Origin of the sequence: Hyunsoonleella sp. 2307UL5-6 (genome assembly GCF_047345485.1) — a bacterium.
Lineage (GTDB): Bacteria > Bacteroidota > Bacteroidia > Flavobacteriales > Flavobacteriaceae > Jejuia.
In genome coordinates, this window is the sequence record NZ_JBLFEN010000001.1 from 701,543 (window position 1) to 796,526 (window position 94,984).

At 32.5% G+C, this 94,984-nt stretch carries 72 protein-coding genes (1 of these 72 only partly in view); 26 read left to right on the plus strand and 46 right to left on the minus strand.

The genetic code is table 11. The features are described 5' to 3' along the window. A protein-coding gene (fumC, locus tag ACKGJY_RS03115) for a class II fumarate hydratase (protein ID WP_413972383.1) crosses the window boundary here: on the plus strand, positions 1-583 show its final stretch. It extends 815 nt beyond the left edge of the window; 583 of the gene's 1,398 nt are visible here — the last part of the coding sequence; its start codon lies off the left edge, out of view; its stop codon occupies positions 581-583. Between the two features lie 143 nt (positions 584-726). Here the strand turns inward: fumC and ACKGJY_RS03120 are convergent, their stop codons facing one another. The 12 genes from ACKGJY_RS03120 to ACKGJY_RS03175 all read right to left on the minus strand — a co-directional run bounded on the left by ACKGJY_RS03120 (position 727) and on the right by ACKGJY_RS03175 (position 12,862). After that, the gene (locus ACKGJY_RS03120) at positions 727-1,299 is read right to left on the minus strand and encodes a Crp/Fnr family transcriptional regulator (protein WP_413972384.1); all 573 of its coding nucleotides are present in this window, start codon (positions 1,297-1,299) and stop codon (positions 727-729) included. Between the two features lie 149 nt (positions 1,300-1,448). Then, on the minus strand, positions 1,449-2,330 hold the full coding sequence (locus ACKGJY_RS03125; protein ID WP_413972385.1) for a chromosome partitioning protein ParA: 882 nt from the start codon (positions 2,328-2,330) through the stop codon (positions 1,449-1,451). A gap of 263 nt (positions 2,331-2,593) precedes the next feature. After that, positions 2,594-2,872 (minus strand): hypothetical protein, encoded by a 279-nt coding sequence (locus ACKGJY_RS03130; RefSeq protein ID WP_413972386.1) that lies wholly within the window; start codon positions 2,870-2,872, stop codon positions 2,594-2,596. Positions 2,873-3,150: 278 nt separating this feature from the next. Beyond that, entirely contained in the window at positions 3,151-4,845 is a 1,695-nt protein-coding gene (locus ACKGJY_RS03135; protein ID WP_413972465.1) for a hypothetical protein, read from the minus strand. 93 nt (positions 4,846-4,938) lie between these two features. Continuing rightward, a complete protein-coding gene (locus ACKGJY_RS03140) occupies positions 4,939-5,466 on the minus strand; it encodes a hypothetical protein (protein ID WP_413972387.1) in 528 nt (175 codons plus the stop codon). 13 nt (positions 5,467-5,479) lie between these two features. Beyond that, entirely contained in the window at positions 5,480-5,935 is a 456-nt protein-coding gene (locus tag ACKGJY_RS03145) for a hypothetical protein (RefSeq protein ID WP_413972388.1), read from the minus strand. A 12-nt stretch (positions 5,936-5,947) separates the two neighbouring features. Next, entirely contained in the window at positions 5,948-7,183 is a 1,236-nt protein-coding gene (locus ACKGJY_RS03150) for a DUF6638 family protein (RefSeq protein WP_413972389.1), read from the minus strand. Then, positions 7,183-7,767 carry an NUDIX domain-containing protein gene (locus ACKGJY_RS03155; RefSeq protein WP_413972390.1) on the minus strand — a complete coding sequence of 195 codons (585 nt, stop codon included), beginning with the start codon at positions 7,765-7,767 and terminating at the stop codon, positions 7,183-7,185. Before ACKGJY_RS03155 ends, ACKGJY_RS03150 begins: the two co-directional genes overlap by 1 nt. Next, positions 7,760-9,721: an AAA family ATPase gene (locus tag ACKGJY_RS03160; protein WP_413972391.1), complete on the minus strand. Its 1,962-nt coding sequence runs from the start codon at positions 9,719-9,721 to the stop codon at positions 7,760-7,762. The genes ACKGJY_RS03155 and ACKGJY_RS03160 overlap by 8 nt, the downstream gene beginning before the upstream one ends. 81 nt (positions 9,722-9,802) lie before the next feature. Continuing rightward, a complete protein-coding gene (locus ACKGJY_RS03165; RefSeq protein ID WP_413972392.1) occupies positions 9,803-10,165 on the minus strand; it encodes a four helix bundle protein in 363 nt (120 codons plus the stop codon). A 57-nt stretch (positions 10,166-10,222) separates the two neighbouring features. Continuing rightward, a complete protein-coding gene (locus ACKGJY_RS03170) occupies positions 10,223-11,281 on the minus strand; it encodes a hypothetical protein (RefSeq protein ID WP_413972393.1) in 1,059 nt (352 codons plus the stop codon). 237 nt (positions 11,282-11,518) lie between these two features. Further along, on the minus strand, positions 11,519-12,862 hold the full coding sequence (locus ACKGJY_RS03175) for a microtubule-binding protein (protein ID WP_413972394.1): 1,344 nt from the start codon (positions 12,860-12,862) through the stop codon (positions 11,519-11,521). 327 nt (positions 12,863-13,189) lie between these two features. Between ACKGJY_RS03175 and ACKGJY_RS03180 the strand changes: the two genes are divergently transcribed. Further along, positions 13,190-13,429: a hypothetical protein gene (locus ACKGJY_RS03180; protein ID WP_413972395.1), complete on the plus strand. Its 240-nt coding sequence runs from the start codon at positions 13,190-13,192 to the stop codon at positions 13,427-13,429. A 255-nt stretch (positions 13,430-13,684) separates the two neighbouring features. On the opposite strand, the gene ettA is transcribed toward ACKGJY_RS03180, so the two are convergent. The 7 genes from ettA to ACKGJY_RS03215 all read right to left on the minus strand — a co-directional run bounded on the left by ettA (position 13,685) and on the right by ACKGJY_RS03215 (position 18,997). Next, entirely contained in the window at positions 13,685-15,376 is a 1,692-nt protein-coding gene (gene ettA / locus ACKGJY_RS03185; protein WP_413972396.1) for an energy-dependent translational throttle protein EttA, read from the minus strand. Positions 15,377-15,444: 68 nt separating this feature from the next. Then, complete coding sequence (locus ACKGJY_RS03190; RefSeq protein WP_413972397.1) at positions 15,445-15,627, minus strand: CAL67264 family membrane protein; 183 nt, start codon at positions 15,625-15,627, stop codon at positions 15,445-15,447. 100 nt (positions 15,628-15,727) lie between these two features. Then, positions 15,728-16,444: a pirin family protein gene (locus ACKGJY_RS03195; RefSeq protein ID WP_413972398.1), complete on the minus strand. Its 717-nt coding sequence runs from the start codon at positions 16,442-16,444 to the stop codon at positions 15,728-15,730. Positions 16,445-16,699: 255 nt separating this feature from the next. Next, entirely contained in the window at positions 16,700-17,596 is an 897-nt protein-coding gene (locus ACKGJY_RS03200; RefSeq protein WP_413972399.1) for a pirin family protein, read from the minus strand. Positions 17,597-17,620: 24 nt separating this feature from the next. Beyond that, the gene (locus ACKGJY_RS03205) at positions 17,621-18,058 is read right to left on the minus strand and encodes a MarR family winged helix-turn-helix transcriptional regulator (protein ID WP_413972400.1); all 438 of its coding nucleotides are present in this window, start codon (positions 18,056-18,058) and stop codon (positions 17,621-17,623) included. Between the two features lie 28 nt (positions 18,059-18,086). Then, a complete protein-coding gene (locus tag ACKGJY_RS03210; RefSeq protein ID WP_413972401.1) occupies positions 18,087-18,617 on the minus strand; it encodes an NADPH-dependent FMN reductase in 531 nt (176 codons plus the stop codon). 11 nt (positions 18,618-18,628) lie between these two features. Then, the gene (locus ACKGJY_RS03215; protein WP_413972402.1) at positions 18,629-18,997 is read right to left on the minus strand and encodes a DoxX family protein; all 369 of its coding nucleotides are present in this window, start codon (positions 18,995-18,997) and stop codon (positions 18,629-18,631) included. Between the two features lie 447 nt (positions 18,998-19,444). Here ACKGJY_RS03215 and ACKGJY_RS03220 point away from each other — a divergent pair, with 447 nt between their 5' ends. Further along, positions 19,445-21,088 carry an acyl-CoA carboxylase subunit beta gene (locus ACKGJY_RS03220; RefSeq protein ID WP_413972403.1) on the plus strand — a complete coding sequence of 548 codons (1,644 nt, stop codon included), beginning with the start codon at positions 19,445-19,447 and terminating at the stop codon, positions 21,086-21,088. On the opposite strand, the gene ACKGJY_RS03225 is transcribed toward ACKGJY_RS03220, so the two are convergent. The 5 genes from ACKGJY_RS03225 to sppA all read right to left on the minus strand — a co-directional run bounded on the left by ACKGJY_RS03225 (position 21,085) and on the right by sppA (position 26,721). Then, positions 21,085-22,221: a gliding motility-associated C-terminal domain-containing protein gene (locus ACKGJY_RS03225; RefSeq protein ID WP_413972404.1), complete on the minus strand. Its 1,137-nt coding sequence runs from the start codon at positions 22,219-22,221 to the stop codon at positions 21,085-21,087. The two genes, ACKGJY_RS03220 and ACKGJY_RS03225, sit on opposite strands and share 4 nt — an antisense overlap. A gap of 3 nt (positions 22,222-22,224) precedes the next feature. Next, positions 22,225-22,983: a hypothetical protein gene (locus ACKGJY_RS03230; protein WP_413972405.1), complete on the minus strand. Its 759-nt coding sequence runs from the start codon at positions 22,981-22,983 to the stop codon at positions 22,225-22,227. A 27-nt stretch (positions 22,984-23,010) separates the two neighbouring features. After that, a complete protein-coding gene (locus ACKGJY_RS03235) occupies positions 23,011-23,706 on the minus strand; it encodes a hypothetical protein (protein WP_413972406.1) in 696 nt (231 codons plus the stop codon). 38 nt (positions 23,707-23,744) lie between these two features. Then, positions 23,745-24,629, minus strand: coding sequence for a hypothetical protein (locus tag ACKGJY_RS03240; protein WP_413972407.1), 885 nt, complete (start codon positions 24,627-24,629; stop codon positions 23,745-23,747). A gap of 328 nt (positions 24,630-24,957) precedes the next feature. Then, a complete protein-coding gene (gene sppA / locus ACKGJY_RS03245) occupies positions 24,958-26,721 on the minus strand; it encodes a signal peptide peptidase SppA (RefSeq protein WP_413972408.1) in 1,764 nt (587 codons plus the stop codon). Between the two features lie 158 nt (positions 26,722-26,879). On the opposite strand from sppA, the gene ACKGJY_RS03250 reads away from it, so the two are divergent. From ACKGJY_RS03250 to ACKGJY_RS03265, 4 genes are all read left to right on the plus strand, one after another. Further along, complete coding sequence (locus tag ACKGJY_RS03250) at positions 26,880-29,051, plus strand: endonuclease MutS2 (protein WP_413972409.1); 2,172 nt, start codon at positions 26,880-26,882, stop codon at positions 29,049-29,051. 81 nt (positions 29,052-29,132) lie between these two features. Then, positions 29,133-29,552, plus strand: coding sequence for a thiol-disulfide oxidoreductase DCC family protein (locus ACKGJY_RS03255; protein ID WP_413972410.1), 420 nt, complete (start codon positions 29,133-29,135; stop codon positions 29,550-29,552). A gap of 84 nt (positions 29,553-29,636) precedes the next feature. After that, entirely contained in the window at positions 29,637-30,071 is a 435-nt protein-coding gene (locus ACKGJY_RS03260; protein ID WP_413972411.1) for a hypothetical protein, read from the plus strand. 153 nt (positions 30,072-30,224) lie between these two features. Beyond that, positions 30,225-32,297: a mucoidy inhibitor MuiA family protein gene (locus ACKGJY_RS03265; RefSeq protein WP_413972412.1), complete on the plus strand. Its 2,073-nt coding sequence runs from the start codon at positions 30,225-30,227 to the stop codon at positions 32,295-32,297. Between the two features lie 361 nt (positions 32,298-32,658). Here ACKGJY_RS03265 and ACKGJY_RS03270 read toward each other — a convergent pair whose 3' ends face one another. The 3 genes from ACKGJY_RS03270 to aroC form a co-directional block, all read right to left on the minus strand. Further along, positions 32,659-33,822, minus strand: a complete 1,164-nt coding sequence (locus tag ACKGJY_RS03270; protein WP_413972413.1) for a sulfurtransferase — start codon at positions 33,820-33,822, stop codon at positions 32,659-32,661. Between the two features lie 49 nt (positions 33,823-33,871). After that, positions 33,872-35,197 (minus strand): dicarboxylate/amino acid:cation symporter, encoded by a 1,326-nt coding sequence (locus ACKGJY_RS03275; RefSeq protein ID WP_413972414.1) that lies wholly within the window; start codon positions 35,195-35,197, stop codon positions 33,872-33,874. A gap of 432 nt (positions 35,198-35,629) precedes the next feature. Further along, positions 35,630-36,691, minus strand: a complete 1,062-nt coding sequence (gene aroC / locus ACKGJY_RS03280; RefSeq protein ID WP_413972415.1) for a chorismate synthase — start codon at positions 36,689-36,691, stop codon at positions 35,630-35,632. A gap of 195 nt (positions 36,692-36,886) precedes the next feature. On the opposite strand from aroC, the gene ACKGJY_RS03285 reads away from it, so the two are divergent. Further along, a complete protein-coding gene (locus ACKGJY_RS03285) occupies positions 36,887-37,732 on the plus strand; it encodes a UDP-2,3-diacylglucosamine diphosphatase (protein WP_413972416.1) in 846 nt (281 codons plus the stop codon). Here the strand turns inward: ACKGJY_RS03285 and ACKGJY_RS03290 are convergent. Then, positions 37,725-40,652, minus strand: a complete 2,928-nt coding sequence (locus ACKGJY_RS03290) for an FAD-binding and (Fe-S)-binding domain-containing protein (RefSeq protein WP_413972417.1) — start codon at positions 40,650-40,652, stop codon at positions 37,725-37,727. The genes ACKGJY_RS03285 and ACKGJY_RS03290 overlap by 8 nt on opposite strands. A 130-nt stretch (positions 40,653-40,782) precedes the next feature. On the opposite strand from ACKGJY_RS03290, the gene ACKGJY_RS03295 reads away from it, so the two are divergent. From ACKGJY_RS03295 to ACKGJY_RS03305, 3 genes are all read left to right on the plus strand, one after another. Beyond that, positions 40,783-41,277, plus strand: coding sequence for a hypothetical protein (locus ACKGJY_RS03295; protein ID WP_413972418.1), 495 nt, complete (start codon positions 40,783-40,785; stop codon positions 41,275-41,277). Positions 41,278-41,395: 118 nt separating this feature from the next. After that, positions 41,396-42,430: a ThuA domain-containing protein gene (locus ACKGJY_RS03300; protein ID WP_413972419.1), complete on the plus strand. Its 1,035-nt coding sequence runs from the start codon at positions 41,396-41,398 to the stop codon at positions 42,428-42,430. A 206-nt stretch (positions 42,431-42,636) separates the two neighbouring features. After that, the gene (locus ACKGJY_RS03305) at positions 42,637-45,210 is read left to right on the plus strand and encodes a zinc-dependent metalloprotease (RefSeq protein WP_413972420.1); all 2,574 of its coding nucleotides are present in this window, start codon (positions 42,637-42,639) and stop codon (positions 45,208-45,210) included. Between the two features lie 128 nt (positions 45,211-45,338). On the opposite strand, the gene ACKGJY_RS03310 is transcribed toward ACKGJY_RS03305, so the two are convergent. Then, entirely contained in the window at positions 45,339-46,310 is a 972-nt protein-coding gene (locus ACKGJY_RS03310) for a type I phosphomannose isomerase catalytic subunit (protein WP_413972421.1), read from the minus strand. A 525-nt stretch (positions 46,311-46,835) separates the two neighbouring features. Between ACKGJY_RS03310 and ACKGJY_RS03315 the strand changes: the two genes are divergently transcribed. The 3 genes from ACKGJY_RS03315 to ACKGJY_RS03325 all read left to right on the plus strand — a co-directional run bounded on the left by ACKGJY_RS03315 (position 46,836) and on the right by ACKGJY_RS03325 (position 65,758). Then, a complete protein-coding gene (locus ACKGJY_RS03315; protein WP_413972422.1) occupies positions 46,836-55,292 on the plus strand; it encodes a M14 family zinc carboxypeptidase in 8,457 nt (2,818 codons plus the stop codon). A 216-nt stretch (positions 55,293-55,508) separates the two neighbouring features. After that, positions 55,509-62,498 carry a choice-of-anchor D domain-containing protein gene (locus ACKGJY_RS03320; protein ID WP_413972423.1) on the plus strand — a complete coding sequence of 2,330 codons (6,990 nt, stop codon included), beginning with the start codon at positions 55,509-55,511 and terminating at the stop codon, positions 62,496-62,498. A gap of 65 nt (positions 62,499-62,563) precedes the next feature. Then, a complete protein-coding gene (locus ACKGJY_RS03325; protein WP_413972424.1) occupies positions 62,564-65,758 on the plus strand; it encodes a LamG-like jellyroll fold domain-containing protein in 3,195 nt (1,064 codons plus the stop codon). Between the two features lie 60 nt (positions 65,759-65,818). On the opposite strand, the gene hisS is transcribed toward ACKGJY_RS03325, so the two are convergent. The 6 genes from hisS to rpsF form a co-directional block, all read right to left on the minus strand. After that, positions 65,819-67,474 carry a histidine--tRNA ligase gene (gene hisS, locus ACKGJY_RS03330; protein WP_413972425.1) on the minus strand — a complete coding sequence of 552 codons (1,656 nt, stop codon included), beginning with the start codon at positions 67,472-67,474 and terminating at the stop codon, positions 65,819-65,821. A gap of 201 nt (positions 67,475-67,675) precedes the next feature. Further along, positions 67,676-68,146, minus strand: coding sequence for a DUF6495 family protein (locus ACKGJY_RS03335; RefSeq protein ID WP_413972426.1), 471 nt, complete (start codon positions 68,144-68,146; stop codon positions 67,676-67,678). 53 nt (positions 68,147-68,199) lie between these two features. Continuing rightward, complete coding sequence (locus ACKGJY_RS03340; protein ID WP_413972427.1) at positions 68,200-69,087, minus strand: glycerophosphodiester phosphodiesterase family protein; 888 nt, start codon at positions 69,085-69,087, stop codon at positions 68,200-68,202. A gap of 161 nt (positions 69,088-69,248) precedes the next feature. Further along, positions 69,249-69,710: a 50S ribosomal protein L9 gene (gene rplI / locus ACKGJY_RS03345; RefSeq protein WP_413972428.1), complete on the minus strand. Its 462-nt coding sequence runs from the start codon at positions 69,708-69,710 to the stop codon at positions 69,249-69,251. 14 nt (positions 69,711-69,724) lie between these two features. Next, entirely contained in the window at positions 69,725-70,021 is a 297-nt protein-coding gene (rpsR, locus tag ACKGJY_RS03350) for a 30S ribosomal protein S18 (protein ID WP_413972429.1), read from the minus strand. 2 nt (positions 70,022-70,023) lie between these two features. Then, positions 70,024-70,362, minus strand: coding sequence for a 30S ribosomal protein S6 (gene rpsF, locus ACKGJY_RS03355; protein ID WP_413972430.1), 339 nt, complete (start codon positions 70,360-70,362; stop codon positions 70,024-70,026). A 200-nt stretch (positions 70,363-70,562) separates the two neighbouring features. On the opposite strand from rpsF, the gene ACKGJY_RS03360 reads away from it, so the two are divergent. Further along, positions 70,563-71,258 (plus strand): LytR/AlgR family response regulator transcription factor, encoded by a 696-nt coding sequence (locus ACKGJY_RS03360; RefSeq protein WP_413972431.1) that lies wholly within the window; start codon positions 70,563-70,565, stop codon positions 71,256-71,258. Positions 71,259-71,439: 181 nt separating this feature from the next. Beyond that, positions 71,440-72,558: a T9SS type A sorting domain-containing protein gene (locus ACKGJY_RS03365; RefSeq protein ID WP_413972432.1), complete on the plus strand. Its 1,119-nt coding sequence runs from the start codon at positions 71,440-71,442 to the stop codon at positions 72,556-72,558. A 14-nt stretch (positions 72,559-72,572) separates the two neighbouring features. On the opposite strand, the gene priA is transcribed toward ACKGJY_RS03365, so the two are convergent. The 3 genes from priA to nadC all read right to left on the minus strand — a co-directional run bounded on the left by priA (position 72,573) and on the right by nadC (position 76,924). Continuing rightward, positions 72,573-75,023, minus strand: coding sequence for a primosomal protein N' (gene priA, locus ACKGJY_RS03370; RefSeq protein WP_413972433.1), 2,451 nt, complete (start codon positions 75,021-75,023; stop codon positions 72,573-72,575). A gap of 6 nt (positions 75,024-75,029) precedes the next feature. Beyond that, positions 75,030-75,965, minus strand: a complete 936-nt coding sequence (locus ACKGJY_RS03375) for a YihY/virulence factor BrkB family protein (RefSeq protein WP_413972434.1) — start codon at positions 75,963-75,965, stop codon at positions 75,030-75,032. 98 nt (positions 75,966-76,063) lie between these two features. After that, positions 76,064-76,924: a carboxylating nicotinate-nucleotide diphosphorylase gene (gene nadC, locus ACKGJY_RS03380; protein ID WP_413972435.1), complete on the minus strand. Its 861-nt coding sequence runs from the start codon at positions 76,922-76,924 to the stop codon at positions 76,064-76,066. A 107-nt stretch (positions 76,925-77,031) separates the two neighbouring features. On the opposite strand from nadC, the gene rlmH reads away from it, so the two are divergent. After that, positions 77,032-77,505 (plus strand): 23S rRNA (pseudouridine(1915)-N(3))-methyltransferase RlmH, encoded by a 474-nt coding sequence (gene rlmH / locus ACKGJY_RS03385; RefSeq protein WP_413972436.1) that lies wholly within the window; start codon positions 77,032-77,034, stop codon positions 77,503-77,505. 106 nt (positions 77,506-77,611) lie between these two features. On the opposite strand, the gene ACKGJY_RS03390 is transcribed toward rlmH, so the two are convergent. Next, entirely contained in the window at positions 77,612-77,911 is a 300-nt protein-coding gene (locus ACKGJY_RS03390) for an HPF/RaiA family ribosome-associated protein (protein ID WP_413972437.1), read from the minus strand. A gap of 155 nt (positions 77,912-78,066) precedes the next feature. On the opposite strand from ACKGJY_RS03390, the gene ACKGJY_RS03395 reads away from it, so the two are divergent. Next, positions 78,067-78,450, plus strand: coding sequence for a thiol-disulfide oxidoreductase DCC family protein (locus tag ACKGJY_RS03395; protein ID WP_413972438.1), 384 nt, complete (start codon positions 78,067-78,069; stop codon positions 78,448-78,450). Between the two features lie 19 nt (positions 78,451-78,469). Here the strand turns inward: ACKGJY_RS03395 and ACKGJY_RS03400 are convergent, their stop codons facing one another. After that, complete coding sequence (locus tag ACKGJY_RS03400) at positions 78,470-79,480, minus strand: Gfo/Idh/MocA family oxidoreductase (RefSeq protein ID WP_413972439.1); 1,011 nt, start codon at positions 79,478-79,480, stop codon at positions 78,470-78,472. A gap of 109 nt (positions 79,481-79,589) precedes the next feature. On the opposite strand from ACKGJY_RS03400, the gene ACKGJY_RS03405 reads away from it, so the two are divergent. Genes ACKGJY_RS03405 through ACKGJY_RS03420 form a run of 4 tightly spaced genes read left to right on the plus strand, consistent with a single transcriptional unit; the run spans position 79,590 to position 84,221 of the window. Next, positions 79,590-80,168, plus strand: a complete 579-nt coding sequence (locus ACKGJY_RS03405) for a non-canonical purine NTP diphosphatase (protein WP_413972440.1) — start codon at positions 79,590-79,592, stop codon at positions 80,166-80,168. 53 nt (positions 80,169-80,221) lie between these two features. Beyond that, positions 80,222-82,441 (plus strand): RelA/SpoT family protein, encoded by a 2,220-nt coding sequence (locus tag ACKGJY_RS03410; protein WP_413972441.1) that lies wholly within the window; start codon positions 80,222-80,224, stop codon positions 82,439-82,441. 22 nt (positions 82,442-82,463) lie between these two features. Further along, a complete protein-coding gene (locus ACKGJY_RS03415; protein ID WP_413972442.1) occupies positions 82,464-82,931 on the plus strand; it encodes a Fur family transcriptional regulator in 468 nt (155 codons plus the stop codon). Between the two features lie 15 nt (positions 82,932-82,946). After that, complete coding sequence (locus ACKGJY_RS03420) at positions 82,947-84,221, plus strand: adenylosuccinate synthase (protein WP_413972443.1); 1,275 nt, start codon at positions 82,947-82,949, stop codon at positions 84,219-84,221. A 79-nt stretch (positions 84,222-84,300) separates the two neighbouring features. On the opposite strand, the gene ACKGJY_RS03425 is transcribed toward ACKGJY_RS03420, so the two are convergent. Beyond that, on the minus strand, positions 84,301-85,044 hold the full coding sequence (locus ACKGJY_RS03425; RefSeq protein WP_413972444.1) for a DUF6503 family protein: 744 nt from the start codon (positions 85,042-85,044) through the stop codon (positions 84,301-84,303). A gap of 15 nt (positions 85,045-85,059) precedes the next feature. Continuing rightward, positions 85,060-86,010: a calcium/sodium antiporter gene (locus ACKGJY_RS03430; RefSeq protein ID WP_413972445.1), complete on the minus strand. Its 951-nt coding sequence runs from the start codon at positions 86,008-86,010 to the stop codon at positions 85,060-85,062. A 308-nt stretch (positions 86,011-86,318) separates the two neighbouring features. Here ACKGJY_RS03430 and ACKGJY_RS03435 point away from each other — a divergent pair, with 308 nt between their 5' ends. The 4 genes from ACKGJY_RS03435 to ACKGJY_RS03450 all read left to right on the plus strand — a co-directional run bounded on the left by ACKGJY_RS03435 (position 86,319) and on the right by ACKGJY_RS03450 (position 90,351). Further along, on the plus strand, positions 86,319-86,678 hold the full coding sequence (locus ACKGJY_RS03435) for a BlaI/MecI/CopY family transcriptional regulator (RefSeq protein ID WP_413972446.1): 360 nt from the start codon (positions 86,319-86,321) through the stop codon (positions 86,676-86,678). A 2-nt stretch (positions 86,679-86,680) separates the two neighbouring features. Further along, entirely contained in the window at positions 86,681-89,440 is a 2,760-nt protein-coding gene (locus ACKGJY_RS03440; protein WP_413972447.1) for a M56 family metallopeptidase, read from the plus strand. Positions 89,441-89,936: 496 nt separating this feature from the next. Continuing rightward, positions 89,937-90,086: an SsrA-binding protein gene (locus ACKGJY_RS03445; RefSeq protein ID WP_413972448.1), complete on the plus strand. Its 150-nt coding sequence runs from the start codon at positions 89,937-89,939 to the stop codon at positions 90,084-90,086. Positions 90,087-90,102: 16 nt separating this feature from the next. Then, complete coding sequence (locus tag ACKGJY_RS03450; RefSeq protein ID WP_413972449.1) at positions 90,103-90,351, plus strand: helix-turn-helix domain-containing protein; 249 nt, start codon at positions 90,103-90,105, stop codon at positions 90,349-90,351. 598 nt (positions 90,352-90,949) lie between these two features. Here ACKGJY_RS03450 and ACKGJY_RS03455 read toward each other — a convergent pair. The 4 genes from ACKGJY_RS03455 to ACKGJY_RS03470 all read right to left on the minus strand — a co-directional run. After that, entirely contained in the window at positions 90,950-91,372 is a 423-nt protein-coding gene (locus ACKGJY_RS03455; protein WP_413972450.1) for a DUF1573 domain-containing protein, read from the minus strand. 12 nt (positions 91,373-91,384) lie between these two features. Continuing rightward, positions 91,385-93,283 (minus strand): OmpA family protein, encoded by a 1,899-nt coding sequence (locus ACKGJY_RS03460; RefSeq protein WP_413972451.1) that lies wholly within the window; start codon positions 93,281-93,283, stop codon positions 91,385-91,387. A 57-nt stretch (positions 93,284-93,340) separates the two neighbouring features. Then, a complete protein-coding gene (locus ACKGJY_RS03465; protein WP_413972452.1) occupies positions 93,341-94,282 on the minus strand; it encodes a type IX secretion system membrane protein PorP/SprF in 942 nt (313 codons plus the stop codon). A 35-nt stretch (positions 94,283-94,317) separates the two neighbouring features. Further along, the coding region (locus ACKGJY_RS03470; RefSeq protein WP_413972453.1) for a gliding motility-associated C-terminal domain-containing protein at positions 94,318-94,984 on the minus strand (667 nt) is incomplete at its 5' end.

The window sequence follows — 94,984 nt, forward strand, 5'->3', positions numbered from 1 at the left end:
TGATGCTCTAGTTGAGACACATGGTGCTCTAAAACAACTTGCCGTATCTTTAAATAAAATTGCTAATGATATAAGAATGATGGCCTCTGGACCGCGTTCTGGCATTGGTGAAATAATTATTCCTGCCAATGAACCAGGAAGTTCTATAATGCCCGGAAAGGTAAACCCAACGCAATGTGAAGCGCTAACTATGGTATGTGCTCAAGTTATAGGTAATGATGTTGCAGTTTCTGTAGGTGGTACCCAAGGCCATTATGAGTTAAATGTATTTAAGCCTGTTATGGCTGCAAACGTGTTACAATCTGCGCAATTAATTGGTGATGCTTGCGTTAGTTTTGATGTAAATTGCGCCGTTGGGATAGCACCTAATCATAGTGTAATTGAAGAGTTATTAAATAACTCCTTAATGTTAGTAACAGCATTAAACACAAAAATAGGATATTATAAAGCAGCTGAAATTGCTAATACTGCTCACAAAAACGGTACAACTTTAAAGGAAGAGGCTGTAAATCTTGGTTATGTTTCGGCTGAGGACTATGACAAATGGGTAAAACCAGAAGCCATGGTAGGTTCTTTAAGCTAAATAAATGTATTAATAAAAAAGCATGATTTAAAATCATGCTTTTTTTTGGTTAGTTAATTATTAATTTCTAGAAATACATTTAGAAAATACAAACCAAATATATAATAATCTATACGCATTAAGGTTAACAAATGTTAACCCTATTAACTCTTTAATTTTTTTCTTATTCTACTGAGTTGAACTGGAGTTATACTTAAATAGGAAGCAATGTGATATTGTGCCACTAATTTATCTATATCAGGAACATCCTCTTTTAGTTTAAGATAACGTTCTGAGGCATTCATAGAAATCAATTCAATCTGTCGTTTTTCATATTTAATAAATACCTTTTCTAAAATAGATGTATATAGATTACTTATTACCATATCTGTTTTACACATAGCTTTTAATTTACTATAATCAATCTCATAAAGTGTACATGCTGTTATAGTTTCATAAACTATTTCAGAAGGTGCATTATTTATCAAAGCCGTAAGAGATCCTGCAAAATCCCATGGAAAGAAAAAACGCTTATTGTATTCTTTTCCAGATTCTGAAGTAATATAACAACGCATTATTCCTGATAGAAGTAAGTAAATTTTAGAAGGCACTTTACCAAATTTATCAAGTTGCGTATTTGGTGCAATTTTTTTAAACTCTGAAATACCTTTAACTTTTAAAAAAGTATCTTCGGGTATATTATCATAAGAGTCTGAAAATTTATCATTATCAAACATGGGGTAAACGGGTTGGTTGGTGCTGCAATATATAGTTTGTTTTTCTAAGAAAGAAAAAAATAATGTTAACTATATATGTTATTTACCTCCAAATAAAAAAACCCAAAAGCAAAAGAGCTTTTGGGCTTGATATAACAAATAAATCTTTACTATTTCATTGTAAATTCTGACGTAGACACTAAATCTTTCTGATTAAATACATTGACTATGTAACGCCCTTTTTCAAAATCATTATCGTTAGTTGCAGTCACAAACTCACAAACATTTAAGTTAGAATTTTCATAATTAAACTTACTTACTACGCTGTAGTTTAACGTTTGTTTTCCAAAAACAACTTGTTGGTTAGCTCCTAAAATATTATTGTTAGGATCTATAACTTGCAAATACAATTCTTGGTCTCCTGCTTGTACCAGTGAGTTTTTAGCAACAGTAAAACATACTCTAATCTTATCAGCTCTTCTAGCTCTTTCTGTGGGTATTAATTTTCCTGACGTTCTTTCAATAACACCAAAACCTTTAAGGTCTACAGTGTTTAAAATTGAAGCATTCTCAACAACTTCGGCAAGCGCTGTATTTTGAACCAATAAAGAATCTGTAAACATGGTACGCTCTTCTAGTCTTACACGCGTACTATCCAATGATGTTGCTAAATATGAGTTTTCAATTTTAAGTGAATCATTTTGAGCTAACAAAATATCCATTTCTTTTTGAAGATTTCTATATTTTGATTTATATCTCCATAAACTTTTTACATTAGTTTCAGATATTCTTAAAGAATCTATTAAACCCTGTATACGGTCTCTTGCTTCAATTAAATTATTATTTGCTACATCACTTTCAGCAATAGCTTCATCATATTGTTTCGCCATCGCATTTAAGTCATTCATAACTAATTGCTTCTCATTAGTAAGTTCTTCTTTAGTTTCGTTACTTTCTTTATACAAATTCATAGTATAAAATCCTGTAGCTAGAAACAAAACTAGTGCTATTCCTAATCCTACTTTTAAACCAGTATTACTTTTATTTTCCATAATTGTTAATGTTTTTAGTGTTAATATTTAACTACATAAAGTAGCTTAGTTGCTGCAAATTAATATTAATTTAAAAGTGATATGTTTAATATCGCTTTCAAAAATATATACGCCTAAGAAATGTTTTTAGATGTTTAAAAAAACAAAAATATTCAAAGAAAATATTTAAATAGTTGATTTTAAAAGATTTAATCAAGAAGATATTAACATTAAAAATTTGTTAAAATGAAACTAAAAATATATAAGGTTATTAGAAAATACGATTATAAATTACTCCCAAGTAAAACATCTAGTGCTTTACAAAATTGTTTATCCTTTTCACATAAAACACTTAATGTTTCTGCAGTAAGTTGATGCAATTCTAGATGATGTGGTTTAATTTTACTTGCCAAAATGAACTCAGAATATGCCGCTTTTACATCCCCTTTTTTTAGCCTACTCCTACCAGATTCGATTAAAAAATTAAATGCTTTAGCGTCTTCGTAATTAATAGATACAACTTTATTGTAGTGAAGTTGGTTTTGCTTCTTAATTTTTGACATAAAATTAAAACATAATAAACCACAAAAAAAAATAGTAATAGTGATAAAATACCATAAACATACTTAAAGGTTTTAAATATTTTGTTTAATTTAAAATCCTTGATTGTTTTAGCTAAAAGTGAAAATGCATGTATTTTTCGAGATTTCACAAAAGACTTGTGTGTTTGTCTCTTATAAACATAACTTTGCATTCCAAATCCCAAGTAACCCATTTAACTAATATTTACCTATTAGTCATAAACTATATAAAAGTGTTACAACTATTTAATAGCTATTCATTAGTTATTAATAGCTTTTAAGGAATCTATTTGCTTTTGTAGTTTTTCTATTTCTTCCGATGTCTTGTCTACTGGCGGGATAACACTATTAGAATCTACCGTTTGTTGCATTATATCTATAGTTTTTGTGTCTTCGGCAAAAAAATAACCAATACCTTCGCTTGCTCTCCAAGCCTCATTTAGTTGTTCGTAAACGGTTTTATCCCATTGGCTTGGGTGTTTTACATCTATCCAAACCACATCACGATACTCACTATCTACTAACACCAAATCTGGAGTGGCAGCACCATCAAATTGTTGTGCGTTTTTATCATTAATAGATGATACCGTTCCCATAAAAAACATACGCTTTTTACCTGCTATATTTTTTATGTAAGGCCTAAACTCTACAGGTGTATTTGCTGACCAATCATATTCTTTTCTAGACTCTTTAACTTTTAAAGGCATTGCAGAAACTCCTGCGTAGCCTTGTTTTTTAGTGGCATGATCATAGTAATACAACTTATCGGTACCATCAGCTGGAACAAACACACTAAAACTCAAACTGGTACGCTCTGCGCCTACTGGCTCTAAGCCAAACCAATGATACAAACCATTAAATGCTCCTGTTTTAGTATCAGAAAAATCAAAATCGGTTACATAAGGTTGTTGGTTTTGGTCTTTAGCCATATCTGGAATTTTAACTGCTGTTTTCATATTCCATGGTAATGGATCGCTAAAGCCTCCCAAAAACTTTAAAGACTCTGCTTGTAATCTTGATACACTTTCTGCCAATGTATTCTGTCTCGTTAAATACTCGTGATTTTTCATGTTTTCAGGACTTATATATGTGCCTTTACCAATCAAAATACGTTCTAAGTAATCGTTAAAATCGTGTTCACCATTGTCTACAACCATTACACCTCCAAAGGTTGGATAAGGAAATAGAAACCCTTTCCATTTAATTAAACTTACCACTTGCACCCAAGCACCTGAATCATTTTGCATATAGTATGTATCACTTGGCTCTAACGTAAATAGTTGAAAAAAGTTAAAACGTTGTACAACTGCGTTGTAAGTATTTCTACTAAACTTTAAAGATTCTCCTATGGAAAAGGTTACAGGGATTCTATTTTCACTTGAAAATCTTGGGAATGGTGTTGTACTAGATACTGCAAATACTTCCTCAGTATTATCAGTCATACCTTGCCATACGTATTTTTCAGTTGGCTGAATTGCCATCGTCCATTTATTCTCGTCACCTATTCTTACCAAGTGTGGTAAGGATACATCTTTAGTTTCGCCAACACTTTCATTAGCCATGGAAAACACATTGCGTAGAGGTTGTATACGCTCATTCTGCGTTAATGGTAATTCTCCTATTTCAACTTTATTAAGATGATTATATACGTTATACGTTTTCATATAATCGTACATTTTAAAATGCCATCCTACTACATATAAAATGCCGAAAAACACTGATAACAATACTAATATGCCTAATCTTGATCCAGTACTAGCAGATTTTCTAAATTTTCGTAAACCAAAGAAAAGCAAAAGAGCACTAAGTAGAATTACGAAAATAAATTTACGTACAAACAACAATGCTGGTTGGTAATCGTCTCGTAAAACAAATAGTACGATAAGTAATATAATCAAAACAATAATGGTAACCGTCTTTTGTTTTTTTCCTTTATTCCAGTAGTTTTTAATCATAATTTTTATCATTCTGAACGTGTTTCAGAATCTATATTTTTAAGGTTAGTTATTTTAATATGAAATCTCAAAATAAATTCAGGATTACAAATCTTACTTTAAATATCCTTTATCTTTCAACCTATCTCTAGCACTTTTTTCATTAGGCTTAGGCTTGTTTTTAATTTCTTTTTTTGCTTCTTTTATAACTGGGGGATTTTCAGTTTTTAAATCCTCTATAAAATCTTTCCCTTTTTCAAAAGTATCTTGCACTAAGTCTTCAATAGAATCGCTTTTCTGTTCAATAACTTCACTCGATTTAAAAATAAATCCTGCTAAATACGTACCTAATATAGTACCAACAATCATTGAGGCGAAGATTGAAATTGTAGCAATATCAATAGGTATTAAGAATCGGGTTACTACAATTCCTATAAGAAATAGAAAGCCAATAAATACCAGACGTACAATAAATTTCTGTTGATATAAAAACCCCGTTTTATCAGTTGGTTTCATCTGTAAGTTTTTGGAATACATTAATTTATTAAAAAAACGATATAGCGTATTGCTATGAGATTCTCTCCAATAGAGTAATGCACCGAATAAAATAGCTGCAACGAAAATTATGAGTTCTAGTGTCATGTTTTATGAATTTTTAATTACCCGTTTTTTTATCTAGAAAATTATTAAACTGTATATTATAGGCAACAACTTTTATCTTACTATCATCTTTTTTTGTTAATACTAATTTCACTTTAGCGCTCCCTTTTTCGAATTTAACATCATATTCCATATTATAAATCCCTTGATTAATTGCTCCTTCAGAAACCATTGTATTAGAAAACAATAATTGCCCTTTATCTAAATACCCAAGTTTATTTTCAGTTGATTTAAAAATTTCCATCAATTCCTCTTTTGAAGTCACTTCATAAAACTCTTCACTAAAAAATTCAGTTGCGTTATCAAATTCTGAGTGTCTTATAGTATAAAAAAGATCTGCAACAACCATTTGTGCTTCCAGAAGATCTTCTTCCCGATTTTGATACTTTTTATTAAAATGACAACTAGTTGCTACTATTACAAAAGTTAAAATAAATAAAACTTTTTTCATAATTCTCTTTTATTAAATATTATTACTAATAGTTTCTACCACCCAATCTTTAAAAGAATCGTCCCAAGTTTTAAAGTTATTATAAAAATCTTCTTTATCATACCAATACCAATACAATACATCTTTTGGTGCAATTTTAACTAACAGTTTCCAAATTAAATCCTGGTGCTTAGCTTCTAGTGACGAATGTGGTTTATGTAATGAAAGGTATAGTTTAGTGTCAACAACATCAGCAATTTTAAACGTATTACTTGTTTCTATTTTCTCCAAATAACGCTCAACACTCATCACTTTTTTTCTTGATGTAATATCTAATTTATTTAAATAACTTTTAAATAAAATAGGATCGTCTAAAATATTATTCAAGGGGTGCTGTGTCTCTTTTAAATGTAGAAACATCATATAATTTTTAATACGATTGTATCGCTCTGTTTTAACTTCAGCTTCTAAATCACAGCTAATAATAGAATGGCTACGTAATTTTTCAATCAATTCTGATTGTTGTATATGATAAATTAAAACATCGTGTGTTGTATCCTTAATGGCTTCTTTATGCCACATTTCATCTTCAAAAACAATTATTGGTACTATAAAATCTCTAAGTACGTAAACACCACCAAAAGCTCTGGTGTAAAACGAATCTGTAGTATATTGTAATTCGTGTAATTGTAAATCTCTATGCCTAAGATCTCCATACGTTTTAGCAGAATCTAATAACTTTTGATGCATAGTTTCGCTAATAAAGTTATTGCTCCTATTAAATTCTTCAACTAATTCTAGTTGTGCTTCTTTAACTTTATCTAAATTATCTATAAGATGAAAATTCACCTTCACAATGTTATATTTCAAAACATCCAAAGGCTCATAAAACGCATCAATACCCTGATCGAAATCTAAACAAATAGCACTATCTCTAGTAATATCTTTTATTTTAATACCATGAATTTTAAAGATATATTTCATCATATCTTTATCAAACGTATGAAACGGTAAATACACTGGTTTTCCCTTTTGAAGTGGGGAAATAATAATACCATGAGGATTTGCTTCTCCGTTATTCAAGTAATTGATATCGCCCTTTTCTTCTGCTATTTCAGGACTCCAGCCAATACCATCAATATGGAATGTATTGAGTTTGGTTTTAGTAAACCCCAATTTAACTAAACACTTATTATAGCGCTCTACTAATTTACCGCTTACTGGGATAAGTTCGCTTCTATATAAATTTGCTTGTTTTAGTTTGTTCATTATTCAAATAACTTATGAATTATAGCATACTGCAACAACACAATTGTTCTAGTGTCAACAATTTCTCCATTATTTAACATATTTACCGCAGTTTCAAAAGGTAACACTAAAACTTCAATATCTTCATGCTCGCTATCTAAACCACCACCTTCGCTTACTTTCATAGCATCCGTATATTCTCCAATAAAAAAATGCATTTTTTCAGTCATTACACCTGGTGAAGAATATGCCTCGTATACTTTTTTAACTTCTTTTAAACGATACCCTACTTCTTCCTCAGTTTCTCTGATAATACAAGCTTCTGGGTTATCTTTATCCAACATACCAGCGGCTACCTCAACTAACATCCCATTTTTATTATCATTTAAATAGGTTGGCATTCTAAATTGTTTGGTAAGTATTATAGTTTTCTTTTGTTTGTTATAAAGTAAAATACCTGCACCATCGCCTCTATCATATACTTCACGCATTTGGTTTACCCAAACGCCATTTTTCATCATATAATCGAAAGTGACTTTATTCAGAATATAATAGTTATCTGATAGTAACTTCTTTTTGATATTTTTAATCTGCTTATTACCCATTATCAAATGTTTTTCTGGCTTCAGTTTCAATATTTAACTGATTCACTCTAGCATCTACTTTTCGCTTAAAATCTGTATCGGCAATAGTTGCCACATTATCTAAATAACGCACTACTTCTTGACGGCGAATTTCAGAGAAATCTAACCCTTTCATATTGGTGCGCATCAGTTCTTGCAACATATTAAACTTAATATCGTAATCCTGTTTAAAATAGAGTTCTGGGTTTTCAAACCAATCGTTTTCCAAATCAAAATCGGTTAAGCGTAGTGAAATGGCCGATTGAATATTACGTACATCTCGCGAGGAAAAGAATGGAAATATTGCCTGAATTTCTTTATACAAGTTGGCATAAAATAGATGATGATTGGTTTTAAATTGTTTTTCAGCCCTATCATACGCCTCGTGAACACGAGCTTCTGTAGGTTTATCAACACTACTTAAAATATCACCCATAGTTTTTGCTAAACCTTGGTCTTGCAAATAACTGTAGTTTTCTGGTCCCAGCATATTCACAAAATCTGGCATGGTCTCATCAATTTTACGCCACCATATATGATCTTGATCTAAAAAGTCATGTTCAGTTCTAGCACCATCAATCTTAAAACGCCCCTGCACACGAGAAATCACTGCCTTATCTAGCATTTCTGGTAAGTTAGTAAAAAGTCCTATAGAGCTATTTCCATAATTTACAGCATAAGCACCTTCGGTATATCTTAAAAACACGCCAATAACCTCTTTTACACCAGCAGAAACACCTTGAGCGGTTCGCTCTTGTAAATTATTTTCAGCATCATCAATTGGTGCAAATATTAATTTTGAAGGATCTTGCAAAGGTTTCATCCACTCTACCATTTTTTCTGCTGATCCACCTTGAAAGGTAGAAATCAACGTATCTGGCATAGGGTGAAACAAAAATGGAATATCGAATGTATCACAATGTTCCTTTAATCGTGTGGCAATAGCGGCAATCAACATACTTTTTCCTGTTCCTGGAATACCGTAACCCATAAATACTGGCATAAAACCACCTAATTCTTGAAATGGATTTTTCTTTGCAGTAAAATCGTAACTTAACATACGCTCTGTTAAACGACGCGCAAAGTGTTTTGCATCGCGGTTACCTACTATTTGTTCAAACTTAATTTTATTAAATTCTATACTTTTTGCAGTACCTTGAAATACATTATTCCAACCTGAAACCGCAAACTCAGACTTTTCTAGTTTATAGGTTCTGTCTTCAATAGTCTCAGTATATTCTAAACTACTTTTTCTAAGTTGAATTTCATCAATCAACGTTTCAAAATAGACTACAGTAAAATCGATAACATCCTTATCAGACTTAATAATTTCTGGATGTCCTAAATACTTATCATAATAAAATAAACTACAAGAAATGCCTTTTATGGGCGACATTAAAGACACTTCTGGGATGCCAGCAAACTTTTGTTTCATCACACTTAAATCGTCTGATGCATGTGGTTTTAAATCGTGTAATATTTTATAAGACTGTGCAAATAACATAAAAGCAGTTGCCGTATGCATCTTACTTTCAAACTCTCGCTTTCCGTTATTATCTAAAGCTAATTTATTTTCTTGTAAACTTGATAATCCCGAAGCATCGTAGTAACTATCTTTAATCCATATACCTAACGTAATTCCTTCTTGTACTGCATATAAGGTTTGATTTAAATGAATAGGAATAGCCACAGAATCTGGTAACAACCGCTTTTTTAACGCTAAAATAGTTTTAGATACTGATGTGATTTCAGCTGCGCTAGAACCATTATTAGCACGTGATAAATACAATAAAATAGATGTGTCCTTAACGTTTTTATCACGGTTTTTGGCGCGAGCACCTTGCTCCCATTGCACGCTTTTAAGGTAAGATGACGCTTCGTCTCTAAGCATATCTAATTCTGATATTTTTATAGGGAATGTTGAGTTGTGATTCATTTTAGTCTTCAGTTATCAGTCTTCAGTTGGCAGTACTTACTCAAGCCCACTTACGCTGTTCTTATGTTAATTTCGATTTTATTATAATCCAAACTTATCGGGGTTATTCATCATATAGTTTAGAAGTTTACCTATTTCTTCACTCTTATGGTGTAATTTCTTTCTTTTTTCTACTGAGATGTATTCGCAAGCTAAAGCAAAATCTAGCCAAAGTTGTGTTTCAGAGTTTTCACTATCAGCATCGGACAATTTGCTTTTGAAGTGTTTTTCATACTGACGCTTCCTATAACCTTCAGCTATATTTGAACAAACCGATCTACTTGAACGAACCATTTGTGAAGTAAGCCCAAACATTTCATACTTAGGAAATACCTTGGTTAAATGAAATATATCTATTGCTAATTCAAATCCTTTTTGATATGCTAAAAGCGTCTTAAAACTCATGTTTTTTTTGGTTTTACTGCAAACTGTCTACTGCAGACTGCAGACTAACTGTTTACTTTAAATTTTTATCTCTACCCCAGCAATTTCAATAGGTGGTTTTGCCAAACCATCCATTATTTCTGGTGTTTTATTGTATAATAATTGAATAATACGATGTGGTGCTAACACATATTTTTGCTGAAATACGTCATCCCATTTTTGTAAAATTTGTTTGTTAAAAAAACTACCTTCTTTAAATTCACTTTTAGATGCTACTTCGTGCACTCTTAATGAGAATGCATAGGATTCTAATGGGATTTCTTTCTTTCCAATACTTTCTAAAATGGTGTGTGTTACTTTATGCTCATCTTTTGCAAAAACGTTATGTAAAGGGCCTAAATCTATGCGTTTAACTTCCTTTGGTAATACTTTAGGTAACTTTCTATCTATAGTATATGCCATTGCATCTAAAGACATTTCTCTATCTGCAACTGTTTTTAATACTTGATATATATCGTCTTTATAATCATTTATGTTTTTACCATCATAATTAAAATACATGAAGCAAATAAATGGCCGGTTGTGTGATACATCGTAAAAACTCCAACTTGTTACAAATTCTGCATTAGTGTTTTCTGGCACTTCCATAATTTTACCTTGCACAAAACGGTTAAATATATATTGTTTATTTACCGATGTATAATATACAATAGAAGATGCCTGAAATAGTTTACTCTTTTTTATAGGTTGTTTTTTTCTTAAAAGTGTATCTAAAAACTCTTCTTTTAATGTTGCAATAGGTGTTAGCTTTTGAAGATATTCATCTCGTAGCTCTAAATCGTTAAAAAGGTATCTAAACTCTAAATAATTTGGAAATCCAGAGTCTGTTAAATCTACCTTCATATTATCCTCATCGTCATACATATATTTTACACGCATGGCTTCTATGGAATAAAGTAGTAAATCGCAATATTGCTTAAAAAGTTTTAACTCTAATGAGTTACAAATTTTTTCTTTTTGTACAGCTACAATTAATTCTTTAAAAGCAAAGTCTACCATTTTATGATAAAAAACGTATTGCGCTTTGGAATCGAGTATTGCTGAATCTAAAGGTGTTACAATGTGGTTTATAGACATTACTTTTTTATTCGGTTAGTGTATTTAGTAAAGTGCTTTACTTAGCATACACCATATTTTGGGTTATACTTTTGCTAACGGATAAGACTTGCGTTAAGGATTGTAACGGCATCCTTTTTTGTTTTTTTCTACAAAAAAGATATAGTGGAAAGCCTGACCCCGATTTTTCATCGGGGTAACGCCCTAATTTTCTTAATACAATTTGTTCGTTCTAAACAAATCATTCTAAGTTACAGATTAGCTTAATAAATCGTCATCATTAGTCTCTGGTTTTGGTTTTCCAGCTGGTTCGCCGTCGTCGCCTGCTGGCGCATTACCATCGGCTTTATAATAATCTTCGAAAATCTCTTTCATATCAATACCATATCGCTCTGCAAAATTCTTTTGGATTTCTCCATCTTTAGCTCTAATTTCTTGTAAGGCCTCGGCATAACTGCTGTAAACGCCTTGCATTACTTTTTCGTGAACTGGAATATTATCCATCATATCTTGACGTGCTTTGGCACTTGCAGTGTGCATAGATGCCAATGTTTCGCCAATATGCTCATCGGTTTTTACACCCAAATGCTCTAAAATTGCTGCGAATTCTTGATCTGTCCTTGCTTTTAACGCTACCACATAACCATCATAATATTTAAGGCGCTCCTCTGTATCACTCTTTAATTTAGCGCGGTGTGTTTGTAAATTACTGCGTAAAGAAGTTAATACTTTAATGGTTAAATTATGCTTGTGTACAAAGCTATCCTTACTGGCAGCCAATGTGGTATATGCATTTTTTAAACCTTCTAGCTCTTCTACTTTTTGCTCTAGCTGTGTTACCTTACCGATAGCCTCGGCATATTGGGCAGATTGTTTATCGGCAATATCTTCTAATTCTTGGCGTGCTTGTTTTAGTAGAGCATATTGCTCTTCTAATTTTGCTTCTACTTCTTTCTTTTTCTCTAACGCTTTAGTGTGATTTTTTGAAGCTTCTACAATAGCATCTTTAAGCTTTTCTTCTACTTCTTTAATTTCTACCTCTCGGTTTTTTAAGCGTGTAACTGCTGCTTGTGATTTATAGGATAATTCGCTTAAAAGTGTTTGTACGTCTGCACTTTCTATACGCTCTTGAAACATAGCTTTAGCTTTGTTATCTGCTCCTGCCCTTATTTTTTCAGTCGCTTTTAGTGCATCTTCTGCTTTTGCGATTTTACTTTTACGACCCCATAGGTTATTCCACCATGTATCTGGTTTGGCTTGTGCATCTTCTAATTCTATTTTTGCACGCTCTAATGCTTTTTGGGCATCATCAATTACTTTTTGCTCAGTTGGGTTTAATGCTGAAAATTTTTCGAATATAATACCTACTTCGTCTTGATAGTCGGTTAAATCTTTAATAGCGTCTAAAAGAGTGGTTCTATCCTTCTCTGCCATGTGTACGACATCATCCAAGGTAGCGTTAAGTATTTTTTGACGTACCTCTGGATCGTCTTCTTGCGATAATTTAGATTTCATAGTGTCAATGGCTTTTCCCCAGTTAACATCTACTTTTTCGGTTTTTTCGTTAGCATTAGTTTCTAATAAATCAAAATCATCAGCCATGGTATATTTCGTGTTTTTTAAGTTGAACAATTTTATAAACAAGCAATTTCGTTAAAAAAGATGACTTTTAAAATTTAAATTGCTTTAAAATATTGGTGTAAGTTTATTTCAATTTGTTACAAATAATCTTATATCTTCTTAATTATACTTAAAATTCCGTCAGACAATACTTCATATCCTATGCTTTAAAACCATTAATCTAACTAATTATAAGTTAACATTTTAGTTAACAAATGTTAATAATTATTTCATTATTTAATTCATTTTAAGTCTATTAGTCCAAAAAAACTTTATATTTGTGTAGCTATTAACCCAAATTAAATTTACATGTCTCTCATAAACGTTAGTCTGAAGACAAATTCATTATTAATTAATCAAGGTCAAATTGTTACCATACTTTCAATAGTAGTGGTATTTTTTTTGGTGCTTTTAATATTAGGTGTTAGAAAATCTTATATTTTGAAGAAGGAAAACGATTTACTTGCCAAATCAGGCACTTTGCAAAGCGATGAAGACAATAAAAGATACGAAGATTTTAGAAAAGGCCACTTATATGATAATAAATAATCTTTCTAGTTTATTTTATTAATATTTTAGAACTCTGTTTTATTCATATCTGTGATTCGTTTACAATCGAATAACGCATTATTTTTGTTTAAATTTTGAATAGAAAAAGAATAGAAAAACCACTAAAAAACTAAAACTATTAGATTAGAAAACAATTCTATTAAAAAACAAATATAGTATTAGCATAAACAAAAAAAGCTCACTTTAAAAAGTGAGCTTTTTTTGTTTATGATCTGTTTTTAATTCATACTATAATTACCGTACTAACTTTTTATATTTAATACGTTTTGGCATCAAGTCTCCACCAAGTCTCTTTTTCTTATTTTCTTCATAATCAGAAAAACTACCTTCAAAGAAATACACCTGAGAATCGCCTTCAAATGCTAAAATATGAGTACAAATTCTATCCAAAAACCAACGATCGTGACTAATAACTACAGCGCAACCTGCAAAATTCTCTAAACCTTCTTCTAAGGCACGTAGAGTATTTACATCAAGATCATTAGTAGGCTCATCTAAAAGTAAAACATTACCTTCTTCTTTAAGGGTCATTGCTAAATGTAAACGGTTGCGTTCTCCTCCAGAAAGGAGTTTTACTTTTTTATTTTGCTCACCACCAGAAAAATTAAATCTACTTAAATAAGCTCTAGAATTTACTTCTTTTCCACCCATTAAAATCAACTCTTGTTCATCGCTAAAGTTTTGCCAAATAGTTTTTTCTGGATCGATGTTGGAGTGCTTTTGATCTACATATGCTAGTTTTGCTGTTTCACCAACAGCAAACTCACCTTTATCAGGTGTTTCTTCTCCCATTATCATTCTAAAAATAGTAGTCTTACCAGCACCATTTGGCCCAATAATCCCCACAATTCCTGCCTGAGGAAGGTTGAAGTTTAAATCGTCATATAATAATTTATCGTCGTAACCTTTAGCTACGCTTTTGGCTTCTATAACATTAGTTCCTAATCGCGGTCCATTTGGTATGTATATTTCTAGTTTTTCGTCAAGTTGCTTTTGATCTTGACTCATTAACTTATCGTAATTTTTTAAACGCGCCTTTTGTTTGGTTTGACGTCCTTTTGCGCCTTGACGTACCCATTCCAGCTCACGCTCCAACGTTTTTTGACGTTTAGAGGCTGATTTCCCTTCTTGAGCCATACGTTTAGATTTCTGGTCTAACCAAGACGAATAATTGCCTTTCCAAGGAATACCTTCTCCTCTATCTAACTCTAAAATCCATCCTGCAACATTATCTAAGAAGTATCTATCGTGCGTTACAGCAATAACGGTCCCCTTATATTGTGCTAAATGATGCTCTAACCAATGTACAGATTCTGCATCTAAGTGATTGGTAGGCTCATCTAGTAACAATACATCTGGCTCTTTAAGTAATAAACGACACAACGCTACTCGCCTGCGCTCTCCGCCAGATAATACTCCTATTTTTTTATCACCATCGGGTGTGCGTAATGCATCCATGGCAATTTCAAGTTTAGTATCTAACTCCCAAGCATTTGCTGCATCAATTTGATCTTGCAGTTCTGCTTGTCTAGCCATGAGCTTCTCCATTTTATCGGCATCACTGTAAACTTCTTCTAAACCAAACTGATCGTTTATTTTATTATATTCATCAAGAATAGCAACCGTTTCTGCAGCACCTTCGCGCACCACTTCCATTACGGTTTTATTTTCATCGAGTTGCGGCTCTTGCTCTAAATAACCCACAGAATAATCTTGAGAGAACACCACATCACCTTGATAATTCTTATCAACACCAGCTATTATTTTTAGAAGTGTAGATTTACCAGAACCATTTAAACCTAAAATCCCAATTTTAGCACCGTAAAAAAAACTCAAATAAATATTTTTTAAAACTGGTGTGTTTGAGCTTTTAAATGTCTTGGTTAACCCAGACATTGAGAAAATTATCTTTTTATCGTCACTCATCTTATATGTTTATATGTTGAATTGTTGAAGCGTAAAACATTAATCGTTTATTAAAAAATCGTAAATCCTTAAACTCTTCCTTTTAAAGCATTGAATACCCACGCTATTGCAAAAAATCCAATACCAACGGTTGCAAAACCCCAACCAGCAACTTCATGATATCTATAAGCTCCCATTAGAATAAGTGCAACACCCATAATAATCATTAAAAGGGTAGCCCAAGATAATACTGTATTTTTATTCATCGCCATACTCGTTTCATTTTGGTTAGTATATCAGCAAATATCGTAGTTTTAAATAAAAAAAGCATCTATTTCTAGATGCTTTTTTCGCTATTAACCAAACAACATACTAATTCATAGGAACTTCAATAATAATTACTTCTGAATTTTTATTAGCAAAAATCGTAATAGCCTCAGATTCCCAAACCCCAATAGCATCGCGTTTATCTAAGATATTTTCAGAAACTGCAACATTACCTTCAGTAACAAAAACATAAAAGCCATTATCTGAGTTTTTTATGTTTAAAATCACCGAATTACCAGCATCCAAATTTGTTCTATAAATATAAGCCTGCTGACTAATAGGCAACGCATCACCTTCCAACTTATCCTTTGGTGCCACTACTGTCTGTAGGATATTTTTACGTTCAGAAGTTTCAAACTTGCGTTGCTCGTAATTTGGTGCTACACCCATGGTTTCTGGGATGATCCAAAGCTGTAAAAAGTTAGTCGCATCTGTTTTACTATCGTTAAATTCTGAATGTGTCAATCCTGTACCTGCACTCATTACCTGTACTTCACCAACCTCAATCGCGCGCTTATTTCCCATACTATCCTTGTGAGATAAGGCACCTGAAAGCGGAATCGAAATAATCTCCATGTTCTGGTGCGGATGTGTACCAAAACCCATTTTTGGCTTTACCAAATCATCATTTAACACTCGTAATTTTCCAAAATTCATACGTTCTATATTCTGATAACTTGAAAAACTAAAGGTATGGTACGATTTTAACCATCCGTGGTCTGCTACACCTCTACTATCTGCTTTGTGAATTACTGTTTTCATCAGTTTAAATTTTATTTTTTATAAATATTAATTTGGGCGCCTGCCTACCTGCGGTATCGCAGGCAGGTTACCCGCAAGGGGTCGGGCTTTACGTTACAAGTCCTCGCTCCGTGCCTCCGCTGTGGGCTTTTCACTGCAATCCCTAACGCGCCACTCATACTCTTCAACCCACCCTTTACCCCTCCAAGGAGGGGAATACTTACTCCTATCTGTTTCAAATCTATAAGGTTTTATAAACCTTACAGGTCTGAGTATTTACACGGGTAAAAAACCCATTTTCCCCATTTGATAATCGCGCATTGCTTCCATAATTTCGGTTTGCGTATTCATTACATAAGGGCCGTAAGTGGTTATAGGCTCGTTAAAAGGCTCACCTGAAAGAAATAGTAATTTACTTGTCGTGTTTCCTTCAATATAAAACCCTTCGCCATCTTGACTAAATTGGATCAACTGATTTTTATCTAATTTCAAAGTTTCAGTTCCATTAATAAAGACGTCTCCTTTTAATAAATACACAGTTGATTGATGTGAATGCGGAACTTCAACTTCATATCGCCCTCCTTCTTCAACATTTATCATAAAAGCATTTACGGATGTTTGCGATTTTATGCGTCCATAAACGCCTTCTAACTCCCCTGCTATAATTTGAATATTTACTTTACCATCATCAGAAGTTACCACTCTAAAATCGTCATTAGCAATATGCTGATAATTGGCTTCCATCATTTTCTTTTCCGCTGGTAAATTCAACCATAATTGAATACCTTCTAAAGTGCCACCCTTTTGTACGAAATCTTTCGTTGGTGCTTCGGCATGAATAATACCTCTGCCAGCTGTTGTCCATTGTACGTCACCTGCTTTAACAATACTTTCATTCCCTAAAGAATCTCTGTGAAACTGCTCACCTTCAATTAAAAAGGTAATAGGTTCAAATCCACGATGTGGATGCGGCCCTAAATCAAACGGGTTATTTTGTTCTGAAATGTCATAAGGTCCGTAATGGTGCAATAATATAAACGGATCTATGTTATCAATAGTCCTTGTGGGTATGGGTTGCCGCAATTGTATTGGGCCCATATTAACGAAATCGCCTCGCCCTACTGTTTTTATTGTATTTAGTTTCATGATATTTATTATTGAAATAGTTTCCATGGAAACTATTAGTTTAAATTTTTTTTATCTAATCTTATCTAGTAAATCACTTAGTGTAGCAGCTTCATCTTCAGATAATTTATCTAGTAAGTCGTCATTTAAGTTGGCTTCTATTTGTTTTAATAGTGTTAGACCAGACGCTTTAATTTCTATGTGAACAACACGTCTGTCTCCAGGACATGGCAATCGTTGTATCAAATCTTTATCACAAAGTTTATCCATAAGCCTTGTGGCATTAGGTGCGCGCTCAATCATACGCGCTTTAATCTCTTGTACTTTAAGCGGTTTGCCCGCGCCACGTAGTATTCTTAAAATATTAAACTGTTGGGGAGATACACCATAAGGTTTAAAAAAATCATTGTGAACACTATTTATCCAATTAGCGGTATAAATGATATTTAACATCGCTTTTACTTTGTTATTGATAAACTTAGATTTTATATCCTTTGAAATATCTCCCATGTGCTTATGTTTTTGTAGTAGTCTAAAATTATAATGAATTTTGAAATGCTTTCACTTTTTCTTTCAAATCTGAATTCAATTCATTATTTGCTACTTTTCCATCAGAGAAATTATCACCAAAAGACGGTAAAGAAAAGGCCTCCACGATATTCGCGTTATGTCTAGGAAAACGGTCTTTTGCTATATCTAAAACGGATGCTCCTCCTCTATTACCAGGCGAGGTTGCCATTAAAAGCATAGGTTTGTCGTTCCATAACTTACCTTCTATTCTAGACATCCAATCAAATAAGTTTTTGAATACTGCGGCATAGGCACCGTTATGTTCTGCAAGTGACAGTACAATGCCATCTGATGTTTTAATATGTTCTAAAAACGTTTTTGCGTTATCTGGAATGCCTTTTTCATTCTCTAAATCGATACCATAAAGTGGTACATCAAAATCGTTTAAATCTAAAACGTTAACAGTAGCATCTTCTACTAAACTTGATGCATATGTTGCTAATTGTTTATTTATTGATGTTTTACTGTTACTTCCTGCAAATGCTATTATATTTTTCATTTATCGTTTTTTTAAGTTCTATTTATTTTATTAATTCTTTTGTAAAATATGTATGATACTGCTAAAGCAATTAAAGCTACTACGGCGGTTTCTTGTTGCCCATCTCCTATCATATAATGTGCAAAAAAGGCTAATACAAACGCATAAAAGAATCCTGCATAAGCCCACTCTTTTAAGGTTTTAAACCCTGGTAACCACAAAACTACTAATCCTAATAATTTTGCCACTGCATAAGGATAAATAATATATGTAGGATAGCCAAAACTTTCGAAAGCACCTTTTATCATCTCATGCTTAAAAAAATACATACTAACCGAAAATAGCATCACAGCAGTTAGCAATACCGTTGCAGCAAAGTATATGATTTTATTTGTTTTCATCTTTTCTATTTTAAATACGGTACAAATATATAATAAATAATTTTATATTCCAAGGAATATATTTCCATGTTATTTAATTTACTACTTAAGTATTAGAATTATTTTTTTTGTAATAGTAATAAGAGTTTGCAAAGAGGCACAGATCTTTGAGTTTTGAATTTGCTGGCGGGTTGAATCGTGTTAGGTATTGCGACGGCATACTTTTTAAAGCCCGGTAAATATAACTTCTTTAAGAGCAATTATAACGAAGCAAGCTGTTGTAATTGCAGAGATTGCTTCACTTTGTTCGCAATGACGTTTGGGGTATAACGTTTAAAAGACCTGCCTACCTGCGGTATCGCATGCTGGTGCAGTGGATAGCCTGAATTAAGAATATTTCTTTTAATAAATTATTCGCTTTTAGGAGCAAAAATGGTTTTGTAACTTCGTCTACAAATAAATATACAAATGGATATCAACTTCAATAAAAATGAAGATCATAATAAACTTTTAGTTTCTGAGCTTAATAAAAGGCTTGCCAAAGTGAGTTTAGGCGGTGGTAAAAACCGAATAGAAAAACTACACAGTAAAGGCAAACTTACTGCTAGAGAACGGATTGATTATTTGTTGGATGCTAAGGCTAAATCTATTGAAATTGGTGCTTTTGCAGGTGAAGATATGTATGCTGAACATGGTGGATGTCCTTCTGGTGGTGTGGTTGTTAAGATGGGATACGTTAAAGGTAAGCAGTGTATTGTGGTGGCTAATGATGCTACGGTTAAAGCTGGTGCATGGTTTCCGATTACAGGAAAAAAGAATTTGCGTGCGCAAGAAATTGCTATTGAAAATAGGTTGCCTATTATTTATTTAGTGGATTCTGCAGGTGTTTATTTACCCATGCAAGATGAAATTTTTCCTGATAAAGAACATTTTGGACGCATTTTTAGAAATAACGCCATTATGAGTAGTATGGGCATTACCCAAATTGCTGCCGTTATGGGGAGTTGTGTTGCTGGTGGTGCGTACTTGCCTATTATGAGTGATGAGGCTTTAATAGTTGATAAAACAGGAAGTATATTTTTAGCGGGTAGCTATTTGGTGAAAGCTGCTATTGGTGAGAGTATTGACAATGAAACTTTGGGTGGTGCAACGACACATTGTGAAATTTCGGGAGTTACTGATTACAAAGCTAAAGACGATAAAGATGCTTTAGATAAAATAAAAAATATAGTAGATAAAATAGGAGATTACGATAAAGCAGGATTTAATAGAATTGATGCTAAAAAGCCTGCTGAAAATCCAGAAGATATTTTTGGCATTTTGCCTAAAAGTCGTGCAGATCAGTACGATATGTATGAAATTATAAAACGACTAGTTGACAACTCAGACTATGAAGAATATAAAGCAGGTTACGGACAAACCATCATCACCTGTTATGCGCGTATTGATGGTTGGGCTGTTGGTATTGTGGCCAACCAACGTAAATTAGTAAAAACTACAGGTTCTAAAACCAAACCTACCGAAATGCAGTTTGGTGGTGTAATTTATAATGATTCGGCGGACAAAGCCACACGATTTATTGCCAATTGTAACCAGAAGAAAATTCCGTTAGTGTTTATACAAGATGTTACTGGTTTTATGGTTGGTAGTAAAAGTGAACATTCTGGTATTATAAAAGATGGTGCTAAAATGGTAAATGCTGTGAGTAATTCGGTGGTGCCTAAATTTACGGTAATTATTGGAAATAGTTATGGTGCGGGTAATTACGCTATGTGTGGTAAGGCCTATGACCCGCGATTAATTTTTGCATGGCCTAGTGCAGAACTTGCGGTAATGAGTGGAAATTCTGCCGCTAAGGTTTTATTGCAAATTGAAAAAGCTTCACTTGAAAAGCAAGGTGAAAAGTTTACTAAAGAAAAAGAGGATGAACTTTATAATAAAATAAAGGCGAGATATGACAATCAAGTATCGCCATATTACGCTGCTGCTAGGATTTGGACGGATGCTATTATAAATCCGTTAGATACCAGAACTTGGATTTCTATGGGGATTGAGGCTGCAAATCATGCGCCAATTGAAAAACAATTTAATTTGGGGGTTTTGCAGGTTTAATAAATAATGTACAACCAACCCGTTGAAGTTTTACCAGAATCTTTAAGCTTTAATATGTAGTAATAGGTGCCAACGGGTACTTTTTTCTGACGTTGTATGACGTGTTTAACGTTTGCGACACCATCCCAATTATTTTGATAATTATCCATTTTATAAACTACCGAACCCCATCTATTAAATATGGTTAACTCATTATCAAAAGCTTCTATACCTTCAACTGTAAACGTATCATTGATACCGTCATTATTTGGAGATACTAAATTAAAGATATTTATATCATCCTCGGTGATTAATGCACCAAACGTAATAACTTCGTAATCTGACGGATTAAACAAAAAAGAGGTAATTGTACCTTCATTTAATAATCCTGTTGTATTGGTATTACCTAAGTCTTTCCATTGCATATCTTGAATATGCCAACCTACTACTCTAAGCTTACTTAAATCTGAAACAAGATTATCTATTTCGCTTTCAGAATTCCATGTTAGAGTAACAAAAGAATTTATTGGGCCATCAAAATCCCAAAATTCAATTGTACTTGTTGCGCCAATAATTGGCTCTAATGACTGTGTATTAAAACTAGTATTAAAGGTTGATGGAACGTTTGGATCTTCATCATAATACGCAGCTTTTACACGAGTATTAGGTGTTGAATTTGTTGTGATTAAAGGCCGTAATTTATCATTATCTCCTATTGGAAATGTAAAAGACAAATCGCCTGAATAACTAGCGTATCCATCGGTATTTCTCTCATCGTCTTCTAAAATATAAAATGAATTATTTAGATAATCAATAGCAATACTTGAATCATCCCGTGGTGTAATAATATCGCCAGTTATGTAACTTACACTATTAACAACTTCTGTATTAATATCTAAAAACAGATGATTTACTACATCAACTTCCATATCATAAAAACGTGGTATTTGAGAACCAGAGATAGATAGTTCATTTTCGGTATTGTAAAATCCTGCAAGTCCTAAATTTTCATTAAATGTACCATCATTTATAAGGTCTATATGAAAACCAACTTCGGCATTTTCATGCATTTGTATATTGCCATAGTTTTGAAATGCAGGTTGAGCATAACAATTAGCTATTGCAATTAAATATATGTAAATGATGTATTTCATCTTTTATCTATAAGCAGTAAATAAAACTACTACGTCTTCATTTTGAACATCATTTGGTTGTACTCTTAGGATGGGATTAGTGCTATTGTTTGTAATAACACCGTTGGTATAAGTAACATTAATTGTAAAACCATCTGCAGTAAAACCTGTAAAAGCACCACTTATTACACCCAAATTATTACCATTTTGATCGCCATAACGTAAACCTATACAATTACTACTACTGGCAAATCTTGATATATCGTTGATAGAGTTACCATGTGCGCCTATGTAAATAACCTGTTGCGTTATGCTATTATCAGTATTGAGTCTTGCAAAACCATTCATGGTACCGTGTGAATTACCAATACCTCTAACATTGTTACCAATACCACTATCTGCATTTAAATCTAAAGTTTCCACATTTGCGTGTGCAACAAACGTGACTTGACTGGGTTGAAATGGAATAGAAGTAACTGTTGCTATTCCTGAAGACGTTACTATAAAGAAACCTGTATAAACATTAACAGATTCTGATATCCATTGCGTGCCATCATAGGTTTTTGTTACACGAGTAGTACCGCTAGTATCGAACCAAACATCACCTTCAAGAGGATTAATTGGTGCTACGTTAGCAGTTGTAACTTGGTTATTTCTTATAGTTTCTAAGGTTCCTTTATTATCTATCACCCTAACTTCTTGAGCGTTGGTTGTTGTAGTTGCAACCAACGCTAAGACTATTAAAAGTATGAAATTATATGTTTTTAGTAAGGAACTTAACATCTATGATTTGGGTTTTGGGTAGTTATTTTAGTTAATCCACTGTACTTCAAAAACATCACCATTAAAGATTTCCCAATCGTTTGGTGCTGTTGTACTAGGTACTAATGTTACTACACCAGCAGCTACTGTATAATCTACATTTGCCACTAATTTAGCACCATTTCTGTATACCCATACTTTTTGATATATAGCTGGTATAGAACCATCTGCAAGTGCAGGAGCTGTTCCGTCTGCTGATGCTGTTGCTGTTAATTGTCCAGCCGCAACAATATCAGTAGCTAATAATTTTTTTGTTTCACCTGTAGCTTCATCTCTAACTAAAACGGTCCATCCTGTTCCTGTTGCTGTTGCAGCAGTAGAACCGTCAGTAGCATCGGTAGACGGTGCATCTGTAGTAGTATCAACCAACTCTAAACCATCTAAAGCAAATACTGCTCCTGAAGCATCAATAAATGTATCATCTGTTAAAGTTCCTCCTAATTGCCATGTAGATACAATACCACCATCTGGGGTTGCATCAGTTAAAAGTGTAATACCATTTTTAACTTGTAAAAACTTTTTAGTTCCTTTATTATCAATAACTCTAATGGTACCATCAAGTGTTGAAGATCGTCCTACATCTTCTGTTTTTCCGACATCTCCTGTAGTTTGTTGTGCATTACCTAAGCTAAAGGTTAAAATAGCTATTAATGCTAATCCTAATTTTAAAAAATTCTGTTTCATGTGTTCTGGGTTTAATTATCTATTATATATTCTTGCTATTAATTTAATTGTACTATTCGTATTTCGTCGCCTTGAAAACATGTGGCTTCTGGTTCTACTTCTATTGTTGTTGCGTTTATTATTGAAAATGCTACACGAGCACCATTTCTATAAACATCTAGTTTATCAATATCTGTTACTATTCTTGGTGGCGCAAATTGTGTTTGACCATTGCTTGCAACAATAACTACTTGTTCTTGAGTTACTAAATTTGTTGTAGAGACTTTCTTTAAAACACCAGATGTGTTATCCACAACTACAATACTATTATTAGAATTATCTAAAATTGTATCTTCTAATCCTTGAATTGCTAATGTGTTTAAAGTATTAGTAGTAATTACAGTAGGATTAATTAAATTACCTCCTAATTGTATTGTATTACTTGTAATAGAAAGTCCATTATTTACAGCTATACTTTGATTTAACGGCACCCAGTTAGTACCATTATACGTAAATATGTCTCCAGTAATTCTATCGACATAAATATCACCTGCTAAAGGATTTTGAATTGAGGTATTTGGTGGACCATTGCCACGACGAGGATTAATATTTATTGGTAACCACTGGTTACCATCCCAAATACTTACTATATTATTTGTATTATTAAACCAAAAATCACCGACAGTATTGTCTATAGGTGCAGAATTGCGTATTCTTATATTTGGAGCATCACACAAGTTTTTCCAAACAATACCATCAAAAGCAAATACACATTGTATATCTGTATTGTATACTATTGCACCTTCCAACGGAATTAATGCATCGATTTCTACCTGAGACAATCGCGTTATCACTAAGACTTTGTTATTACTTTCTAATTCTAAGACGGAGTTGGAATCTATTAGAGATGGATTATCTCCAATTTTTACCTGAGCTAACATCAAGAAAGGAAAAGCAAACAAAAATAGAGCTGGGGCTAATATTTTATTGTTTATATACAATTCTGTAAAAGGTTTAAAACATTTATTATACGATTAAGACACATACTTGTAAGTAAAGTCACTTTTTTTTAAAAAAATAAAACTTTTAACAAAAATAGATGACTAGAATGTATTTAAAAGTCAATTTTAGATAGGATAAAATAAATGTAGACGAATGACTAATACCTATAGTTTAATTGTTTATGCTAAGTAGTTAAAATAAACAAAGGGAGGCTTTTTGTAAAAAGCCTCCCTTTGTTATCAAGTTGTAATATGTTAATACATAAAGTAGTTATTTTATTTCCATACTAAAAGGAAACAATAACTGTACGCCTTTTTTTTCTGTTAAACGCTTTACTTCTTTGATAAGTTTATAGTTTTCTTCACCAAGTTCTTCGGCTAAAATTTGTTCTTTAGCCTTTGCTAAACCAAAAGTTTCTAACATTTCATCTAGATTCTTTTCAAAAACTGGATACTCTCTAATTTTATAATCTTCAATTTTTGCAGCTTCAGCAGCATGTTTTAGGGCTACATCTAATCCTCCTAATTCATCAACCAAACCGCGCTGCAAAGCATCATTCCCTGTCCAAACGCGTCCTTGTGCAATATCTTCTACTTGTTCTGATGTTAAGTTTCGGCCATCTGCAACTCGTTTTGTAAATAAGCTGTACACATCAATTATACCTTCTTTTATGTATTTATGTTGATTTTTGTTGAGCGGTTCAAAAACACTGTAAGTAACTGCATTGGCATTAGTTGCTACTTGTTCTGCATTAATCCCCATATCATCAGCAAGATTTTTAAAGTTTGGTAATGTACCAAATACACCTATACTACCTGTAATTGTAGTAGATTCGGCAATTATTTTATCTGCATTGGCAGCAATGTAGTATCCTCCAGAGGCAGCCAAATCTCCCATAGATACAATAACAGGTTTTACTTTTTTAGTCAATTCTATTTCTCTCCAAATAAGTTCGCTAGCTAAAGCACTTCCTCCAGGAGAATTTATTCTTAAAACAATAGCTTTAGTGCGCTCATCGTCTCTTGCTTTTATTATAGACTCATTTATTGTAATATGTCCTACTATACCTTGTTCTCCTTCGCCATACATAATATCACCTTCGGCATAAATAACTGCAATTTTATTTTCACTTGATTTTGCTTTTAATTTAGGCGATACATGTCGTGCATAATCTTCTATTGTAACTGTTTTTAATTTTTTATCCTGTGCAGTTCCTGTTGCTTCTTTTAACCCATAAATATACTCGTCGTAATACGCTATTTTATCAACTAAATTAGAATTAACAGCTAATTGTGGTGTTCTGGCTAACAAACTATCGGCAATTATATTTAATTGTTCTGTAGGTACATTTCTAGATGCTGATACCTCTTTTTTCATTTCAGACCATAATCCGTTTAAATATACTGATATTTGTTCTCGATTATTATCGCTCATTTCATTTTCTAAAAATGGCTCTACAGCACTTTTGTATTTACCATGGCGCACCACTTCCATTTTTATGCCAGATTTTTCTTGAAAATCTTTAAAATATAAACGCTCTGTATACAATCCTTTAAACTCCATCATCCCTACAGGATTAATATAAATAGTATCAGCAATAGAACTTAAATAATAGTCTTTTTGCGTATATATGTCGGCATAAGACACTATAAATTTACCAGATTCTTTAAAATCCAACAAAGCATCACGAAGTGTTTTTGTTTGCGTAATACCAGCCATAATAAAATTATTTTCTATAGAAATACCTTTTATTTTATCATCTGTTTTCGCATACTTTATAGCATCAACTAAATTAAATAAGCCATTTTTCTCATTCTCATTTAAAAAAGGATACTCCTTAAAAATTGTTTTTCCTGCATAATCGTTTATGGGAAAATCTAGTTTAAGCTCTAATACAGAATTCGATTTAACTTGAACCACATCTTCCGAAGCCCCGCCAAACAAGGCTCCAATAACAATTAAACCCAGAAAACATAATCCTAAAAACACAAAAATTCCCACTACTGTAGAAAATACTCTTCTTAAAAATCCCATTACTCTTAAATTTTATTCGTTAGTCTGAAAAAAGAAAAAATGTTACAATTTATTTACAATTGTATCATTCAACATAAATTTTCAATTCTGCAAATTTATTAAAACTTCACTTAAAGAATTCATAACTTCGCACTTTCATTTTTCGATTATACTAAAGAATGATACACATTCACGAAAAAACATTACAAGATTTAGAGTTTCAAACGGTATTGCAACAGGTAAGCGAGTTGTGCATTACACCTTTGGGAAATGCTGCTACATTAAAAATACTTCCGCTTAAAACCAAAGAAGATTTACAATTTTCCCTAAATCTTACTAATGATTACGTATCATCATTTTATAATGACAACCGTATACCTAACCACGGTTTTGATACTATTGCAAAGGAAATTCAACTCTTAAATATAGAAAACACCTTTTTAGAAGTTCATGGATTAAAAAAAATTGTATCTATATCTTTAACGGTTAATACTATACTAAAGTTTTTAAAAAAGTTTGAAGAATATTACCCTCATTTAAATAAATATGCGTCGCATATTGAGGTTACAAAAGTTTTAATTGAGAAGATAGATGCTATTGTAGACAGGTTTGGTGATATAAAAGACAATGCATCAGACACTTTATACGATTTACGCAAATCTATAAATAAAGTAAAAGGTAAAATAAATCAGAGTTTTGCATCTGCATTAACTACCTACCACAATCTGGAATATTTAGACGACATTAGAGAGTCTGTGGTAGAAAACAGACGTGTTTTAGCTGTAAAAGCCATGTATCGTCGCAAAGTAAAAGGCGCTATAATGGGCGGTAGCAAAACAGGAAGTATTGTATATATTGAACCTGAGACTACACTACAATACACGCGAGAACTCAATAATTTAGAATACGAAGAACAAGAAGAAGTTGTTCGTATTTTAAAAGAAGTTACCGATTTTATGCGTCCGTTTTTAACGCTTCTTAAAGATTACCAAACGTTTTTAATTGGTATAGATGTAATTTCGGCAAAAGCAAAGTATGCTAAATCTATGAATGCTATTCTTCCTGAAATTTCGGAAGATAGAAGCATGTATTTACGTGATGCCTACCACCCACTACTCTATTTAAATAATTTAGAGAAGAAAGAAAAAACATTTCCGCAAACACTATCTCTTAAAGAAGGTAGTAGAATTATTGTAATATCTGGCCCAAATGCTGGTGGTAAAAGTATCACCTTAAAAACTGTTGGTTTACTACAAGTTATGTTGCAAAGTGGCATGCTAATTCCTGTACATGAACGTAGCACGGTATGTTTATTTGACAGAATTTTAAGTGATATTGGCGACAACCAATCTATTGAAAATCATTTAAGTACATATAGTTACCGTCTAAAACAGATGAACTATTTTCTTAGAAAGTGCAACAAAAATACCTTATTTTTAATTGATGAGTTTGGTACAGGTTCTGATCCTGAATTGGGTGGCGCATTAGCCGAAGCATTTTTAGAAGAGTTTTATCATAGAGAAGCTTTTGGAATTATCACCACACATTATTCTAACTTAAAAATTTTAGCTACAGAATTACCACATATGATTAATGCTAACATGTTGTTTAACGAGCGCACTCTAGAGCCTATGTTTAAACTTATTGTTGGGCAAGCTGGTAGTAGTTTTACGTTTGAAGTAGCGCAAAAAAATGGTATTCCATATTCGTTAATTAATAGAGCAAAAAAGAAAATTGAACGTAGTAAAGTACGTTTTGATGCTACCATTGCGAAGCTACAGAAAGAGCGTTCTAGATTAGAAAAAACAGGACAATCTTTAAAACTCAACGAGAAAAAGAAGATTGAAGAGGCTGATAAATTAGAAGAGATAAACACCAAAGTACAAAAGAAACTTGAGAGCTATCAAGAATTATATGATAGCAATCAACGTTTGATTTATTTAGGACAAAAAGTAAATGATATTGCCGAAAAATACTTTGAAAACAAACAAAAGAAGGCCTTAATGGGCGAACTTTTTAAAGTAGTACAAATTGAAAACTCTAAGCGAAAAAAAGTTTCGGCTAAACAAAAGAAAGCTCAAAAAGCTAAGGAACAGCAGGTAAAGCAAGAAGCCGAAAAGAAGGTTAATGTTATAAGAAAAAAGAAAAAAGCAGCAAAACAAAAAGCAGCAGAAGCACCACCAAAACCAAAACCCATTTTAAAAGTAGGCGACCGTGTGCGTATGCACGATGGTAGAGCTGTTGGTAGTATTGATAGTATAGAAAAAAACAAGGCCAATGTAAATTATGGTATGTTTACTACCAATGTAGCTTTGGATTTATTGGAACTGGTAGAGGCTGTTAAAAATTGAGTTTGTTGAGTATTTCTACTTAAAAAAACATTAAGTAGAACTCGTTTTATTAATAAATTATAATGTTTATATCTTTGTATAATGACGTTTAATATACCCCAAAACAAGCAATTAATTCTATTTGATGGGGTGTGTAACCTTTGTAATTCTTCGGTACAATTTGTAATTAAACACGATAAAAATAATCAGTTTATGTTTACCGCTTTGCAAAGTGAAGCAGGACAAAAAATCATCAATCATTTTAATATTGACACTAAAAAAGTAGATTCAATTTTATTATTTACTCCAAAAAAAGGAATTGTTTCTAAAAGTACTGCAGCTCTAAAAGTGGCCTCTAAACTAGGGTTTCCAATCAATATTTTAAGTGTTTTTCTTATTATTCCCTCTTTTATTAGTAATTGGGTTTACGATTTTATTGCAAAAAATCGTTATAAATGGTTTGGCAAAAAAGAGGCCTGTATGATACCAACACCAGAATTGAAGAATAAATTTTTAAGCTAATTTGTATCTAAAAACACTAGCTCTTTTCTAATACAACGCAACCTTTATAAGTTTCACTCATCTACAAAGAAAATGCTTTAAATCATGATAAATAGATTAGCCTACTTTATAATAATTACTCTATATGTTTGTTGTAAAACTGAAGATGATGGGCTACCAGATTGTTCTGCCGTTTCATGTGTAACTCCATTTATTCTTATAGACTTAGTTGATAATACCACAAAAGACAACATCATTCTTCAAGATAATATTTCTAATACAGCTATTGTTATACTAGACGCTTCTGAAAATCCATTTGAATTTACTATTATCAAAACTAAAGGGTTGTTATATATTGAAAAAAAGAGTGCATCTGACTTTTTAGAAATTCGAATAGACTCTCAAATAACAACCAGTCTATCTTACAACACATCAACACCTAATACTAATGAATGCTGTGATTTTGGTGATCTTATAGACGTACAAGTAAACAGTAACACTTTTAAAGTGGAAGATAACACAGTTACTGTTTATTTATAAAAAATTATTTCTCAAAGCCATTAAAATAATTTGCTTAGAGTTAAACTCATCAAAATTAGCTTTTAACTCATTTAAAAGTATCGATTACTCATTGTTCGTTTTTTAATGTTTTGAATGTTTCTAGATTTAATCAAAACTTAAAAACAACTAATCATGAAACTATTGTATATAGTATTACTTTTGTGGACCTCAACTATCTTTTCTACTACTAAAAACCCCACAACTTCCTCAATAAAAGCAGTAACCGTTTTTGTTGACGGTGCACAAATTACCAGGTATTCTAAAATAACATTGCCAGAAGGCACAACAGAATTTTCGTTTAACAAATTGTCACCGCATATTAAAGAAAATAGTATTCAAGTTTCGGGATTAAACGGTACTTCTATCCTATCCATTAACTATGCTATAAATCATATTACAAAATTTGATAAAACCGAAACTGTAACACAACTTCAAAATGATATTGAAGCACTTAATGATGCTATTCGCTTAGAGCAAGATATAATGGAAGGCTACACTCAAGAAATAAAAATTATAGAAGAGAATCGAAAACTTGGTAATGATAATCAAGTGGTAAGCTTAGAAAAATTAAAACAGTTTGCAGCGTATTACCGACAGCGCATTACTGAATTGAATACATTACTAAACAAATCGTTAAAGAAAAATAGAACCTATAAATCACAGATAGAAGATATAAAAAGACAGTTGGTAGAGTTAAATGTAGACGATAATATACAAACTGGAGAAATTAAAGTAAAACTAACTTCTAACACTAAAAAACAACTCAACTTAGTTATAAAATACAATGTTACTAATGCAGGTTGGTTTCCTATTTACGATTTAAAAGCTAAAAGTATCAATGCACCTTTAGAGTTATACTATAAAGCGCATGTATACCAAACTACTGGTGTAAGTTGGGATACTGTAAAATTAACGCTATCTACTAATGATCCAAATACTAATAATATTAAACCCATTATGGATACTAAATATTTAAATTTTGTAAGCAATTATAAGCAGCAAAACGTAACAAAACGTTACGAGTTTAAACATAATCCTTTTGTAAAACATGTTAGCGGTACTATTACTGATGCCAGTGGTTTACCATTACCAGGAGCAACTATTCTATTAAAAGGCACCTCTATTGGAAGTGCAACAGACTTTGATGGTAATTTTTCACTTGATGCAAAAGGAGCAAAAGAGTTAGAGGTGTCGTATTTAGGATATGTAACAACTACAATTCCCATTCACTCAAGTATTATAAATTTAAGTTTAGAAGAAGATGTTAGTGCTTTAGATGAAGTTGTGGTTGTGGGTTATGGTACTAGCAATGGTAATGGCTATGTATCAAGTACAGCATCAGTTTCCAGTGTTTCAAATATTAAAATTAGAGGTGTAGGTTCTATAAAATCTAAAGGCACACCACTTTATGTTATAGACGGTACCATTAAAAATGAAAAAGAGTTTAAAAGTATTAGTGAAGATATGATAGTACATGTTGATGTACTTAAAGGAAATGCTGCAACAGGTATTTACGGCAGTAGAGCATCTAACGGTGCGATATTAATTACCACAAAAAAAGGTAATTACACGTCAAATGGTGATATTATTTCTCACGGTATTTCTAATACAAGTTTTGAAATTCAAAAACTATCAACTATAACTTCTGATGGAGACGTAACTGTTATAGAAATTGATAACTTTAAGTTACCTGCAACCTTCTCATACTTTACAGCACCAGTAATTAATGAAAACGTGTTTTTAACTGCTAAAATTGCAAACTGGCAACAACTAAATTTATTACCTGGTGAAGCCAATATTTATTTTGAAGACAGCTATTCTGGTATAACAAACATAAATCCTTATGCTACTACCGATAGCCTAACTGTATCTTTAGGTGTAGATCCTAATGTAGTGATTACAAGAAAACCTACTAATAATTTTAAGAAAACAAACTTTATCGGTAATAATAGAATAGTTGAAAAAGGATATGACATTGAAATAAAAAATAATAAAACTTCTGCTATTGATATTGTGATTGTAGATAGAATTCCTATTAGTCAAAATAAAGATATTAAAGTAGATGATATTGACTCAGGAGACGCTGATTTTAATCCTAAAAAAGGCATATTAACATGGAAAACTAGAATTAAATCAGGTACTACACAAAAACATCAATTTTTATATAATGTGAAATATCCTAAGTATAGAAAGGTTAATTTGTAATATATTTATTGCCAATAGTTCTTTTTATTAATCATAAAACTAGAAGTATTTACATTGATTATAGTTTACAATGCTAGCCAAATTATTGCGCTAAGCCCAAAAACTTGTTATGGTAAAATAAGAACATAAAGCTAATAACAACACACTTAGTAACGTCATTAAATGTCTTTGACCTTTAATTATATGACGTATTCCTATGACTAAAAAAACGAGTTGAGCAATGAGAAAGGTTATTGTAAATAATTCCGAAAAAAAGGTTACCAAACTTAAGTTTATATTGTAATTACTTATTAACCAAAGAAGTATAAAGTAACATACAATTACAAAATTTATAATAGTTATATTTTTACTATGCGTTAATTTATACATCCTTTAAAATCATCTTTAAATTGGTATATACCGCTTTTTCCATATCTGTATATGTGCCATCTGCAAAGGCCATAAGCTTAACATCTGCAAACAAGTCAGCTAAATCATTCCTATAATAATCATGCGTTTTAACAGCTTCAATAATATGTTGAATACTTTGATAATCGTTATCTTTTTCAAATTGACTGTAAACACGTTTGTAAACAGATTTATCTACACGACTTAAAATATATGCTTTCTCTTTCCAAGTCTCATTTAAATCAGAATGAGATACATAAATTAAAATATAGGCTAATAACTCGTCTTTAGTCCACGTTTTTGGTTGCGACATGTCACCAGAAGTTAAGGCGCCGTATTCTGTCCACGACCCGTCATAAACCGAAATATTCTTATATCCTGAAAGTTCTGCACCCAATGCAAGTACACAAGCCGTAATTCCAGAACCACAAGAAAAAATAATAGCATCATCTTTTTCTGCTAGCATATAAAATGCTTTTGCTATCTCTTTTTTTGATTTGAATTTACCATTTTCTAAAAGGTTAGTAAAAGGTAAATTAACTGAGTTTGGTATTGCACCACGGCGCAACCCTTCGCGAGGTTCTGGCACTTCGCAATTAAAACGTGTTCCAGATCGAGCATCAATAATGTTATGTGTTTTATCTGTTGATGCTTTATCAATAGCATTAAAAAAGGTCATGAATCCAGACTGAAGTTTTGCTTCAAAGTCTCCTTTTTTACCATCATAGTCATTCATGTACTCCGTTGGTAAGTCATGCTTTTGCCATTCTGGAAAACCACCATCTAATATAGCAATATTAGTAAACCCAAAAGCTTTAAACAACCACCAAACTCTAGCGCTTGAGTAAATACCTTTATCATCATAAACCACAATGGCACTATTAGAGAATATCCCTAAGTTTCTTGCTTCATTTTGAAATTGAACTTCTGAAGGAAAGGCACTAGGAAATGGATTTGTAGTATCACTAAATTTTTGTTTAATATCAAAAAAACGGGCATTAGGAATTTGAAGCGACATAGCGTTAAACACTTTGGCGATAGTGCCATCTAAGACCACCAAATTCTCAGCTTCTAAATTTTCATGAAGCCATTGTACGGAAACTATAGGTGTATTTAAGCTAATGTGTGTTTTAGACATGAATGTAATTTAAAAGAATAGCTTAAAATTAAATAAAAAAAACGAATTATTATTTTACATCCTCATAATGATCGTTCCATTCTTTAGGTTTAGGGTCGTGTAGTTTACCTAAAGACTTTGCAACAAGCATGGATACAGTAGCATCTCCAGTAACATTCACTACAGTTCTACACATATCTAAAGGTCTGTCTACAGCAAAAATAAGTGCTAAACCAATGGGTAATAATTCCGCTGGAAAACCAATAGTTTCTAATACAATTACAAGCATAACCATACCTGCACTTGGTACGGCAGCACTACCAATTGAAGCTAGTAACGCCGTTAGAATAATAAACAACTGATTTGTAAAAGTTAACCCTTCTGGCCATACAACTTGCATAATAAATACAGCTGCAATACCTTGATACAAACTTGTACCATCCATATTTACTGTAGCACCAACAGGCAATACAAAACCAGACACCTCTTTATCTACACCTAAGTGCTCCTCTACACGCTCCATGGTTACGGGTAATGTAGCAGCACTACTACTTGTAGAAAATGCCAATAATTGCGCTGGACTAATTTGCTTTAAAAACCACATTGGCGACTTTTTGACAAATGTACCTACCAATAAAAGGTAAAAACATATCATTAAAGCAAGACCACCAAAAACACAAAACGCGTAATATAATAGTTTAACTAAAATTTCAGTATCATCAAATGCTATAATAACATTGGCTAACAATGCAAACACCGCATAAGGTGCAAAAAGCATAATTAAATCTACCATTTTCATGACTACTTCATTTAAAGAGTCGAAAATATCTATTAATGGTTTCGCTTTCTTTTCACTTATTAAAAGCAAACAAATACCCATAAAAATAGCAAAGAAAATTACTTGTAGCATTGATGCGTCTGCAAAAGCTTTAAATATATTACTTGGAAAAATATCAACAAGTGCTTGTAGTGGGCCAGCATCTTTTTGTGCTGCTGCTTTCATTAATTTATCGGTAACACCTGCATCATTTTCATACTTTATTTTTATTTTTTCTATAGTTTCTACAGGCATGCCTGCACCGGGTTTTACCAAATTTACTATAGTTAAACCAATTATTATAGCTACCAATGTAGTGGCTACATAAATACCTATAGTGCGCAATCCCATTGATTTTATTTTAGAAATATCTTTTAAATCTGATATTCCTTTTATAAGAGATGCTAAAATTAAAGGTACTGCAATAAGCTTTAAAAGGTTGATAAAAATAGTACCAAATGGTGCAATCCATTTTGTTATAAAAATAGTACCGCCATCTACTGTATTCATTATAAAACCAAAAATGATTCCGAGAATCATACCAATAATAATTTTCCAATGTAGTGCAAGCTTCTTCATAAAATATAATAGATTATAACTTTTGAATAATGAATAATAAAAATTCGTTACAATATATATAATTCAGTAGATAATTTGAAACTTAGTAAACGCTTTATTCTAATAAATTAAACGATTATAATAATTTGATAGTATTAATTCTAAATTGATTAATAAACGCTTTAAATTTTTATAGAAAACAAATTGATGGTTTCAACATTTTAGATAAAATGTAATACATAAAATAACCTTAGCAAAAATTACATAACTGTAGGGTTACCTATAATTTGGCAGATAGTTTAGCCCCGATTGAAACGGCATCCTTTTTTGTGCTTTGTAAAATACCTAAATACTTAGGAAAGTTTATAACAAAAGCGGTTAACTACATAAATATATACATATACTTAACACAAAAAAGATATAGTGGAAAGCGGGAAATAGCTCCTTAAAATTTTAAGAATATGTTTTATTAATTAAGTGAAAATCTGCCAAGACTAGTGCTGCCATAGCCTCTACAATAGGTACTGCTCTTGGCACTACACATGGGTCGTGGCGACCTTTACCTTGCATTTGCACAACCTTACCTTCTTTATCTATGGTTTCGTATTTCTGGATTAGGGTTGCTACAGGTTTAAATGCCACATTAAAATAAATATCCATACCATTACTGATACCGCCTTGTACGCCACCAGAGTAGTTGGTTTTTGTACTACCGTCTGTATTAAATGCATCGTTATGATTGCTACCATACATAGTACTACCGTGGAAACCGCTACCATACTCAAAACCTTTTACGGCATTTATAGATAACATGGCTTTACCTAATTCGGCATGTAATTTATCGAAAACTGGCTCTCCCAAACCAACTGGTACATTTTTAACAACACAACTTATAATACCACCAACAGTATCGCCTTTACTACGAACTTCTTTTATATATTGCTCCATTTTGCTTGCCATTTCAGTATCAGGGCAACGCACAATATTAGATTCTATAAGCGATAAATCGATTTGATTATAAGGCTTATCTAACTTCATGGTACCAACACTAGAGACGTAAGCATATATTTTTACATCTTTAAGTACTTGTTTTGCTATGGCGCCTGCTACTACACGACAAGCAGTTTCTCGAGCAGAACTACGTCCACCACCACGGTAATCTCGTGTGCCATATTTTTTATCGTAAGTGTAATCAGCATGACTTGGACGGTAGCTATCCTTTATATGCGAATAATCATGAGATTTCTGATTGGTATTTTCTATAACAAAACCAATGGGCGTTCCAGTGGTTTTACCCTCAAAAATTCCAGAATAAAACTTTACGCCATCTGGCTCTTTACGTTGGGTAACAATGGCTGATTGCCCTGGTTTACGTCGGTTTAATTCATTTTGAATAGCATCCATATCCAGCTCAATTCCTGGAGGACAACCATCAATTACACCGCCTAAAGCAGGTCCATGAGATTCTCCATATGTTGATACATTAAATAATTTTCCAAAGGAATTTCCAGCCATCTTTAATTTTTTTGCTAAAATAAACTATAGGCTTCAATTACACTAATTTCAGTATAATCAAAATCATCTATTTGATAACATTAACCTAACAATATCCTCATAATTAATTAATTGAATAGTAAACTTTGCATAATACTAAATGCTGTTATTTGTAGTGTTAGTTAATGTTATATCTCTTAGCAAGTTTATTATCAATTGAAAACGAAACGTAAAGTAGAAGTCGTAGTTATTTCTGATGTGCATTTAGGTACTTATGGTTGTAATGCAAAACAACTTTTAACTTATTTGAATAGCATAAACCCTAAAAAGCTAGTGTTAAACGGAGATATTGTTGATATCTGGCAGTTTAGCAAACGGTACTTCCCTAAATCGCATTTAAAAGTGATTAAAAAAATTATGGATTTTGCGGCTGATGGCGTTGAAGTGGTTTACATTACGGGTAATCATGATGAGATGCTGCGTAAATTTAGCGGCACTACCATTGGAAATATTTCAATTGTAGATAAATTGGTTTTAGATTTAGATGGCAAAAAAGGATGGTTTTTTCATGGCGATGTATTTGATATTTCCATACAAAATGCAAAATGGCTAGCTAAACTTGGCGGTTATGGTTATGATGTACTTATCCTTTTAAATAGGTTGATTAATTGGATGTTAACCAAACTTGGAAAAGAACGATACTCCCTGTCTAAAAAGATAAAAAACAGTGTTAAAGGTGCAGTTAAGTTTATTAATAATTATGAAACAGTAATTACCGATGTAGCGATTGATAATGGTTATGATTATGTAGTTTGCGGGCATATACACCAACCAAAAATGGAAATTCGAGAAAATAAGTACGGTACAACCATGTATTTAAACTCGGGCGATTGGGTAGAGAATTTTACAGCTTTAGAATACCAATTTAAGCGTTGGAAAATTTATAATTATCATAACGATAAGCTGTCGCCTTTCTTTGCTGATGAAGACGTTAAAGACATGGAAATTAAAGATTTAATTGCAGCAATAACAATAGTAGATAAATCTAGGAAAACTAAATAAGTGCCTCTTTCAAAATAGTAATTGGGTGTTTTGCTTCTTTACCAGTACCATCCTTTATTTGATGCCTACAACTTGTACCATTTGCAGATATAACAACGGTTTCTCTTGCTTTACGTACTGCTGGAAACAAGGTTTGTTCTCCTATTTGCATGCTAACCTCATAATGCTCTTTTTCGTAACCAAAACTACCTGCCATACCACAGCAACCACTAGGTATAACGGTAACTTTATAATTTTTAGGTAGATTTAAAACTGAAAAGCTAGACAATTGATTACGCAACGCTTTTTGATGACAGTGTCCATGAAATTTGATAGTTTTTGGTTCTAAGGTAAATTGATCTGAAGTAATATTACCTAATTCAATTTCACTTTGAATAAATTCTTCTATTAAAAAGGTATGTTTTGCGATATATTCTGCGGAAGTTTTATCGTTTGCTAATTTTAAGTATTCGTCTTTAAAGGTTAAAATAGCCGAAGGTTCTATGCCAATAAGTGGTGTGTCTTTAGAAATTAAATCTTTAAAAACAGATACATTTTTATTAGCAAATGCTTTTGCTTGTTCTAGCAATCCTTTTGATAAAAATGCACGACCAGATTCAGCATGATTTATAATTTTAACCTGATAATTTAAGGATTGTAAAAGTACCAAAGCATCAACACCAATTTTAGTATCTAAAAAGTTGGTAAACTCATCATTAAAAAGATAAACCGTTTTAATACTTTTTGTTTTTTCAACCCTAAAACTTTTAGTATTGTATATTTTATTTAAACTTTTATTTGATATTAAAGGCAAACTTCGTGCTTTTGCTATACCAAAACTAGTTTTTAATATTGAAGCTGTAAATGTATTTGAAAAAATAAAGTTTGATAATTTTGGAAGCTTACTGCCAATGGTATTAAAACTGTTATTATAAGCGAAAAGTTTAGTACGCCAAGTAATACCATTTTCTTTTTGGTATTGATACTGAAATTCTGCTTTTAAACTTGCAACATCTACACTACTAGGGCATTCACTTGCACAGGCTTTACAACTTAAACATAAATCAAAAACGTTTTTCAATTCCTTATGATTGAATTTATTCGATTTTTCTGAATTTGTTAAAAACTCGCGTAAAGCATTAGCTCTTGCTCTTGTAGAGTCTTTTTCGTTTCTAGTAGCTCGGTAACTAGGACACATGGTGCCACCAAACTCTGGCAGTTTTCTACAATCGCCACTACCATTACATTTTTCGGCTTCTCTTAGAATACCTTGAGATTTAGAAAAATCCATTAAGGTTTCTATTTCTGGTTCTTTTCTACCCACTTCATAACGTAAAGATTTATCCATAGAGAAAGCATCAACAATTTTTCCAGGATTAAAGATAGCATCAGGATCAAAAACATGTTTAATACGTTTCAAAATTTCATAATTTTTTCCACCTATCATCAGCGGAATAAATTCTGCCCTTACAATACCATCACCATGTTCTCCACTAAAAGAGCCTTTATATTTTTTAACCAAATGGGCTACATCAGTAGTTATTTTTCTAAATAGTATAGCACCGTCCTTTGTCTTCAAATTTAAAATAGGGCGTAAATGCAATTCTCCAGCTCCGGCATGGGCATAATAAATAGCCGCCTGATTATAGCTTTTCATTAAGTTGGTAAATTCAGAAATATAATTTGCTAAATCTGGCAGTGCCACAGCGGTATCTTCAATACAGGCTGCCGATTTTTCATCTCCAATAATGTTGCCTAATAACCCCAATCCCGCACTTCGTAAGTTATTCGCTTTATCAATAGCTTCGCCTTCTAAAATAGGATTCGCATAGCTTAAACCAGAGTTTTCTAGAGTTTTAATTAATGCTGCTGCTTGTAAATTTGCATCTTTTAAATCATGAGATCTAACTTCACACATTAAAATTGCTTGAGGATCGCCTACTAAAAATCGTCTGTTTTCTTGCTGTGTTTTATTGCGTTTTGTACAATCTAAAATGGTTTTATCCATCATTTCACAGTTATACAATTGGTGTTGCATTGTTGGTACAACAGCTTGCAAACATTTTTCAATAGTATCAAAATGTGCTGGTACCATTATCCTGTATTTAGGTGGTAAATCGTCAAGTTTTAGTGTTATTTGGGTAGTAAATGCCAATGTACCTTCGCTACCAGATAACAACTTGCACATATTAAATTGCTCTGAAGTGTTTGAGAATACGTTGGATGTAATTAATTCATCAATAGCGTATCCAGTATTTCTTCTATGAATTTCTGGCTTCGGAAAATGTTCTTTTATTTCCTTTTGAATGGTCTCATCCTTTAATTCACTATAAATCGTTTTATATATTTCACCTTCAAGCGTATTTAATGTCGTTTTCTTTTTGAAGTCTTCTGAAGATAATGCACCGAAAGTAACCTCTTTACCATTGCTTAAAATAGTTTGTAACTCTATAACCTTATCACGGGTTACGCCATATTGTATAGATGTAGTTCCAGAGGAATTGTTGCCCACCATCCCTCCTATCATACACCTATTTGATGTTGATGTATTTGGCCCAAAAAACAAGCCGTAAGGTTTTAAATAATTATTTAATTGGTCTCTAACCACGCCTGGTTGTACAGTAACTGTTTTTGTGTTTTTATCTAAACTTATAATTTTAGTAAAGTATTTAGAAACGTCAACAACAATACCATTGCCCACACATTGACCTGCTAATGAGGTGCCAGCAGTTCTAGGAATTAAGGAAGTGTTATGCATTTTAGCAAAATTAATTAATAGCTTAATATCCTCATTATTTTTAGGATAAGCTACTGCCAACGGCAACATACGATATACGGATGCATCTGTAGCATAAATAGCTTTTATTAAATCATCAAAAAGTAATATGCCAGAAAGTTTTGATGCTAAGGTTTTTAAATGATGTTTTATGGATACTGTCATAAATATTACTAAAACGATAAATATAAATACAATTTTGGCGTTATTTTTGTAAAGTTATCTAGAATAATAAACATGGTCTTTTTTTCTAAATTGATCGTATATCATTAATCAAATTAAAAACTAAAAACTTATGAAAAAATTAATCGTATTAATTATTGTTGTATTGGGTTTTGCGTTCTCATCAAATGCACAAGACATATCAAATAATGCTATAGGTCTGCGTCTTGGAGATAGTGATGGTTTTGGAGCAGAAGTATCTTACCAACGTGCTCTTAAGGAAAATAATAGGCTAGAATTAGACTTAGGTATTAGATCTGGTAATAATTTTGATGGATTTAAACTTGCAGCCTTATACCAATGGGTATGGCAGTTAGATGGAGATTTTAATTGGTACGCTGGCGCTGGTGGTGGTTTGGCATCTTACGATTTTAATAGAGTACCGCAAGGCTTTGATAATGGAGATACTTTTATTTTTGCTGCTGGTAATGTTGGTATTGAATATAATTTTGATATCCCACTGCAACTATCGCTCGACTTTAGACCAGAAATTGGGTTTGGAAATGATGCCCTTGACAACAACGATTTAGATTTTGATATCGCTTTGGGTATCCGTTACCGGTTTTAATCTAATTAGTTATTATATTATACAAAAGCACCTTATGGTGCTTTTTTTGATTATAATTAGTTTTTGAATAGCTGTAATAAGTTTATATCTTAACACCTTATAATTTTAAATTCTTACCATGAAATTTAGTCACCTTACTGTTTTTAGCTTTCTGATTCTATTAATACTTAGTTGTAAAAAAAATGACCGAACACAAACTGAAGAACCTGCTAAACTTAAAGCACTAATTATTGATGGTGAAAACAGTCATGGTATTTGGCCAAAAAGCACATTTATGATGAAGGATTATTTAGAGCAAACAGGATTATTTTCTGTTGATATTGCTCGAAAAAAATTCAATTGGATTGGGCCACACCATAACGAAGTAAAGGAAACTAATGATATTCAAGAGCTTATCAATATTTATCCATTAGAAGATGGTGTTGATAGAATTGTTTTAGACTCTACAAGATTTGATCCAGATTTTAATCCAGACTTTAGTAAATATAATGTAGTTATCAGTAATTTAGGTTGGAAATCTTCTGATTGGCCAGAAGCTACTAAAACAAATTTTGAAAATTACATAAAAAATGGTGGTGGCTTGGTTACAGTACATGCAGCAAATAATGCTTGGGGAGATTGGGATGCATACAATGAGATGATAGGTCTTGGTGGCTGGGGCGGCAGAACTAAAGCATCTGGTCCTTATATATACTATAATGCAGAGAACGAATTAATTAAAGACACCTCTGATGGTGTTTGTGCATCACATGGCGCACAACACAACTTTATTATTAAAACTCGTGAACCTGAGCACCCTATAATGAAAGGTTTACCAATGGAATGGTTTCATGGCAAAGACGAACTTTATGAGCGTTTACGAGGTCCTGCTAAAAACTTAACGGTTTTAGCAACTGCATTTTCTAGTGGCGCGTATGGCGAAAAACGAACGCAACGACACGAACCGATATTAATGACAATTGCCTACGGTAAAGGGAGAGTATTTCATTCCACACTCGGCCATATGGATTATTCTATGGAGTCTGTTGGGTTTATTACAACATTACAACGAGGTGCTGAGTGGGCCGCTACAGGTAAAGTGACTCAAAACGTGCCTGATGACTTTCCAAATACTGAAACAGTAAGCTCAAGACCTTGGAAAAAAAGTGAATAATTATTTGAGATATCGTCTTTAATGAGGCTATTTTGCTATTTAATTATAAATTGAAACAATAAAATCGATTTTAAATGATAAAAATCAATTTTAAAGTCTTTTTTATACATTTCTATTCAATTTAACGTCATTTAACATTTTAGATTGAAATTAAGATACATTTAATACATAAATTTGTTTCGCTAATTTAAAATTCTACACACCATATGAAAAGAAACTCTATCTGGCAAACCATAGCTACTTTTATGCTTTTGGTGGTTACCTTCATGACGCCCCTAAATAGTGATGCTCAAAACAAGAAAAAAAATAAAAAAAAGAAACACAAAACAGAAGCAACTACTCCATTAAAAAGACCTTCAAAGAAAAAAACTATCGCTGCTTTAACTAAGTCTAGCAAAAAGATAGATGGTCTATTTACTATGTATCAAGATACAATTACTGGAGCACTACAAATGCTAATTTCTGATGAAAATATAGGGCAGGAATTTATTCATTTTGCGCAGGTAGCAGATGGTGTACTAGAAGCAGGTAGATTTAGAGGTGCTTATAACCCAACACAGGTTATAAAGATTACAAAACATTTTAATAAAATTGAGTTTATAAAGCAGAATACTTCGTTTTACTTCGATCCTGAAAGTCCACTTTCTAAAGCTAAAGATGCAAACATCTCAAATGCTAATTTAGCAAGTTTAAAAATTGAAGCTCATGACGCTAAAAAAGGATTATACCTTATAAAAGCTAGCGATTTATTTTTAAAAGAAACATTTGGTCAAATAAAACCACCTAGATTTCCGGGGAGTTCTCCAACATCTTTCTCTCTAGGTAATTTAGATAAGAATAAAACAAAAATAAATACTATTAAAAATTACCCCGATAATTTAAATATTACAGCAGAGTATGTATACTCTAAGTCTTCTATATTAAATCGTGGATCTTCTGCTGTTACTGATGGGAGAAACGTTAGTATAAAAATGAATCATAGCTTAATAGCAATGCCAGAAAACGATTATCAGGTTAGATTCGACGATCCAAGAGTTGGGTATTTTACAAGACAAGTAGAAGACCAAACCAGTACTAGCACATCACCCTATAGAGATTTAATACATAGATGGCATCTTAAGAAAAAAGACACCGATGCTGAATTATCTGAACCTGTAGAACCCATAACTTGGTGGATTGAAAATACAACACCTCACGAATGGAGAGAAACCATTAAAGAAGGTGTTTTACAATGGAATACCGCCTTTGAAAAAGCAGGTTTTAAAAATGCTATGGTTGTAAAAGTACAACCTGATGATGCAGATTGGGATGCTGGTGATATTAGATATAATGTATTACGTTGGACATCTTCACCAAGACCTCCTTTTGGAGGCTACGGTCCTAGTTTTGTAAACCCAAGAACCGGACAAATTATAGGTGCAGATATTATGCTAGAGTATGTACATTTTACAAACAGAGTACTTTATGATAAAATTTACAATACTGCTGCTAATAAAGAGTTAAACCCAGATGTTAACTATTGTAGCCTTGGTCATGAAATGCACAAAGAATTGATGTTTGCTAATGCTGTTGTATCTGCTACTGGAGCATCAGATTTGGAGATGGAACGTATTAAAAAAGAATCTATGTTGGCTTTAATTATGCACGAAGTAGGCCATACATTAGGTTTAAATCATAATATGAAAGCGAGTCAGCTTTTCTCTAGAGCACAATTAAACGATGCAGATTTTATTAGAGGAAAATGTTTAACAGCTTCTGTTATGGACTATGCAGCTTTAAATATTACTAAAGACAGAAGCAAACAAGGACAATACGATGATGTAGCTGTAGGGCCTTATGATATTTGGGCGGTAAAACTTGGTTACCAGCCATTTGCCAGTGAAAATGAAAGGCAAGCATTACTAAATGAGTCTACAAAACCAGAACATATTTTTGGAAATGATGCAGACGATATGCGAAGCCCAGGTAAAGCAATTGACCCTAGAGTTAACGTATCAGATCAATCTAATGAGCAAATAGAATGGTCTATTGATAGGATGGAATTATCTGATAATCTTTTGAAAAATGCGAAAACAAATTTCTTAAAAGAAGGTGATTTTTATGAAGAACTAAAACGTGTATATTTCATCTTAACTGGTCAAAAAGGAAGTGCTGCAAATACAATTTCAAGATTTATTGGGGGTGTATATGTAGACAGAGCGGCAGTGGGACAAAATGGAGCTACACAACCTTACACTCCAGTTAGTCTTGAGGATCAAAAAAAAGCAATGAATGCGTTAAGTAAATATGTTTTTGCAGCCGATGCATTTGATGCTCCTAATGAATTGTATAATTATTTAGCAAGCCAACGTAGAGGTTTTAACTTTAGATCTCCAGAAGACCCAAAAATTCATAATCAAGTATTAGGTTTTCAAAAACGTGTTTTAAGTCATTTGTTACATTATAACACTTTACAGAGAATAAAAGATTCTGAATTATATGGAAACACTTATAAGTTATCATCAATGATGACCGATTTAAATAATGCTATATTTAAAACAGATATTTATGGTAGCATAAATTCTTTTAGACAAAACTTACAATTAGAATATACCGAGATGCTACTTGATATATTAACGGGTAAAATAAGTTCTAGATATACTCACAATGCTAAGTCTATGGCGCTATATAATTTAAAACGAATTAAAACAATGGCTGCCCCTTCTGGAAATATTGCATCTAGAGCGCACAAAGAGCACTTAAGAACTTTAATTGATAATGGTTTGAAAGAAATAAAATAAATAAATTTTAAAATTACAAATAAAAAAGTGCGCCATGTGGCGCACTTTTTATTTCTACTAAAAGTATTATTAAACTTTTATATATAATTAAGCTAAAATTAATTAAAGACTAAAAGAGCCTGATATTATTAATAAAAAGCCTCTAAAATTTTAGCACCCGCAGATTCTAGATGTATATGGTTTAGGTTAGCTGGAATTAAAAACGTTTCACCATACTTAATTTGGTAATTTTCACCGTTACACATAAAATTAGCTTCACCTTCAACACACATGTAAATAATAAATGAATCTATATTAGTGTAGTCTTTTTCTAACTTACCTTCTAAGGCTATAATATTAGTTTTAAAATATGGTGAATGTACTAATGTATTAGACACATTAATATGGTGTTCATATTTAGTTTTGTATGCATCATGCACTTCATAATCAATAACATCAATGGCTAAATCGTTATGTAAATCTCGTTTAGTCCCTGTTTTTGCATCTACTCTATCATAATCATAAATTCTATAGGTAATATCTGATGTTTGTTGAATTTCAGCCAATAAAACTCCCGCTCCAATAGCATGTACTCTACCTGTTGGTATATAAAATGTGTCTCCCTTTTCTACAATTTCATGATGCATTACATCTAAAATAGTATTGTTTTCTAAATGCTTTTTATATTCAATTTGAGTAATTTTTTTATCAAAACCAACAATTAATTCTGCATCTTCATCAGCTTCCATAACATACCACATTTCATTTTTTCCAAAAGAATTATGACGCTGTTTTGCTATCTCATTACTTGGATGTACTTGAATTGACAAAGGTGTTTTTGCATCAATAAATTTTATAAGTAATGGGAATTTGTCGGCAAATGTGTTATAAACTTTATTGCCTACAATATCACCTTTATATTTGGCTATTAGTGTTTTTAAACTTTCATTTTTAAGTGGGCCTTCTGCAACAAGAGTTTCATCACCTTCAACATCAGAAATCTCCCAAGATTCTCCAATGCTCTCATCAGTATAGTCTTTATCCAATACCGTTTTTAATTTATTTCCTCCCCAAATTCTGTATTTGTAAAGGGGCTTAAACTTTAAGGGATATAAATTCATATTATTTTTTTTAGGGTTTAAAAAATATTATCATAATATTATTAAAAAAAAAAGTTTTCACAAACTTATACTAGGTATTCTTGTGACTTTTATAAATATTATAAAAATTTTACTTATAATTTGATGAATTCTTTTAATACCAGTTTTTGTGAATGCCAGAATATAGTATTAAAAAAATTTTAACAGTTTACTTTTTTTAAATTTCAGTATAAGCTTTAATTTTTAATAACTTAATTACTCTTGTAAATATATCAATACGAGCCAAACACACTTACATAAATAATTACTAATAATTAAATGGCTTCACATTATCTCTTAAATACTATTTCGTTTAATTATAGTTTAACTAAAAAACAATTTTTTAGTATTTAACTTACAAACAAAATAGAATATACAACAATTATTACAATAATAGTAATAATAAACTTATGAGTATATGCTTTTTGTCGATTTATTTTGCTTTTCATGGATTATCCCCTTCAGAACTTATATATTAGCGTCTTTAATTCATTAACCCCTAATCTAATGAACAAAACTACCTACCTAAAAATTGTAATACTTTTAATTTTCAATTTATGTATTAGCAGTGCTTTCTCTCAAGTTGAAAAAAACACACCTAAGAGAATTGCTATTCCTAATCCTTCTGTACTTACTTTGCAAAGTATACAAAATGCAGGAATCGATCTGTCTTGTGGGCCAAAATATGTTAACAATAACCTACAAATGGAGCTTAGCTTCGCAGAATTACAACTTCTAAAAAATAATAACGTCAATTATAATATACTTGTTGACGACTTAACAGCTTACTACAAAAATAAATTTGAAATTGAATTACCAATAGCAAAAGCTAATTTAAGACAAGAGCAAAGTATAACTAGACAAAACAGAGCAAAACGGAGTGCTAACAAAACACTAAGTCTAAAAAATGCTCCTATTAACAATCCTACCCAACATGATGAGTGTAGCGAAATAGATTGGACTGCTCCTGTAAATTTCAAATTAGGTAGTATGGGAGGTGCCTTTACATTAAGTGAAGCATATGCAGAACTTGATTTAATGCGTAGTATGTACCCCAACCTTATTTCTGTAAGAACCGATGCATCGACTTCTAATACAAAAACTCATGGAAACACTACAGGTGGAACAACCTGGGCAGGACAAGAAGTATTTTATGTTAGAATCTCAGACAATCCTGATATAGATGAGCCTAATGAACCCGAAACATTAATTACAGGTGCGATGCATGCCCGAGAAATTAGTAGTGTTATGAACACTTTTTACTTCATGTGGTACATTCTTGAAAACTACAATACAGATCCGTTTATAAAAAACATTGTAGATAATCAACAGATTTATATTATGCCCATAAGTAATCCTGATGGCTACAGATGGAATGAAGTTATCGCGCCTTCTGGTGGAGGCTTACAACGTAAAAATTTAAGACCAGGTGTTGCTGATAATGGAACTACAAACTCAAATAATAATGTTAGGGGTGTAGATTTAAATAGAAATTTTAATTATTATTGGGGTTGGGATGACGCTGGATCTTCTCCAGCAACTGGTAGTAATACTTATAGAGGCCCTTCAGCAGGTTCTGAACCTGAAACACAAATCGTTCAAGAATTTATTACTGCGCATGATATAAAGGTGTCGGTAAATCATCATGGTGGCTTAAATTCTATTGTTACATCATCATATAATGGTGATGCTGGTGCAACAGATTCTGGAAGAGAAGATGAATATGCTAAAATTTGTCACGATTTAACCCAATATAATCGTTATATTTTTGGTTCTGCACCAAATACACTTTACGAAGCTAACGGTGATATTAATGATTGGATGCTTGGTGGACCAGCAGTAAGCTCTGGCGGACAAACTAGTTCTGGTTCTGGTAAAGATGTTTTAGCGTTTGCTCCTGAAAATGGTGATGATTTTTGGCCATCTATTCCATTAATTACAGAAATAGCAAGACGTGCTGTTAGAATGAACTTTCTTTCTGTAATATACTCTGGGAAATATGCAAAATTACATGATTTTAATACTACTGATATTACTTCAGCTTCTGGAAATCTAACTTTCGGAGTAGAATATCTAGGTAAAACCTATGACGATATTACGCTTACAGTGACTCCTGTTTCTGCAAACATTACATCAATGACCTCTCCTTCTGTACAAACAGGTTGGACTAAACTTGAACAAAGAGATTTAAATATTCCCTATGTTTTAGATGCGGGCATCCAACCTAATGATGAAATAGAATTTCAAGTCACACTAAGTAATGACGATTTTATTATTTATCGTGCTAATTATATCAAATATTATCAACCATCTATTTTGTTTCAAGATAATGACTCAGACACCTCAAATTGGACCACCTCTGGAGGAACTTGGGGAACTACAACAGATGCTTATATCGGTAATACAGCGATAACAGATTCTCCATCAGGATCTTACTCAAACAACGAAAATAAAACTATAACATTAAACTCAACTATAGATTTATCTTCTTCTTCTCAATCCGTAGTGCAATTTTATGCTAAATGGGATTTAGAAAGAAATTTTGATATGGTTCAATTGGAAGCTAGTACTAATGGCGGTAGTAGTTGGACGGCACTATGTGGAAGATATAATAAACCCGCTGCAACAGTTTTAACTAATTTTCATATCTCGAAAATAGACGACTCTAGAGCTATTTATGGGAACGGATCACCTAATGAATTAGCTGAACATCAATCTTCAAATGGTAGTATTGTATACGATGGTGATAGTATGGACAAGTGGGTAATGGAAGAAATTCTGATAAATAATGAAGACAATAGTTTTCTATTTGGACAAAGTAATGTTCAATTCAGGTTCCGATTTAAAACGGATGATACTAATAGAGAAGATGATTTAACCACAACTTTTGATGGCTTTATTTTTGATGATTTTAAAATTACAAATTTCCCTATTCCTTGTGATGATACTCTGACTCCAACCAATCTAACTGTTGATACATCAACAACAGCTTTGTCTGGAATATTGAGTTGGGATGTTGTACCATCAGCAACCTATGATGTAAGATATCGAGAAATAGGAGCACCATCTTGGACAACAATTACAGATATTTCAACTAATAATTATACAATAAGTGGTTTAACAAATGGGACAGATTATGAAGCTCAAATAGCAACACGATGTACTACTTCTACTTCTAGCTTTTCCGCATCAGTTAACTTTACAGGCACTTCATGTACAGGGACGCTTGTTGATTCTTTTCCTTATACTGAAAATTTTGAAACTGGAGAAGGGCTATGGGTACAACCTACTGATGATGATATAAATTGGACTAGAGATAGCGGAGGAACAGCTTCAAATAATACTGGACCAAGTTCCGGTGATGGAGATACTTTTTATATGTATACCGAAGCTTCAGGTAATGGTGCTGGTTTTCCTAGTATGGAAGCCAACTTTGATAGTCCTTGTTTCGATTTCTCAGGAAAAGATAATATTCTGCTTTCATATAGCTATCACATGTATGGACAATTTATTGGTTCTTTAAGATTACAAATCAGTACAGATAACGGTACTTCATATACTAATTTAGATGAGTATAACTCTAATTTAGGTGACGTTTGGAATCAAAACACCGTTGATTTAAGTGCATATAAAGATCAAACTATAAAACTTAGGTTTAATGCTATTACAGGCTCAGATCCAACTAATGGCTGGTCAAGTGATATTGCCATAGACAATATTAACTTAACAGCAGATGACGCTACAAGCACTACATGGTACGCAGATAGTGATTCTGATAATTTTGGAGATCCTAATGTAAGTCAAGTTTCTGTTACTCAACCTGCAGGTTATGTTGTAGACAATACAGATTGTAATGACAATGACGATACCATCAACCCTGATACCATCTGGTATGTTGGTGTGGATAACGATAATGATACCTTCTTCGGAAGTACGACATCAGTAACACAGTGTACATCTCCTGGTGCAGGGTATTCTACAACAGAACCTGCTACTCCTGATTGTAACGACAACGACGATACCATCAACCCTAACACGATTTGGTATGTTGGTGTGGATAATGATAATGATACCTTCTTCGGAAGTACAACATCTGTAACACAATGTACATCACCTGGTTCGGGCTATTCAACAACAGAACAAACGGTAGATGATTGTAACGATAACGATGATACCATCAACCCTGATACCATCTGGTATGTTGGTGTAGATAATGATAATGATACTTTCTTCGGAAGTACAACATCAGTAACACAATGTACATCACCTGGTGCAGGCTATTCTACAACAGAACAAACTGTAGATGATTGTAACGATAACGACGATACCATCAATCCTGATACCATCTGGTATGTTGGTGTGGATAACGATAATGATACCTTCTTTGGAAGTACAACATCAGTAACACAATGTACATCACCTGGTGCGGGATATTCAACAACAGAACAAACTGTAGATGATTGTAACGATAACGATGATACCATCAACCCTGATACCATCTGGTATGTTGGTGTAGATAATGATAATGATACCTTCTTCGGAAGTACAACGTCTGTAACACAATGTACATCACCTGGTTCGGGGTATTCTACGACAGAACAAACTGTAGATGATTGTAACGATAACGACGATACCATCAACCCAAATACCATCTGGTATGTTGGTGTGGATAATGATAATGATACCTTCTTCGGAAGCACAACATCTGTAACGCAGTGTACATCACCTGGTGTGGGGTATTCTACAACAGAACAAACTGTAGATGATTGTAACGATAACGACGATACCATCAACCCAAATACCATCTGGTATGTGGGTGTGGATAACGATAATGATACCTTCTTCGGAAGTACAACATCAGTAACACAATGTACATCGCCTGGTGCAAGCTATTCTACAACAGAACAAACTGTAGATGATTGTAACGATAACGACGATACCATCAACCCAAATACCATCTGGTATGTGGGTGTGGATAACGATAATGATACCTTCTTTGGAAGTACAACATCAGTAACACAATGTACATCACCTGGTGCAGGCTATTCTACCACAGAACAAACTGTAGATGATTGTAACGATAACGACGATACCATCAACCCAAATACCATCTGGTATGTGGGTGTGGATAATGATAATGATACCTTCTTCGGAAGTACAACATCAGTAACACAATGTACATCGCCTGGTGCGGAATATTCTACCACAGAACAAACGGTAGATGATTGTAACGATAACGATGATACCATCAATCCAAATACCATCTGGTATGTTGGTGTGGATAACGATAATGATACCTTCTTCGGAAGCACAACATCTGTAACGCAGTGTACATCACCTGGTGTGGGGTATTCTACAACAGAACCTGCAACTCCTGATTGTAACGATAACGATGATACCATCAACCCTAATACCATCTGGTATGTTGGTGTGGATAATGATAATGATACCTTCTTCGGAAGTACAACATCAGTAACGCAGTGTACATCACCTGGTGCGGAGTATTCTACAACAGAACCTGCAACTCCTGATTGTAACGATAACGACGATACCATCAACCCAAATACCATCTGGTATGTTGGTGTGGATAATGATAATGATACCTTCTTCGGAAGTACAACATCAGTAACACAGTGTACATCACCTGGTGCAGGCTATTCTACCACGGAACAAACGGTAGATGATTGTAACGATAACGACGATACCATCAACCCAAATACCATCTGGTATGTGGGTGTGGATAACGATAATGATACCTTCTTCGGAAGTACAACATCTGTAACACAATGTACATCACCTGGTTCGGGGTATTCTACGACAGAACAAACTGTAGATGATTGTAACGATAACGACGATACCATCAACCCAAATACCATCTGGTATGTTGGTGTGGATAATGATAATGATACCTTCTTCGGAAGCACAACATCTGTAACGCAGTGTACATCACCTGGTGTGGGGTATTCTACAACAGAACAAACTGTAGATGATTGTAACGATAACGATGATACCATCAACCCTGATACCATCTGGTATGTTGGTGTAGATAATGATAATGATACCTTCTTCGGAAGTACAACGTCTGTAACACAATGTACATCACCTGGTTCGGGGTATTCTACGACAGAACAAACTGTAGATGATTGTAACGATAACGACGATACCATCAACCCAAATACCATCTGGTATGTTGGTGTGGATACTGATAATGATACCTTCTTCGGAAGTACAACATCAGTAACACAGTGTACATCACCTGGTGCAGGTTATTCTACAACAGAACAAACGGTAGATGATTGTAACGATAATGATGATACCATCAACCCAAATACCATCTGGTATGTTGGTGTGGATAACGATAATGACACCTTCTTCGGAAGTACAACATCTGTAACACAGTGTACATCACCTGGTGCGGGTTATTCTACCACGGAACAAACGGTAGATGATTGTAACGATAACGATGATACCATCAATCCAAATACCATCTGGTATGTTGGTGTGGATAACGATAATGACACCTTCTTCGGAAGTACAACATCAGTAACACAATGTACATCACCTGGTGCGGGATATTCAACAACAGAACAAACGGTAGATGATTGTAACGATAACGATGATACCATCAACCCTGATACCATCTGGTATGTTGGTGTAGATAATGATAATGATACCTTCTTCGGAAGTACAACGTCTGTAACACAATGTACATCACCTGGTTCGGGGTATTCTACGACAGAACAAACTGTAGATGATTGTAACGATAACGACGATACCATCAACCCAAATACCATCTGGTATGTGGGTGTGGATAATGATAATGATACCTTCTTCGGAAGTACAACATCAGTAACACAATGTACATCGCCTGGTGCAAGCTATTCTACAACAGAACAAACTGTAGATGATTGTAACGATAACGATGATACCATCAACCCTGATACCATCTGGTATGTGGGTGTGGATAATGATAATGATACTTTCTTCGGAAGTACAACATCAGTAACACAATGTACATCACCTGGTGCGGGATATTCTACAACAGAACCTGCAACTCCTGATTGTAACGATAACGATGATACCATCAACCCTGATACCATCTGGTATGTGGGTGTGGATAATGATAATGATACTTTCTTCGGAAGTACAACATCAGTAACACAATGTACATCACCTGGTGCAGGCTATTCTACAACAGAACAAACTGTAGATGATTGTAACGATAACGACGATACCATCAATCCTGATACCATCTGGTATGTTGGTGTGGATAACGATAATGATACCTTCTTTGGAAGTACAACATCAGTAATACAATGTACATCACCTGGTGCAGGCTATTCTACGACAGAACCTGCAACTCCTGATTGTAACGACAACGACGATACCATCAACCCAAATACCATCTGGTATGTTGGTGTAGATAACGATAATGACACCTTCTTCGGAAGTACAACATCAGTAACACAGTGTACATCACCTGGTGCAGGCTATTCTACAACAGAACAAACGGTAGATGATTGTAACGACAACGATGATACCATCAACCCTAACACGATTTGGTATGTTGGTGTGGATAACGATAATGATACCTTCTTTGGAAGTACAACATCAGTAACACAATGTACATCACCTGGTGCAGGGTATTCTACAACAGAACCTGCTACTCCTGATTGTAACGACAACGACGATACCATCAACCCTAACACGATTTGGTATGTTGGTGTGGATAACGATAATGATACCTTCTTCGGAAGTACGACATCTGTAACACAATGTACATCGCCTGGTGCAGGATATTCTACCATAGAACCTGCAACTCCTGATTGTAATGATAACGATGATACCATCAACCCAAATACCATCTGGTACGTTGGTGTGGATACTGATAATGATACCTTCTTCGGAAGTACAACGTCAGTAACACAGTGTACATCTCCTGGTGCGGAATATTCTACCACGGAACAAACTGTAGATGATTGTAACGACAACGATGATACCATCAACCCTGATACCATCTGGTATGTTGGTGTAGATAACGATAATGATACCTTCTTCGGAAGTACAACATCAGTAACACAGTGTACATCTCCTGGTGCAGGGTATTCTACAACAGAACAAACGGTAGATGATTGTAATGACAATGACGATACCATCAACCCAAATACCATCTGGTATGTTGGTGTAGATAACGATAATGATACCTTCTTTGGAAGTACAACATCAGTAACACAGTGTACATCTCCTGGTGCAGGGTATTCTACCACGGAACAAACGGTAGATGATTGTAATGACAATGACGATACCATCAACCCAAATACCATCTGGTATGTTGGTGTAGATAACGATAATGATACCTTCTTCGGAAGTACAACATCAGTAACACAGTGTACATCACCTGGTGCAGGCTATTCTACAACAGAACAAACGGTAGATGATTGTAACGACAATGACGATACCATCAACCCAAATACCATCTGGTATGTTGGTGTGGATAACGATAATGATACCTTCTTCGGAAGTACAACATCAGTAACACAATGTACATCACCTGGTGCAAGGTATTCTACAACAGAACAAACGGTGGATGATTGTAATGACAATGACGATACAATATATCCTGGTGCTCCTGAAATCACAAATGATGGTATTGATCAAGACTGTAATGGTACTGACCAAACTACATTGGACAGAGATAAATTAGAGTTCAAAAATATATCTGTAACACCTAATCCATTCGGTAGTAATATCAATATCAATTTACCATTAAGTTATAATAATGTTGAGTTTAGCATCCAAATATTCGACATGAATGGTAGATTAGTGATTGACAGAAAATATTCAAGTATTAATAAAAGAATACGAGTGAATGGCCTTGATAAACTAGACCAAGCACCTTATATAATTAAAATTATTAATGCAGAAACTGGGTTTTCAACGTTAAAACAATTAGTAAAATTTTAATTAAAATAATTTAAAAACAGGTTGGATTATTAATAATCCAACCTGTTTTTTTTAATATCAGAAAAATATATTTTCATAATTATAGTATTACAAATAACTCATTGTAAGTCTTTTAATATTAAAAAATGTATTTCATCGATTATTTTTGTATTTCATAGAGTTATACTGTACATTTGAGGCTTAAAGAATTAGTCCCCAACTAAAATTTAACCTCTTATGAAAAAAATTACTTTTCTACTAAGGTTTTTTATGCTTTTAAGTAGCATATTACTTTCCTCAAAACTATCTTCGCAATGCGGCGTCACAATTACAACTTTTCCTTATACGGAAGATTTTGAAGCTGGTATTGGTCAGTGGTCGCAAGCTGCTGCTGATGACGGTAACTGGACAAGAGATAACGGAGGTACTCCATCCAATAACACCGGCCCCACTACAATAGGAGTTGGTACTACAAACTATATGTATGTTGAGGCATCTACATCTGGTGTAGGTTTTCCAAATAATTTTACTAATTTCGATAGTCCCTGCTTCGATTTATCAAGCGCTTCTGGCGCTACATTAACTTTTGATTATCATATGTTCGGAGGAGATATGGGCACTCTTAATGTACAAGTGAGTACCGATAATGGAGCAACATTTCCAACCACTATATGGACACGGACAGGAAATCAACAAGCAAGTCAAAACTCTGGTTACATTAATGCTAATGTAGATTTATCAAGTTACGCAGGATCGACTGTAGCATTAAGATTTAATGGAAATACTGGTAGCACTGGTATCGGTTGGGGAAGTGATATGGCAATTGATAATATTAACCTTAGTGTTAGCTCTAGTACAGAACCTGAAATGAATATAACAGGTAATAGCGCATCTATTGTTAATGGAGACATAACACCAAATATAAGTGATGATACAAATTTTGGTGATGTGGATATCTCGATTGGAACAAATGCTAATATATTTACCATTGAAAATACAGGTTTTGTTCCACTTGATTTAACAGGAGCGCCAATTATTAACATTACTGGAACACATGCAGCAGATTTTACAGTTACAGCAAACGCAACAACTCCAATAGCTGCTGGTAATTCTACAACATTTACAATTACTTTTAATCCTAGTGCTACTGGCTTAAGAACTGCAACGGTATCAATAGCTAATAATGATGCAGATGAAAACCCATACACTTTTAATATTCAAGGTAATGGAATTGATTCTTGTGGATCTGTAGTGAGCAGTTTCCCATATACTGAAGGTTTTGAATCTGGAACTGTTGGTGCGTGGACTCAAGATACTACAGATGATTTTGATTGGATAGTAAATACTGGCGGTACTGGTTCTACAGGAACAGGCCCAAATATAGCTAGTGAAGGCACACAATATATTTACACTGAAGCAACATCTAACTTTAATAATACTAGTAATTTAGAAAGCCCTTGTTTTAATCTTACTGGACTATCAAACCCTGAATTTAATTTCAGTTACCATATGTTTGGTATAGACATGGGAACTTTAAATATAGACGTAAGTACAGATGGTGGTATAACATATACAACGAATCTTTTTACAATAAGTGGGCAACAACAAACTACAAACGGAGATGCTTGGATTCCAGTATCATTAAATTTAGCAACTTATGTTGGACAAACCATTAAATTAAGACTTCAAGGAATTACAGGCTCTAATTTTAGAAGTGATATGGCAATAGATGATATTTCACTTACTGACGATAGCTCCATTTTACCTGAAATAAACATAACAGGTAATAGTACAACTATTATTAATGGTGATACTACACCAGATATAACAGATGATACTGATTTTGGCAATGTAAACGTAACTGCTGGTTCAAACTCAAATACATTTACTATTGAAAACATAAGTGCAGTACCACTTAACTTAACTGGGGCACCTATTGTTGATATTACTGGGACTCATGCCGCAGATTTTACAGTTACAGCAAACGCAATAACTCCAGTCGCTGCAAATAATACAACAACATTTACTATAACTTTTGACCCTAGTGCTACTGGTGTAAGAACAGCTACTGTATCAATAGCCAATGATGATGCCGACGAAAACCCATACACTTTTAATATTGAAGGTACTGGTACAACAACAATTCAAGAAATTAATATTCAAGGTAACGGCACAGATATTGTCAATGGTGATACCACTCCTTCTTCTACTGATGATACTGATTTCGGTAGTATTTTAGCAACAAGTGGTAATATAATACGTACTTTTACGATACAAAACTTAGGTACTGTAACTAATTTAAATTTAACAGGAGCATCTCCTTTTGTTAGTATAAGCGGAACACACTCCGGGGATTTTTCGATAACAGCAATCCCAACATCTACTATTACTGCTAATAGCAGTACTTCTTTTGAAATAACTTTTGATCCAAGTGCTCTTGGTTTAAGAACTGCTACTGTTAGCGTAGCGAGTAATGATGTAGACGAAAATCCATATACATTCAATATTCAAGGTGTTGGAATAAGTGGTCCACCAACATACACTATTTATTATGAAAATTTTGATAATAACGATGGAGGGTGGACAATGAGTAATGCTGGTTCTGGCTCTACGTGGTCTTATGGTACAAATACTACTGATATTTGTGAAGCTAATTACTGGTATACTGATAATTACAATAATTATTTAACTAATACTGATACTTATATTACAAGTCCTATAATAGACTTAACTGGTTTCTTCAATTTAAAATTTAGTATAGATGTACGTTATAATACAGATATTAATGATGGTGCATTAATAGAATACTCAACTAATGGATCTACTTGGACAACATTAGGGGCAATGGGAGATGGTACACAATGGTACAATTCAGCAAGTGTAAATGCATTAGGTGCTGTAAATGGCTGGAGTGGAAACAACAGTTCAGAATCATTCACACCGATACGAAATTTGTCAGAACAAGCTAGTATTAATTTACCTTCCTCTCTTGATAATGTTGCCACAGTGCAATTTAGAATACGTTTTGCATCTCAAACTGCAAATGGTGATGGATTTAATTTTGATAATGTATTTATTCAAGGAGACCCATATACCCCATTAGCAGACCCAACATTTGCTCCAGGTGGTGTAACTAATAATTTAAAATTATGGTTAAAAGCCGATACTGCAATTGGCGTTGTGGCTAATGGTGCAGATATTGCAACATGGACAGACCAAGCTCAAGATAACGATGCCATTAGTGTAACCACAACTAGCCCTGTTTTTTACAATAGTGCAGCTAATAACATAAATTTTAACCCTTACATAGATTTTGTAAAAGCTAACCAAGATGTTATGAAAGGTAAGGGTGGATATTATGCCAAAGAATATTTTATTGTTGTGCAACCAGATGGTATAATTGATGATGCTTTGGGTAGCACAGAATCGCCTCTTTCTGGAAGACATGCCATAGAAACTATGCATAGTGACGGAAGTGGTATATATTTTGGTGCTGGTTCTCAACGATTTACTAACTACAATTCTATGGTAAACCATATGGTTAGTACTGTACCAGGTGCCTTAACCGCGGGAGTTGCACCTGGTGATTCTTATGGCAGAACCTATTCTAGTGCTACTGATACTTATGATAATGAAGTTATTGTATTTAACATTAAAACTAACCCAACAAATACATCAACAGAAATTTATAAAAATGGTATTAGAATTGATAATGCAACTGGAGAAACTTCAAGTAGCTTTGAAACGTTACCTTTTTCTGAGTTTATAAACTCATATTTTTGCTTAGGTAGCGGGCGAATTTCTATAAATGGACACCCTTTTGACACATTCTACGACGGAAAAATAGCGGAAGTATTAAGTTATTCTGTAGCCAATTCATCATTAAATCAACATAAAATTTTATCAGCTTTATGTTTAAAATATGGTATTACATTACATGATACAGCTAGTACTACAGCTGTAATACTAAACGATAAGGATTATATTGATTCTCAAAACAATGTAATTTGGGATACTAGTGCAAATACTGGTTATAATCATAATGTTGCTGGTATTGGTAGAGACGACGCTTCAGAATTAACTCAAAAACAGTCTAGTAGTATTAATGATGAAGTTGATGGTACAGGACCGATTGAAGGTATCTTAACCATTGGATTATCTGATATCTATGATACAAATAATGATAACATAACAAGTAATCCAACAAACTTTAATGATAGAGAATTCTTGATGTGGGGTGATAACGGTGCAGATTTAAGCTTAACAGCTTCAACTATTGCTGTGGATATGAGTGCTGGTATTGGAGGCTTAAGTACACCTGTTAGTTTTGTTGGCATGCAACGCATTTGGAAGGTTGTTGAAACTGGTGGAGACATACCATCATGTAAAGTGAGAATTCCTGAAAACGCTGTACGAAACATAACACCACCAGGTAGTTTCCTAATGTTTATATCTGATACAGCAGTTTTTGATCCAACAGCTGACTATAGAGTTATGACACCCGATGGAAGCGGAAATTTAGAGGCAGATTATAACTTTAATGCCACTAAATATATTACTTTCGGATATGCACCTCAAGTTATAAGAGAGCGTTCAGTTTATTTTGATGGAGTAATTGATTATATTGATGTTGAGGATAATTTAGATTTAAACCCTACGGAATTTACTATATCAGCATGGATTAAGAGAGACGCGGGGAGTACAAATGTATCAATAGTTTCTAAACGAGATGCTGCTAATACGGAAGGCTACGATTTGAGAATATTATCCAATCAACGTTTAAGTTTTTCTTTAAATGGTGGTGCAGGTATAGTTACATCATCCATACAAATACCGAGTGAAGAATGGCATCAGGTAGCTGTGATATACAGCGGTGGAACAGCTACTTTATATATTGATGGTGTTGCAGATAATTTTGCTACGTTACCTTCACCTACTGCAACATCAAGAAAATTTTTAATTGCAGCAGCTGATGGTTTTGATCCTGATACAACTGATTATTTTGCAGGAAACATTGATGAAGTTCGTGTATGGGATAGAGCGCTTACCGTAGGTCAGTTACGCTATATAATGAATCAGGAATTAGTAGATAAAAGTATTACTACTGGTTTAAATCCGCTACCGCTAATTGAAGGTTACGTTATTCCAACTACAATTTCTAATAATGAAATAAGTACTATACCATGGACAGATTTAGCTGGTTATTATCCTATGTCTATATATACATATACCAACACAAACGACATGTCTGGTAATAATAACCAAGGTGCGTTAAGAAACTTAGATACTGTAGATTTTCAAACAGCACCTTTGCCCTATCAAACACAAGCTGCTGGTTCTTGGGATGCAGACGCTACTTGGTTAAATAATACCGTACAGCCACTACCAAATGCTTTATCAATAGTTGATGGTACTACACCAATTGATTGGAATATTGTTGAAATGAATCACAACATTTACTTAGGGGCATCTCCAACCGCAGTAAGAAGTAGAGACTGTGCTGTAGAAGCATTAATAATAAATAGTGGAGACCTTCAAGTAAATGGAGATACTGCAGCAAATACAGGAATAGGCTTAACAGTTTCTCATTATTTAAAACTAGATGGCACTATCGATTTAGAAGGTGAATCTCAATTAGTACAATCAGACCAAAGTGATTTTGATACTAGTAGTACTGGAACTCTAGAGCGAGACCAACAAGGTGTTGCAAGTACATACATTTATAATTATTGGAGTTCTCCTGTATCAACTACTAGTAATGCTGATTATATGGTTTCAAACATATTTAACAATGTTGGCTTTTTAACCTCTGGATTTAACGGTACTGCATCACCATCAGTACAAAATGCTGATTATTGGATTTGGACTTATGCCAATTTACCTAATGATGATTATTCGCAATGGCAACATACCAGAAGTACCACAGCAATTGCAGTTGGTGAAGGATTTACCATGAAAGGCCCTGGCGTAGCAACTCCAGATCAAAACTATGAGTTTTTAGGGCAACCTAATAATGGAGATTTTAGCTTACCAATAACTGTAGATAATGATTACTTAATAGGTAACCCATATCCTTCGGCTATTGATGCTGATGAATTTATTAGAGATAACTTGAGTAATCTTGAAGTTGGTGCTGGTGGTAGAAACCCATCAGGAAATGTTATTAATGGCGCACTATACTTCTGGGATCATTTCTCAGATAACACACATAATATAGCAAGCTATGAAGGTGGGTATGCCGTTTACAACTTAATGGGAGGTACTGTAGCGCAATCTACAGATACAAGAATAAATGCTACTTACACATTCGGGACGAAACGACCAGAACGTTACATTCCTGTAGGTCAAGGCTTTTTTGTATCTGCAGTAAACGATCCTGGATTAACAGGGTTAACGCAACCTATTGTAGGAGGAAACGTCCTTATAAAAAATAGCCAAAGAATTTTTCAAAAAGAAATTGTTTCTGGTAGTAATACAGGATCGATATTCTTAAAAAATAATAATTCAAAACATACAGGAAAAAACAACGCTTCTAGTGCTGTTGATTCAAGACAAAAAATAAGATTTATGTTTGATTCTCCTGATGGATATCATCGCGAATTACTTGTTGGTGCAGATGCAAATGCTTCTATTAATTATGATATGGGTTATGATGCTATAATGCTAGATAAAGGTAATGAAGACATGTATTGGGATTTAAGCAATACACCTCTTGTAATACAAGCTATAGATAATTTTGAAAACGATAAAATTTTACCTCTAGAACTTAAAATTGCAAAAGCAGGAAATGCCACCATAAGAATTAATGAGCTAATAAATATCGATAATACAACAAACATATATCTACATGACAAGTCTTCAAATATGTATCACGATTTAAAACAAAATGATTTTACAATCAATTTACAACCTGGAATTTACAATGATAGATTTGAAGTTACCTTTAGCAGTAACGCGCTTTTAAATACCAATGATCTCAATTTAAAAGATTTACAAATTGAATTCTATAATGATGAAGAAAGCTTAGTCGTTAAAAACCCAAATGAGCGTTCTATAATAAAGATAGAAATTTTCAATTTACTAGGGCAGTCTTTAAAAAGCTTTGATGAAACTACTAATGCTGATATCGTTAAACACAAAATAGACTATTTTTCTACTGGAGTATATTTAGTCAAATTATCCTTAGATAATAATACGTCGATATCTCATAAAATTAGTATAGAATAACAAGTTTATAGTAACACACTTTTTTTTACCGAAACCAATTTTAGTCCAAATCTAAAAATACAATTATGAAGCATATTGCTATTAAACTTTTGATGATCATCTCTCTATTTTTATATTCGTCAAAAACCTTTGCCCAACTTCATACAATACCAGAATGTGGGAATAATTACGCTTTAAATTGGTCTACTTTTCCAGAAGCATCTAACGAGTATGGTTGGTCTACAGGTTCATTGTCCAACACCTATAAAAATGTAGATAACTCTGATGTTAATATTACAATATCATTCTCTGGAGAAACTAACTCATTTGGTTTCTGGGCAGGACAAACTCCAAAAGTAGGCACAAAATCTAGTTATTTATATAAGGGTCTAGACTTATTAACTAATGGTTTTACAAAAGAAGGTATTACGTGTACCATTACATTTAGCAAACCCATATATGCCATGTCTTTTGATATTCATCATGTAAACGTACACGCGGGTAATGGTGACAAATACACGATAACCGGAACAAACACGAATGGTGAAATCATTTATCCCCAATTTAAAAATTCGACTAAACCAACTTATGTAGCAGATAATGCAACTGGTATTGTTAATGCAGTTTCTAACGTAACTCCTGGTGAAAATCCAATAGTTGGTGTTAATTTTTCAGATGATAATTTAGTAACTAGTATAACTATTCTTTGGGAAGATTGTGACGATTGTGAATTTGAAAGTCCGCATGCAACAGGAATAGGTAACTTTAATTTTTGTACACCACAAAATTTAGATTTTGATGGTGTGAATGATTATGTAAGTACAAAAGCATTTCTAGGAGGAGAAAGCGAGCTTACTATGATGTCTTGGATTAAAATCGATAATGAATCGAATAGTGGTGAAATTATGGGACAGCCAAACTTTAAACTCTACACAGATGTTAATCAAAATTTAAAAGTATTTTTAAAAACAAACACAGGTTTAGATATTATTTCACCTAACTTAAATACAGCTAGTATAACCAAAAATATATGGCAACACATAGCTACGGTATATAACGGTAATTCTGGAACATTAAACTTATATTTAAATGGAGAAAATATTTGGAGTTTTAATGACAAAACCATAATTAATACCTCTACTAATAATACACCCGAATGGAATAATAATTACAATTTTGAAATAGGTAGAGATGCTTATAATCAGAATAATTATTTTAGAGGATCTATAAACGAGGTTAGAGTTTACAAAAAAGCCTTAAATATCTCTGAAATACACACTCAAATAAATCAAAAAATAGAAAAGGATGATAATAAAGTAAAAGGATCCGTAATTCCTAAGCACATTGGAGATTTATCATGGGATAACCTATTACTATACTATCAAATGGAAGCTGAAAATACGGGGTATACACTTGATAGTTCTAATAATAATCGGAATGGTTTATTACATAACATGGATGCAAATTCATTTCAAGATTATACCGCGCCACTACCTTATATAACTAGCTCAACCACTACAGGTAATTGGCAAGACGCTGATAGTTGGTTACATGATGATGTTTGGAATATACACAATAAAACACCAAAACATGCTATTGTAAGGGTGTTAGGAAATATAGAACTTGCTACTAATATTAGTACAGTTGGTTTATTAATAGAAGAAGGAAAAACACTAACTCTAATAAATAATTCTGCATTAAAAAACACGTTGTATTTAAAACTAAACGGTAAGCTTAAGTTAAAAGGTGATGCGCAACTTATACAAACAGAGTATAGTAGTTTAGACGCAGCAAGTTATGGTGTTTTAGAAAAAGATATTGCTGGTACTGCAGATAAATATACTTACAATTATTGGTCTTCTCCAGTTAATAACTCAGATAGAAATATGAATAACGGGAAGTATACAGTTATGGATGTTTTTTCAGATGTAAAGTTTATAACAAGTGGTTATGACGGATCTGAAATTCCATTAGGTATTGCAGATTACTGGATATGGAAATTTAGTAATAAACTTAGTGATGATTATGCATCGTGGCAACATGTTAGAAGTATTGGCGAAATTTTACCTGGAGAAGGCTTTACTATGAAAGGACCAGGAACAGGTAATAGTGATGCTACACAAAACTATACATTAAAAGGAAAACCTAATAACGGCACTATAAGTTTAGCTGTAAATGCAGGAAACGATTATTTAGTAGGTAACCCCTACCCATCTGCTATTGATGCCGTTCAATTTCTTTTAGATAACAAAGGTAAAGCATCAGGTTTAGGTACAACAAATGGCGCATTATATTTTTGGAAACATTGGGGCGGCGGTTCTCACATAGCTAATGATTATCAAGGAGGCTACGCTACATTTTCGCTTTCTGGTAGTGTACCAGCAGCTTCTCAAGGCTATAATAATCCAAAAGTTTTTACTGGAGGAAGTTCTGTTGATATTCCTTCAAGATACATTCCAGTAGGCCAAGGTTTCTATATAACTTCAGAGGCCGATGGTACTATTAATTTTAATAATAAACAGCGTGTTTCTTTCACAAAAAACACAAATCAATATAAAAACAATACATTACATAGAAAGGGTGAAACCGAAACTGTAGATTCTAGAATGAAACTTAGAATAGGTTTTAATTCTGTTAACAAAATAAGGAGACAACTACTTATTACTGCGGATAAAAATGCGACCACTGGAATAGATTGGGGTTACGATTCTAAATATATTGATACACAAATTGATGATATGTATTGGATGATTAATAACCAGAAGTTTTTAATTCAAGGTATTAATGAAATAACAAAGGAAACTATTATTCCATTAGGCATCCATACAGATAATGCTGGTTTAAATAGTATTACTGTAGATGAAATAGAAAATATAACTGAAGATTTTGATATATACTTACACGATAAAGAACTTAACTTATATCATGATTTAAAAAGGGCTAAATATGAAACCTTTTTAGAGGCAGGGTCTCATCTAGATAGATTTGAAATCGCTTTTTCTAAAGCGCAAACATTAAGTGCTGAAACGTTTAAACCTGAAAATGATATCGACGTATATTACTCAAACGAAAAACAAAGTATAGTTATTGATAATACAAGTTTAAAGGCTATTAAATCTGTAGAAATGTTTAATATTTTAGGGCAAGCATTATTCAATATAAATACAAACTCCAATAAAAGTCATTTAGAATACAGAGTACCTAAAAACATAGCAGGTAATTATATTTTGAATATTGAAACAGACTCAGGAAAAATATCAAAAAAAGTATCCATACAATAGTTAGTTATTTGAATTAGTTAAAATATCGCAAATCTACTATTTCAAGTCCTGAATTAACATTCAGGACTTCTTTTTTACAATAGAAATTAAAGCTTCTAAAGCCATCTTTTCTTGTGTACCACTTTTCATGTTTTTTAATGTATAGCTATCCGAGTTTATTTCTTCCTCACCTACTAATACTACAAAAGGTATATTACGCCTGTTGGCATGTGTCATCTGCTTTTTCATTTTGGCAGCATCAGGATATAACTCTGCATTAACACCCTGTTCACGAAGTTGTTTAATAGCCTTTAGGCTAAATAACGCTTCTTTTTTACCAAAGTTGATAAATAACACTTCAATATGTTTTGATATGGTTTCAGGAAACAAACCTAGCGCTTCTAGTACCAAATAAATACGATCTAAACCAAAACTAATACCAACACCACTCATATTTTTCATTCCAAAAATACCAGTAAGATCATCGTAACGACCGCCGCCACCAATAGAGCCTAGTTTTACGGTTTCTGGTGCAGAAACTTCAAAAATAGCACCTGTATAGTAATTTAATCCGCGGGCTAAAGTAACATCCAATTGCAGTTTTGCTGTTTTTAACCCTAATTCTGAAATAGCAGTATCAATAAATGCTAATTCATCAATACCTTTTTTCCCTTCTTCAGAAGTGGATAATATAGCCTTTAAACTCTCTATTTGAGATTCAAAATTACCTGATAATGAAAACAAAGGTTGTAATTTTTCGATACCAGATTCTGGAATACCTTTATTAAGCATTTCTTGTTTTACCTTCTCCTCGCCTATTTTATCTAGCTTATCAAGAGCTACTGTAAAATCAATTAGTTTATCACTAGCACCAATTACCTCTGCAATACCAGATAGTATTTTCCTATTATTTATTTTGATGGTAACACCATCTAGTTTTAAAGCAGAAAATACAGTGTCGTATAACTGTATAAACTCTACCTCTTGCCAAAGGGAATCACTCCCAACAACGTCAGCATCACATTGATAAAATTCTCTAAAACGTCCTTTTTGGGGTCTATCAGCACGCCAAACAGGTTGAATTTGATAGCGCTTAAACGGAAATTCTATGTCGTTTTGATGTTGTACCACGTAGCGTGCAAATGGGACTGTTAGGTCGTAGCGAAGTGCTTTTTCTGAGATTAAAGGTGTAATACTATTAGATTTAATGTTCAAAAAAACATTAGCATAAATTTCAGTGAACACTTTATGTTTAGTATTCTCATCAGGAGAAGATAGTAAGTTTTTATAAGCATTATGAATCATTAAAAATATATAATCCAAGACATCTTCTGGAGGTAAGTTTTTTACACTATTCTTACCTCCATTCAAAGTAACCTTCAAAAATTTTTGAACAACTTGATTTCTAGATTCTCTATAAAGCCAATCAATATTGTCCAATTCTTCTTTTGTAAGCTTTAAATAAAACATTTCACCAACACGAATTGCTGACAAAATTCCGTTTTTAGTTTTATAAAAATAATCCCCAGAATTCAAAATCTTAAAAATCAAACGATCGCCTTCATCACCATACTTCCCCATTAAGGTTTCAGAGTTTTCAAAACTTGGGGTTTCAATAGGCTGAAAACCGAAAGTATCAAACGCATTACGAATGGTATTAAAAATATAATTACGTTTTGCTACTGCTTCTGGATTAAAATCTCTAGTGCCTTTTGGTGTACTTGGTTTTTGAGCCATATTAAACAATCTGCTACTGCAGATATCTCTTTTTTAGTTCTTTAAATTAATTGGATTCCGTATCAAGTACAGAATTACAAAAATAAATAATTGATAACGTCATTGCGAGTTTTTCGATAGAAAAAAAGTGAAGCTACATATAAATAAAATTTATGAATTTATTAATGAAATTACTTCTATCATTCTTCCCTAGTGAAAACTTTAGTTTATAATATCATAAAAATAGCGATACAACTCACCTTTTGTGATAGAAGCACCTTGTTCAATCATTTTAAATTTATCTAAGTTTTTCTCTTCAGTATATGCTTTATCTGCTTGTAAAAACTCTACACTATCATCCATTAAATTATCACGAAGCCAGCTATAACCACCTTTTGTTGTGATATCAATATCTTCATTTTTAACATTAACTACAATAGCATGCATGTTTTCTTCATTTAAATGAAACAAATACATGTGTTGTGGTGCAAAATGCTCTAAGTATTCAGCGTTATTTAAAACCCCTTCCCAAATTAAATCACTAAAAACATCTAGTTCCATTTCGGCTAAATCTGGCTTATTTGCTTTTAAATTAGTCCACTCGTCAGCAGTTATAGATTGTGTTGCCAAAAAATTGATAAATTCTTTATGTAATTCTTCAAACTGTTCTTTTGTAAGTCTTGAATATTTCATGGTTTATGCTTCTTAAGAATAAGAGAATTTGTAGTTTTTATAAATGTAAAATTTTATTTTTTTATAGCAGCTGCTACGGCAAATGGTCTATCTGTCGCTATAATATCTATGCCTTTATTAATCCAGATGTTGTAAAGCGTATCGCCTTTAGCTTCAGCTTTTTTATCTAAATTTCCTAAAGTACCTAACATGGTTTTTATGCCATAACTGTGAAGTTTGGAGTACAAAGTATCAGGCGATAACCGTGTACCGGTAAAAGCCACCATATTTTGCGTTGGTATGCCAGAATGTAACAACCAGTCTACTTCCTTATTATTTCTAGCAGAAACTGATAAAAGTAACTCTGGAGCTACAGCATTTGCGCGTTCTGCTTGTAGTAAATCATACGTAATAAGTATTGAAACATCTTCTGCTCCTACAGCACGTATTAATGCTACAACATCCTCAACAGCTACGCTTCTTTTAATATCTATAGTTAAAACAACATTTTGGGTTGTAGCCCATTCTAAAACATCTTTAAATAAAGGGATTTTAAATGTGGTTGAGTTACCAAATTCATCTTCCAAATTAAATGCTTGCAACGCTTCAAAAGTAAACTCTGTTATATTACCTTCTCCTGTTGTTGTTCTATTTAAGGTATTATCATGCATTAAAACCAATACATCATCTTTAGTTTTAGCAACATCTATTTCGTAAATAGCATGGATACTATCGTTAATATATTGTAAAGTTTCTAAACAGTTTTCTGGGTAATGGGGAATACCTTTTCCACCACGATGTACACTTATTAAAGGCACATCAGTTGGGTTGTATTTAAAGTCTTTTAAAAGGGTAGATAATACAGTTTTATCAATAGTAATAGTGGCAGCACCTACATCTTTTTCTTTAGTTTTACATGAAAAAAAGAAAATAATACCCAACAACAAAATTGTTTTTCTCATAGCATCAAATATAAAAAACATAAAATAAGATATTATTATAAACGGAACTGTTTAACGTATTAATTTAAAGCATAAATTTAAGTTTACTCAAAATAAATAGCACTAAAAAAACCGTTTAGAAAGTTATCTAAACGGTTTTATATAATTTATAAATAAATTACTTAAGCTTTAGCAATAACTTCAAAAGGGAATTCGAAAGTTACTTCACGATGTAAACGAACTACAGCGTTATATTGTCCTAAACGCTTAATGTTACCACCTATTATGGTAATAAACTTTTTATCTACAGTATGTCCTTCTTTTTCAAAAGCTTCAACTAAATCAGCTTTAGTTACAGAACCAAATAATTTATCTCCAGCTGTAGCACCTTCAGTTGCTTTTGCTGTAATTTTAATATCAAGAGCTTTAATAGATTCTGCTGTTTTATTAGCGTCTTCTATAATTTTCTTGTCTTTAAAAGCTCTTTGTTTTAAGTTTTCTGCTAATACTTTCTTAGCAGATGAGGTAGCGATAACCGCTTGCCCTTGAGGAATTAAAAAGTTTCTACCATAACCGTTCTTAACTGTTACAACATCGTCTTTAAATCCTAAATTTTCAACGTCTTGTTTTAATATAAGTTCCATCTGTTATGATTGTTTTATTTTAATAAATCTGCTACGTATGGCATTAAAGCCAAATGACGTGCTCTTTTTACAGCAACAGACACTTTACGTTGGTACTTTAAAGATGTACCTGTTAAACGTCTTGGTAAAATTTTACCTTGCTCATTTACAAAACCTAATAACCAGTCTGCATCTTTATAGTCTACATACTTAATTCCAGATTTTTTGAAACGACAATATTTTTTTTGCTTGTTTGTTTCTATATTAAGCGGAGTTAAATATCTAATTTCTCCGTCTTTTTTTGCTTTTGCTTGTTGATCTATCGATGCCATAATTACGCTTTTGCTTTAAGTTTTTCTCTTCTTCTCTCTGCCCAAGCCACAGCGTGCTTGTCTAATGCTACAGTTAAGTAACGCATAAAACGCTCATCACGTCTAAATTCAACCTCTAAAGGTTCAATTACTTCTCCAGCAACTTGATACTCAAATAAGTGATAAAAACCACTTTTTTTGTTTTGAATAGGGTAAGCTAATTTTTTTAGCCCCCAGTTTTCTTTCGATATCATCTTAGCACCTTTAGAAACAAGAAAATCTTCGTATTTCTTTACTGTTTCCTTTATCTGATCGTCAGATAAAACGGGATTTAAGATGAAAACAGTTTCATAATGATTCATAAAAATCTATTTTATTATTAAAAATTGGATGCAAAAATAATTATAATTTATATTTCTGGCAACGTTTTTGTAAGTTAATAAAATAGTGTCTACAATATGTTAAAATTATGTAATAAAGAGCATTTTAACGATGATTTTTGGTTTTTAACCGAATTATTTGTACTATTGTCGATATCTTAACCGAAATAATATAAAATGTTATGACTTTAAACTGTGTAGTAGTTGACGATTCAGCGATACAACGCCTCTCTATAGTTAAGTTAGTAGAAAATCATCCTTCACTAAACTTAATTGCAGAGTACAGTAGTGCGCTTGAAACAAAAAATGGCTTGAATACGCATCAAGTAGATTTAATCTTTTTAGACATTGAAATGCCAGTGCTAAATGGTTTTGAATTATTAGACGTATTGAACAAAAAACCCCAAATTATTTTTGTAACCGGTAAAACCGAATATGCTTTTAAAGCTTTTAATTACGATGCTACCGATTATTTACACAAACCAATTACCAAAGATCGCTTTAACACTTCTGTTGATAAAGCGCTTGAACAACATAAATTAACACTTGATTTTACAGAAGAAGAAGGTGAACATATTTTTGTAAAAAGTAATCTTAAAAAACGTAAAGTTTATATTAAGGATATTAAATGGATTGAAGCTCTTGGTGATTATGTAAAATTAGTTACAGAAGAAACTAGCTTAGTGGTATTATCTACAATGAAAGCTTTTGAGGCAGAATTGCCAGAAAACAAATTTTTAAGAATCCATAAATCTTATATTGTTAATCTCGATAAAATTGACAGATTTAACAGTAAAAACGTGGAAGTTGGTGCTTACGAAATACCGTTAAGCCGCAACAAAAAAACTCAATTGGTTGATGCTTTAAATAATATTTAAACGCGCACTAATTAAATTAGAAGTTATCGACATTTAAAATTATTTTAACCGACCGAAAATCTTTTATACTAAAGAAGCTATTATTTACATAATGGCTTTTTTTGTTTTAAGCGAAAATCGATTTAATCGCTCCATACAAATAAAATATTGTAAATTTAAATAACTTAAAACTATAACGGACATGTCGTTAATATCAAGAATTAGCATCATCATCTCTTTATTTATTTGTAATCATTACTATTCACAAAATAATAACCCTTATTTTATTGGGCATAGTTTAGTGGGGCATACAATGCCTGATATGCTAGATCATTTAGCAACAACACATCAAATAAACTACTCAAGCAAAAGACAAATAATTAACGGCGCACCTCTTAAGTATAATTGGGAAAATCCAGAATTAGGTGAAATAGGTAATTATGAAACCGACTTATCAACAGGAAATTATAATTCACTTATAATAACAGAAGCAATTCCTTTAGACAATCATATCATGTGGTCTGACACACATATTATGGCAAATAATTTTTATAATTATTTTAGTAATTATGTGAGTAATGGAACTACATTTATTTATGAAACTTGGCATTGTATTAATAGTGGCACTCCCATAGATTGTGATTTTGATAATGGCGATGCTATATTGTGGAGAGAACGTCTTGATATAGATTTGAGTAAATGGGAAGCCATTGCAGATGCTATTAACAATCAAAATGCAGGAGCAAACACAAAACTAATTCCAGCGGGACAAGCCATGGCATTATTATATGATGAAATTGCTTTAAATAATTTGACAGGTATTACCAGTATTTCAGATTTCTTTTCAGATGATATCCATTTAAATGATATGGGCAACTATTATATCGCCTGTGTCATGTACACTGTATTATTTAATCAGACTCCAGTAGGTTTAACACGAGATATAAATGACACATCTGGAGTTCCATATCAAACTCCAAACACCGATTTAGCAAACCAATTACAACAATTAGCTCTTACAAGTGTTTGTAACTATCAAAATACAAGCACTGGTATTTGCCAAACGTTAGGCACTTCTCAAAAACACCTAAACGCATCTGTAAAAATTATTTATAACGATGAAACTATCAAAATAAATGCAAATCGTAACATGGTTTCAGAATTGGAGATACATAACATTTATGGACAAAAAGTAAAACACAAAACAAACGTAAATAAAAATACGCTAAGTATTAAAAAACCTATAGTAACTCAAGGTATGTATATTTTAACCGTTCAACTAGAAAACGGTAAAAAAGTTTCAAAAAAAATAGTTCTTTAAATACATAGTGAACTCTAAAAATTATCTACATTTAAGATTATTCTAACCGACCGAAAATCTTTTACACTAAAAAAGCTATTATTTATTTTAATGATAGCTTCTTTTGTTTTTGATAATGATTGTTTTTTAGGAATTTTTATCAAAATATTTTTATGAAACTGATTTCGAATTCTAGCAACTGGTGGCGACTCTGGACCTAAAACATTATCGCCAAAAACTTGTCTTAAGGATTTACCAAGCCAAATAGAAGCCTGCTCTACCCTATTATAATCTTTATGTTTTAAAGTGATTTTTATTTGCTTGTAAACTGGCGGATATTTGTAGTTAAAACGCTCATCCATTTGCTCTTTAAACATGGCTTCGTAATTATTAGACGATACTTGTTGCAAAATAGTATGATAAGGATTATAGGTTTGCACTAAAACCTTACCTCTTTTATCAGTTCTTCCTGCCCTACCTGATACTTGCATGATGAGCTGAAAACTACGCTCGTGTGCTCTAAAATCAGGAAAATTGAGCATATTATCAGCATTCATTACACCTACTAACTTTACGTTTCTAAAATCTAAACCTTTTGTTAGCATTTGTGTGCCTACCAAAATATCAATCTCTTGCTGTTCTAAAGCTGTAATTATTTTTTCATAGCCATATTTACCACGCGTAGTATCTAAATCCATACGCGCTACATTATATTCAGGAAACAATATTTTTACTTCCTCTTCTATCTGTTCGGTACCAAAACCTTTATTATCCAATTCTGAACTTCCGCAGGCGCTACAATTTTTAAGCATTACGGTATGATACCCGCAATAATGACATCGTAATTGATTTCTATATTGATGAAAAGTTAAACTTACATCACAATTTGGACATTGTGGTGCATGCCCACAGGTATTACATTCAATAATAGGCGAAAATCCTCTACGATTTTGAAATAGTATAATTTGGTGCCCCTCATCAAGCGTTTCAGTCATTTCAGCAATTAACCTATCACTAAAATGCCCCTTCATTAATTTTCGTTTATGCTTATCCTTAATATCTACCAACTCTATTTCTGGCATTAATACATTATTGTAACGATACTTTAACTCTACTAAACCATAACGGTTTTGTTGTGCGTTAAAATAACTCTCTAAGCTAGGTGTTGCAGAGCCTAAAAGTGTTTTAGCTTGGTGCATATGTGCTAAAACAATAGCAGCATCTCTTGCGTGATATCTAGGTGCAGGATCAAATTGTTTAAAGGATTGCTCATGCTCTTCATCTACAATAATTAATCCTAAATTATAAAATGGCAATAAAACCGAGGAGCGTGCTCCAAGTATAATTTGTGCTTTTTGAGAATTATGCAATACATTGTTCCAAACTTCAACCCGCTCGTTTGTAGAGTATTTAGAATGAAATATAGCTACCTTTTCTCCAAAGTAATTTTGCAATCTACTTACTAGCTGTGTTGTTAGGGCTATTTCAGGTAACAAATACAATACTTGCTTTCCGTTTTGTATAACGGCTTCAATAAGTTTTACATAAATTTCGGTTTTCCCAGATGACGTTACACCATGCAACAATGTGGTATTTTGGGTTTGAAATGCTATTTTTATGTCTGAAAGCGCTTTCTCTTGATGTTCGTTTAATGCTTTTGAAGCCTCGTTAGTTTCTCCGGAATACTCACCCCTATCTTTTTGGATATGATACTCTTCTAAAATCTCTTTATCTATTAATGCCTTTATAATTGAGTTTGAAGCGCCACTTTCATTAGATAAATCAGAAACTTTTACAGGTTTTTTATCTCTAGATGACAACATAAATAGCGTCATCACTACTTGTCTTTGTTTTTGAGCTCTTTGTAAATCGCTCAGTAGTTGAGTTAGCTTTTCTTCTGAAGAAAACTTAGAACTCAACTTTACATAACGCACTAATTTGGGTTTGTACTTTTCAAAAACTTCTTCTTGAACAGAAATAGCGTTTTTATCAAGCAATCGCTTTATTACTGGTAACACCGTTTTCTTATCCAAAATGCTCATTACATCTTGTATTTTTAAAGACGATTGATGGTGCAAAGCGTCGTATACCAAAAACTCATCATCTTTTAAATCTTCATCATTTATTTGATAATTAGTTTTAGTGACTATGGTTTCGCTCTCTAAAATAAAAGCATTTGGTAACGCGGCACGCATTACATCTCCTAAGGTACACATGTAATAACTAGAAATCCACTCCCAAAACTTTAGTTGAATTTTTGTAACTAAAGGTATTTCATCTAAAATTTGATGTATTTCTTTAGCCTCATAAACCAAAGGCGCTTCAGAATGTATTCTATAAACAATCCCTGTATATATTTTAGATTTACCGAAGGGTATAGAAACGCGCATTCCTGCTTTCAAAAAATCTGACTCTGCAGCACTTATACTATAAGTAAATAATTTTTGAAGCGGTATTGGAAGTATAACATCTATAAAATAAGCCATGAATTATTACAATTTTCTTAACTTATTTAAAGCAGCATTCAACTCATACCCCAATAACAGGATGTTGGAGTTTAGCCATAAATACAATAAAAGGATTAATAATGCACCAATGGAGCCATATAGCTCATTATATGTTGAAAAATTATCAATATATATACCGAATAAAAAAGACGTTAAAATGATTAATAATGTGGTTAATAATGCGCCTATTGAAAAAAATCTTGCATTTCTCCCTTCCTTTGTTCCAAAGTAATATAACGTTGCGGTGGCTAAATATACCATAATGATAAAAAACATATATTTTGCAAAAATAATCCAGCCTATACCGCTATCTTCTGCTAAAGCTTCACCACTTAAACTTTCGTAAATAGGGCTTAAGATATAGATTTGAAAATACCCAAACACAGCTACAGTTAACATTAGTAAAATAGCTAAAATTAATGCGATACCTAATGCATATAGATATTGTTGAAAAACATTACGTGTAAGTTGCTCATGATAAGAACCTTCAAAACCAGAAAACACAGCATTAACGCCATTTGCCATTAACAACATAGACAATAAAAATACAGACGATATTAAACCAGCACCAGCGCTACCACTAATATTATCAAAAATATTAGAGAAAAAGAAATCTGATGTTTGAGGTGGTAAAATTGAATTTAAAAAATCTAAAAATTCAAATTGAAAATTATCGATTGGCACATAAGGAATTAGTGTAATAACGAATAACAAAAAAGGAAAAATAGCAGTAAAAAAGCTAAAGGCAATAGCACTAGCTCTAGTAGTAAGTGCACCTTTTACAATACCTAAAACGTAAAGTTCTGATAAATCGTAAACTGAAAGTCCCTCAAAACCTGGTAATTTAATCTGTTTTAAAAATGTAACTAAAACATTTATAACAGGTATTTTATCTAGTTTATCCTCAATAGGTTTAGTCATTAATCACTACAATTTTTCTATAACGTACTATTTATGCAAGTTAAAAAATATATAGCATTAACTTAGTGAGAGTTTTAGAAATAAAAAAGAAATTTAAATTATTTAACAGCTTTTAAACTTAAATCCATATTGTGTACAGAGTGTGTTAAAGCACCACATGAAATATAGTCTACACCACATTCAGCATAATGCCTAATTGTAGTTTCATTTATATTTCCAGAAGATTCTGTAAGACACACATCTCCTATCATTTCTACAGCTTTTCGGGTGTCTTCATAATCAAAATTATCTAATAAAATACGGTATATACCATCACTTTGCAGTATTTCTTCAACCTCACTTAAATCTCTTGCTTCTACCATAATTTGAAGATTTCTACCTGTATCCTCTAAATAAGCCTTAGTCATATCTATGGCTTTGGTAATACCTCCAGCAAAATCTATATGGTTATCTTTTAACATTATCATATCGTAAAGTGCAAACCTATGGTTTTTACCACCGCCTATTTGTACTGCCCACTTTTCTAATACTCTAATACCTGGTGTAGTTTTACGAGTATCTAAAATTTGCGCCTTAGTACCTTTTAATAAATCTACAAAACTCCTTGTTTTTGTTGCTACAGCACTCATGCGTTGCATAGCGTTTAAAAGTGTACGCTCTGCTTTTAAAATAGATTGCGAAGGCCCTTCAACATAAAGTACAATATCTCCAAAAGATACAGGTGTACCGTCCTCAATTTTAACATCTACCTTAAGGCGTTTATCTACATACTCAAATACGCGTTTTGCAAAATTTACACCCGCAATTATACCTTTATCTTTAACTAACAGTTTAGCTCTACCTCTAGCATTTTCAGGAATACAGGCTAAAGAGCTATGATCACCATCTCCAACATCTTCTCTAATAGCGTTTTCTATAATGTAAGCTACTTCTTTTTCGAAATATTCTTTCGTTATCATACTTGCAAATTTCCACAAAAATAACAAATGGAATATTAATTTGCGAATTTTTTAGTTTTAATGCCTGAAAATATAAATTTGATAAATAGAACCTTTAATTTTGTATTATGACGATTAAACTACTTACTATAGGAAAAACTGATAAAAAGGAACTTATATCCTTAATTGATGTTTATAAAAAACGATTAAATCACTATATAAAGTTTCAATTTGAAATTATTCCTGATATAAAAAATAGTAAGAATTTAAGTGAAAAAGAACAAAAACAAAAAGAAGGTGAACTTATTTTGAAAAATATAACATCTACAGATGCTCTGGTTTTATTGGATGAAAACGGAAAACAATTTGATTCTGTTGGGTTTTCTAGCTATTTACAAAAGCATATGAATTCTGGAATAAAACAAGTAGTATTTGTTATTGGCGGACCTTATGGATTTTCTGATGATGTGTACAATACATCAAATGGTAAAATATCACTTTCTAAAATGACATTTTCACACCAAATGATTCGCTTATTTTTTATCGAACAATTGTATAGAGGCTTTACTATTTTGAGAAATGAACCTTATCATCATAAATAAGTTTTCAGTTTACAATTCTGGTTATCAATACTTACTAAAAAGCAAAAAAAAATGACCAAAACACAATGTTTTCGGTCATCTTTTATCTTTCGTAATCCGTAAATTTTTAGTGTGTTTTAAACACTTCTTTTCGTTTTTTTAGTTGCCTATCTAAATCTCTAATTGTTTCTCTAACAGAAACTTCAAAGTTATGCTCATTTGATGTTGCAAATAGTCTAGGACCTGGTAAACTTAATTCTATATTACAAATTTTTCCTGCGTTATGATCTTTTTCGTCTTGTTTAAAATAAACCATTGCACTTATTAAAAACTCATATTTATTAAACAACTTCTCTAATTTTTCCTCTGTGAATTCTGATAGCGTTTTACTCACATCTACATTTACATATTGAAAATTTACTGTCATAATCAGATTTTAATTTAGTTATTAATACTGATACAAGATACAAATTATAACCCTATTTGGAAATGACTAAAATCATAAAAAAAAACTAAAATTTAATCTCTTTTTTGAAAGTAAAACCTAGGTATTTCGTCTACAAACATGTAAATCAATTTATTATGAAAAACCAACAAACAAAAGATATTATAATTTTTGACGGTGAGTGTAATTTATGTAATGGTGTTGTAGGGTGGCTCTTAAAATTTGCTCCTAAAAATATGTTTTACTTTTTACCATTTCAGTCTCCACAAGGGCAAAGGCTTTTAAAACAATATGGGTTTCCAACGGAACAATTAGATACCGTTATTTTAATAGACCAAGATGGACTAAAAACACACTCTGATGGGTTTCTAAAAATTGTATCTAAAATACCAAAGTGGCAGCGTGTTGCAGCACTTTTAGCTTTTATTCCTAGACTAATTCGTGATTTTGTTTATAAAACTGCTTCAAAAAATCGTGTAAAATGGTTTGGTACGTCTAATAGTTGTTCTATTAGCCTTTAAAACTTAAAATACAATACATTTATTCTAGTATTTCTATTTGCTTTAAAATTTGAGATTCTGTTACCAAATAAGGCTTATTATTTCTAATAGTTTGATACATATCTTCAAAAATATTTAAATAACTAGATTTGATAGATGCTACATGTTCTTGTTTTTTTGTAATACCATCTTCATAATAGGTTAATACACCTTCTTTATCTTTTACTTCAACGCCATATTGCAAATCGTCTGGTTGTATTCCTGCTTCTATTTGGTCTTCTTGTACGTCTGTTCTCTCTTTAACATATGCTCCATTTTTTCCATATAAAATAAATGCGGGCATGGGGTTAGCCACTAATAAACTTGCGGTAATAAATACTTGTAATCCGTTAGGGTATTTTAAATGTACTTGTGCATAATCGTCAATTTTAGTGTTAGGTCTAAATTGTCCAGAGGTTTTAGTCCATGCTATTGGCTCACCAAATAAAGAAATTGCTGCATCAATTACATGAGCACCTAAATTATACAAAACACTATTTCCTGGAACTGCCAATTCTTTAGAAATAGTATCACTTAGTTTATAAACATACCTATCGTATCTAAAATGCACTTCTATTAAATCGCCTAGTTTACCTGATTTTAATACGTTTTTTACAGATAAATAATCACTATCATAACGCCTGTTTTGATATGGTAAAATATATTTATTATGTTTTTTTGCTGTTTTGTACAACGTCTTAGCTTCCTTTAAAGTTACGGTAAATGGCTTTTCCATTACAACATGTTTTCCTGCTTTTATCGCCTTTAACCCAAACTCAAAATGTGTAGGACTTGGCGTGTTTACAATAACAAGCTCAATATTTGAGTCATTCAAAAATTCATCAACACTATTATAACTAATAATATTTGGGTATTTAGACTTAGCATTTTTTTTTGTTCGTTCTACAATAGCATATAAATCGAAACCTGAATGTAACTCTAAAAACGGACAGTGGAATAAACGTCCGGATTTGCCGTATGATAACACGCCTGTTTTTATATTATGAGCCATTTGCGAAATTTTTGTTGTAATTAAGTTGAAAAATGAATAATACTAATTTAGCGTTTTTTTATATAAATCATTATAATTGCAGACTAAGTTTCATTTTTAAAATAGCACAATGCAACTCGTTTTTGCCACAAATAATAAAAATAAATTAAAAGAAGTTAAAGCCTTAATTCCTAAAAGGATTAAGCTTTTAAGTTTGAAAGATATTGGGTGTTTTGAAGATATACCAGAAACTCAAAATACCATAAAAGGCAATGCTATTCAAAAAGCAGAGTTTATAAAAACAAATTATGGGTACGATTGTTTTGCCGATGATACTGGTTTAGAAGTACAAGCCTTAAATGGCGAACCTGGTGTTTATTCCGCTAGGTATGCTGGACCTCAAAGAGATGATACAGATAATATGGATTTACTTTTAAAAAAATTAGAATCTAAATCTACTAGAAATGGTCAGTTTAAAACCGTAATTGCATTGCATTTAAACAATAAACTCACAACATTTGAGGGTATTTGTAAAGGAGAAATTACAACGTTTAAACATGGTGAAGGTGGTTTTGGATACGATCCAATTTTTAAACCAGATGATTATAACCAAACATTTGCAGAAATGGATTTACATTTAAAAAATAAAATAGGACACCGTGGTAAAGCTACCATACAATTAGTAGCGTTTTTGAGTAAAATTTCTTAAAAAAACCGAAAATCTCTATTGGCTATTCGCCATGATTATATTATTTTTATTCGATGTCTGAAGAAGAGATCGAAAAAGAAAATAAAGCAATTGCAAAAGCCTACAAAAATCTTTTAAAAGTAAGTTATACAAACTTGTCTGATGATGACAAAAAACTTATAAGAAAAGCATTTGAAGTTGCTTTAGATGGGCACAAAACACAGCGTCGAAAATCTGGTGAAGCTTATATTTTTCATCCATTAGCGGTAGCTCGCATTGTAGCCCAAGAAATTGGCTTAGATGCAATATCTATTGCTGCGGCATTACTTCATGATGTTGTAGAAGATTGTGAAGACTATTCCATTGACGATATAGAACAATTATTTGGTGAAACCGTAGCTAGAATTGTTTATGGTCTCACAAAAATATCCTCCTTAAGTAAAGAGCAGGATATGGATGTGTCTCTACAAGCTGAAAACTTCAGGAAAATGCTATTAACTCTAAATGATGATGTAAGAGTTATCATTATAAAAATAGCAGATCGTTTGCACAATATGCAAACTATGGATGCTATGCGCCCGGATAAACAGGTTAAAATTGCTTCTGAAACACTTTATATATACGCACCCTTAGCACATAGAATTGGACTTTATAATATTAAAAGTGAGCTTGAAGACCTTTCACTTAAATACACAGAGCCAGAGGTTTATAAAGATATTCTAGATAAAATAAAAGCCAGCAAAGAAGAACAAGATAAATACATTGAGCAATTTAGTGCTGTTATAAAAAAGTCTTTAGATAGAGAAAATTTTGAATACACTATAAAAGGGCGTCCAAAATCTATTTTTTCCATACGCAAAAAGATGGTAAAACAAGGGGTTGCCTTTGATGAAGTATATGATAAGTTTGCAATACGTATCATATATAAAGGTGAAGAAGAAAACGAAAAGTTTTTAGCATGGAAAATTTATTCAATTGTTACAGATCATTTTAGACCAAACCCACTTAGACTACGCGATTGGATTTCATCACCCAAAAGTACTGGTTACGAAGCATTGCATATTACTGTTATGGGGCCAAAAGGCAATTGGGTAGAAGTGCAAATTCGCAGTAATCGAATGAATGAGATTGCAGAAAAAGGATATGCAGCCCACTACAAATATAAACAAGGTGAAGAAAAAGAAGATAGTTTAGAAAAATGGATTAACAAACTACAAGAAGCACTTGAAAACCCAAGCTTAAATGCTGTAGATTTTGTAGAACAATTTAAGCTTAACTTATATGCTCAAGAAATATTTGTATTTACTCCTGCTGGCGAATTAAAATCGCTTCCTAAAGGTGCAACCTCTTTAGATTTTGCATTTAGTATACATACCGAAGTTGGTATGCAAACTAGAGGCGCTAAAGTAAATGGAAAACTTGTACCATTAAGTCATGAATTAAAAAGTGGTGACCAAGTGGAGGTTATTACATCTAAAGTCTCCAAACCTAATGCCAACTGGCTTAATTACACAACCACTGCACGAGCAAGAGCAAAAATAAAATCTGCACTCAAAGAAGATAGAAAAATTATTGGTGAAGAAGGTAAAGAAATTTTAAGGCGTAAACTAAAACAGCTTAAAATTACACTTAATGAATCTTCTGTTAACGATTTAGTACGCCATTTTAATCTGCAAACAAGTTTAGACTTATTTTATCGCATAGGTATTGGCTCTATTGACAATACAATGCTTAAAGATTTTGCGTCTTCTAGAAGTAATGTACTGGTAAGCTTTATTAAGAATAAAATATCTAGAAAGCAAAGTATTTCAAAAGAACAAATAGAAAAAGAAGAAATTACATCTAATTACGATTCACTTGTTTTTGGAAAAGAAGAAGAAAAGCTAGATTATAAATTATCTAATTGTTGTAATCCAATTCCTGGAGATCACGTTTTCGGGTTTTTAACAGTTTCAGAAGGTATTAAAGTACACAAGCATAATTGCCCTAATGCGCTAAGTCTACAATCTAATTATGCATATAGAATTATGCTAGCAAAATGGATAGATTCTAGCCAACAGGAATACACTACAGAAATTAAAATTTCTGGAATAGATCACCTAGGATTGGTAAATGATATTACTAAAGTAATTTCTGGAAATTTACACATAAACATGAAAAGCTTAAGTTTTGAAACTGATGATGGTATCTTCTCTGGTAAAATAAAGTTAGCAGTTAAGAACAAGGCATTGTTGAAAAAAATATTAGATAATCTTAAAAAAATTAATGGTATTGATAAGGTTTCCAGAGTTTAAAGTGTAAATTTGCCTCGCAATTATGAATTCGAATACAGATAGTAAAAATCAGGAGATTGTAAAAAGTGTATTTACAAGCTTTTTAGAAGAAAACGGGCACAGAAAAACACCTGAACGCTACGCTATACTCCAAGAAATTTATAACAACCAAGAACATTTTGATATTGAGTCACTTTATCTCAATATGAAAAATAAAAATTATCGAGTTTCTAGAGCTACACTTTATAATACTATTGAGCTTCTTTTAGAATGTAAATTGGTAAGAAAACACCAATTTGGGCAAAGTCAAGCACATTACGAAAAATCTTATTTTGATAGACAGCACGATCATGTTATCTTAACAGACACTGGTGAAGTTATTGAGTTTTGTGATCCACGAATTCAATCTATCAAAAAAACTATTGAGGAAGTTTTCAATATAGAAATTAATAACCACTCACTTTATTTTTACGGAAATAGAAAAACTCCTGAAGACACTCAGGATAACTAACTAATTTATTTTACAATGGCAGTAGATTTACTACTAGGATTACAATGGGGAGACGAAGGCAAGGGAAAAATTGTTGACGTATTAACTAAAAACTATAATATTATTGCGCGCTTTCAAGGTGGGCCAAATGCAGGACACACGTTAGTTTTTAATGGCAGAAAGCATGTACTACACACTATACCCTCTGGTATTTTTCATGATGAAGCTACAAATCTAGTAGGTAATGGTGTTGTGATAGATCCTGTTATTTTTAAAAAAGAATTAGATAAGCTTGAGGAACAGGATGTAGATTATAGAAAATCTTTACTAATTTCAAGAAAAGCACATATTATATTACCTACGCATCGATTATTAGATGCGGCAAGCGAAGCTTCTAAAGGAAAAGCAAAAATTGGTTCTACATTAAAAGGTATTGGACCAACTTACATGGATAAAACTGGAAGAAACGGTATTCGTGTAGGCGATTTAGAATTAAGCGATTGGAAAGAACGTTATCGTAGTTTAGCTGACAAGCACGAATCTATGATTGATTACTACAATGCTGCTATTGAATATGATTTGGCTGAATTAGAAACTGAATTTTTTGAAGCTGTGAAAGTTTTGAAATCTTTAAAGTTTATAGACTCTGAAGAGTATGTATACCAAGCACAAAAAACAGGAAAAACAATTTTAGCAGAAGGTGCTCAAGGCTCTTTACTTGATATTGATTTTGGAACTTATCCTTTTGTAACCTCTAGCAACACTACAGCAGCTGGTGCTTGTACTGGCTTAGGTGTTGCACCAAACCAAATAGGTGAAGTTTTTGGTATATTCAAGGCCTATACTACAAGAGTAGGTTCTGGGCCATTTCCTACTGAATTATTTGATGAAGATGGTGCAACTATGGCAAAAGTTGGACATGAATTTGGCGCTACTACTGGCCGACCAAGACGTTGTGGCTGGTTAGATTTAGTTGCCTTAAAATATGCTGTGCAAGTAAATGGAGTTACACAATTAAATATGATGAAAGGCGATGTACTCTCTGGTTTTAAAACCCTAAAAGTATGTACTGCATATAAATATAAAGGTGAAGAAATTAAACATTTACCTTATAATATTGAGCCAGAAAATGTAGCGCCTATTTACACAGAATTTAAAGGTTGGAGTGAAGATTTAACTGAAATGACAGAAGCTTCTCAATTACCAGCAGCATTAAACGATTATATTGATTTCCTAGAAAAAGAACTAGAAACACCAATCTCTATTGTTTCAGTTGGTCCTGATAGAAAGCAGACTATTTTTAGATCATAAAAACTCATATTTTTAATAAAATAAATAAAGGTATAATCAGTAGATTATGCCTTTTTTGATATTGCAAAGTCTACAATTGTTATTCGTTTAAGGTAACCTTGACCGTCTCAGTTTCAACTTTAGACAATAATTGCAGTTTCCCTTTTTCAAACAAATCATCTAGGTCGGTTAAGGCAACGTCTAAAGTTTCTGGTTTATAATTATTGTAATCTGCAAATGTTATACCCTCTATTACTCGTTTGTTATAAGCTTCTCTAAAACGAATCCCTCCACCGTTTACTGCATAACTATACGCTAAATAATCTAACGTAAAATCGGTTTTATTAATCCAATACACAAACGTATCATCATGATCTGTTCCGCCACCTTCTTCATTAAAAGTAACTCCTATTTCGTAATAAGTTTTTCCATTTATAGTATCCTCACCTAAAAGTTCCTTTTTTACTGCTGCTGCATTTAAACCATAAGGCAGTTGTGCAAAGTAATGCACACTATTCACACTATTTGAAAGTTTTAACTTTATGGCATCAGGTATTTGTATTAATGTGCCATTAACATAGCGCTTAAAATCACTATTGGTTAATACATCTCTAATTATGCCTAGGCTATCCTCAATAATACGCTCATATTGAAAAGCGCCACCATTTTTAATGGATTTATAATTAGTGTTTCTAAAGTTAAAAGAAATAGTACTTTTTTCGCAACTACCACTACAATGGTTTTCAATAGCTTTATCTATAATTGCTTGAGCAGTTAATGTTTTAGGCGAAGTATTACATGATACTAATAGACAAGCAAAAATTAAAGAGCAAAAGAATTTCATATAATATGGATGATTTTAGGTATTACTATTTATAAAAACAAAAGCCATAAATGCACTATAACCCAATACAAGGAAAAAACCCTTATATCTACTGATTTGCATACGCTTAGGAATAAAAATAAGAGGAATAAGTACTGCTGCGAAACCTAGCATCCAAAAAATATCATTGGTTAATATCTGTGGTTCTGTAACTGTTATGGGTTTTACAAGCGATGTAAGACCTAATACGGAAGCAATATTAAATATATTAGAACCAATTAGGTTACCTAAAGAAATGGCTTTTTCTTGTTTAGCAGCAGCAATTACAGAAGCTGCTAATTCTGGGACACTAGTACCAATAGCAATTAAAGATACGCCAATTACGGCTTCACTTACACCAACGGAACGCGCAATTTCTTTAGAGCCATCTACCAACCAATCGCTTCCAAAATATAAAGCAACAGCCCCAATAAGTAACCAAATTGCTATTTTAAAGTTTGATACTTTTTCTAAAGCTTCATCTACGTCATCAACAACTACTTCTTTTTTTGCATTTCGTATCAACACAAAAAGAAATACGGCAAGCCCTATAAATAATGTGCCACCTTCTAGTGCAGTTAACACATTATCGTTTTTCAAGAAATAATATAGCACTAATGAAAAAAGCATCATTATAGGCCAATTCAATTTATAAAACGATTTATCTACTGCAATAGGACCAACCAAGGCGGTAACACCCAGTACTAAACCAATATTAGCAATATTAGAACCTACAACGTTATTTATAGCTATGGCTGGAGAGCCAGATAAAGCTGCTTGTAAACTTACTAATAACTCTGGTGCCGAGGTAGCGAAGGATACCACCGTCATCCCAATTACCATTTTTGAGATATTAAATTTAAACGAAAGTGCTACAGAAGAACGTACCAAATACTCTCCACCTACTACCAATAATATAAAACCAAGAATGACCCAAAGGATACTCATAAACTATTTTTTTGCGAAGATAATATTAAGAATTAACGATTTATAATTTTTAATTTATGATTTATAAACAGTTACAAAAACTAAAAATTTCGTTAAATAACTATATTTTTAGTTTTATAACTATAAAAATAGTTTACATTTGTAACTCACCTACTTTGCAAACATTAATTTAAACTGTGAAGGTAGAAACGTTTACTGATTGATGCGTTAGGGATAGTAGCGGCATCCTTTTTTACTTTTTCTGTAAAAAAGACCTGCCTACCTGTGGTGTCGCAGGTAGGCAGGCGCCAAAATAAAATTTAAGATATATGGAAAAATTAACAAATAAAGAGGAAGAGATAATGCATATTTTATGGAAGCTTGAAAAGGCCTTTGTGAAAGAGGTAATGGCCGAAATAAAGAATAACAAACCGCATTACAACACGCTATCTACCATAATACGAAACTTAGAAGACAAGGGATACGTAAGCTATAACGCTTTTGGAAAAACACACCAATACTTTCCTGTAGTGAAGAAAGAGGATTACAGAAAGGGTTTTATGAATACCGCTATAAACAACTATTTTAATAACTCGTATAAAAATGTGGTATCGTTTTTTGCTAAAGAGGATAAAATAAGTGTAGACGACTTGAAGGAGATTATAGAAATAATTGAAAAGAAAAAATAACAATGGAATATTTACTAAAAGCAAGCGCTGTAATTGCTATATTTTACGTACTCTATTTTTTGTTTTTAAGAAACGAAACCTTTTTTAAAACGAATCGGTTTTTTTTACTTTCTGGCTTATTTTTGGCTGTAATTTTACCAATAATAGCAATACCTATCTATGTTGAATACACACCCGTTACAATAGAATATACACCAGTTGATGTTTCTGGTTTTACTACAGAACATAGTGCTTTACCAGAGCTGTTACCTGCGAAACAAAGAGATTCGGGGTTGGCCTTGATGGACTATATTTTACTATTTTATTTGGTAGGAGTGGCTGCTTTTTTAGTCAGGTTTATAATTCAACTAGTGTCTCTTGCTAAAATTATTGCAAAACATAAAAGTGAACGGAATGGTAAATACATCCATGTTATTAACGATGAAATTACACCGCCCTTTTCATTCTTTAATTGGATTGTATATAACCCAAAACAATTTAGTCCCTTAGAGCTGGAGCAGATTATCACCCACGAAAAAGTGCATGTTAATCAAAGGCACTCAATAGATATACTAGTGGCTCAACTAGCGTCAATTTTACTTTGGTTTAATCCGTTTATACATCTATACGCTAAAAGTTTAAAGCAAAACTTAGAGTTTCTTGCTGATAATAATGCATTAACCATATTAAAATCTAAAAAAGCCTATCAATACACATTGCTTAAAACCTGTGCTACAAATCATCAATTAGCCTTGAGCAATAATTTTTATAATTCATTCATCAAAAAACGAATCGTTATGTTACAAAAGTCAAAATCGAAGAAAATAAATCGTATTAAATACCTTTTAGTATTACCCGCTTTAGGATGGTTTTTAATGAGTTTTAATACTAAAGAGGTTTTTGTTGAAAAAGAAAACACGCAACCCGTAGCGAGTGATGCTATTTCTCAATTTGAAATTGAAAGTACTTTTACCGACGAGGATTTTATTACATTTAAAGACGAACTAGCTGAGAAAGGCTTTAATTTTGAGTTGAAATCTCTACAACGCAAACAAGATAACTTAGTATCATCCATATACTTTACTATTACAAAAAATGGTGCTGAAGGCAGTTATAGGAATGGTGGTGGAATGGCTAGTGAAACAGTTGTGATTCAATATTTTGAGAAAAAAAATAAATTTGTCATTAATACACAATCCTTTATTAATGCTCAAAAGGATTTGGGAAAAACTGTTCAAATACGCATTGATAAAACTACAACAATTGCAGATATCGAGGCCAAAAAGAAGTTACTTAAAGATAATTACAATATAGATTTAAAGTTTGAAGTTGTTGAAAAAGACGAAAACGATAAAATAGAAAGTTATTCTATAAAACTAGGAAAAGGCAAAATATCTAAAGGTATTACCACTAATATTGATAAACCTTTAGTATTCAATTACTATCCTAAAATGAATGAATTGACACATTATAGTATTAATAAAAACGGTGATCCTACATATGGTGGCACTTTTGTATTAGAATCTCGAAAATCTTATCTGATTTCAAATAATTACGATGATAAATCCTTAAAGTATGTTGTCAAAAGACTTAAAAAAAATGGCATTGAAATAACCTTTAAAGATGTAAAACGAAATGAAAATGATACAATAATAGGTATATCCATATCAGCAGTATCTAAAAACGGACGTAAATTAAATTACCAACAACATAATGGCACACCTATTACACCAATTGCGGTGTCTTATTTTGAAAATGGAAAGTTAAGTAGTACAGGACCTTCAACGTTTTCAAGAGAAAGTTTTAAAAGTGCTAACAAGAATAAAAAAAGCAAAAAAAAGCCAACTGATAAACAAAGAAAAACTTCAAATTCTAAACAAAAAAGCCCTTGGAAATTAGCAATTGGAAGACAAAGTAGCAATATTCAATATTCTAAATCTCTGAAAAACAAAAAAGTAACAGAGTACGCCTTAAATTCTTCCATATCATATTCTCCAAATGAAAAAAACACTAAAAATGCTTTTTCTAGATTAAATGATTTAGAACTGAATAATCAAAAAGAGTTTACCATCTCTGGTGTAGTAAAAGATATAAATGGTACGACTTTACCAAGAACAAATATTATTGTTAAGAATTCGAAAAAGGGCGCCATTTCAGATTTTGATGGGAAATATAAAATAAAAGTAAAAGAAAATGACGAGCTTGTATTTAGCTACATTGGGTTTAACGTTAAAGTTATCAAAGTACAAGCTGATCAACCCATCTTAAACGTGATACTTAATGAACAAGAAGTCAGTACATCTGAAAAACAAAAAAAAGATGCACTATCTAAAACAAGTATTACAACAATTGATCTTTATGATGGTAAAAAGCCCGTTTATTTAGTTAATGGTACAGCAATAAGTAAAGAGGAGTTTAATGAAGTTGACACAGAACAAATAAATAGTGTTACTATTATGAAAGAAAATGAAGCGCAATCTATTTTTGGTGATAAAGCAAAAGATGATGTTATTATAATTCAAAAAAAAGAAAATAGTGAAATAGACGAAGATATTATCATAATTGACATAGGCGAAAACAATAGTAACATCAAAATAAGAGATACAGGAAAAAATAAACCTTTAATTGTTATAGACGGTAAAGAACGAAAAAGAAGATTAAAAAATATAAACACAAATGATATCGAAAAAATAAATGTGCTAAAAGATAAAAGCGCCATTGATAAATACGGTGAAAAAGGAAAAAACGGAGTAATTGAGATTACAACCAAAAAGAAAAAATAAAACCACTAAACTCAAATATAAATTATTAAATCAAGGCACTCTATCATGAGTGTCTTTTTTATTAAATTTTCTAATCAAAAAAGACAATATCATCAAAAATCAATGATTTTTCAACAAAATACCCCTTGATCTCAAAAAAACACTCCTAAATCACCCTATAATTATATCAAATTAAAACAATAATACTATTTTTTTATTTCATTTATAAACCCAAATAAAGGTAGTCACATAATTACCGAAACCTATTTCTTTTTTTTACTTACAATTCACTATTCAAATTCATCGATTTTAAAGAAAACACTTGGCGAACACTAGGGCTAATTATATATTGAGAAAACATTGATAATTATTAACCTTTAAAACCAAAACAAATGATAACACTTGCCAAATTTTTAGTTGATGTAATACTACAAATTATATCAAATATTTAAAATCAAAAAAGTGTAAAACTTAGTCTAGAATAAGTTTTACTATTTTTGTTGTAAATTGCAGAAATGTGAAAAAACAAGTTTTTAAATTTTTGGCGGAGGTTAATAAATTATTTCTTCCAAGCTATTCTAAAAAAAAATTAGATCTAAACAAGGCCAGTAAACTTCAATTAGCAATAATTGGTTGGCGTTGGTATGTAACAAAAAATGTTTTATAATAAATTAAATTAGCAATTGAAAAGATTAAGCAAAAACGAAAAAATAGCCTTAGAACTAGCCGCTAAAGGCTTAAAAAATAGGGAGATAGCAAAAATAATGACCGACCGAAACGGTAATCCATTAAGCGAAAAAACAGTTTCTACATATATTCGTAGAGTACGCTCTAAATTGGAGGTATCACTTGATAAAAACACTTATTTTTTAGTTAAAGCAGCAATAATGAAAGAAATTATTGAAGAGCCCACACTAGATGGTATTGATTAATACTAGTTTCTTTCTTATAATACTTTTTTATACACTAGTAATTGATTGACGCGAATTATGTATTTCATTTACTAATTGACTTCGTTTTAGAAGTTTCCATACTTAAAAAAGTACATAATCATCAACTTCTACAGTGAAAAATAAAACACTTTTACTTATAATCTAAAGTGGTAAGAACACTTAAAAAAAAATTTAAGATATAGGATTTTATATTCTTGCAAACTGGAGCAGGCTTAATAAAAAACACTTATTTATATTTTTATTTTGAAATTTGTAAATACAAGATTACATATCCTCACTAAGCTTCGTTTTAAAAATTAAAAATCCCAATTTATAAATTAAAGAAAGTTTAATTTTAACGCTGGGATTTTAGTTTTATTAGTGATCTCGATATTACAAAGTTTTTTTTATTGAAAATATAAATGCAATTATTTCGGATCAATTTGAATAAACAGTTGATTCATTTAACAATTTTAATCAAAATTATTAATGCACTAATTATAAATACTGTAGTGACTAAAATCGAAAGACACAAGATCTAAAAAAAAAGAGCCCGCAATAATTGCAAGCTCTTTTAACACTCAGGGGTTGGGGGACATTATAAAGAGACAGTCGCTGTAATAGCAACTTGCTCTGATCCATTCTTAGTATTAGTTGTTAGGGTAATAGGCTGTTTTATTCTGCCTTCTTTGCTACGTGAGTTAAATGATACTGTAAACTCGCTGCTTGAACCTGGCGCTATCGGACCCGTTTGCCAATCATTAGGTACTGTACATCCACATTTGGCTTTAATATCTGAAATAATTAAAGGGGCAACACCTGTATTTGTAAAATAAAAGGTCGTATGTCTTTCTTCTCCTTGTTTCATAGGACCAAAATCGTGCTCTGTTTTATCAAATTTAATTGCAGGATATGCTGTTTCCAGAACAGGTTCTGACATTGTATTTTCTTTTACATCGTTTTTACAAGAAGTAGTTAGCACACTTAAAGTAACTACTAATATTAAATACACTTTTTTCACTTTTTTACATTTTTAATTTGATACTACTATAAATTCTGATCTTCTATTCAATTGATGTTGCGCTTTAGAGCATTTTACTCCATTACTACAACCGTTTTGTAATTCTGTTTCTCCAAAACCTTGACCAGATATTCTAGACCTATTTATACCACCCTTTTTGATGATATAATCTGCGGTAGATTTTGCTCGCCTATCAGAAAGGTTAAAGTTATACTTATCACTACCTCTAGAATCTGTATGCGAACGCACTTCTACTTTTACTGTAGGGTATTGCGCCATATAATCGATTACTTTTTGTAGTTCAATCTCCGCATCTGAGCGAATATAAGATTTATCCAAATCAAAGTAAATAGGATTTAAATTAAGCAATTTAGCTAAATCTGTACCTAGAGCTACAATAGGTTCTGGTTCTGGAATAGGTGTTAAAGGAATGTCTACTTCTATTACCTCGTTGTTAGTTTTAGTAGCCATAACCATTTTAGGTTTAGCTTTCTCAAATTTCTCTTTTGAAGCTTCTATACTATAAACTGTTGAACAATCTATTGTACTAAAATCAAACACACCGTTATTAGAACTAACTAGGGTATTTATTATAGCTCCGTTTTTATCAAAAAGCACAACTGTAGCACCCTCAATACCCTTATTAGTATCAACGTTTAATACAGCTCCTTTAAGTAGTTGATTACAATCAAAAACTAATGGTTTTAGTTCTGTAAAAGAATAAATGTCATCATTTCCTTTTCCTCCTGGTCTATTAGATGTGAAAAATCCAGTACTTGTATTTGTATCTATAATTAAACCAAAATCATCTTCTGGACTGTTAACAGGACGACCAACATTTTCAATAGAATTTTTGAAATTGTCATCATCAATTTCAGTCACAAAAATATCTAACCCACCAAGACCTAAATGACTATCACTTGCAAAATATAATCTTCCATCTGCACTTATATACGGAAAGGTATCTCTACCTTCAGTATTAATAGAATCACCTAAATTGATTGGATTAGTAAATCCGTCCTCGGTAATTTCAACATAATAAATATCTGAATACCCAAAGCCTCCAGGCATATCAGATGCAAAATAGAGTCTTGATTCGTCTGCATTTAAAGATGGATGTGCTACAGAATACTCATTGCTATTAAAAGGAAGTTCTTCTACCATCCAATCTTCATTGTCCTGACGTGTCCCTCTATACAATTTAAGTCTGTTTGTTCCTGTGCTATCTACCTCAAAATTATTATTGGTATAATTATTACGTGTAAAATATACAGTATTCCCATCCATAGAAAAAACAGCGGTAGACTCGTGATAACGTGTGTTAAATTTAGCGTTTACTTTCTTTACCCTATTTGCTTTTCTCTCATTTACCGGAACTTCATATAATTCAAATAGCGGATTATTATCCCACGTATGAATATTGTTATTAAATCGTCGTCGCTGTTTATTAGAAGCAAATACTATCTTATCTCCATAATATGCCGTGGAAAATTCTGATAGCGGAGTGTTGAAATCCTCATTGACTATTGTGTAACGTTCCGAGTTTTGTTCAATTTTTTTAAGATAAGCAATGTCATTAGACTTTTTTTTATTCAAACTTTCCCAAACTGAATATACCTCGTTAGAACGCTTATAATCACCGCTAGATTTTAAAGAAACTGCATATTTATAAAGAAAATCTGGTTTTTTATTTTCAGCAATACCAAACCATTTTTCAAAATAAATTGCAGCTTTTTTATATTGTGCAGTATTGTAATAAGAATCTGCTAATTTCGCATAAATAGTATCACTCACCTTTTCATCTTGTGCCAAAACATAGGCCTCTTGCGCTTTTTGAAATGCATACTCGTTATAGTATTTTTCAGCGCGATTTATTTTATTTGATTGCGCTTTCGCGAAAGCGGACACCATCAAAAGCACTGTTAGTATATAAAACTGTCTAGTCATCATATTAAATTTTATCTTTTTTTAGAAGAAACGTGGGGATAGGAGTTTGTTTTTTCGGTTAAATAATTCAAATCTTAACAGAAACTCAAATGAACCATTATTATACTGTTGAAGCTCTGTGGTTTCCACATCATATGCAAAACCTAGCATCAACTGATCATTAATCTGAAAGCCAGCAAGTGCGCTAAAAGCTGCACTCCATCTATAAGCTGCTCCTAGAGTTAAGCGCTCTCTGAAAATAAAATTTGCCGAAACATCTGCTTGAAGTGGTGCACCATCTACTACTTTAACTAGTGCTGCTGGCTTAAATTTCCAATCATAATGAATATCAAAAACATACCCTGCAATAGCATAATAATTGATACGCTCTCTTGCCAAACCTGAATTTGAAAAACTATCTCCAGAAAGTTTATAGTGTTCTGTTTCTAATAAATTAGGTGCACTTACACCTACATAGAATTTAGTGTCGTAGTAATAAACACCTACACCTACTTGAGGCGAAAATCTGTTATTGATATCTATTTGTGCGTTAACATCTGTATCGTCAAAAGCACCTTGAAGTAATCTATTTGTATCAACATCTAGTAACTGCGCACCTCCTTTAATTCCGAAAGCTAATTTTCCCTCATAGGAAACAGGAATTGCGTAGCTATAGGCAATATCAATATAGGTTTCTTTAGAAATAAAGATTTCATCTTGAATAATATTCACACCAAGACCTGAACGTTCGGAAATAGGAGAACTAAAAGAAACAGTTGCTGTCTTAGGAGCACCTTCTAATCCAACCCATTGGGTACGATATAATCCAGTAAAGCTAAATGCATCTCTCGTACCAGCATAAGCAGGATTAATAGTCATTGTATTATACATATACTGTGTATACTGGGCATCTTGCTGTGCTTTTGCTATAAACGAGAGGCATAACAATAAGACAACAATTATTTTATTACTTAAATTTTTCATCACTTTGATTCGGGATTATCTAAATTTTTAATTTCTTAATTCTTGATGTATAATGGTCCAGCTTTTTGGATAGTCTCGCCTTCATCGTTGACAAAATTTAAGACATAGTAATATGATCCTGTAGGTAACTTCTCTTCTTGAGTTACTGTCACCCTTCCACTAGAGAGACCTCTAAAGAATACATTATTACTACCGTAACCTGAAGCTCTGAAGACTTCTACACCCCATCTATTAAATATCAGTACTGTATTATTAGGATATCTTTCTAGTCCTTCAATTAAGAATACATCATTTTTACCGTCATTATCAGGAGTTAATATGTCATAAATAACAAGCTCTTCGCATCCTTCATCTCCAACAAATGCATCGTTATCATCACAATCTTCCGATGTTGGAACACCATCACAATCGGCATCGTTTACATTTGAGTTGCTATTGGTAGCATCGTTAGGTGCACAGTCTTCTGCATCTGGCGTACCGTCGCAATCTGCATCGTTAACATTACTGTTAGTATTTGAAGCATCGTTATCATCACAATCTTCCAATGTTGGAACACCATCACAATCGGCGTCGTTTACGTTTGAGTTGCTATTGGTAGCGTCGTTAGGTGCACAGTCTTCTGCGTCTGGTGTACCGTCACAATCCATATCGTTTACGTTGCTGTTCGTATTGGTAGCATCGTTATCATCACAATCTTCCGAA

Excerpts from the sequence above, each read along its gene's own strand:
- ACKGJY_RS03120 (WP_413972384.1), bottom strand. The coding sequence starts at position 1,299 with ATGTTTGATAATGATAAATTTTCAGACTCTTATGATAATATACCCGAA.
- ACKGJY_RS03125 (WP_413972385.1), bottom strand. The coding sequence starts at position 2,330 with ATGGAAAATAAAAGTAATACTGGTTTAAAAGTAGGATTAGGAATAGCA.
- ACKGJY_RS03130 (WP_413972386.1), bottom strand. The coding sequence starts at position 2,872 with ATGTCAAAAATTAAGAAGCAAAACCAACTTCACTACAATAAAGTTGTA.
- ACKGJY_RS03135 (WP_413972465.1), bottom strand. The coding sequence starts at position 4,845 with ATGATTAAAAACTACTGGAATAAAGGAAAAAAACAAAAGACGGTTACC.
- ACKGJY_RS03140 (WP_413972387.1), bottom strand. The coding sequence starts at position 5,466 with ATGACACTAGAACTCATAATTTTCGTTGCAGCTATTTTATTCGGTGCA.
- ACKGJY_RS03145 (WP_413972388.1), bottom strand. The coding sequence starts at position 5,935 with ATGAAAAAAGTTTTATTTATTTTAACTTTTGTAATAGTAGCAACTAGT.
- ACKGJY_RS03150 (WP_413972389.1), bottom strand. The coding sequence starts at position 7,183 with ATGAACAAACTAAAACAAGCAAATTTATATAGAAGCGAACTTATCCCA.
- ACKGJY_RS03155 (WP_413972390.1), bottom strand. The coding sequence starts at position 7,767 with ATGGGTAATAAGCAGATTAAAAATATCAAAAAGAAGTTACTATCAGAT.
- ACKGJY_RS03160 (WP_413972391.1), bottom strand. The coding sequence starts at position 9,721 with ATGAATCACAACTCAACATTCCCTATAAAAATATCAGAATTAGATATG.
- ACKGJY_RS03165 (WP_413972392.1), bottom strand. The coding sequence starts at position 10,165 with ATGAGTTTTAAGACGCTTTTAGCATATCAAAAAGGATTTGAATTAGCA.
- ACKGJY_RS03170 (WP_413972393.1), bottom strand. The coding sequence starts at position 11,281 with ATGTCTATAAACCACATTGTAACACCTTTAGATTCAGCAATACTCGAT.
- ACKGJY_RS03175 (WP_413972394.1), bottom strand. The coding sequence starts at position 12,862 with ATGGCTGATGATTTTGATTTATTAGAAACTAATGCTAACGAAAAAACC.
- ACKGJY_RS03180 (WP_413972395.1), top strand. The coding sequence starts at position 13,190 with ATGTCTCTCATAAACGTTAGTCTGAAGACAAATTCATTATTAATTAAT.
- ettA (WP_413972396.1), bottom strand. The coding sequence starts at position 15,376 with ATGAGTGACGATAAAAAGATAATTTTCTCAATGTCTGGGTTAACCAAG.
- ACKGJY_RS03190 (WP_413972397.1), bottom strand. The coding sequence starts at position 15,627 with ATGGCGATGAATAAAAATACAGTATTATCTTGGGCTACCCTTTTAATG.
- ACKGJY_RS03195 (WP_413972398.1), bottom strand. The coding sequence starts at position 16,444 with ATGAAAACAGTAATTCACAAAGCAGATAGTAGAGGTGTAGCAGACCAC.
- ACKGJY_RS03200 (WP_413972399.1), bottom strand. The coding sequence starts at position 17,596 with ATGGAAACTATTTCAATAATAAATATCATGAAACTAAATACAATAAAA.
- ACKGJY_RS03205 (WP_413972400.1), bottom strand. The coding sequence starts at position 18,058 with ATGGGAGATATTTCAAAGGATATAAAATCTAAGTTTATCAATAACAAA.
- ACKGJY_RS03210 (WP_413972401.1), bottom strand. The coding sequence starts at position 18,617 with ATGAAAAATATAATAGCATTTGCAGGAAGTAACAGTAAAACATCAATA.
- ACKGJY_RS03215 (WP_413972402.1), bottom strand. The coding sequence starts at position 18,997 with ATGAAAACAAATAAAATCATATACTTTGCTGCAACGGTATTGCTAACT.
- ACKGJY_RS03220 (WP_413972403.1), top strand. The coding sequence starts at position 19,445 with ATGGATATCAACTTCAATAAAAATGAAGATCATAATAAACTTTTAGTT.
- ACKGJY_RS03225 (WP_413972404.1), bottom strand. The coding sequence starts at position 22,221 with ATGAAATACATCATTTACATATATTTAATTGCAATAGCTAATTGTTAT.
- ACKGJY_RS03230 (WP_413972405.1), bottom strand. The coding sequence starts at position 22,983 with ATGTTAAGTTCCTTACTAAAAACATATAATTTCATACTTTTAATAGTC.
- ACKGJY_RS03235 (WP_413972406.1), bottom strand. The coding sequence starts at position 23,706 with ATGAAACAGAATTTTTTAAAATTAGGATTAGCATTAATAGCTATTTTA.
- sppA (WP_413972408.1), bottom strand. The coding sequence starts at position 26,721 with ATGGGATTTTTAAGAAGAGTATTTTCTACAGTAGTGGGAATTTTTGTG.
- ACKGJY_RS03250 (WP_413972409.1), top strand. The coding sequence starts at position 26,880 with ATGATACACATTCACGAAAAAACATTACAAGATTTAGAGTTTCAAACG.
- ACKGJY_RS03255 (WP_413972410.1), top strand. The coding sequence starts at position 29,133 with ATGACGTTTAATATACCCCAAAACAAGCAATTAATTCTATTTGATGGG.
- ACKGJY_RS03260 (WP_413972411.1), top strand. The coding sequence starts at position 29,637 with ATGATAAATAGATTAGCCTACTTTATAATAATTACTCTATATGTTTGT.
- ACKGJY_RS03265 (WP_413972412.1), top strand. The coding sequence starts at position 30,225 with ATGAAACTATTGTATATAGTATTACTTTTGTGGACCTCAACTATCTTT.
- ACKGJY_RS03270 (WP_413972413.1), bottom strand. The coding sequence starts at position 33,822 with ATGTCTAAAACACACATTAGCTTAAATACACCTATAGTTTCCGTACAA.
- ACKGJY_RS03275 (WP_413972414.1), bottom strand. The coding sequence starts at position 35,197 with ATGAAGAAGCTTGCACTACATTGGAAAATTATTATTGGTATGATTCTC.
- aroC (WP_413972415.1), bottom strand. The coding sequence starts at position 36,691 with ATGGCTGGAAATTCCTTTGGAAAATTATTTAATGTATCAACATATGGA.
- ACKGJY_RS03290 (WP_413972417.1), bottom strand. The coding sequence starts at position 40,652 with ATGACAGTATCCATAAAACATCATTTAAAAACCTTAGCATCAAAACTT.
- ACKGJY_RS03295 (WP_413972418.1), top strand. The coding sequence starts at position 40,783 with ATGAAAAAATTAATCGTATTAATTATTGTTGTATTGGGTTTTGCGTTC.
- ACKGJY_RS03300 (WP_413972419.1), top strand. The coding sequence starts at position 41,396 with ATGAAATTTAGTCACCTTACTGTTTTTAGCTTTCTGATTCTATTAATA.
- ACKGJY_RS03305 (WP_413972420.1), top strand. The coding sequence starts at position 42,637 with ATGAAAAGAAACTCTATCTGGCAAACCATAGCTACTTTTATGCTTTTG.
- ACKGJY_RS03310 (WP_413972421.1), bottom strand. The coding sequence starts at position 46,310 with ATGAATTTATATCCCTTAAAGTTTAAGCCCCTTTACAAATACAGAATT.
- ACKGJY_RS03315 (WP_413972422.1), top strand. The coding sequence starts at position 46,836 with ATGAACAAAACTACCTACCTAAAAATTGTAATACTTTTAATTTTCAAT.
- ACKGJY_RS03320 (WP_413972423.1), top strand. The coding sequence starts at position 55,509 with ATGAAAAAAATTACTTTTCTACTAAGGTTTTTTATGCTTTTAAGTAGC.
- ACKGJY_RS03325 (WP_413972424.1), top strand. The coding sequence starts at position 62,564 with ATGAAGCATATTGCTATTAAACTTTTGATGATCATCTCTCTATTTTTA.
- hisS (WP_413972425.1), bottom strand. The coding sequence starts at position 67,474 with ATGGCTCAAAAACCAAGTACACCAAAAGGCACTAGAGATTTTAATCCA.
- ACKGJY_RS03335 (WP_413972426.1), bottom strand. The coding sequence starts at position 68,146 with ATGAAATATTCAAGACTTACAAAAGAACAGTTTGAAGAATTACATAAA.
- ACKGJY_RS03340 (WP_413972427.1), bottom strand. The coding sequence starts at position 69,087 with ATGAGAAAAACAATTTTGTTGTTGGGTATTATTTTCTTTTTTTCATGT.
- rplI (WP_413972428.1), bottom strand. The coding sequence starts at position 69,710 with ATGGAACTTATATTAAAACAAGACGTTGAAAATTTAGGATTTAAAGAC.
- rpsR (WP_413972429.1), bottom strand. The coding sequence starts at position 70,021 with ATGGCATCGATAGATCAACAAGCAAAAGCAAAAAAAGACGGAGAAATT.
- rpsF (WP_413972430.1), bottom strand. The coding sequence starts at position 70,362 with ATGAATCATTATGAAACTGTTTTCATCTTAAATCCCGTTTTATCTGAC.
- ACKGJY_RS03360 (WP_413972431.1), top strand. The coding sequence starts at position 70,563 with ATGACTTTAAACTGTGTAGTAGTTGACGATTCAGCGATACAACGCCTC.
- ACKGJY_RS03365 (WP_413972432.1), top strand. The coding sequence starts at position 71,440 with ATGTCGTTAATATCAAGAATTAGCATCATCATCTCTTTATTTATTTGT.
- priA (WP_413972433.1), bottom strand. The coding sequence starts at position 75,023 with ATGGCTTATTTTATAGATGTTATACTTCCAATACCGCTTCAAAAATTA.
- ACKGJY_RS03375 (WP_413972434.1), bottom strand. The coding sequence starts at position 75,965 with ATGACTAAACCTATTGAGGATAAACTAGATAAAATACCTGTTATAAAT.
- nadC (WP_413972435.1), bottom strand. The coding sequence starts at position 76,924 with ATGATAACGAAAGAATATTTCGAAAAAGAAGTAGCTTACATTATAGAA.
- rlmH (WP_413972436.1), top strand. The coding sequence starts at position 77,032 with ATGACGATTAAACTACTTACTATAGGAAAAACTGATAAAAAGGAACTT.
- ACKGJY_RS03390 (WP_413972437.1), bottom strand. The coding sequence starts at position 77,911 with ATGACAGTAAATTTTCAATATGTAAATGTAGATGTGAGTAAAACGCTA.
- ACKGJY_RS03395 (WP_413972438.1), top strand. The coding sequence starts at position 78,067 with ATGAAAAACCAACAAACAAAAGATATTATAATTTTTGACGGTGAGTGT.
- ACKGJY_RS03400 (WP_413972439.1), bottom strand. The coding sequence starts at position 79,480 with ATGGCTCATAATATAAAAACAGGCGTGTTATCATACGGCAAATCCGGA.
- ACKGJY_RS03405 (WP_413972440.1), top strand. The coding sequence starts at position 79,590 with ATGCAACTCGTTTTTGCCACAAATAATAAAAATAAATTAAAAGAAGTT.
- ACKGJY_RS03410 (WP_413972441.1), top strand. The coding sequence starts at position 80,222 with ATGTCTGAAGAAGAGATCGAAAAAGAAAATAAAGCAATTGCAAAAGCC.
- ACKGJY_RS03415 (WP_413972442.1), top strand. The coding sequence starts at position 82,464 with ATGAATTCGAATACAGATAGTAAAAATCAGGAGATTGTAAAAAGTGTA.
- ACKGJY_RS03420 (WP_413972443.1), top strand. The coding sequence starts at position 82,947 with ATGGCAGTAGATTTACTACTAGGATTACAATGGGGAGACGAAGGCAAG.
- ACKGJY_RS03425 (WP_413972444.1), bottom strand. The coding sequence starts at position 85,044 with ATGAAATTCTTTTGCTCTTTAATTTTTGCTTGTCTATTAGTATCATGT.
- ACKGJY_RS03430 (WP_413972445.1), bottom strand. The coding sequence starts at position 86,010 with ATGAGTATCCTTTGGGTCATTCTTGGTTTTATATTATTGGTAGTAGGT.
- ACKGJY_RS03435 (WP_413972446.1), top strand. The coding sequence starts at position 86,319 with ATGGAAAAATTAACAAATAAAGAGGAAGAGATAATGCATATTTTATGG.
- ACKGJY_RS03440 (WP_413972447.1), top strand. The coding sequence starts at position 86,681 with ATGGAATATTTACTAAAAGCAAGCGCTGTAATTGCTATATTTTACGTA.
- ACKGJY_RS03460 (WP_413972451.1), bottom strand. The coding sequence starts at position 93,283 with ATGGTGTCCGCTTTCGCGAAAGCGCAATCAAATAAAATAAATCGCGCT.
- ACKGJY_RS03465 (WP_413972452.1), bottom strand. The coding sequence starts at position 94,282 with ATGAAAAATTTAAGTAATAAAATAATTGTTGTCTTATTGTTATGCCTC.